General features: G+C 70.9%; 101 protein-coding genes, 1 tRNA gene and 3 pseudogenes (2 of these 105 cut by a window edge). 54 read left to right on the top strand and 51 right to left on the bottom strand.

What is annotated here, in order from left to right:
- Together ABZ208_RS04595 and ABZ208_RS04590 are read left to right on the top strand one after the other, a co-directional pair.
- A protein-coding gene (locus ABZ208_RS04595; protein ID WP_356908102.1) for an acyl-CoA dehydrogenase family protein crosses the window boundary here: on the top strand, positions 1 to 718 show its 3' portion. It extends 413 nt beyond the left edge of the window; 718 of the gene's 1,131 nt are visible here — the last part of the coding sequence; the start codon falls outside the window, past its left edge; the stop codon is at positions 716 to 718.
- Positions 715 to 1,764, top strand: a complete 1,050-nt coding sequence (locus ABZ208_RS04590) for an alcohol dehydrogenase catalytic domain-containing protein (protein WP_356908101.1) — start codon at positions 715 to 717, stop codon at positions 1,762 to 1,764. Before ABZ208_RS04595 ends, ABZ208_RS04590 begins: the two co-directional genes overlap by 4 nt.
- A gap of 3 nt (positions 1,765 to 1,767) precedes the next feature.
- Here ABZ208_RS04590 and ABZ208_RS04585 read toward each other — a convergent pair whose 3' ends face one another.
- Positions 1,768 to 2,829, bottom strand: coding sequence for a helix-turn-helix domain-containing protein (locus tag ABZ208_RS04585; RefSeq protein ID WP_356908100.1), 1,062 nt, complete (start codon positions 2,827 to 2,829; stop codon positions 1,768 to 1,770).
- 59 nt (positions 2,830 to 2,888) lie between these two features.
- Between ABZ208_RS04585 and ABZ208_RS04580 the strand changes: the two genes are divergently transcribed.
- Positions 2,889 to 4,214 carry an MFS transporter gene (locus ABZ208_RS04580; RefSeq protein ID WP_356908099.1) on the top strand — a complete coding sequence of 442 codons (1,326 nt, stop codon included), beginning with the start codon at positions 2,889 to 2,891 and terminating at the stop codon, positions 4,212 to 4,214.
- Between the two features lie 45 nt (positions 4,215 to 4,259).
- Here the strand turns inward: ABZ208_RS04580 and ABZ208_RS04575 are convergent, their stop codons facing one another.
- Positions 4,260 to 4,850 carry a flavin reductase family protein gene (locus tag ABZ208_RS04575; RefSeq protein WP_356908173.1) on the bottom strand — a complete coding sequence of 197 codons (591 nt, stop codon included), beginning with the start codon at positions 4,848 to 4,850 and terminating at the stop codon, positions 4,260 to 4,262.
- Between the two features lie 177 nt (positions 4,851 to 5,027).
- Here ABZ208_RS04575 and ABZ208_RS04570 point away from each other — a divergent pair, with 177 nt between their 5' ends.
- On the top strand, positions 5,028 to 5,951 hold the full coding sequence (locus tag ABZ208_RS04570) for a hypothetical protein (protein ID WP_356908098.1): 924 nt from the start codon (positions 5,028 to 5,030) through the stop codon (positions 5,949 to 5,951).
- 93 nt (positions 5,952 to 6,044) lie between these two features.
- Here ABZ208_RS04570 and ABZ208_RS04565 read toward each other — a convergent pair whose 3' ends face one another.
- Together ABZ208_RS04565 and ABZ208_RS04560 are read right to left on the bottom strand one after the other, a co-directional pair.
- Complete coding sequence (locus tag ABZ208_RS04565; RefSeq protein WP_356908097.1) at positions 6,045 to 6,887, bottom strand: enoyl-CoA hydratase-related protein; 843 nt, start codon at positions 6,885 to 6,887, stop codon at positions 6,045 to 6,047.
- Positions 6,884 to 9,115: an acetate--CoA ligase family protein gene (locus ABZ208_RS04560; protein WP_356908096.1), complete on the bottom strand. Its 2,232-nt coding sequence runs from the start codon at positions 9,113 to 9,115 to the stop codon at positions 6,884 to 6,886. The genes ABZ208_RS04565 and ABZ208_RS04560 overlap by 4 nt, the downstream gene beginning before the upstream one ends.
- Before the next feature lie 216 nt (positions 9,116 to 9,331).
- On the opposite strand from ABZ208_RS04560, the gene ABZ208_RS04555 reads away from it, so the two are divergent.
- On the top strand, positions 9,332 to 9,838 hold the full coding sequence (locus tag ABZ208_RS04555; protein WP_356908095.1) for a GNAT family N-acetyltransferase: 507 nt from the start codon (positions 9,332 to 9,334) through the stop codon (positions 9,836 to 9,838).
- A 22-nt stretch (positions 9,839 to 9,860) separates the two neighbouring features.
- Here the strand turns inward: ABZ208_RS04555 and ABZ208_RS04550 are convergent, their stop codons facing one another.
- Positions 9,861 to 11,057, bottom strand: coding sequence for an NAD(P)/FAD-dependent oxidoreductase (locus ABZ208_RS04550; RefSeq protein WP_356908094.1), 1,197 nt, complete (start codon positions 11,055 to 11,057; stop codon positions 9,861 to 9,863).
- Positions 11,058 to 11,234: 177 nt separating this feature from the next.
- Here ABZ208_RS04550 and ABZ208_RS04545 point away from each other — a divergent pair, with 177 nt between their 5' ends.
- Positions 11,235 to 11,687: a DoxX family membrane protein gene (locus tag ABZ208_RS04545; RefSeq protein WP_356908093.1), complete on the top strand. Its 453-nt coding sequence runs from the start codon at positions 11,235 to 11,237 to the stop codon at positions 11,685 to 11,687.
- Positions 11,684 to 12,118, top strand: a complete 435-nt coding sequence (locus ABZ208_RS04540; protein ID WP_356908092.1) for a Zn-ribbon domain-containing OB-fold protein — start codon at positions 11,684 to 11,686, stop codon at positions 12,116 to 12,118. The genes ABZ208_RS04545 and ABZ208_RS04540 overlap by 4 nt, the downstream gene beginning before the upstream one ends.
- Here ABZ208_RS04540 and ABZ208_RS04535 read toward each other — a convergent pair.
- Entirely contained in the window at positions 12,096 to 12,776 is a 681-nt protein-coding gene (locus ABZ208_RS04535) for a pyridoxal 5'-phosphate synthase (protein WP_356908172.1), read from the bottom strand. The genes ABZ208_RS04540 and ABZ208_RS04535 overlap by 23 nt on opposite strands.
- 88 nt (positions 12,777 to 12,864) lie before the next feature.
- Here ABZ208_RS04535 and ABZ208_RS04530 point away from each other — a divergent pair, with 88 nt between their 5' ends.
- Together ABZ208_RS04530 and ABZ208_RS04525 are read left to right on the top strand one after the other, a co-directional pair.
- Positions 12,865 to 13,467, top strand: a complete 603-nt coding sequence (locus ABZ208_RS04530) for a TetR family transcriptional regulator (protein WP_356908091.1) — start codon at positions 12,865 to 12,867, stop codon at positions 13,465 to 13,467.
- 169 nt (positions 13,468 to 13,636) lie between these two features.
- Positions 13,637 to 14,989, top strand: coding sequence for an FAD-dependent oxidoreductase (locus ABZ208_RS04525; RefSeq protein ID WP_356908171.1), 1,353 nt, complete (start codon positions 13,637 to 13,639; stop codon positions 14,987 to 14,989).
- Positions 14,990 to 15,034: 45 nt separating this feature from the next.
- On the opposite strand, the gene ABZ208_RS04520 is transcribed toward ABZ208_RS04525, so the two are convergent.
- Complete coding sequence (locus tag ABZ208_RS04520) at positions 15,035 to 16,204, bottom strand: acetyl-CoA acetyltransferase (RefSeq protein ID WP_356908090.1); 1,170 nt, start codon at positions 16,202 to 16,204, stop codon at positions 15,035 to 15,037.
- A 33-nt stretch (positions 16,205 to 16,237) separates the two neighbouring features.
- Here ABZ208_RS04520 and ABZ208_RS04515 point away from each other — a divergent pair, with 33 nt between their 5' ends.
- The 3 genes from ABZ208_RS04515 (at position 16,238) to ABZ208_RS04505 (ending at position 18,341) form a co-directional block, all read left to right on the top strand.
- Entirely contained in the window at positions 16,238 to 16,609 is a 372-nt protein-coding gene (locus ABZ208_RS04515; RefSeq protein WP_356908089.1) for a DUF1801 domain-containing protein, read from the top strand.
- 80 nt (positions 16,610 to 16,689) lie between these two features.
- On the top strand, positions 16,690 to 17,871 hold the full coding sequence (locus ABZ208_RS04510; RefSeq protein ID WP_356908087.1) for an acyl-CoA dehydrogenase family protein: 1,182 nt from the start codon (positions 16,690 to 16,692) through the stop codon (positions 17,869 to 17,871).
- Entirely contained in the window at positions 17,871 to 18,341 is a 471-nt protein-coding gene (locus ABZ208_RS04505; protein WP_356908086.1) for a nitroreductase family deazaflavin-dependent oxidoreductase, read from the top strand. The genes ABZ208_RS04510 and ABZ208_RS04505 overlap by 1 nt, the downstream gene beginning before the upstream one ends.
- A gap of 215 nt (positions 18,342 to 18,556) precedes the next feature.
- Here the strand turns inward: ABZ208_RS04505 and ABZ208_RS04500 are convergent, their stop codons facing one another.
- Positions 18,557 to 19,204, bottom strand: a complete 648-nt coding sequence (locus ABZ208_RS04500) for a TetR family transcriptional regulator (RefSeq protein WP_356908085.1) — start codon at positions 19,202 to 19,204, stop codon at positions 18,557 to 18,559.
- Between the two features lie 246 nt (positions 19,205 to 19,450).
- Here ABZ208_RS04500 and ABZ208_RS04495 point away from each other — a divergent pair.
- The 5 genes and pseudogenes from ABZ208_RS04495 to ABZ208_RS04475 form a co-directional block, all read left to right on the top strand.
- A pseudogene (locus tag ABZ208_RS04495) lies at positions 19,451 to 20,248 on the top strand (VOC family protein); the annotation flags it as partial.
- Between the two features lie 437 nt (positions 20,249 to 20,685).
- Positions 20,686 to 23,088 (top strand): PQQ-binding-like beta-propeller repeat protein, encoded by a 2,403-nt coding sequence (locus tag ABZ208_RS04490; protein ID WP_356908083.1) that lies wholly within the window; start codon positions 20,686 to 20,688, stop codon positions 23,086 to 23,088.
- 115 nt (positions 23,089 to 23,203) lie between these two features.
- On the top strand, positions 23,204 to 23,848 hold the full coding sequence (locus ABZ208_RS04485) for a hypothetical protein (protein WP_356908082.1): 645 nt from the start codon (positions 23,204 to 23,206) through the stop codon (positions 23,846 to 23,848).
- A 72-nt stretch (positions 23,849 to 23,920) separates the two neighbouring features.
- The gene (locus tag ABZ208_RS04480) at positions 23,921 to 24,427 is read left to right on the top strand and encodes a hypothetical protein (RefSeq protein ID WP_356908081.1); all 507 of its coding nucleotides are present in this window, start codon (positions 23,921 to 23,923) and stop codon (positions 24,425 to 24,427) included.
- 98 nt (positions 24,428 to 24,525) lie between these two features.
- Positions 24,526 to 25,077, top strand: a complete 552-nt coding sequence (locus ABZ208_RS04475; RefSeq protein ID WP_356908080.1) for a hypothetical protein — start codon at positions 24,526 to 24,528, stop codon at positions 25,075 to 25,077.
- Between the two features lie 252 nt (positions 25,078 to 25,329).
- Here the strand turns inward: ABZ208_RS04475 and ABZ208_RS04470 are convergent, their stop codons facing one another.
- Genes ABZ208_RS04470 through ABZ208_RS04460 form a run of 3 tightly spaced genes read right to left on the bottom strand, consistent with a single transcriptional unit; the run spans position 25,330 to position 27,681 of the window.
- Positions 25,330 to 26,106: an enoyl-CoA hydratase/isomerase family protein gene (locus ABZ208_RS04470; protein WP_356908079.1), complete on the bottom strand. Its 777-nt coding sequence runs from the start codon at positions 26,104 to 26,106 to the stop codon at positions 25,330 to 25,332.
- Positions 26,103 to 26,531, bottom strand: coding sequence for an OB-fold domain-containing protein (locus ABZ208_RS04465; protein WP_356908078.1), 429 nt, complete (start codon positions 26,529 to 26,531; stop codon positions 26,103 to 26,105). Before ABZ208_RS04465 ends, ABZ208_RS04470 begins: the two co-directional genes overlap by 4 nt.
- Before the next feature lies 1 nt (position 26,532).
- Positions 26,533 to 27,681, bottom strand: a complete 1,149-nt coding sequence (locus ABZ208_RS04460) for a lipid-transfer protein (protein WP_356908077.1) — start codon at positions 27,679 to 27,681, stop codon at positions 26,533 to 26,535.
- 57 nt (positions 27,682 to 27,738) lie between these two features.
- Between ABZ208_RS04460 and ABZ208_RS04455 the strand changes: the two genes are divergently transcribed.
- Positions 27,739 to 29,322, top strand: a complete 1,584-nt coding sequence (locus tag ABZ208_RS04455) for a FadD3 family acyl-CoA ligase (protein WP_356908076.1) — start codon at positions 27,739 to 27,741, stop codon at positions 29,320 to 29,322.
- Here ABZ208_RS04455 and ABZ208_RS04450 read toward each other — a convergent pair.
- The 10 genes from ABZ208_RS04450 to ABZ208_RS04405 form a co-directional block, all read right to left on the bottom strand.
- Positions 29,295 to 29,729, bottom strand: coding sequence for a hypothetical protein (locus tag ABZ208_RS04450; protein WP_356908075.1), 435 nt, complete (start codon positions 29,727 to 29,729; stop codon positions 29,295 to 29,297). The genes ABZ208_RS04455 and ABZ208_RS04450 overlap by 28 nt on opposite strands.
- Before the next feature lie 174 nt (positions 29,730 to 29,903).
- Complete coding sequence (locus tag ABZ208_RS04445; RefSeq protein WP_356908074.1) at positions 29,904 to 31,136, bottom strand: cytochrome P450; 1,233 nt, start codon at positions 31,134 to 31,136, stop codon at positions 29,904 to 29,906.
- Complete coding sequence (locus ABZ208_RS04440) at positions 31,133 to 32,371, bottom strand: cytochrome P450 (protein WP_356908073.1); 1,239 nt, start codon at positions 32,369 to 32,371, stop codon at positions 31,133 to 31,135. Before ABZ208_RS04440 ends, ABZ208_RS04445 begins: the two co-directional genes overlap by 4 nt.
- Positions 32,368 to 33,000, bottom strand: coding sequence for an ATP/GTP-binding protein (locus ABZ208_RS04435; RefSeq protein ID WP_356908072.1), 633 nt, complete (start codon positions 32,998 to 33,000; stop codon positions 32,368 to 32,370). The genes ABZ208_RS04440 and ABZ208_RS04435 overlap by 4 nt, the downstream gene beginning before the upstream one ends.
- On the bottom strand, positions 32,975 to 33,337 hold the full coding sequence (locus tag ABZ208_RS04430; protein ID WP_356908071.1) for a DUF742 domain-containing protein: 363 nt from the start codon (positions 33,335 to 33,337) through the stop codon (positions 32,975 to 32,977). The genes ABZ208_RS04435 and ABZ208_RS04430 overlap by 26 nt, the downstream gene beginning before the upstream one ends.
- Complete coding sequence (locus tag ABZ208_RS04425; RefSeq protein ID WP_356908070.1) at positions 33,334 to 33,756, bottom strand: roadblock/LC7 domain-containing protein; 423 nt, start codon at positions 33,754 to 33,756, stop codon at positions 33,334 to 33,336. The genes ABZ208_RS04430 and ABZ208_RS04425 overlap by 4 nt, the downstream gene beginning before the upstream one ends.
- Positions 33,753 to 35,177, bottom strand: coding sequence for an ATP-binding protein (locus ABZ208_RS04420; protein WP_356908069.1), 1,425 nt, complete (start codon positions 35,175 to 35,177; stop codon positions 33,753 to 33,755). The genes ABZ208_RS04425 and ABZ208_RS04420 overlap by 4 nt, the downstream gene beginning before the upstream one ends.
- A gap of 270 nt (positions 35,178 to 35,447) precedes the next feature.
- Entirely contained in the window at positions 35,448 to 35,705 is a 258-nt protein-coding gene (locus ABZ208_RS04415; RefSeq protein WP_356908068.1) for a hypothetical protein, read from the bottom strand.
- Between the two features lie 205 nt (positions 35,706 to 35,910).
- On the bottom strand, positions 35,911 to 38,880 hold the full coding sequence (locus ABZ208_RS04410; RefSeq protein ID WP_356908067.1) for a BTAD domain-containing putative transcriptional regulator: 2,970 nt from the start codon (positions 38,878 to 38,880) through the stop codon (positions 35,911 to 35,913).
- Between the two features lie 124 nt (positions 38,881 to 39,004).
- Positions 39,005 to 39,811: a polysaccharide deacetylase family protein gene (locus ABZ208_RS04405; protein WP_356908066.1), complete on the bottom strand. Its 807-nt coding sequence runs from the start codon at positions 39,809 to 39,811 to the stop codon at positions 39,005 to 39,007.
- A 190-nt stretch (positions 39,812 to 40,001) separates the two neighbouring features.
- Between ABZ208_RS04405 and ABZ208_RS04400 the strand changes: the two genes are divergently transcribed.
- Positions 40,002 to 41,228, top strand: a complete 1,227-nt coding sequence (locus ABZ208_RS04400) for an amidohydrolase family protein (RefSeq protein WP_356908065.1) — start codon at positions 40,002 to 40,004, stop codon at positions 41,226 to 41,228.
- 17 nt (positions 41,229 to 41,245) lie between these two features.
- On the opposite strand, the gene ABZ208_RS04395 is transcribed toward ABZ208_RS04400, so the two are convergent.
- Positions 41,246 to 42,934: an alpha/beta hydrolase gene (locus ABZ208_RS04395; protein WP_356908063.1), complete on the bottom strand. Its 1,689-nt coding sequence runs from the start codon at positions 42,932 to 42,934 to the stop codon at positions 41,246 to 41,248.
- A gap of 393 nt (positions 42,935 to 43,327) precedes the next feature.
- Here ABZ208_RS04395 and ABZ208_RS04390 point away from each other — a divergent pair, with 393 nt between their 5' ends.
- The 9 genes from ABZ208_RS04390 (at position 43,328) to ABZ208_RS04350 (ending at position 53,500) form a co-directional block, all read left to right on the top strand.
- A complete protein-coding gene (locus ABZ208_RS04390; RefSeq protein WP_356908062.1) occupies positions 43,328 to 43,561 on the top strand; it encodes a hypothetical protein in 234 nt (77 codons plus the stop codon).
- 72 nt (positions 43,562 to 43,633) lie between these two features.
- Positions 43,634 to 44,047 (top strand): PaaI family thioesterase, encoded by a 414-nt coding sequence (locus ABZ208_RS04385; RefSeq protein ID WP_356908061.1) that lies wholly within the window; start codon positions 43,634 to 43,636, stop codon positions 44,045 to 44,047.
- A 103-nt stretch (positions 44,048 to 44,150) separates the two neighbouring features.
- Positions 44,151 to 45,074 (top strand): TIGR03619 family F420-dependent LLM class oxidoreductase, encoded by a 924-nt coding sequence (locus tag ABZ208_RS04380; RefSeq protein WP_356908060.1) that lies wholly within the window; start codon positions 44,151 to 44,153, stop codon positions 45,072 to 45,074.
- Positions 45,075 to 45,084: 10 nt separating this feature from the next.
- Positions 45,085 to 45,846: a glucose 1-dehydrogenase gene (locus tag ABZ208_RS04375; protein WP_328399330.1), complete on the top strand. Its 762-nt coding sequence runs from the start codon at positions 45,085 to 45,087 to the stop codon at positions 45,844 to 45,846.
- Positions 45,847 to 45,943: 97 nt separating this feature from the next.
- Positions 45,944 to 47,068, top strand: coding sequence for an LLM class flavin-dependent oxidoreductase (locus ABZ208_RS04370; RefSeq protein ID WP_356908059.1), 1,125 nt, complete (start codon positions 45,944 to 45,946; stop codon positions 47,066 to 47,068).
- 474 nt (positions 47,069 to 47,542) lie between these two features.
- Positions 47,543 to 49,282 carry a D-aminoacylase gene (locus tag ABZ208_RS04365; RefSeq protein WP_356908058.1) on the top strand — a complete coding sequence of 580 codons (1,740 nt, stop codon included), beginning with the start codon at positions 47,543 to 47,545 and terminating at the stop codon, positions 49,280 to 49,282.
- Positions 49,279 to 50,736: an aldehyde dehydrogenase family protein gene (locus tag ABZ208_RS04360; RefSeq protein WP_356908057.1), complete on the top strand. Its 1,458-nt coding sequence runs from the start codon at positions 49,279 to 49,281 to the stop codon at positions 50,734 to 50,736. The genes ABZ208_RS04365 and ABZ208_RS04360 overlap by 4 nt, the downstream gene beginning before the upstream one ends.
- A gap of 242 nt (positions 50,737 to 50,978) precedes the next feature.
- Positions 50,979 to 52,532 carry an APC family permease gene (locus ABZ208_RS04355; protein WP_356908056.1) on the top strand — a complete coding sequence of 518 codons (1,554 nt, stop codon included), beginning with the start codon at positions 50,979 to 50,981 and terminating at the stop codon, positions 52,530 to 52,532.
- A gap of 98 nt (positions 52,533 to 52,630) precedes the next feature.
- A complete protein-coding gene (locus ABZ208_RS04350) occupies positions 52,631 to 53,500 on the top strand; it encodes a DMT family transporter (RefSeq protein WP_356908055.1) in 870 nt (289 codons plus the stop codon).
- Positions 53,501 to 53,780: 280 nt separating this feature from the next.
- On the opposite strand, the gene ABZ208_RS04345 is transcribed toward ABZ208_RS04350, so the two are convergent.
- The 4 genes from ABZ208_RS04345 to ABZ208_RS04330 all read right to left on the bottom strand — a co-directional run bounded on the left by ABZ208_RS04345 (position 53,781) and on the right by ABZ208_RS04330 (position 56,995).
- Entirely contained in the window at positions 53,781 to 54,218 is a 438-nt protein-coding gene (locus tag ABZ208_RS04345; protein WP_356908054.1) for a PIN domain nuclease, read from the bottom strand.
- Positions 54,203 to 54,430: a type II toxin-antitoxin system VapB family antitoxin gene (locus ABZ208_RS04340; RefSeq protein ID WP_328399340.1), complete on the bottom strand. Its 228-nt coding sequence runs from the start codon at positions 54,428 to 54,430 to the stop codon at positions 54,203 to 54,205. Before ABZ208_RS04340 ends, ABZ208_RS04345 begins: the two co-directional genes overlap by 16 nt.
- A gap of 92 nt (positions 54,431 to 54,522) precedes the next feature.
- On the bottom strand, positions 54,523 to 55,380 hold the full coding sequence (locus ABZ208_RS04335) for a helix-turn-helix domain-containing protein (protein ID WP_356908053.1): 858 nt from the start codon (positions 55,378 to 55,380) through the stop codon (positions 54,523 to 54,525).
- A gap of 280 nt (positions 55,381 to 55,660) precedes the next feature.
- Positions 55,661 to 56,995, bottom strand: a complete 1,335-nt coding sequence (locus ABZ208_RS04330; protein WP_356908052.1) for a hypothetical protein — start codon at positions 56,993 to 56,995, stop codon at positions 55,661 to 55,663.
- An 89-nt stretch (positions 56,996 to 57,084) separates the two neighbouring features.
- Here ABZ208_RS04330 and ABZ208_RS04325 point away from each other — a divergent pair, with 89 nt between their 5' ends.
- Positions 57,085 to 57,468: a hypothetical protein gene (locus ABZ208_RS04325; protein ID WP_356908051.1), complete on the top strand. Its 384-nt coding sequence runs from the start codon at positions 57,085 to 57,087 to the stop codon at positions 57,466 to 57,468.
- Positions 57,461 to 58,003: a GNAT family N-acetyltransferase gene (locus ABZ208_RS04320; RefSeq protein WP_356908050.1), complete on the top strand. Its 543-nt coding sequence runs from the start codon at positions 57,461 to 57,463 to the stop codon at positions 58,001 to 58,003. The genes ABZ208_RS04325 and ABZ208_RS04320 overlap by 8 nt, the downstream gene beginning before the upstream one ends.
- 55 nt (positions 58,004 to 58,058) lie before the next feature.
- On the opposite strand, the gene ABZ208_RS04315 is transcribed toward ABZ208_RS04320, so the two are convergent.
- Entirely contained in the window at positions 58,059 to 59,582 is a 1,524-nt protein-coding gene (locus ABZ208_RS04315; RefSeq protein WP_356908049.1) for a CehA/McbA family metallohydrolase, read from the bottom strand.
- A 183-nt stretch (positions 59,583 to 59,765) separates the two neighbouring features.
- On the opposite strand from ABZ208_RS04315, the gene ABZ208_RS04310 reads away from it, so the two are divergent.
- Positions 59,766 to 60,593 (top strand): TIGR03619 family F420-dependent LLM class oxidoreductase, encoded by an 828-nt coding sequence (locus ABZ208_RS04310; protein WP_356908048.1) that lies wholly within the window; start codon positions 59,766 to 59,768, stop codon positions 60,591 to 60,593.
- Here the strand turns inward: ABZ208_RS04310 and ABZ208_RS04305 are convergent.
- The 3 genes from ABZ208_RS04305 to ABZ208_RS04295 form a co-directional block, all read right to left on the bottom strand.
- Positions 60,575 to 60,772 carry a hypothetical protein gene (locus ABZ208_RS04305; RefSeq protein ID WP_356908047.1) on the bottom strand — a complete coding sequence of 66 codons (198 nt, stop codon included), beginning with the start codon at positions 60,770 to 60,772 and terminating at the stop codon, positions 60,575 to 60,577. The genes ABZ208_RS04310 and ABZ208_RS04305 overlap by 19 nt on opposite strands.
- A 221-nt stretch (positions 60,773 to 60,993) precedes the next feature.
- Positions 60,994 to 61,374 carry a hypothetical protein gene (locus tag ABZ208_RS04300; RefSeq protein WP_356908046.1) on the bottom strand — a complete coding sequence of 127 codons (381 nt, stop codon included), beginning with the start codon at positions 61,372 to 61,374 and terminating at the stop codon, positions 60,994 to 60,996.
- A complete protein-coding gene (locus ABZ208_RS04295) occupies positions 61,371 to 62,102 on the bottom strand; it encodes a hypothetical protein (RefSeq protein WP_356908045.1) in 732 nt (243 codons plus the stop codon). The genes ABZ208_RS04300 and ABZ208_RS04295 overlap by 4 nt, the downstream gene beginning before the upstream one ends.
- Positions 62,103 to 62,242: 140 nt before the next feature.
- Between ABZ208_RS04295 and ABZ208_RS04290 the strand changes: the two genes are divergently transcribed.
- Together ABZ208_RS04290 and ABZ208_RS04285 are read left to right on the top strand one after the other, a co-directional pair.
- Complete coding sequence (locus tag ABZ208_RS04290) at positions 62,243 to 64,849, top strand: bifunctional FO biosynthesis protein CofGH (protein WP_356908044.1); 2,607 nt, start codon at positions 62,243 to 62,245, stop codon at positions 64,847 to 64,849.
- Between the two features lie 316 nt (positions 64,850 to 65,165).
- On the top strand, positions 65,166 to 66,296 hold the full coding sequence (locus ABZ208_RS04285) for an ADP-ribosylglycohydrolase family protein (RefSeq protein ID WP_356908043.1): 1,131 nt from the start codon (positions 65,166 to 65,168) through the stop codon (positions 66,294 to 66,296).
- Between the two features lie 64 nt (positions 66,297 to 66,360).
- Here the strand turns inward: ABZ208_RS04285 and ABZ208_RS04280 are convergent, their stop codons facing one another.
- Entirely contained in the window at positions 66,361 to 67,947 is a 1,587-nt protein-coding gene (locus tag ABZ208_RS04280; protein WP_356908042.1) for a sodium:solute symporter family protein, read from the bottom strand.
- Between the two features lie 202 nt (positions 67,948 to 68,149).
- Positions 68,150 to 68,932: an SDR family oxidoreductase gene (locus tag ABZ208_RS04275; RefSeq protein WP_356908041.1), complete on the bottom strand. Its 783-nt coding sequence runs from the start codon at positions 68,930 to 68,932 to the stop codon at positions 68,150 to 68,152.
- An 81-nt stretch (positions 68,933 to 69,013) separates the two neighbouring features.
- On the opposite strand from ABZ208_RS04275, the gene ABZ208_RS04270 reads away from it, so the two are divergent.
- Positions 69,014 to 69,862 carry a hypothetical protein gene (locus tag ABZ208_RS04270; RefSeq protein WP_356908040.1) on the top strand — a complete coding sequence of 283 codons (849 nt, stop codon included), beginning with the start codon at positions 69,014 to 69,016 and terminating at the stop codon, positions 69,860 to 69,862.
- 146 nt (positions 69,863 to 70,008) lie between these two features.
- On the opposite strand, the gene ABZ208_RS04265 is transcribed toward ABZ208_RS04270, so the two are convergent.
- The 3 genes from ABZ208_RS04265 to ABZ208_RS04255 all read right to left on the bottom strand — a co-directional run bounded on the left by ABZ208_RS04265 (position 70,009) and on the right by ABZ208_RS04255 (position 72,285).
- The gene (locus ABZ208_RS04265; RefSeq protein WP_356908039.1) at positions 70,009 to 70,218 is read right to left on the bottom strand and encodes a DUF397 domain-containing protein; all 210 of its coding nucleotides are present in this window, start codon (positions 70,216 to 70,218) and stop codon (positions 70,009 to 70,011) included.
- A 216-nt stretch (positions 70,219 to 70,434) separates the two neighbouring features.
- Complete coding sequence (locus ABZ208_RS04260; protein WP_356908038.1) at positions 70,435 to 71,301, bottom strand: helix-turn-helix transcriptional regulator; 867 nt, start codon at positions 71,299 to 71,301, stop codon at positions 70,435 to 70,437.
- Positions 71,302 to 71,559: 258 nt separating this feature from the next.
- The gene (locus ABZ208_RS04255) at positions 71,560 to 72,285 is read right to left on the bottom strand and encodes a GPP34 family phosphoprotein (protein ID WP_328399356.1); all 726 of its coding nucleotides are present in this window, start codon (positions 72,283 to 72,285) and stop codon (positions 71,560 to 71,562) included.
- Between the two features lie 320 nt (positions 72,286 to 72,605).
- On the opposite strand from ABZ208_RS04255, the gene ABZ208_RS04250 reads away from it, so the two are divergent.
- From ABZ208_RS04250 to ABZ208_RS04230, 5 genes are all read left to right on the top strand, one after another.
- On the top strand, positions 72,606 to 75,173 hold the full coding sequence (locus tag ABZ208_RS04250; protein ID WP_356908037.1) for a serine hydrolase: 2,568 nt from the start codon (positions 72,606 to 72,608) through the stop codon (positions 75,171 to 75,173).
- A 374-nt stretch (positions 75,174 to 75,547) separates the two neighbouring features.
- Positions 75,548 to 77,299, top strand: a complete 1,752-nt coding sequence (locus ABZ208_RS04245; RefSeq protein WP_356908036.1) for an MFS transporter — start codon at positions 75,548 to 75,550, stop codon at positions 77,297 to 77,299.
- 189 nt (positions 77,300 to 77,488) lie between these two features.
- Positions 77,489 to 78,370, top strand: a complete 882-nt coding sequence (locus ABZ208_RS04240; RefSeq protein ID WP_356908035.1) for an adhesin — start codon at positions 77,489 to 77,491, stop codon at positions 78,368 to 78,370.
- 262 nt (positions 78,371 to 78,632) lie between these two features.
- Positions 78,633 to 79,142 (top strand): hypothetical protein, encoded by a 510-nt coding sequence (locus tag ABZ208_RS04235; protein ID WP_356908034.1) that lies wholly within the window; start codon positions 78,633 to 78,635, stop codon positions 79,140 to 79,142.
- 268 nt (positions 79,143 to 79,410) lie between these two features.
- Positions 79,411 to 79,848, top strand: coding sequence for a hypothetical protein (locus ABZ208_RS04230; RefSeq protein ID WP_356908033.1), 438 nt, complete (start codon positions 79,411 to 79,413; stop codon positions 79,846 to 79,848).
- Between the two features lie 140 nt (positions 79,849 to 79,988).
- On the opposite strand, the gene ABZ208_RS04225 is transcribed toward ABZ208_RS04230, so the two are convergent.
- Complete coding sequence (locus ABZ208_RS04225; RefSeq protein WP_356908032.1) at positions 79,989 to 81,122, bottom strand: winged helix DNA-binding domain-containing protein; 1,134 nt, start codon at positions 81,120 to 81,122, stop codon at positions 79,989 to 79,991.
- Between the two features lie 168 nt (positions 81,123 to 81,290).
- Here ABZ208_RS04225 and ABZ208_RS04220 point away from each other — a divergent pair, with 168 nt between their 5' ends.
- Together ABZ208_RS04220 and ABZ208_RS04215 are read left to right on the top strand one after the other, a co-directional pair.
- Positions 81,291 to 81,620 (top strand): DUF6233 domain-containing protein, encoded by a 330-nt coding sequence (locus tag ABZ208_RS04220; RefSeq protein ID WP_356908031.1) that lies wholly within the window; start codon positions 81,291 to 81,293, stop codon positions 81,618 to 81,620.
- Complete coding sequence (locus ABZ208_RS04215; protein WP_356908030.1) at positions 81,617 to 81,964, top strand: hypothetical protein; 348 nt, start codon at positions 81,617 to 81,619, stop codon at positions 81,962 to 81,964. The genes ABZ208_RS04220 and ABZ208_RS04215 overlap by 4 nt, the downstream gene beginning before the upstream one ends.
- An 84-nt stretch (positions 81,965 to 82,048) precedes the next feature.
- Here ABZ208_RS04215 and ABZ208_RS04210 read toward each other — a convergent pair.
- A pseudogene (locus tag ABZ208_RS04210) lies at positions 82,049 to 82,666 on the bottom strand (ATP-binding cassette domain-containing protein); the annotation flags it as partial.
- 193 nt (positions 82,667 to 82,859) lie between these two features.
- On the opposite strand from ABZ208_RS04210, the gene ABZ208_RS04205 reads away from it, so the two are divergent.
- Both ABZ208_RS04205 and ABZ208_RS04200 read left to right on the top strand, forming a co-directional pair.
- Positions 82,860 to 83,564, top strand: coding sequence for a DUF6333 family protein (locus ABZ208_RS04205; RefSeq protein ID WP_356908029.1), 705 nt, complete (start codon positions 82,860 to 82,862; stop codon positions 83,562 to 83,564).
- A gap of 365 nt (positions 83,565 to 83,929) precedes the next feature.
- Positions 83,930 to 84,328: a hypothetical protein gene (locus ABZ208_RS04200; protein ID WP_356908028.1), complete on the top strand. Its 399-nt coding sequence runs from the start codon at positions 83,930 to 83,932 to the stop codon at positions 84,326 to 84,328.
- 251 nt (positions 84,329 to 84,579) lie between these two features.
- Here ABZ208_RS04200 and ABZ208_RS04195 read toward each other — a convergent pair whose 3' ends face one another.
- Positions 84,580 to 86,007: an FG-GAP repeat protein gene (locus ABZ208_RS04195; RefSeq protein WP_356908027.1), complete on the bottom strand. Its 1,428-nt coding sequence runs from the start codon at positions 86,005 to 86,007 to the stop codon at positions 84,580 to 84,582.
- Positions 86,008 to 86,574: 567 nt separating this feature from the next.
- Here ABZ208_RS04195 and ABZ208_RS04190 point away from each other — a divergent pair.
- Together ABZ208_RS04190 and ABZ208_RS04185 are read left to right on the top strand one after the other, a co-directional pair.
- Entirely contained in the window at positions 86,575 to 86,721 is a 147-nt protein-coding gene (locus tag ABZ208_RS04190) for a hypothetical protein (protein WP_356908026.1), read from the top strand.
- A gap of 65 nt (positions 86,722 to 86,786) precedes the next feature.
- On the top strand, positions 86,787 to 88,211 hold the full coding sequence (locus tag ABZ208_RS04185) for an FG-GAP-like repeat-containing protein (protein WP_356908170.1): 1,425 nt from the start codon (positions 86,787 to 86,789) through the stop codon (positions 88,209 to 88,211).
- A 248-nt stretch (positions 88,212 to 88,459) separates the two neighbouring features.
- On the opposite strand, the gene ABZ208_RS04180 is transcribed toward ABZ208_RS04185, so the two are convergent.
- From ABZ208_RS04180 to ABZ208_RS04160, 5 genes are all read right to left on the bottom strand, one after another.
- Positions 88,460 to 88,957 (bottom strand): hypothetical protein, encoded by a 498-nt coding sequence (locus tag ABZ208_RS04180; RefSeq protein ID WP_356908025.1) that lies wholly within the window; start codon positions 88,955 to 88,957, stop codon positions 88,460 to 88,462.
- 115 nt (positions 88,958 to 89,072) lie between these two features.
- Complete coding sequence (locus tag ABZ208_RS04175) at positions 89,073 to 89,453, bottom strand: hypothetical protein (protein ID WP_356908024.1); 381 nt, start codon at positions 89,451 to 89,453, stop codon at positions 89,073 to 89,075.
- Between the two features lie 337 nt (positions 89,454 to 89,790).
- Positions 89,791 to 91,668, bottom strand: a complete 1,878-nt coding sequence (locus tag ABZ208_RS04170; protein ID WP_356908023.1) for a protein kinase — start codon at positions 91,666 to 91,668, stop codon at positions 89,791 to 89,793.
- Between the two features lie 510 nt (positions 91,669 to 92,178).
- The gene (locus ABZ208_RS04165; protein WP_356908022.1) at positions 92,179 to 92,676 is read right to left on the bottom strand and encodes a tautomerase family protein; all 498 of its coding nucleotides are present in this window, start codon (positions 92,674 to 92,676) and stop codon (positions 92,179 to 92,181) included.
- A gap of 82 nt (positions 92,677 to 92,758) precedes the next feature.
- Positions 92,759 to 93,322, bottom strand: a complete 564-nt coding sequence (locus ABZ208_RS04160; protein WP_356908021.1) for a TetR/AcrR family transcriptional regulator — start codon at positions 93,320 to 93,322, stop codon at positions 92,759 to 92,761.
- Positions 93,323 to 93,426: 104 nt separating this feature from the next.
- Between ABZ208_RS04160 and ABZ208_RS04155 the strand changes: the two are divergent.
- Positions 93,427 to 94,054, top strand: a pseudogene (locus ABZ208_RS04155) (tyrosine-type recombinase/integrase); the annotation flags it as partial.
- A gap of 68 nt (positions 94,055 to 94,122) precedes the next feature.
- On the opposite strand, the gene ABZ208_RS04150 reads toward ABZ208_RS04155, so the two are convergent.
- A tRNA-Arg gene (locus ABZ208_RS04150) sits at positions 94,123 to 94,198 on the bottom strand.
- A 177-nt stretch (positions 94,199 to 94,375) separates the two neighbouring features.
- Between ABZ208_RS04150 and ABZ208_RS04145 the strand changes: the two genes are divergently transcribed.
- Together ABZ208_RS04145 and ABZ208_RS04140 are read left to right on the top strand one after the other, a co-directional pair.
- Positions 94,376 to 94,720 carry a hypothetical protein gene (locus tag ABZ208_RS04145; protein WP_356908020.1) on the top strand — a complete coding sequence of 115 codons (345 nt, stop codon included), beginning with the start codon at positions 94,376 to 94,378 and terminating at the stop codon, positions 94,718 to 94,720.
- A 37-nt stretch (positions 94,721 to 94,757) separates the two neighbouring features.
- Positions 94,758 to 98,003 carry a BTAD domain-containing putative transcriptional regulator gene (locus tag ABZ208_RS04140; RefSeq protein WP_356908019.1) on the top strand — a complete coding sequence of 1,082 codons (3,246 nt, stop codon included), beginning with the start codon at positions 94,758 to 94,760 and terminating at the stop codon, positions 98,001 to 98,003.
- 30 nt (positions 98,004 to 98,033) lie between these two features.
- On the opposite strand, the gene ABZ208_RS04135 is transcribed toward ABZ208_RS04140, so the two are convergent.
- The 3 genes from ABZ208_RS04135 to ABZ208_RS04125 are packed head-to-tail and all read right to left on the bottom strand — an operon-like array spanning position 98,034 to position 101,141.
- A complete protein-coding gene (locus ABZ208_RS04135; RefSeq protein ID WP_356908018.1) occupies positions 98,034 to 99,323 on the bottom strand; it encodes a cytochrome P450 in 1,290 nt (429 codons plus the stop codon).
- A 52-nt stretch (positions 99,324 to 99,375) separates the two neighbouring features.
- A complete protein-coding gene (locus ABZ208_RS04130) occupies positions 99,376 to 100,173 on the bottom strand; it encodes an ABC transporter permease (RefSeq protein WP_356908017.1) in 798 nt (265 codons plus the stop codon).
- Positions 100,170 to 101,141: an ATP-binding cassette domain-containing protein gene (locus ABZ208_RS04125; protein ID WP_356908016.1), complete on the bottom strand. Its 972-nt coding sequence runs from the start codon at positions 101,139 to 101,141 to the stop codon at positions 100,170 to 100,172. The genes ABZ208_RS04130 and ABZ208_RS04125 overlap by 4 nt, the downstream gene beginning before the upstream one ends.
- 355 nt (positions 101,142 to 101,496) lie before the next feature.
- Between ABZ208_RS04125 and ABZ208_RS04120 the strand changes: the two genes are divergently transcribed.
- Positions 101,497 to 103,188: a class I adenylate-forming enzyme family protein gene (locus ABZ208_RS04120; RefSeq protein WP_356908015.1), complete on the top strand. Its 1,692-nt coding sequence runs from the start codon at positions 101,497 to 101,499 to the stop codon at positions 103,186 to 103,188.
- Between the two features lie 75 nt (positions 103,189 to 103,263).
- On the opposite strand, the gene ABZ208_RS04115 is transcribed toward ABZ208_RS04120, so the two are convergent.
- Complete coding sequence (locus tag ABZ208_RS04115; protein WP_356908014.1) at positions 103,264 to 104,550, bottom strand: M6 family metalloprotease domain-containing protein; 1,287 nt, start codon at positions 104,548 to 104,550, stop codon at positions 103,264 to 103,266.
- Positions 104,551 to 104,826: 276 nt separating this feature from the next.
- Here ABZ208_RS04115 and ABZ208_RS04110 point away from each other — a divergent pair, with 276 nt between their 5' ends.
- Together ABZ208_RS04110 and ABZ208_RS04105 are read left to right on the top strand one after the other, a co-directional pair.
- Positions 104,827 to 105,477, top strand: a complete 651-nt coding sequence (locus ABZ208_RS04110) for a helix-turn-helix domain-containing protein (RefSeq protein ID WP_356908013.1) — start codon at positions 104,827 to 104,829, stop codon at positions 105,475 to 105,477.
- Positions 105,478 to 105,615: 138 nt separating this feature from the next.
- On the top strand, positions 105,616 to 107,139 hold the full coding sequence (locus ABZ208_RS04105; RefSeq protein WP_356908012.1) for an MFS transporter: 1,524 nt from the start codon (positions 105,616 to 105,618) through the stop codon (positions 107,137 to 107,139).
- Positions 107,140 to 107,252: 113 nt separating this feature from the next.
- Here the strand turns inward: ABZ208_RS04105 and ABZ208_RS04100 are convergent, their stop codons facing one another.
- On the bottom strand, positions 107,253 to 107,768 hold the full coding sequence (locus tag ABZ208_RS04100; protein ID WP_356908011.1) for a MarR family transcriptional regulator: 516 nt from the start codon (positions 107,766 to 107,768) through the stop codon (positions 107,253 to 107,255).
- A 168-nt stretch (positions 107,769 to 107,936) separates the two neighbouring features.
- On the opposite strand from ABZ208_RS04100, the gene ABZ208_RS04095 reads away from it, so the two are divergent.
- On the top strand, positions 107,937 to 108,728 hold the full coding sequence (locus tag ABZ208_RS04095; RefSeq protein WP_356908010.1) for a class III extradiol ring-cleavage dioxygenase: 792 nt from the start codon (positions 107,937 to 107,939) through the stop codon (positions 108,726 to 108,728).
- A gap of 24 nt (positions 108,729 to 108,752) precedes the next feature.
- On the opposite strand, the gene ABZ208_RS04090 is transcribed toward ABZ208_RS04095, so the two are convergent.
- The gene (locus tag ABZ208_RS04090; RefSeq protein WP_356908009.1) at positions 108,753 to 109,340 is read right to left on the bottom strand and encodes an N-acetyltransferase family protein; all 588 of its coding nucleotides are present in this window, start codon (positions 109,338 to 109,340) and stop codon (positions 108,753 to 108,755) included.
- A 149-nt stretch (positions 109,341 to 109,489) separates the two neighbouring features.
- On the opposite strand from ABZ208_RS04090, the gene ABZ208_RS04085 reads away from it, so the two are divergent.
- Complete coding sequence (locus tag ABZ208_RS04085) at positions 109,490 to 110,506, top strand: sigma-70 family RNA polymerase sigma factor (protein WP_356908008.1); 1,017 nt, start codon at positions 109,490 to 109,492, stop codon at positions 110,504 to 110,506.
- A gap of 148 nt (positions 110,507 to 110,654) precedes the next feature.
- Here the strand turns inward: ABZ208_RS04085 and ABZ208_RS04080 are convergent, their stop codons facing one another.
- A complete protein-coding gene (locus ABZ208_RS04080) occupies positions 110,655 to 111,617 on the bottom strand; it encodes a YafY family protein (RefSeq protein ID WP_356908007.1) in 963 nt (320 codons plus the stop codon).
- A gap of 62 nt (positions 111,618 to 111,679) precedes the next feature.
- Here ABZ208_RS04080 and ABZ208_RS04075 point away from each other — a divergent pair, with 62 nt between their 5' ends.
- Positions 111,680 to 112,225, top strand: the 5' end (the start) of a protein-coding gene (locus ABZ208_RS04075) for an MFS transporter (RefSeq protein ID WP_356908006.1). The gene runs 972 nt beyond the window's last position; the window shows 546 of its 1,518 coding nt (coding positions 1–546); the start codon lies at positions 111,680 to 111,682; its stop codon lies off the right edge, out of view.

Raw genomic sequence — 112,225 nt, 5'->3', positions numbered from 1 at the left:
CACCTACCGCGTCACCGGGCAGAAGATCTGGACCTCGCACGCCCGGGACGCCGACCACTGCTTCGTACTGGCCCGCACCGACCCGGCCGCCAGACGCCATCACGGGCTGTCGTTCCTGCTCGTGCCCATGCGCCAGCCCGGGCGGATCGAGGTCCGGCCGATCCGGCAGATGTCCGGGACCGCGGAGTTCAACGAGGTGTTCTTCGACGGCGCCGAGGCCACGGACGTCGTGGGCGGTGAAGGCAACGGGTGGCGTGTCGCGATGGGGCTGCTCGCCCTGGAGCGCGGCGTATCCACCCTGGTGCAGCAGATCGGGTTCGAGGAGGAGCTCGCACGGGTGGTGGATCTGGCCGCCGGCAGCGACGCGATCGCCGACCCCGTCATCAGGCAGCGTCTCGTCGACCTGTGGGCCGACCTGCGCACCATGCGCTGGAACGCCCTGCGCACACTGGGTGCCGGGGACGACCCGGGTGCCCCCAGCGTCGCCAAGCTGCTGTGGGGCCGCTGGCATCAGCGGCTCGGTGAGCTGGCGATGCAGGTGCGGGGCGCGGGGGCCACCACCGGACCGGGCGCCTGGGCGCCGGGGTCGTACGAACTCGACGATCTCCAGCATCTGTTCCTCTTCTCCCGGGCCGACACCATCTACGGCGGCTCGGACGAGATCCAGCGCACGATCATCGCCGAGCGGGTGCTCGGCCTACCGAGGGAGCCCAGATGAAGGGCGTGGTGTTCGACGGGAAGCAGGCCCAGGTCGTCGACGATCTGGAGATACGCGCCCCCGGTCCCGGCGAGGTCCTGGTCGCCGTGGCCGCCGCGGGTCTGTGCCACAGCGATCTGTCGGTGATCGACGGCACGATCCCGTTCCCCGTGCCGGTGGTACTCGGTCACGAGGGCGCGGGTGTCGTCGAGGCGGTCGGCCCCGGAGTGGGCCATGTCGTGCCCGGCGACCATGTCGCCCTGTCCACGCTCGCCAACTGCGGCGCCTGCGCGGACTGCGACCGCGGCCGGCCCACGATGTGCCGCAAGGCGATCGGCCGGCCGGGCCGCCCGTTCTCCCGCGGCGGCCGGCCGCTGTTCCAGTTCGCAGCCAACTCCGCCTTCGCCGAGCTGACGATCGTCAAGGCGGTCCAGGCGGTGAGGATTCCCGTGGACATCCCGCTCACCTCCGCCGCGCTGATCGGCTGCGGTGTGCTCACGGGAGTCGGAGCCGTACTGAACCGCGCCAGGGTCGACCGCGGGGAGAGCGTCGTCGTCATCGGGACCGGCGGCGTCGGGCTCAACGTCCTGCAGGGCGCCCGGATCGCCGGCGCGTCCGTGATCGTCGCCGTCGACGCGAATCCGGCGAAGGAGGCCGTGGCCCGTCAGTTCGGCGCCACCGCGTTCTTGACCTCCACGGAGGGCGTACGCGAGATCCTGCCGACCGGCGCCGACCATGTCTTCGAGTGCGTCGGCAACACCGCCCTCGTCCGGCAGGCGATAGAGCTTCTGGACCGCGGCGGCCAGGCGATCCTGCTCGGCATGCCCGCGCCGACGGCCGAGGCGACGTTCCTGCCCGCGGCGCTGTTCCTGGACAAGGCGGTCCTGGGCTGCCGCTACGGCTCCTCCCGCCCGCAGCGCGACATCGCGCTGTACGCCGAGCTGTACCGGCAGGGGCGACTGCTGCTCGACGAACTGGTCACCGAGACCTATCCGATCGAGGACTTCGCGAAGGCTGCGGACGACGCGCACCACGGGCGGGTGGCCCGCGGCGTGCTGACGATGTGACGGTCAGGCGCCGCGCACGGTGTTCCCGTTCCTGCCGCTGCCGTTCCCGCCGTCCGCGGTGGCGCGGAAGGTACGGCGGTAGACGGTGGGCGGGACGCCGAGCGCCGCCTGCAGATGCTGGCGCATCGACTGCGCGGTGCCGAACCCCGCGTCCCGTGCCACCTGGTCGACCGACAGGTCCGTCGACTCCAGCAGATGCCGCGCCCGTTCGACACGCTGCTGGGTGAGCCACTGCCCCGGGCTGATGCCGACCTCCTCGCGGAAGCGCCGGGTGAAGGTCCGTACGCTCATGGACTCCTGGTCGGCCATGTCCCGCAGCTGGATCGGGCCATGGAGGCGGCGCAGCGCCCAGGCCCGCGCGGTGGTGGTGGTCGCGACCTGCGGTTCGGGAAGGGGCCGGTGGATGTACTGGGCCTGTCCGCCGTCGCGGTGCGGCGGTACGACGGAGCGCCGGGCGACGTCGTTGGCGACCGCGGCGCCGTGATCGCGGCGCACCATGTGCACGCACAGGTCGATACCGGCCGCCACCCCTGCCGACGTCAGCACGTCGCCGTCGTCGATGTAGAGCACGTCGGGGTCGACCTTGACGGTGGGGAAGAGCCGCTGGAAGCGGTCCGCCCAGTGCCAGTGGGTGGTGGCGGGCCTGCCGTCCAGATAGCCGGCCGCCGCCAGCATGAAGCTGCCGGTGCAGATGGAGGCCATGCGCGTGCCCGGGCGGACGTGGCGGAAGAGCTCGGCCAGATCGTCGGGCAGCCGCCCCTCGCGATAGAGGACATCCGGTTCGTAGGCGGCCGGGACGATGACCGTGTCCGCGTCCTCGAGGGCCTCCGGGCCGTGTTCGACGTACAGCGAGAAGTCCGCCTCGGCGCGGACGAGACCGGGGGCGGTGGCGCAGGTGACGACCTCGTAGAGCGGCTCGCCGTCGGCGGAGAATGCGCGGCCGAAGATGCGGTGCGGGATGCCGAGCTCGAACGGGATGACCTGCGGCATGGCGATGACGACGACGCGGTGGCGCTTCGGCGCGCCGCGCTGCTCGTCGTGCTTCGGGTTCTGCGGGACGGTCATGGCCCGATCGTATCGAATGCTGTCCCTCGGGCCACTCGTTGCACAGTGAACGGCCCCGGATGCTGGGTGACGTGACCCAGACAACCGATCTCTCCGCCCGGTCCGGCAGTCCCGAGCCGCTGCGCCGCACTCCCCGTGTCCACCGCGCATGGTTCGTCGCGGCCGTCACCTTTGTGACGATCACCGGCGCCGCCGCCTTCGCCTCCCTGCCGGGTCTGCTGATCGAGCCGCTGCACGACCGGTTCGACTGGTCGCGGGGCACGATCGGCTTCGCCGTCTCGGTGAACCTCGCGCTGTACGGGCTGACCGCGCCGTTCGCCGCGGCGTTGATGGACCGGTTCGGCATCCGCCGGGTCGTCGCGGTCGCGCTGACCGTGATCGCCGTCGGCTCCGGGCTGACCGTCTTCATGACGGCCTCGTGGCAACTGGTCCTGTACTGGGGCATCCTCGTCGGCCTCGGCAGCGGGTCCATGGCGCTCGCGTTCGCCGCGACCGTCACCAACCGGTGGTTCGTCCGGCGCCGTGGCCTGGTCACCGGCATCCTCACGGCGGCCGGCGCCTCCGGTCAGCTGGTGTTCCTGCCGCTGCTGTCCTGGCTGGTGGAGAACCACGGCTGGCGGCCCGCCGCGGTCACCGTGGCGCTCTCCGCGCTGGCCGTCGTCCCCTTCGTCTGGCTGCTGCTGCGCGACCACCCGGCGGACGTGGGCATCGCGGCATACGGTGCCGAGGGCTTCACGCCCAAGCCCGATCCGGTGCCGGGCGCGGCCCGGCGCGCGGTCACGGTGCTGTTCCGGGCGGCCCGCACCGGCCCGTTCTGGTTGCTCGCCGGCTCCTTCGCGATCTGCGGCGCATCGACGAACGGCCTGGTCAAGACATATTTCATCCCGGCGGCCCATGACCACCGCATGCCGATCACGGCGGCCGCCTCGCTGCTCGCCGTCATCGGGGTCTTCGATGTCGTCGGCACGATCGCATCGGGCTGGTTCACCGACCGCTTCGAGGCGCGGCGGCTGCTGGCCGTCTACTACGCCCTGCGCGGCATCTCGCTCCTTTTCCTGCCCGTGCTGCTGGCTCCCTCCGTCCATCCGCCGATGCTCTTCTTCATCGTCTTCTACGGCCTGGACTGGGTGGCCACGGTCCCGCCGACGATCGCCCTGTGCCGCGAGCACTACGGCGACGACAGCGCGATCGTCTTCGGCTGGGTGCTCGCCTCCCACCAGGTGGGCGCGGCCGTCGTCGCCTTCGTGGGCGGCATGGCGCGCGATGTCTTCGGCTCGTACGACGTGGTCTGGTACGCCTCGGGGGCCCTGTGCGCGGCGGCGGCGCTGATGGCCCTGGTGATCAGGCGGAAGCCGCTGCCCAGGCTGGAGGGCGCCGGCGTGTGAGCGCCCCCGGACGGCCTGCGACGTGAGCGCCTCCTGGCGGCCGGCCTACGACGTGAACCGTCCGAACCGGCCGCGGTGGAAGAGCAGGGGTGCGCCGTCCTGGTCCGCGTCCAGAATCTCCACCCGGCCCACCACGATGAGGTGGTCGCCGCCGGTGTGGACCGTCTGGATCGTGCAGTCGATCCAGGCCGGTACGCCTGCCAGCAGGGGTGATCCGGTCGCGGCGGAACGGGCCCAGGTGACCCCGGCGAACTTGTCCGCGCCGCTGACCGCGAAGGCGCGGCACAGCTCGCCCTGGTGGTCGCCCAGCACGTTGACGCAGAACGCCCCGGCGCGGGCGATGCGCGGCCAGCTGGCCGAGGTGCGGGCGACCATGAAGGCGACCAGGGGCGGGTCGAGGGACAGGGACGTGAAGGACTGGCATGCGAAACCGGCGGGCCCGTCGTCGTCGTACGCGGTGACCACCGTGACGCCGGTCGCGAAGTGGCCGAGCACGCGACGGAACTCGCCGGCGTCGACCGGCGGCCGCTCGTCGTCGCCGACGGCCCGCAGTACGGGGCGCGGCATCGTTTCGTACGGCTCGGCGGCTGTGGGGGCCCCGGCCGACCGGAGGTAGCGGACGGCGGCGGCGGCCATCCCTGCGTGTCCCATCACGCCTCCATTGAAGCTGACGGATCGTCAGATGGGAACCCCGGTGGGGTCGCGGGAGCGGAGTGCGGTACGTTCACCTCGGTTTGAACATGTTCAAACCGAGGTGATTCCGGAGTGCGGCACAGGCCCGGCCGGGTCGTCAGGACGATGGGGGCGGAAAGAATGCAGGTACAGCGGCGGGGGCCCGGCCCGCAGGCCGATGCGCAGGACACGACCGTCCAGGCCGCAGCGGCCGCCTTCGCCTGGCAGGCGGCGGCCACGGCGCTCGCCATGATGATCCTCTCGCTCGGCGACGACAGCTATGGAGTGGGGTACGGGGGCGGTCTGGCCGCGTTCGGCCTCCTGTGCATGTGCGGGATCGGGCCGCTCGTACTGGCCCTGGCCGGGTGGGCCCACGCCGGGGCGTACACGCTGCCCGTGACTCTCGCCGCGGGTGCGGCCACACGGCGCTGGGCGGGCCCCGAGTGGGTCTGGACGGCCGGGAGTCTCGCGGCGCTCGCATCCGTGTACGCGGCCGGGGCTGCCCTCCTTTTCGATGTCTCCTACGCACCGGCCTGGCTGTGGATCGCGGCGAGCGGGGTGCTCCCGGCACTGAGCGCCGCCTACTGGCGCCGTAGGAGCGCATCGTCGGCGAAGCCGAAGATCTGGCGGCGCACCTCCGTCGCCGGCGCGGGTCTGGTCGGGGCCACACTCGTCCTGGGTGTCACCGCGCTGCTCACCGGCGTCATCACGGAGTACGAGCCGCCGAATCTGACGGAGCGGCAGCTCACGGGTGTCTGGCAGGGCCGGGACGACGGCGCGGTCGTCCGCCTCCACCCGGACGGCCGGGCCGTGGTGGACTCGGTGCCGTACGAAGGCGAGGACTACCACTTCACCGACGACGCGCTGTCGCGCTGCACAGGAACCGGCACGTGGCATCGCGTGGACGGTCCGTCCGCCGGCGAGCGGGCGGTGGTCCGCATCGACGTCGGCAGCTGCGCGCGGCTGACGGACTGGACCATCGGCGGCACGGAAGACGATCCCGAACTCTTCGCCCTGTTCGGCGACCCGGACTCAGGAGACCTGCACATCCTCGACAAGGAGTAGGCCGTTCGGCCGTCCGGAGCTCCGGCGTGAGGGACCGGGGCCGGTGGCCGGCGTCAGCTCGCGCGGTCGAGCGGTGGCTCCCGGTGCGCAGTGCTACCGGCCCTCGAACTCCGGCGGTCGGCGCTGCACGAAGCTCGCTACGCCCTCGTTCGCGTCGCGCGTGGTCATGTTGAGTTCCTGGGCCGTCGCCTCCGCCGCGAAGGCCGTTGTACGGTCCACGTCCAGGGACGCGTTCACCAGCTGCTTCGTCAGCGCCAACGCCCTTGTGGGGCCGGTCGCCAGGCGCTCGGACCACGCGCGGGCCGTCTTCTCCAGGTCGGACGCGGCGACCACCCGGTTGACCAGGCCCAGGCGGGCCGCCTCGGCCGCCGGAAGGGCGTCGCCGAAGAACATCAGCTCCTTGGCCCGCTGCGGGCCCACCAGCCGGGGCAGCAGATACGCTCCGCCGCCGTCCGGGACCAGACCGCGGCGGACGAACACCTCGATGAAACGGGCCCCTTCCGCCGCCAGCACCAGGTCGCAGGCGAACGCCAGATGCGCGCCGATGCCCGCCGCCGTGCCGTTGACCGCGGCGATCACCGGCTTCTCGCAGTCCAGGACGGCCGCGATCAGGCGCTGGGCGCCCAGGCGGATCATCCGGGAGACGTCCCCGGCGATCCGGTCACGCGCCGAGTCCGCCGATCCCGCCGATCCTGCGGAACCCGCAGCGTCCGCAGAGCCCGCCGACGGGCCGCCGCGCAGGTCCGCGCCCGCGCAGAAGCCCTTGCCGGTCGCGGTGAGGACGAGCGCCCGTACGGCGGGGTCCGAGGACGCCTCCGCCAGCAGCGCGATGATCCGCTCCCGCTGGTCCCAGGTCACCGCGTTCATGGCCTCGGGGCGGTTCAGCGTGATCCACGAGACCGCGCCCTCCATGCGGTGGAGCACCGCGGCGCTCATCGGCACACCGCCAGCGCGTCGAGCGCCACCGCGCCCTGCCCCCGCGGCAGCACCATCAGCGGGTTGATGTCCAGCTCGGAGAGCTGGTCGCCCAGCTCCAGCGCCATCCGCTGGACCCGCAGCACCACTTCCACCAGCGCGTCCACATCCACGGGCGGCCCGCCCCGCACCCCGTCCAGCAGGGCCCGGCCGCGCAGTTCCGTGAGCATCGTGCGGGCCTGGTCCTCCCCGAACGGCGGGACGCGTACGGCCGCATCCCGCAGGACCTCCACCAGCACCCCGCCGAGACCGACCGTCACCGTCGGGCCGAACAGCGCGTCCCGGGTGACCCCGACGACCATTTCCACACCCCACTCCACCATCTGGCAGACCAGGATCCCGTCGAGCTCGACGCCCTCGTAACGGGCGATGTCGGTGAGTTCCCGGTACGCGTCGCGTACCTGGCTCGCCGAGGTCAGGCCCACCTTGACCAGGCCGAGTTCGGTCTTGTGGGCGAGCTGCGGCGCCGAGGCCTTCATGACGACGGGGTAGCCGATCAGCCCGGCCGCCCGGACCGCGGCCGCCGCGCTGGTGACCAGCTGCTCGCGCGGCACCCGGATCCCGTACGCGCGAAGCAGCTGCTTCGCCGCGTGCTCGCTCAGCTGTTTGCCCGGCCGCATCAGGGCCTGCGCCTTGCGGAAGGACGGGGAGGGGGTGCGCGGGGCCTCGTCGAAGGGCGAGCGGTAGTGCGCGGTGAAGCGGTGGTGCTCCAGGTGGGCGCGTACGGCCGTGATGCAGTTGGCGAACGTACGGAACGTGGCGAGCCGGGACGAGCCGAGCAGTGTCTCGCGGTACGCGGCCTCGGTGCCCAGCGGCGAGCCCCACACCACGCACACGAGCTTGTCGGTGGTCTCCGCCGCGTCCACCAGGTCCTGCGCGAGCCGGTCGCTCATCGGCGGGAAGGGGCCGGTGATCGGGCAGATCAGCACGCCGACCGACGGGTCGGCCAGGATCGCGTCGATGATCTTCCGGCCGCGCCAGTCGCCCACGGGGTGGCCGCCGTTGTCTATCGGGTTCGCGACGTTCAGGTACGGCGGTATCCACTGGTGCAGTTCGGCCTGCTTGGCCTCGGACAGCTGGGGGATCCGCAGCCCGGCCGCGGTCGCCAGGTCGGAGAAGTGCGCGCCGGTCCCGCCGGAGATCGAGTAGACGGCGACCCCGTCGGCGACCGGCGGGCGTGCTCGCGCCAACAGGGCGGACGTGTCCTGGAGTTCGTCGAGCCCGTCCACCCGGATCACACCGAACTGCCGCATCGCCGCGTCCACCACGTCGTCCGTTCCGGTCAGCTTGCCGGTGTGGGAGGCGGCGGTGCGCGCGCCGGTCTCGGTGCGGCCCACCTTCACGGCGACGACCGGGACCCCGCGCCGGGCGGCCCGGTCGGCGGCGAGGAGGAAGGAGCGGCCGTCCTTGAGCCCTTCGAGGTAACAGGCGATGGCGCCGACGTCGGGGTGCTCGGCGAAGTACGAGATGAAGTCGGAGCTCTCCAGGTCTGCCTCGTTGCCGGTGGGCGCCCAGTGGGACAGGCGTACGCCCAGCTCCTGCATGGTGAACACGGGCCGTCCCTGGTGGCCGGACTGGGTGATCAGGGCGACCGCGGGCCCTTCGAGGTCGTCCCGGAAGCGTTCGAAGGCGTTGAGGTTGGTGTTGGGGCCGAGCAGCCTGAGGCCGGAGCGCTCCACGGCGGCGGCCAGCCGGGCCTGGGCGGCAGCACCCTGCGCGCCGGTCTCGGCGTACCCGGAGGCGAACGCCACGGCGAACTTCACCTTGGCCTCGCCGAGTTCCTCGATCACCGGGAGGGGGTCGGCGACCAGCAGCACGGCCAGGTCGACGGGCTCGGGCAGCTCACGGACGGAGGGGACGCAGTGCAGTCCGAATACGGAGGTCCGGTGGGGGTGCACGGGGTGCAGCCGGGTGCCGACGCGCTCCGCCCAGGCGACGAGCTGCCGGGTGATTCCGGCGGTCGGCCGCCCTTCGGCGTCGGACGCGCCGACGACGGCCACCGATCCGGGCCTGAAGAACCGGTCGAGATCGGGGACGGGCGCGTACAGCGGGCGGCCGCTGACATCGAGATCGCCGGCGGACGCCGTGACGGTGGCCGTCTCGTGGACGGCGTCCCGGGGCGTCTCCCCGCAGGCGACCACGCGCGCGCGAAGGTCGGAGGTGAGGGTGCCGTGAGTAGATCCAAGCATCGCTGGTCCCCGCTCCTGCTCGTCGTGCCGAGCTCGCTCGCCAACTGACACACTGTCAGATTACAGAACTGACGAGACGTCAGGAACACCGCTGCGAGCAGAAACAGCGGGAGCCGGGAACAATCGCCTCCCCGGTCCGCGCCAGGCCCTGTCCGGAGAGGCGCGGGCGCGCGAAAGCGCTGGCGCCCCGAGCGGGCGGACGCCTACCGTTCCCCCGTGCCCGCACTCCAACGTCTTCGCCCCGGCCATGCCCCGGCCCTGCTCGCGTTCGAGCAGGAGAACCGGGCCTATTTCGCGGCCTCCGTACCGGACCGCGGGGACGACTACTTCGCCCACTTCGACGCACGGCACAGCGGCCTGCTTGCCGAGCAGGCCGCCGGGCTGTGTCACTTCCATGTGCTGGTGGGCAGCGGCGGCGAGGTGCTGGGGCGGATCAATCTGGTCGATGTGGCCGACGGATCCGCCGAGCTCGGCTACCGGATCGCGGCGAAGGCCGCCGGCCAGGGGCTGGCCACCGCGTCCGTCCGGCAGGTGTGCGCCCTGGCTGTCACCGAGTACGGCCTGACCTTGCTGCGGGCGGCGACCACGCTCGACAACGCCGGGTCGCAGGCCGTACTGGCCCGTACGGGATTCGTGCCCACCGGCGAGGTCCGGCTGGGCGGCCTCCCGGGGATGGGCTACGCGCGGGACCTGAGCAACGGCCTTGATGATGCCGCCCGCTGAGTGAAGGGCGCGCACCCGGCCCTCATCGCTTGCGGGCGTCCTGCCGGGCGATCCGGCGCGCGAGGGCGCGGGCCGTCCTGCGGGCGTCGATGGCGATCTCGCGCAGCATGCCGCTGATGGGGTTGGTGTACCCGGTGAAGTACAGCCCCGGCGCCTCGGCGGGGGTGCGGCCGCCGCGTGTCACCGGCCGGCCGCGGGCGTCGAGCACGCCGAGATGGCCGACCAGCCCCTCGAGCCCGCGACGGTAGCCGGTCGCTGCGATCACCGCGTCCGGTGCGATACGGGTGCCGTCCGTGAGCACCACCTTGTCGTCGTCCAACGACCAGAGTGCGGCGACCGGTTCGACCTTTCCGCTGCGCACGGCGTCGATCAGGCCGGCGTCCTGGACCGGGATCGCACCGTCCTTCGCCCGGGAGTACAGACCCGTGTCGGGGCGCGGCAGTCCGTGCGCCGTGAGGTCGGGCACGGTCACCTTCGCCAGCAGTGCGCACGCCCTGTCCACGAGCCGTACCGGCAGCCTGCGCACCAGGATGCCGGAGCGCTGGGCGGGCCAGCCGGCGGTGGAACGGCGCACGATGTGCGGGAGGGTGCGTACGGCGAGACGTACCCGGGCGGCGCCGCCCTCGGCCAGGTCGACGGCTATCTCGGCGCCGGTGTTGCCGGCGCCGACGACGAGTACGTCCTTGCCCGCGTACGGGGCGGCGTTGCGGTACTCGCTCGCGTGCAGCAACTCCCGTGTGTACGCCGCGCGGCCCGGCCAGTCGGGCAGTTCCGGGGTGTGGTTGTGGCCGGTGGCCACCACGACGGCCCGCCCGGTCAGCTGCCGTCCGCCCGTGGCGTGCAGCAGCCAGTCGTCGCCCACGGGTTCGATCCGGGAGACCTCGACCCCGGTGATGATCTCCAGCTCGTGGACGTCGGCGTACTTCTCCAGGTAGCGGACCATGTCGTCCCGTGAGACCCAGCGGCCGGACGATCGGGGTATCGGCAGGCCCGGCAATCCGGACAGCCGACGGGTGGTGTGCAGGCGCAGCCGGTCGTAGTGGCGCCGCCAGGAGGCGGCGACGGACGGGGACTTCTCGAGCACCACGGCGCGTATACCGCGCTCGCGCAGCGCGGCGGCAGTGGCGAGCCCGCCCGGGCCGCCGCCGATGACATAGACGGGCCGGTCGTTCGTCCGGTCGATGCCCGTGTATCTGTCACTGCCCTTTTCGTCTGCCATGGGCGTGAGCGTAATGACCGCTCGTCTTGATGGGTCTCAGTCAAGACGGGGTTCGGTTGCGAATCGATCACGGCCGCGGAGCTCTTGTGCACGCCCCGTAGCCCTCTTGCGCGCACCGGCCCCATCCGGTGAACTGACGTACCGTCAGGAACGCGAACGGGGAAGTGGGGAGGTCCGATGCAGACCGTCTGGCTCACCGGCGCCGAATGGGTCGCCGTCCTGCGAATCGGCCTCGGTCTGTGGTGGCTGGAGAGCTGGCGGCACAAGGACAAGAAGGGCTGGTTCGAGCGGGGGACCGGTATCGCCTGGGCCGCCGACGTCGCCGGCAGGCACAAGTGGCCGCAGGTGCGGACCGGTTTCGAAAAGGTGGTGGCGCCACGGCCCAGGCTGATGGCGTACCTCGTCGTCTACGCCGAACTCGCCCTGGGGCTCGGGCTGGTCACCGGCTTCCTCACCCCCGTCGCCCTCGTCTGCGGCCTGCTGCTCAATCTGCTCTATCTGGTTCTGATGATCCACGACTGGGCGGAGCAGGGGCAGAACGCCATGATGGCCCTCATATCGCTCGTCGCCCTGTTCGCCATGGCCTGGCAGACCTGGTCCCTCGACAGCGCGATCGGACTCTTCCTGTGACCGCGACCCCGGACATCGACGACTTCACCCGCCCCTTCTGGGACGCCGCGGCCGACGGCGAGCTGCTGATCCGTCGCTGCGGGGCCTGCGCACTGGCCCACCACTACCCGCGGGAGTTCTGCCCGCACTGCTGGAGCGACGACGTCGACTGGGCGCGGGCGAGCGGCCGGGCCACGCTCTACACCTGGTCCGTCGTGCACCGCAACGACCTGCCGCCGTTCGGCGACCGCGTCCCGTACACCGCCGCCGTCGTGGACCTCGCCGAGGGGCCGCGGATGATGACCGAGATCGTCGCGTGCGAGGAGAAGGATCTGCGCATCGGGATGGAGCTGATGGTGTGCTTCCGCAGGGAAGGGGACACGCCGGCCGTCCCCGTCTTCCGCCCGGCTGCCCGGCGCGCGGCGCACGTCACGGCCACAGAAGCTCCCTGACCCAGGAATCCGCGTCGCGACGGTAGCGCAGCCGTACGTGCTGCCGCCGCGCCTCCCCCTGGAAGAACTCGACCTCCCGGGGCCGGAGCACGTACAGCGTCCAGGTCGGCACCGGCGCCGCCGGCTCGGCCTGGGCCCGCTCCCATGCCGCGTGCGAGACCTGCGCCAGCTCGTCGAGCGAACCGAGTAGGTCGGACTGCCGCCCGGTCAGCGCGGCGGCCAGCGCACCGGTCGAGCGGGCGTGCAGATCGGCCTGGCTCTCGGTGGACGAGGCGGTGACGACCGGTCCCCGCAGCCGGATCTGGCGGCCCTGTGCGGCCCAGTAGAAACCGAGCGCCGCCTCGGGAAGGGCGGCGAGCTGGCGTCCCTTGGTACTGGTGGAGTGCGACGCGAAGTGCCAGCCGTGCTCGTCCGCGTCGTGCAGCATCAGCGTCCGGATGTCAGGGCGCCCCTGGTCGTCCACGGTGGCCAGGGTCATGGTGTGCGGCTCGGTCTGCCCGGCCGCCACGGCCTCGGCGAACCACCGGTGGAACAGCGGCAGCGGAGCACCGGGTGCGGTGGCCGGGTCGAAGGCGGGCAGGGAGATGTCCCACACCCGCTGGGTGCGCAGGAGCGCGCGGAAGGACTCCTGGGACTCGCTCGCGTCGTCGTGATGCATGGGGTTCATACGGGCATTCAACATCCCGTGACCGCACCACTACGCTTGCAGTGGTGCAGCGGGGACAGTGAGCGGTGAGGAGCAGGGCATGAGGCAGAACCTGGCGCGGCGTGCGGCGCTCGTGGACGCCGCGATCGAACTGCTCGCCCGGGACGGCGCGCGCGGTCTGACCTTCAGGGCCGTCGACGCCGAGGCCGGTGTCCCCAAGGGCACCGCCTCCAACTACTTCGCCAACCGCGACGACCTGCTCAACCAGGCGGGCGCCCGTATCTACGAACGCCTGCGTCCGGACGAGGCCACGATGGAGGCCATGCGCACCGGCCCGGCCACCCGCGCCAGGACGGCGCAGCTCGTACGGGAGGTGGTGGAGCGGGTCTCGGCGTTCGGCACCGGCTACCTCGCACTGCTCGAACTGCGCCTGGAGGCCACCCGCCGGCCCGCACTGCGCGCCTTGCTCACCGCCCGCGTCAGCGAGGACGTCGAGAACAATGTGAGCGCCCATCTCACGGCCGGACTGCCTGGTGACGCCGACGCGGTCAGGATGATCTACCTGGCGGCGAACTGGCTGGTCGTGGAGCGCCTGACGCTGCCCGGCGTGTTCTCGGAGCAGCAGGCGGGCGACCTGATCGCGGAACTGGTCGAGCGGCTGCTCCCCGGCCCTCCCGCGCCGTCGGATCCAGGGTCTCTCTGACCACGGTCGTCTTTCCGACCGCGGTGCACGGGGGGCGCCGCCGGGCGCAGGGCCGGTTCCCGGCGGAGGGACCACGCGAATGGCCTCCTGTCACGCCCGGCCGGATCACCCACCGGGCGCTTCGGACCCCGGCGGGCGAGGCTGACCGTGGAGGTGGGTCGTGAAGCAGATGACAGCGGACGTGTGCGTCGTGGGCGCCGGATTCGCCGGACTGGCCGCCGCGAGGCAACTGGCCGCAGCCGGACGCGAAGTCGTGGTGCTCGAGGCAAGGGACCGGGTGGGCGGCCGGGTCTGGAACCGGGAGCTTCCCGGCGGCACCGTGGTCTCCGCGGGCGGCACATGGCTGGGGAAGGGCCAGGAGAGGATGTTCCAGCTCTGCCGGGAGCTGGGGCTCGAGGTGTATCCGCAGTACGACGAGGGCGATCACCTCCTGCGCCTCGACGGGCTCGATCACCGCTACCGGGGCGGCATCCCCAAGGCAGGGCCCATGGCACTCGCCTCACTCGGGCTGGCGTTCCTGCGTCTGAACCTGATGGCCCGGCGGCTTCCGGCGAATGCCCCCTGGAAGGCCCGACGAGCACGGGCGTGGGACGCCCGGACGCTCGGGCAGTGGCTCTCCCACCCGCTCAACGTGCCCTCGGCCACGGCACACACGCTCATCAGGTCGACGATGAATCTGCTGTTCTGCGCCGACCCGGCGGAAGTCTCGCTGCTGGGCGCGCTCGTTCTGGCGCGCGGCGGCGGTGGTTTCGGCTACTACACCGACGTCCGGAAGACGGAATCCCATCTCGTGGACGGCGGGGCGCCCGAGCTGGCCCGGCGGATGGCCGAGCGCCTCGGACCGGCGGTGCACCTGTCCAGCCCGGTCCGGAGGATCGTGCAGAACACCACCGACGTGCAGGTCGTCTCCGACGCGCTCACGGTGCGAGCACGGCGGGTGATCGTGGCCACTCCACCTGTGCTGGCGGGCCGGATCTCCTTCGAACCGCCGCTGCCCTCGGCACACAGCCATCTGCGGCAACGGCTGGTGCCCGGGACGATCATCCGGGTGCACACCGAATACCCCGAGCCGTTCTGGAGACAGCAGCAGTTGTCGGGGCAGTCGCTCGCGCCCGAGTCGCTGGTGCCGATCACCATCGACCAGACTCCGCGCTCGGGCACGCCAGGGGTGCTGAGCAGCTACGCGTTCGGTGCCGGGGCCGTGCGACTGGGGCGCCTGGAGCCCAAGCAGCGCCGGGATGTCTGGCTGGACGCGCTCGCTGAGCGTTTCGGCTCAGCGGCGCGCCGCCCCACCGCGTATCTGGAGACCGACTGGTCGGCCCAGCCGTGGTCGCTGGGCGGGATGGTCGCCCATTTCCCGCCGGGCGCGCTGACGAATTACGGCAGCGCACTGAGGGAGCCCGTGGGCCGGGTCCACTGGGCGAGTACGGAGTCGGCGACGCTGATGCACGGACTGATGGAGGGTGCGGTGCGCTCCGGCGAGCGGGCCGCCGACGAGGTTCTGGCCGCCGCGGACCTGTGAGGTCCTCCGGAGAGTGCCGGGCTTGCCCGACCGGAGGAACGGGCTCTAGCCCCGACCCAGGACAACCGTGCCGGAGGAGCAGAACCAGCCCCCGGTCCCGGACGCGACCGCCAGTTCCGGAAGCCGCCCCCCGGCCCCCCGGACCTGGCGGTCGCCTGCCTCGCCCCTCAGCTGACACACCGCCTCGACCAGCAGGAACAGCCCCCGCATACCCGGGTGGCAGGCCGACAGTCCGCCGCCGTCGGTGTTCACGGGGAGCCCGCCGTCCCGCAGTAGCCGCCCCTTCTCCACAAAGGCCCCGCCCTCGCCCTTCCCGCAGAACCCCAGGTCCTCCAGGGTCACCAGGGTCATGTAGGTGAAGGCGTCGTAGATCTCGGCGATGTCGATCTCGTCCGGACGTACCCCTGCCCGCTCGAACGCCAGCCGCCCGCTGACCGCCGCCGGGGTGACAGTGAAGTCCTCCCACTCCGACATGGTGGTGTGGGAGACGTACTCACCGGTGCCGAGGATCCACACCGGGGTCCTCGCAGTGTCCGGCACGTACTCCTCGGCCGCGAGCAGCACCGCACAGCCGCCGTCGCTGCGGATGCAGCAGTGCAGCTTGGTGAACGGGTCCGCGATCACCGGACCGGCCAGTACGTCGTCGACGATGATCGGGTCGCGGAACATCGCCTCCGGGTTGGCGGCGGCGTTCGCCCGCGCCTGTACCGCCACCTCGGCGAGCTGTTCCAGCGTCGTGCCGTACTGGTGCATGTGGCGGCGGGCGGCCATCGCGTACTTGGCGATCAGCGTGTGTCCGTACGGCACCTCGAACTGCAGCGGACCGCGGGTGCCGAAGGACAGGTCCGAGGTGCGGCGCCGCGCCTTGATGTCGGCGCGCGCGGTCGATCCGTACACCAGGAGAACGGCGTTCGCGTGCCCGGCCGCGATCGCGTCGGCGGCATGGGCGGCCATGACCTCCCAGGTGGCGCCGCCGACGGCGGTGGAGTCCACCCACCGGGGCCGCAGGCCGAGATACTCGGCGACCTCGATCGGTGCGAGCGTGCCGAGGCCGGCCGATCCGAAGCCGTCGACCAGCGAGCGGTCGAGTCCGGAGTCGGCGAGCGCGCGGCGGGCGGCCTGGGCATGCAGGGCGTGGGGAGTGAGGCCGTCGACGCGACCGCAGTCCGAGAGGGATGCTCCGACGACGGCGACCTTGCGCGGAGTGGAAGCCATGTATCTGACGGTACATCAGATAGCGTGTGCGGCATGACCCGAAGCACATCCCAAGACGTCGACGGCTATCTCGCCGAGGTGGCGGACCCCGACCGGCTCACCGCACTGGTCCGTATCCGGGAGCTGTGCCGTACGGAACTGGCCGAGTACGAAGAGGTGATGGCGTACGGCATGCCCGCGTACCGGCGCGTGGGCGGCGAACCGGAGATCGCCTTCGCGAGCCAGAAGCAGTACCTGTCCTTCTACTTGATGCGTCCCGGCGTCCGGGACGCCTTCGAGGAGCGACTCGCTGACCAGGACATGGGCAAGGGCTGCCTGCGCTTCCGGCGTATGGAGCGGATCGACTTCGATCTCGTGCGGGATCTGCTGCGGGCGACGGCGGCGGCGCCGGGCGAGGTCTGCTGATCCCACCCCTGGGCATCCGTGGCGGCGAGGCTTAATATGACGCTCCGTCAGATCCGGCTCGCCGGAGAGGAGCCCGCCCGATGGATGCCGCCTTCACGGCTGAGCAGGACGAGATCCGTCGCACCCTGCGCGAGGTGCTCGCCAAACGGTGCGGCCCGGCCGACCTCAGGACCGCGGTCGGGTCGGACGCCGGGTACGACACCGCGCTGTGGGCCCAGCTGGCCGGACGGCTCGGCCTGCCCGGCCTCGCCCTGCCGCAGGAGTACGGGGGAGTGGGCTGCACCCTCACCGAGCTCGCCCTCGCCTGCGAGGAGACCGGACGGGCGCTGCTGCCGTCCCCGCTGCTCGCCACGGCCGGCCTGGTCGCACCGCTGATCATGGCGCTCGGCACCCCCGGGCAGCGCGCCGAACTGCTGCCGCGTCTCGCGGACGCCTCGCTGACCTGTGCACTCGCCGTGCCGGGCGGCAGCCTCGGGCAGGCCCTCGGGCTGACCGGCGACCCGGGGGCGGGAGCCTGGGCCGGGGGCGGGCGTGCGGGCGGTGTCCAGGCGCGGCAGGAGCGCGGGGGCGGCTGGCTGCTGTACGGGGAGGCCGCCCAGATCCTCGACGGCCACAGTGCCGGGCTGTTGCTGGTCGCGGCGCACACCGGAGGTTTCGCGCGCAGCCGCACCCTGCTGTTCCTCGTCCGGGGGCAGACCGCCGGGCTGTCGCGGACCCGGCTGACCACGCTGGACGAGACGCGGCCGCAGGGGTGCATCGAACTGAGGGATGCCGCCGCCGAGTTGCTGGGCGAAGTGGACGAGGGCGACGCGGTGACGGACGCGCTGGCGGCCGCCGGGACGGGTGCGGCCGTGCTGCTGGCCGCCGAGTCCGTGGGCGCGGCCGGAAGCGCGCTGGACCGCACGGTCGAGTACGTCCGAACCCGGGAGCAGTTCGGCCGGGCGATCGGCTCCTTCCAGGCGCTCAAGCACCGGCTGGCGGACCTGTACGTACAAGTGCAGGCGGCCCGCTCGGCGGCCTACCACGCGGCCCGGGACAAGGCCGCCGGCCCGCTCGCCCTGGCGGCCGGCCTGGAGACCCTGCGCACGGTGGCCGGGGAGGCCATTCAGCTGCACGGAGGCATCGGCTTCACCTGGGAGCACGAGGCGCACCTGTACTTCAAGCGGGCCGCCGCGGACGAGCTGCTGTTCGGCCCGGTCCACCGCCTGCGCGACCGGGCGGCGGAGCGTGCCGGGCTCTTCGCCCGCGAGGGGGTGGCGTGATGGCGCCGGGCCGCCGCCTGGTCCAGAAGGTCTCCTCGACCCGTGTCTTCGCGCGCGTGGCCCCACATTTCATCCCGGCCATGGACCGCGCGGTGCACCGCCTGACCCGCGGAAAGGTCCTGCTCAGCGCCCGGATGCTGCCCGGCGTCGTCCTCACGGCCCGCGGCGCGAGGACGGGTCTGCCGCGGACCACACCGCTGGCGTGCATGCCGGAGGAGCCGGGCACATGGCTGCTGATCGGCTCCAACTTCGGCCGCCCCGGTCACCCGTCCTGGACGGCGAACCTGCTGGCCCATCCGGCCGCCGAGATCAGCTGGAAGGGCAGCACGATCGAGGTCCACGCCCGGCTGCTGACGGGCGAGGAGCGCAGGGCGGCATGGGAGGCGGCGCTCAGGTTCTGGCCCCCGTACGCGACGTACCAGTCCCGGATCGCCCGCGAGATCCGACTGTTCCGGCTGACGAGAAGGTGACGTGACCGCCGGGCCTCCGGGTGGTGGCGCACCTGTGCCGGGCCGTTCTCCTGGGCCCGCGCCCGCACGGGCCTTCGGCCCGTGTCCGCGCGGAGGTGCCCGCGCCCCGGAGGGGATGCCGCCGCGGGGAACGTGCACAAACGCGCCGACGGCGGTCACCGGATGGTGAACCGCCGTCGGAGTGACAGGACTTGGCGTACCGCGTCGCGGCCTCGTTACTTCGTCGGCTTCTTGCCCGTGATGCCCAGATGCACCAACAGCGACAGATTAGGCTTGAGTTCAGCCTGCTTCACACCCCATGTCGTGAAGCCCTTCTGGTGCGACGCGACCGCCGCCAGCATCGCCACCAGTGCGCCCGCGATCGCCGCAGGGCTGACGTCCTTGTCGACCTTGCCCTTGGACTGGAGGTCTTTCACCGCGTCCGTAAGGGAGTTGGTGACCGAATTCAGGATCTTCATGCGGATCTTGTAGAACCGCTTGTCGCCCTCCGCCGCGCCGAGATCCACCACCCGCAGGATCGCGTCGTGACGCCGCCAGAAGTCCAGGAAACCCTCGACAAGATCCTCGGACGTCTGCGCGCCCGCCTTGCCGACCCAGGAGCGTCCGGCGACCAGTTCGGTCAACCCCGCGCCCTCCTTGGCCATTTCCTCCGCGATCTCGAGAACGGCACCCTCGACATCGGGGAAGTACTGGTAGAACGTCGCGGGCGAAGTGCCCGCTTTCCGGGCCACGTCGATGACCTTGACGTCCCGGTACGGCGAGGAGCTGAGCATCTCGCTGAGGCAGTCGAGCAGCTTCTGCCGCGTCGCCTGGCCGCGTCGTCCGGCCACCCGGCCGTCGACGGTACGTACTTGTCCTGTCATGCCGTCAGCTTACCGAGGGGTGATCGGCGCGCGATTCGGCCGACTGCAAATGGGGTGCAGCTGGCAGAAGGCAATGGTGTTATCAACAGCCTGTGGACAACTTCCGTGGACAACTCAACGAAATCCGCTCCGGGGGAGCTGTCCGATCGCCCCTATATCGTCAAATGTTCAACTTGATTCCGTGCGCCACACGTGAAGCACCGTTAACTTGAGTGTGACGGGTGCCACACGGAAGGAATCACGTCCATGGCCGCATTCACAGAAGGCGCGCCGTGTTGGGTGGACGCGTCTCTCCCCGATGTCGAGGCGGGCAAGCGCTTCTACGGCGATCTCTTCGGGTGGACCTTCGTCGGGCGGGGTGGCGAAGAGCTCCCCGGTGGCGGGACCCGCAGCCGATACGCCGACGCCTACAGCGGCGACAAGCTGGTCGCCGCTCTCGTGCCCAAGCGGGACGGGCGGATGCCCACCGTCTGGAGCGTCTACTTCGCCACCCCGGACGCCGTCGCCCTCAGTCGCCGGATCCGGGAGGCGGGCGGCCAGATGATCATGGACCCGCTGTCGGTGGGCAAGGCCGGGGTCGTGGCGGTCGCCGCGGATCCGGGCGGCGCGGTCTTCGGACTCTGGCAGGCCGGGGACCAGCCCGGTTTCGAGAAGATGGGCGTGCCCGGCACGTTCTGCTGGACCGAGGTGTACACCCGCGACAAGGACACCGCCGACGCCTTCTACGAGTCGGTCTTCGGCTTCCAGGGCACCGACCTGCCCGGCGCGCCCGTCGACTTCCGGATGTGGTCGCCCGCCGGTACCGAGCCGGGCGAGCGTACGGCCGTCGGCGGGCGCACCCTGCTCACCGACGCCTTCCCGGCCGAGATGCCCGGCCACTTCCTCGTCTACTTCTGCGTCGAGGACTGCGACTGGACGGCCGAAACGGTCGTCCGGCTCGGCGGCCGCGTCCAGGCTCCGCCCTTCGACATTCCGTACGGGCGGATCGCGGTGCTCACCGACAACCAGGGCGCCGCCTTCGCGGTCCTCTCGGAGCCCAGTGCGCCCGGACAGCCCGCCGAACAGCGCGCCGACCGGCCTGCCGAACAGGCCACCGGCCGGCCCGCCGATCAGCCCCCCGACCAGGAGCGGGGCAGGGATCAGAAGCAGGAAGAGGGCGAGGCGGAAGGACGTCAGAAGCCCCGCGAGAACGATGACGCCGATGAGGGCGGCGACGCCGAGGACACCCCGCGTACGCGGGAAGCCTGAACGCGGTCGGCCCGGCGGACGTATACGACACTGCACACCCCCTGCCCCTTCGGCCTGCCATGCCCGAAACGGGGTGAGACACCCCGATCCGCCCCCGGGTTCGCAACCGTCGCCCGGGAAAGGAAGAATCAGGGTGCGCACCGCTGTGGGCTTCGGTGGTGAGACGCTTCACGGGGCTGTAAATGACGGGCCCGATTCGACCTGGGGCCCGTACGGGGAGGTGGCAGGCAGGTATGGAGCAGCTGACGCAGCACGACCCTAGACGGATCGGTCCGTTCGAGGTGCTGGGCCGGCTTGGTGCCGGTGGCATGGGACTGGTCTATCTCGCCCGGTCGGCATCAGGCCGGCGAGTGGCGATCAAGACCGTGCGTACCGAGCTTGCCGAGGACCAGCTGTTCCGGGTCCGTTTCACGCGCGAGGTGGAGGCAGCTCGCGCCGTCAGCGGCTTCTACACCGCGGCCGTGGTGGACGCCGACCCACGGGCCGCCGTCCCGTGGCTGGCCACCGCGTACGTTCCCGCCCCCTCGCTCGAGGAGATCGTGAACGAGTGCGGGCCGCTGCCCGCGCAGGCGGTGCGCTGGCTCGCGGCGGGCATCGCGGAGGCGCTGCAGTCCATCCACGGCGCGGGCCTGGTCCACCGCGATCTCAAGCCGTCCAATGTGCTGGTGGTCGAGGACGGGCCGCGCGTCATCGACTTCGGTATCGCGTCCGGCGTCTCCAACACCCGGCTGACCATGACCAACGTCGCGGTCGGCACGCCCGCGTACATGTCGCCCGAGCAGGCGCGCGACTCGCGCAGCGTGACCGGGGCGAGCGATGTGTTCTCGCTCGGCTCCACCCTGGTCTTCGCGGCCACCGGCCATGCGCCCTTCCACGGCGCGAACCCGGTCGAGACCGTCTTCATGCTGCTGCGCGAGGGTCCCGACCTGGCGGGCCTGCCGGACGAGCTGCGGCCGCTGATCGACTCGTGCATGCAGATGGAGGCCGGACGGCGGCCCACGCCCGAGGATCTGCAGGCCCAGCTCGCCCCGCATCTGTTCTCCTCCGGCGGTGACGACGACAGCGGTACGGCCTCGGCCTGGCTGCCCTTGAGCGCCACCACGATGATCGAGGCCCGCCGCGGCGGCGTCCGCTCCCAGGCTGCTCTGCCGGCCGCGCCACGCCCCGCCGACCCGGTCCCCGCCACTCCGCCGCGGCCCCCTCGGCCGCCCGTCCCCGTCCCCGACCACGACGCGGACTGGCGCAGCGGCGGCGACCCGCGCAGCGGCCGGTCGGCGCAGGTACCCGCGCACGCCGCGGCCGCTCCCGTACGGCTGCCGGGTTCGAACGTGCCGATCGGCCCCGGTCCGCGCGCCGCGGACGCCTCCCGCCTCGCCCAGGCCGAGGCGGGACCGGCGACCGGCTGGATCCGCCCGCCTGCCGGGCTGAACGGCTCCGAAGCCGCGGGCGGCGCCGTACCGTCCACGGTGCCCGCTCCCGCGCCGGCTCCGGACACCGGCCCCTCGCACTGGCGCCCGTGGCGTTTCCGTATGTCCAACGACGTCTGGGGCACGCCCGTCGTCGACGGCGATCTGCTCTATGTCACCTCCTTCGAGGTGCACGCCCTGGACGTGGCCAGCGGCCGCCGCCAGTTCAAGACGCGCGACGTCGCCTGGGCGATGGCCGTGGCCGCGGGCCGTATCCACGCCTCCGACGGGCCCTCGCTGTACGCGCTGGACGCGGCGACCGGCAGCGAGCGGTGGCGGCTGCAGACCGATGCCTGGGTGTACTCCCTCAGGGTCGACCGCGGCACCGTCGTCACCGGCACCCGCGGCGGCGGCGTCCAGGCCTGGGAGGCCTCCAACGGCGAGAAGCTGTGGGAACTGACCGGGGCCCAGAGCGACTTCGAGACCGCGGAGGCCGGGCCCGAGATCGTCGGCGACACGGTGTACGTGTGGAAGGACGCCCGGCTCCGTGCGCTGGAGGCGCGCACCGGCGACGAGCGCTGGTCGTACCCGGTCGGCGACGCCGCGTCCTGCGGCAACGTCCCGGTCCGGGTGCACCCCGCGCCCGACGGCTATGTGTATGTCGCGGCCGGCACCCGTGTCCTGGCCGTCGACAACGCCTCCGGCCTGGTGCGCTGGCACTTCGAGGCCCCGGCCGTGTTCCTGTCCCCGCCCACCTTTGCGCCCGGCCCCGCGGTGACGGGCGGCGGCGTGTATCTCGCCGACTACCTCGGCACGGTGTACGCGCTGGACGCCACCACCGGCAAGGACCGCTGGCGGATCGCCACCGAGGCGCGCCAGTCCATCGAGCCGGTCCTGGTCGCCGGCGGCAACGTCCATGTGGGCAGCGGCAACGCGCTCTACACGCTGGACGCGGTCACCGGCACGCCGCTGTGGCGGTTCCCGGCCGGCGGAGAGGTCATCGGCGCCCCGGTCGTGGCCGACGGGCGGGTGCACTTCGGCTCTGCCGACCATGTGCTGTACACGCTCGACGCGAGCGGCGGTCAGCTGCGCTGGAAGCTCGCGACGGGCGGCGAGATCACCGGCTCCCCGGTGGCGCAGAACGGTGTCGTGTACGCGTGCAGCAAGGACCGCTGCGTGTACGCGCTGGACGCGGTCAAGGGCACGGCCACCGGCCGCGGGGGGCGATGAGCGCCGCGACCGGGAACGGGCGCGGGGCGTCGCACGGGGCGGACCGTCCGTTGGCGGCTCGCCCCCGTCGGGCGTAGCGTCGTGATCGAGAGCGGCTGGAAGAGGGAGGCCGGCGATGATCCGCAACGTCATCGGCTCACTCCTCGCTCTCGCCGGAGCGACGGCCGCCGTATGGAGCCCCTTCCGTGACTGGTACGACGGCCGTCCCGGGCGCGACTACCGCATCCAGGACCTGTTCAGCGGCATCACCGGCGCGGGGGCCGAGCTCACCACCTCGATCCTGCTGCCTTTCGTCTTCGCCGCACTGGTGACCCTGGTCGGTGTCGCACTGCGCTCGCGGCTGCTCGTGGCGTTCTCCGGGCTGATGGTCCTCGGCTTCACCGTCCTGTGGACGGTCCGCCAGGGTCAGGCTGCGGGCAGCCTCACCGTCGGCGGTGACGCGGCGGCTCTCGGCCCCGGGGTCGCCACGGCGTTCGGGGGTGGGGTGCTGCTGTTGATCGGGGCCGCGGTGATGAGCGGGCGGGGCCGCAGGACCGGGCGCGTGGAGTCGTACGACGAGGAACCGCCGGTGTACCCCTATGTGCCGCCGGACGAGCCGGAGCCGTACGGCCGGCCCCAGCACCACGGGCCGACACGGCCGTACGACCAGCCGGCGCCCTACGGACAGCCCCCGCCGTACGGACAGCCGCCGCCCTTCGACCCGTACGGGCCCGAGGGGCCGCCGACGCTGCCCATTCCGGACGGGCCCGACGAGCGCTGAACGACCGCTGCTAGTGTGACGTGCGCTCGTCAATCGAGCTCATCCACCAACACTTTCAACGGGGGTTGAAACGTGAAGATTCGTCATGTCCGTGCCATTGCCGTCTTCGGTATCGCGCTGGTCGCGCTGACCGGTGCGCGAGGTTCGCACGGTGGCAGCTGCGGCGGCAGCTCCAGCTCCAGCAGCTCCAGCGGCGGCAGCAGTACGGGTGGCAGCCACAACGACAACGACTCCACCACCGGCGGTGGTTCGGTCTCCGGTGGCGGATCCAGCGCCAACCAGGCCATGCGTGACATCAGCATCGCCAAGTGCGGGCTGGACGCGGCGGGCAAGAACCTCACCGCGCGCCTCACCATCAGGAACAGCGACTCCCTGGACTACAAATACAACGCGAGCGTGCAGTTCAAGGGTGAGATCGGTGGCCCGAGCGCGGACCTGGCCGTCGCCAGGCTCGACGCCGCCGCCGTCCCGGCGGGCGAGTCCGTGACGAAGGAGATCAGCACGCCGTACACCGGCTCCGGTGACGGTTCCGAGTACAAGAAGTGCGAAGTCGTCCTCGCGAGCCGTACGGCGGGCTGAGCTCGCACAGGGTCTTCGGCCCGGAACCGGCCGCTGCTAGGGTGACGCGCGCTCGTTCGAGCGCGCACATCCGGCCACAGGGCCAGGGGGGTTGAAACGTGAAGACTCGTCATGTCCGTGCGATAGCCGTCTTCGGGATCGTCCTGATCACGCTCACCGGTGCCCGCGGTTCGCGCGGCGGCGGCTGTGACAACGACAGCAGTTCCAGCTCGTCCAGCTCGAGCGGCGGCAGCACCACCGGCGGCGGTCACTACGACGACGATGACGACATCGACGTCACGTCCGGCGGCGGTTCCGCCTCCGGCGGTGGCGACGCCACCCAGACGCCCGGCGCCGGGGGCGCGACCGGTCCGGTCGACGCGAGGGGCGAGGTGGAGATCGACTTCTGCAGCATCGACCCCGGGGGCAAGCTGCTCAGGGGGCAGCTCTCGATCGACAACCAGACCGACGTGGACCAGAGCTACGACATCAAGGTGCACTTCGCGGGCGACGGCGGAGAACCCGTGGTCGCGGAGCTCGACGATGTGACGGTCGCCGCATACAGCAACTACACCACCGATGCCAGCGCCCCGTATGCCGGCTCCGGCAAGCCACGGGACGACCGGGGGTGCTGGATCGTCAGCGCCACCCGTACCGCCGAGGCCTCCTGACACCACCCGTACCGCCGAGGCCCCTGGGCCCTGTCCGGGCGATCCTGTCGGGCCCGCGGCGACAGCTGCGGCACCTCGTTGTGTTGTCGGAGTCGCCCGAGTACGTCCGGTACGAGAGTGATCTCCCCCGGCCTCCGGCCGGGCGGTGCCCTCACCCCGCCTTGCGATGCCTCCCCTCGGCTCTGGCGGGTCTGGGGGGACCCCACGCATCTGACGCCGCAGGCCGATCCTCGAAGATCGCCCGGACAGGGCCTAGCGGAGCCGGTACCCGCCCCTGCCGCGTCCGCTCGTGAACAGCTCGGCCTGCCGCTCCGGCGGCAGGTTCCCGAGCGCGATCAGGTGCGGGGCATGGGCGAGGGCCTGAGTCCGGGCCGCCTCCGTCGCCGACCACACCGCGCGCACCGTCCCCTGCACCGCGTCCGCCGGGTACGCCGCCACCACGGCCGCCGCCCGCAGCGCGGCGGCCGCCGCGCCGCCCGGTTCGGTCAGCTCCGAGACCAGTCCCGTCTCGTACGCCCGCCGGGCAGACGTCCGCTCGGCGGTCCCCATCAGTGCCAGGCGGGCGACCTCGCCCGGCGGCATCCGCTGCGCCAGATACACCGACTCGTAGGCGCTGACCATCCCGTACGTCGTGTGCGGGTCGAAGAACGTGGCCTCGCGCGACGCGACGACGAACTCGCTCTCGCCGAGCAGATAGAACGCGCCGCCGCAGGCCATCCCCTCCACCGCCGCGATCACCGGTATCCACAGGTCGTTCGCCTTAGGGCCGATCGCGATCAGCGGATCGTCGACCGAGTACGGGGACGAGGGCTGCGGCACCTCGGCGCCGCGGTCGATCCCGGTGCAGAACGCCCGCGTCCCCGCCCCCGTCACCACCGCGGCGCGCACCGAGTCGTCGTACCTGAACCCCCGCCATACGCGGCCCAGTTCCTCCGCCATCGCCAGGTCGATCGCATTGTGCCTGCCGGGCCGGTCCAGCGTGACAAGGGCGACGCCGGTGTCCTTGTCCGTCTCCACCCGGATGCTCATGCGCGCTCCAGCAGCCAGCGCGGCACGGCCGTCCCGTCCGGGAGCTCGGTGAACGCCACCCTCACCTGCGCCCCGATGCGCAGGCGGGCGGGATCGACCGAGTTCAGTGCCGCGTCCGGCGCGGCCACCACGTTCCCTACGAGCCGGATGTGGGGCACTTCCGCGAGCTCGACGACGACCGCGTTGTAGGGGGCCTGGGCTGCGTACTCGGGCAGCAGTGGCGGATGCGGGAGAACGTACGACCAGATCCGGCCCCGGCCGCTCATCCTGCGCCACTCGCTGTCGAACGACTGGCAGTGCGGGCAGCAGGGGCGCGGCGGGAAGCGCAGCTCCCCGCAGGCGGCGCAGGCCTGGATGCGCAGCTCGCCCTGTGCGGCGTACTGCCAGAAGGGCGCGCCGTCCTCGTCGACCACGGGTGTGAGCATCTCAACTCCTCAGCAGAACAGCCGAAGTGGGCACGCCCTCGCCCGCCGTGACCAGACAGGTCGCGGCGCCCGGCACCTGGGCGGTGGAGGTGCCGCGCAGCTGCTGCACGCCCTCGGTGATGAGGTTGAAGCCATGGACGTACGCTTCGCTCAGCCCGCCGCCACCGGTGTTGAGGGGCAGCCGGCCGCCGATCTCCAGAGCGCCGCCCTCCGTGAAGGCCGCACCTTCTCCGCGGCCGCAGAAGCCGTAGCCCTCGAGCGAGAGCGGGACCAGCGGGGTGAACGCGTCGTAGATCTGGGCGACGTCGACGTCGTCCGGCCCGAAGTCGGCGTTCTTCCACAGCTGCCGGGCGGCCGTCCATGCGGGGCCGGTCAGCGGGTCGTCGTTCCAGTAGTTGACCATGCCGTGGTGCTGGGCGGGCAGACCCTGGGCGGCGGCGTGGAGGTACACGGGCCGGTGGCGGCAGTCGCGGCCCCGCTCGGCGCTCACGATCACACAGGCCAGCGCGCCGTCCGTCTCCAGGCAGTTGTCGAACAGGCACAGCGGCTCGCTGATCCAGCGGGAGGTCATGTACATCTCGCGGGTCAGCGGGCGTTCGTACATGATCGCGGCCGGGTTCTGGTTGGCGCGGTTGCGGCAGGCGAGCGCGACGTTGAAGAGGTGGTCCCGGGTGGCGCCGTACTCGTGCATGTAGCGCCGCGCCAGCATGCCGATCTCGTCGGCAGGCCGCAGGAGGCCGAAGGGCCGGGTCCACTGGCCCGGGGTGGGCAGTTGCACGGCGGTGTTCTTCCAGGGCCGCGGGCCCGAGCCGCGTTTGCGTGAGCGCCACGCCACTCCCACGCTCGCCTGCCCGGTGGCGACGGCGGCGGCGAGATGGGCGAGGGTCGCGCACGAACCGCCGCCCCCGTACCCGACCTTGGAGAAGAAGGTGACGTCGCCTGCCCCGATGGCCTTGGCCACCTCGACCTCGTCGGTCTCCTCCATCGTGTACGAGGCGAAGCCGTCCACCTCGGAGGGCGCGATGCCCGCGTCGTCCAGTGCGGCCAGGATCGCCCGGCACGCCAGGGTCTTCTCGGATTCAGGGAGTTGTTTCGCGAAGGGGGTCCGGCCGATCCCGGCTATCGCTGTCGCGTCCTTGAGGCTCGCCATGTGGGGGAGGGTACAGCTAATCTGACATACCGTCAGCTACTGCGAGGGAGGCTAGCCATGCGACGTGGTGACCTGGAGTGGGGCTCCGTCCCAAGGCTGGTACGGGACGCCGCGCGGCGTCACGGGGAGCGGGAGGCCGTCGTCGAAGGCCGCACCCGTGTCACCTACGCCGAGCTCGGCGAACGCGTCGAGCGCGCGGCGGCCGCCTGCATCGCCGCAGGCATCCGCAAGGGAGACCGGGTCGCCGTGTGGGCGCCCAACACCCTCGACTGGATCGTCTCCGCCCTCGGGGCGGTGAGCGCCGGCGCCGTCCTCGTCCCCCTCAACACCCGCTTCAAGGGCACCGAGGCCGCCTACGTCCTCCAGCGGTCACGCACCCGACTGCTCTTCGTCACCGGCACCTTCCTCGGCACCTCGTACGTCGCCTCCCTGCGCCGCGCGGACGTGGCACTGCCCGATCTGGAACAGGTCGTGGTACTCGCCGACAGCGCGCCCGACGCCCCCGGGTACCGCACCTGGAAGGAGTTCCTCGCGGACGGCGACGCCGTCACAGGCGCCCAGGTGCGCGCCCGCGCGGACAGCGTCACCGCCGACGACCCGTCCGACATCGTCTACACCTCGGGCACCACCGGCCGCCCCAAGGGCGCCGTCATCACCCACGCCCAGACCCTGCGCTGCTACGACCTGTGGAGCGAACTGGCCGGACTGCGCGAGGACGACCGCTATCTGATCGTGAACCCCTTCTTCCACACCTTCGGCTACAAGGCGGGCATCATCGCCTGCCTGACCCGGGGCGCGACCATGGTTCCGCAGCCGGTCTTCAACGTGGAGACCGTCCTCGCCAACATCGCCGCCGAACGGATCTCGGTGCTGCCGGGCCCGCCCACCCTCCACCAGTCCCTGCTCGACCACCCCGCCCGCGACCGCCACGACCTGAGCGCGCTGCGCCTCGTCGTCACCGGAGCCGCCGTCGTCCCGCTGCGTCTCGTCGAACGGCTGCGCACCGAACTGCGCATCGCCACCGTCCTGACCGCCTACGGCCTGTCCGAGGCGAGCGGCATCGTCACCATGTGCCGCCGCGGCGACGACCCCTCCGTCATCGCCTCCACGTCCGGCCGGGCGATCCCTGGCACCGAGGTCAAGGTGCTCGCCGGGCCGGGCCGGCCGGGGGAGGTCCTGGTGCGCGGACACAACGTCATGCGGGGCTACTTCGAGGACCCGCAGGAGACCTCCCGCGCCATCACACCGGACGGCTGGCTCCGCACCGGGGACGTGGGCGTCCTCGACGACGCGGGCAACCTCCGTATCACCGACCGGATCAAGGACATGTTCATCGTCGGCGGCTTCAACGCCTACCCGGCCGAGATCGAGCAACTGCTGGGCCTGCACCCCGACATCGCGGACGTGGCGGTGATCGGCGTCCCGGACCCACGGCTCGGCGAGGTGGGCAAGGCGTACGCGGTCCGGCGCGACGGCTCGACACTCACGGCGGACGATCTGATCGCCTGGTCGAGGCGGGAGATGGCGAACTACAAGGTCCCACGGCAGGTGGAGTTCGTCGAGGAGCTGCCGCGCAACGCGAGCGGCAAGGTGCTCAAGACGGAACTGCGAGCTCAGTCGGCCCGACGCCCGGCGACATAGCGTTCACAGACCGCTCGGTGCTCCGGGAAGCGGAGGGCGATCTCGGTGAGCTTCGCCGTCATCTCCGCTGCCGTGGGCAGGGGGTAGGAGTCGTGGTGGAGGGCGATCCGCAGGCGGACGGCGTCGTCCGCCCGCCGTACCCAGCCGTCCAGGGTGAGCTGCATCGAGGTCCCGTTGTCCGTGCCGGACCACACGGCGACATTGAGGGCCGCGATCGCCTGCTCCTGCGTCATCTGCCCGGCAAGCACGGCCTCGGCGACGATCTCGGCGATGTCGTCGGCACCGTAGGCGTCGATGAGGTCGTCCACGGCGTCGAAGAGCTCGTCCGGCAGCTCGGCGTCCTCGCCCTCCGGTACCTGCACGGAGCACAGCCGCTCCAGCGCTGCCCGCCACGACGCTGCCGACACCGAATCCCACCCGCCTTCCTTGCGACTTCCGGGCCGAACCTGGCCCGGCCGGCCGCAGAAGGCATCCCATGTGCCGGACGGCGTCGAGCCGTGCCACTGCCCCGACAGCGGCACACGGCACCGGCCCGGTTCCGCGCAGACCGCGGTACCGGGCCGGGCCCGATCGTGGGGTGGTCAGCCGTGGAGGCGGACCGGGATCTCCTGCCAGCCGTACGCGATGAACGACGGCACCTGCTTCAGCTCCTCCGCCTTCTGTGCCGGCCGCAGGTCCGGGTAGCGCTCGAACAGCGCGGGCAGAGCCGTCAGCGCCTCCATGCGCGCCAGCGGCGCCCCGATGCAGCGGTGCACGCCGATACCGAAGGCCAGGTGGTCGTCCGCGGCGCGCGCGGTGTCGAAGACGGCGGCGCTCTCGCCGTAGTGCGCCGGGTCGCTGCCCGCGGCGGCGTACGTCGTCACGATCGCGTCGCCGGCCGGGATGGTGACCCCCTCGATCGTGATGTCATCCACCGCGAACCGCAGCGGCAGTGTCGCGATCGACGGGTGGATGCGCAGCACCTCGTCGATCACCGCGTCCCAGCTGCGCTCGCCGGAGCGGACCGCCGCCAGCTGGTCGGGGTGCTGGAGCAGCGCCACCACGGCGTTGCCGATCAGGTTGACCGTCGTCTCGAAGCCGGCGCCGATCACCAGCAGCAGGGTGTAGAGCAGCTCCTCGTCGCTGAGCCGGTCGCCGTCCTCGTCACGGACCTTGATCAGCTCGGTGGTCATGTCGTCGCCCGGACGCTCGCGCTTGTGCGCGATCAGCGCCCCCAGCACCGCCCCGATCTGCTGCTGCACGAAGGCGGCGTGCTCGGGCGACGGGTCGGAGGTGTCCATGATCGCGGCAATCAACGTGCCTGTGTCCGGGCGCAGTTCGTCCGGCACGCCGAACAGCTCGCAGATCAGCTGCATCGGCAGCGGGTGCGCGAAAGCGGCCCGAACGTCCACCACCTCGCCGGAGGCGCCCGCCGTGTCCAGCTGCTCCAGCAGCTCCGCGGTGATCTTCTCCACGCGGGTACGCATCGCCTCGGTGCGGCGCGCGGTGAAGCTGGGCGCGACCAGCTTGCGCAGCCGGGTGTGGTCGGGGCCGTACGTCGAGAGCATGTTGACCACGCCGACCCAGCCCAGGATCCAGCCCCAGGCGGGGTGTTCGCCGACCTCGGGCCACAGCGACCAGTGCTTGCGCGGGTCCTTGCTGACCTGCGGATCCAGGATCAGCGCCTTGAGGGTGTCGTAGCCGGTGGGCGCCCAGGCGGGGATGCCGCCCGGCAGCTCGACGGGTACGACCGGACCGAGGGCGCGCAGCCGGGCGCTCTCGGCGATGATGTCCGCGCCGAACGGGTCGATGGCCACACGGGTGGACGCGGTCATGCTCGGTCTCCTGGCTGGTCGGGGGTGCGGGGCGTGAAGCGGACGGGCAGCGCCGTCAGCGAGCGGTGGAACGGGCCCGGGCGCCAGGTCAGGTGCTCGCGGGGGAGGACCGGGTCCAGGTCGGGAAGCCACTGGGTGAGGCGTTCGATGGCCTCGGTGGCGATCAGCAGGGTGTGCTGCTTGACGGGGCAGGAGTGTGCCCCGGCGGAGAACGACAGGTGGGAGGCGTCGTGCGGATGGTGGGCGCCGGCGAAGTCCACCTCGGCGAAGTGGGCCATCGCCCCGAAGGAGATGACGATCGGGACGGCGGCCTGCAGCCACATGCCATGGAAGCTCATCGGCTTGCGGGCGAAGTGGATGTCGTAGTTGGCCAGCGGGGTCTCGTACCGCAGCACCTCCATCACGGCGTCCATGACGGGACGCGCTCCGGAGGTGAGGGTGGAGTAGTACGCCGGGTTGCCGAGGATGCGCGAGAGGGCGTTGGAGATCAGGTTCGACGTCGGCTCGTGGCCCGCGCCGAGCGTGAGGAACACCTGCCAGGTGACCTCCTCGGGCGTGAGGGCGAGCGGGTGGTCGAGCAGGGCGCTGGTCAGGTCGGGGCCGCGTTCGGCCATCTTGGCGCCGATCAGCTCCAGGACGTACTTGCCGTACTCGGCCTCGCCCTCGGCCGCCCGCTCGCCGCCCTCCATCATCTGGCCGAGCGCGGCGTCGAGGCGGCCGGACTCACTGTCGGGCAGTCCGAAGAGGTTGTTGAAGATCAGCGCCATCATCGGGCGGGCGAACTCGCCGACCAGATCGGCCTGTCCGTTCGGACCGAAGCGGGAGAGAAGGACATCCACCGCGTGGTGCACCCGTTCACGCAGGTCGTGCGGCTCGACCATGGCGAAGGCGTCGAGGAGGGTGCGGCGGTAGCGGACGTGTTCCTCGCCGTCCGCGAAGAGGGTGTTGGGCCGCCAGCGCATCATGCCGAGGATCGGCGAGTCCTCGGCGACCGTCGCCTCCCAGGGGCGCGGGTCGACGGAGAACGACTCCTCGTCGTGCAGCAGGTCGAGTGCGGCGCGGCGGTCCGTGACCACGTACGCGGGGATGCCGGGGGCGAGCTCCGCCCAGCCGATCGGGCCCTGGGCCTTGAGCGTCGCGTAGTAGCTGTGCGGGTCGGCGGCGAAGCCGTCCTCCCACAGCCGGACCGGCGCGGTGAGTTGGAAGGCATCGGCGTGCGCGGGATAGGGGTTCACCGGGTCTCCGGGCTGTTGCGGGTGATGAGGTGCTGGACGAGTGCGAGCAGCGCGTCGATGGAGGCGTTGGTGTCGCGCGCGTCGCAGGCCACCATCGGCGTCTGCGGATCCAGGTCGAGGGAGCGGCGCAGCTGCTCCTCGGTGTACTGCTTGGAGTCGGGGAACCGGTTGAGCGCGACGGCGTACGGCAGCCCCGACTCCTCCACCAGGCCGAGCACGTCGAACGAGTCGTCGATCCGGCGGGTGTCGACCAGCACCAGGGCACCGAGCGCCCCGTAGGCGATGTCGTCCCACAGGGCCCGGAAGCGTTCCTGGCCCGGAGTGCCGAAGAGGTACAGCACGACCCCGCCGTTCAGCGAGATCCGCCCGAAGTCGATGGCGACGGTCGTGGTCGTCTTGTCCCGTACGCCGGCGAGGTCGTCCACCGGGACGGACGCCTCGGTCAGATGTTCCTCGGTGTGCAGCGGCCTGATCTCCGACACCGAGTCGATCAGCGTGGTCTTGCCCACGCCGAAGGGGCCGGTCACCAGGATCTTCACCAGCTCGCGGGCGGTGTCCGGGAGGTGCAGCCCGTTCTCGCGCGAACGGGTCCGGCCGGCGGGGCTAGAGCTTGAGGGCGCGGAGGCCATCGGCCACTCTCTTCAACAGGTCACGGTCGGGAAGGGCGGCGAAGGGTACGGGCGGGCGGGCTCTCGCCAGCCCCTGGTCGATCAGGGCGGCGGCGAGCACACGGATCGCGGAGACCGGCAGCCGCAGCAGCGCGGCGGACTCCACGACGGTCAGCGAACCGCCGTCCAGTGCCCGCAGCAGCGCCTGCTGGGCGGCGGGGAGCATGGCGGGCACCGGCCCGCCGCCTCCGGTCAGCACCGACAGACGCTCCAGGCTGTTGCGGGTGGGCCGGGCCACCCCGCCGGTCGACAGATACGCGGGGACCAGTGGCCGGCCCCCGCTCCGGCGGCCGGTCATACCGGGTGGCCGCCGTCGCCACCGCGGGGCGCCGCGGCCATCGCCTTCTCACCGAGCCGGGCCACCTGCGAGTGGACCCGGTGGCCGAGCAGGTCGAGCCGCACCTCGGGATCGCCGTAGGCGGCGACACAGGTGCCGTGCGCGGTGGGAGCGACCAGGATGTAGCCGTGGTCGGACTCGATGACGACCTGCCGCAGCTGGGCGGCCTCCTGGTCGGCGAAGGCGGCCGCCGCGGTGCGGCAGGCGCCCTGGACGGTGCTGATGATGGCGGCGACCCGCTCGGCGGACTCCTGCGCGAGGGCCGCGGAGTAGCCGGAGACGAGTCCGTCCCTGGTCAGCAGCACGGCCGCCCGCACATGCGGGATCTCGAGGATCGGGTCGAGCACCCACGCCGTCTCGCCGGGGTCACGGCTGGTCATCGGTGATCGGTCCCTTCGGTGTCGACGGCCTTACGGGCCGCGGCTGTTGCGGACTGCAGGGCACCGAGCGCCGCGGCGGACATCTCGGGAGTACGGGCGGGCGCGGCCGGTGCCGCAGGGGCGGCGGTCCCGGTCGCCGGGTCCTCGGCGCGGACGCGGCGCCGGCGCTGGGGGAGCGCGTCGTCGTCGGGTGCCGGATCACTCTCGTGGCCGGCCGGCTGGTCGTACGGAGCCCGGGGCTCGGGCGCCGGGGCGTGCCGCACGTCCGCGCGTACCTTCAGGGTCCTGTCCGCGTCGGCCGCGTCCGGCTCCGCCCCGGCGGTCCGGCGCGTGGAGCGGGGTGCGCTGGCGGCGGGCGGGTGCAGGTCCGGGTCGATATGGCTCAGGAGGTGGTTCTTGACGAGCAGGACCGCGCGGACGCCGCCGTAGGGGGAGGGCATCGACAGATCGACGGAGAGGTCGAACTGCCGGGTCAGCTGGCCGATCGCGGCCAGTCCCATCCGGGGTGGGTCGCCGAGCTCGGAGAGCAGGATGGGGTCCTTGCCGGCCACCATCCGCTGGGCGGCGGCCCGCTCGTCGGCGGCCATGCCGACACCGGCGTCGTCGATGGTCACCGAGACGCCGTGGTGGGCGCGTTCGAGGTTGACCACGACGGTGGTGTCCGGGGCGGAGTGGCGCAGGGCGTTGTCGAGGAGTTCGGCGACGATGATGGCGACCGGCTCGACGGCATGGGAGACGAGGGCGGTGCCGGTCTCGAGGTGGTTGTGCACCTGGACGCGGTCGTAGCCGACGAGCCGGGCCTGACCGCCGGTCACGGCGTCGACGAGATGCGACTCCTCCCGGGCGAGTCCCACCCAGGCACCGCAGACCACTGCGGCGACCTGGGCGCGGCGCAGGGACTGTTCGTTCTCGTGGTCGAGGGCGAACAGGGTCTGCGCCAGCTCGGGGTCGTCGTACTTCTGCTGCAGCCCGCGCAGCACGTCCTGGAGGCGGTAGAGCCCGGCCTGGATCTCCCGGGTCGTGCCGCGCATCCCGGCGCGCGCGGCGGCGTCCACGCGCTTGCGCTCATGGGCGATGGCGGTCACAAGTCCCTTGAGGACGTTGTCCATTCCGGCGTCCAGTGCGGTCCCGGTGACCTCGGGCCGCAGCGGCCCCGGCACCTGGATGTGCGGGTGCACGGCCCGGGTGGCCTCGGCGGGCATCCGCTTCTCGGCCAGATGCGCCACCTCGGCGGCGAACGCCTGGGCGGCGCGGTCGACTTCGTACCGGGCGGCGTCCAGATGGGCGCGCAGGGTCTCGATCTCGGCGCGCTGCTGTGTGCGGTGCCTGCGCGACCGCAGCAGGCCGCCGCCCAGGAGGAGGGTCACCGACAGCGTCCCGGCGGCCAGGCCACCGGCGGCCAGGTCGGGTATCTCGATCATCGAAAAGACCTCGGGAGGGCAGGGGTGTGGGGCCGTCCCTGGGACGGGACTGGGCCAGTACACACTGCCAGCGGCCGGTTGCGCTCGGTTTTGGAGGAAGATCCTTTCGAATTTGCCCGAGGGTTGTCCCATTGCTTCCGCAATGTCTGATCAAGTGTCAAGGGTCATGACCGAAAGAGGAATTCCGGGTCCGGACTCCGGACACACGTCGGCCGCGGCGGCTCCCCCTCCGCGCCGCCGCGGCCGTTCCCCGTCGTGTGTGGCCTTGTGTCAGGGCTTCGGCGGCGCCGGGGCGTGGCTGTCCATGGTCGTGATGCCGTCCTTGGGCGGGACCGGCGCGTGGCTGTCCTGGGCGGTGAAGCCCCCGTCCTTCGGCGGTGCGGGAGCGTGGCTGTCCATGGTCGTGATGCCGTCCTTGGGCGGGACCGGCGCGTGGCTGTCCTGCGTGGTGAGGCCCCCGTCCTTGGGCGGGGCCGGCGCGTGACTGTCCATCGTCGTGAGGTCTTCGTTCTGCGCGGGCTCGCTCATGGCATAACTCCTGAAAATTGTTGGTGCCAGCTGGCGAGACGCCCGTTCGGCAACTCCCCCGAGGGTCGCCGAACGGGCGTCTTGGGGCCGCTCACCCTAGCTCGTGGGGCCCATTGCGGTCCGCCTGCCCCCCGACGCGACGGATCCATGAGAGAAGCGTGTCAGGCGCCCATAAACGTTCGATGAACGCCCTGGACAGGCAGATTCAGGCCGCTGCCAACGGGGAGAGCAGCGTCCGCAGTTCGGCGGCTTCACCGGCGCCCGAGGCCTCGTGAATGTCCAGCGCCTCACGCCAGCAGGCCTGTGCGCGGCCCGTCTGCCCCAGGTTGTTCAGGGCCTTGCCCAGCACGGTGAGCACATTGGCACGCATCCAGTCGCCGCCGATGCACCCGATGGCGAGTGCCTGCTCGGCGTACTGCGCGGCCTGTGCGGGGCGCAGCATGGACAGATGGACCTCGGAGATCCGGTAGCAGGCCGTTCCCTCCCACAGCCGCTGGCGGTTCTCCGCGAACACCTCTTGTGCCTCCAGCAGTTCGTCCAGTGCCTCGGCCCGCCGCCCGGCGTGGGACAAGGCGATACCCAGCGCGTACCGGGCGTTGGCGAGCCGCAGGGTCATTCCGAGTTCGTCGTAGATGGCCATTCCTTGCTGTGCCAGCTGGACAGCGCTGTCGACACGGCCCATCGACACCAGGACCCGGGAGAGGTTGCACTGCGCGCTCGCCTCTCCCGGCCGGTTGCCATCGGCATGGAAGGCCTCGATCGCCTTGAGGAGAAACGACTCCCCGTCGCTGTGCTCGTTCCTGCAGATGGCGATGATGCCCAGCTCGTTGGGCGCGTTCGCGGCCGTCCAGGGATCGTCCGCCGCCCGACCGAGAGCGAGGGCGCGCGAGGCCTCGGCCTCGGCGTCGTCGAACCGGCCGGCGGTGCTGTACACCTGCGTGAGAGTGGTGCGGGCACGGCCCTCCGCGTGTGCGTCCGCCGCAGCCTCCGCGGCATCCCGGGCAGCCACCGCGGCGACCTCGTACCGGTGCGAACTCGCGCCGGACTCGGCGAGATCCTTGCAGGCCAGCAACAGGTCGACGCCTCTGCGCAGGGTTGCGGCCCCCAACGACTGCTGCACGCAGGCCAGCAGGTTCGCCGCCTCGGTGTGCAGCCAGTCCAAGGCCTCGGCGTCGGAGGTGAACTCGTGGCCGGGGTGCCCGGTCGGCTCCAGATGCGCGACCGTGCGGTCGCCCGGCCGCTCGATCGCGTACACCCGCGCCGCCGTCGCCAGATAGAAGTCCAGCAGCCGCGACAGTGCTGCCTCCCTCCCCTGGCCTTCGGCATGGGGGACCCCGGCAGCAGGCCGCTCGTCCCTCTCCGCGCAGGCACGCGCGTAGAGCCGCACCAGGTCGTGGTACCGGTACCGTCCCGGCGCCGCCGACTCCAGCAGGGAGGTGTCGACCAGCGCCTCCAGCAGGTCCTCCGACTCGTGGAGCGGGAGGTCCAGCATGGCCGCCGCGGCGGCCAGGGAGATGTCCGGGCCGTCCGCGAGGCCCAGCAGCCGGAAGGCGCGGGCCTGGCCGGGCTCCAGCTGGCCGTAGCCCAGTTCGAACGTGGCCTTCACGGCCAGGTCGCCCGCCTGGAGTTCGTCGAGCCGGCGCCTCTCGTCCGCCAGCTTCGCGGCGAGCACCGACACCGTCCAGGTGCGCCGGGCCGCGAGGCGCGAGGCCGCGATACGGATCGCCAGCGGCAGGAACCCGCACGCCGCGACCACGTCCAGCGCCGCCTTCCGCTCCGCGCCGACCCGCTCCACGCCGACGATCCGGGTGAAGAGATTGAGCGCCTCCTCGGGTGACATCACGTCGAGGTCCACCAGATGTGCCCCGGCGAGGTCCACCATCCGCACCCGGCTGGTGATCAGCGCCGCGCAGCCCGCCGTGCCGGGCAGCAGGGGGCGGATCTGGGCAGCGTCGCGCGCGTTGTCGAGCAGGACCAGGACGCGCCGTCCGTCCAGTGCCGAGCGGTACAGCGCGGCCCGCTCGTCGAGCGTGTCCGGGATCGCGGAGTCCGCCGTGCCGAGCGCCCGCAGGAACGCGCCGAGGACGGTCTCCGGCTCGGCAGCCCTGTTGCCCGCGCCCTGGAGGTCCACGTACAGCTGGCCGTCCGGGAAGTGCCCCCGCGCCTGGTGAGCGACATGCACCGCGAGGGTCGTCTTGCCGACGCCGCCGATGCCCGCGAGCGCGGAGACCGCCATCACCGAGCCCTCGGCGGTGGCGAGCTGGGCGCCCAGCTCCCGTACGAAGGCCACACGGCCGGTGAAGTCCGGGACAGTTGCGGGGAGTTGCGCCGGACGGGTGACCGTCCGTGTGGGCTCGGGCTCCTCGCTGGGCCGGGCCAGCTCCGCGTCGGCCTGCAGGATCCGCTGCTGCAGCCGGGAGAGTTCGGGGCGCGGGTCGACGCCGAGTTCCTCGGCGAGCAGCCGTCGGGTGTCCGCGTACACGGCCAGCGCCTCCGCCTGCCGTCCGCTGCGGTACAGGGCGAGCATCAGCAGCTCACGCAGCCGCTCGCGCAGCGGGTGCGCGGCGGTCAGGGCGGTCAGTTCCGACACGGCCTCCGCGTGGCAGCCGACCTCCAGGTCGAGGTCGAGCCGGGTCTCCAGCAGCGTCAGGTGCCACTCCTCGAGCCGGGCGCGCTGGGTCTCGGCGTACGGGCCGGGCACATTGGCCAGGGGCTCCCCGTCCCACAGGCCCAGTGCCTTGTTGATCAGCGTGCGTGCCTGGCAACGGTCCCCGGCGGCACGCGCCTTGTCCGCCTCGCCGGACAACTCCTGCGCCACCGCGAGGTCGAGCGCATCGCGCCGCACCCGCAGTGCATAGCCGCCCGATTCGCTGACCAGGGCGTCCGCGGCGAGCGCCTTGCGCAGCCGGGAGGCGTACGTACGGACGGCGGCGAGCGCCTGTGAGGGCGGCTCCTCGCCCCAGATCGCGTCGATCAGTTCGCCGGCGGTGGCGGTACGCCCGTCGCGCAGCAGCAACGCGGCCAGCAGGGCGCGCTGTTGCGGCGAACCGGAGGGCAGGCTCTCCCCGTCGCGCCAGGCCCGCACCGGTCCGAGCACGCTGAAGCGCAGGTCGGCGGCGTCGCTCTGGATCGGAGCCCGCTGCTTCGGTACGCGAGGCCCGCTGTCACGGTCCATTGCTGCTCCCTGCCCCGTACTGCCGGAAATCGCCCTCGACAGTCTGCCCTGTGCGAGGCGGCCCCGTCAGCAGCAGGGCACCTCGTCCTCGCGCCTGCCCAGATGCGGCCCGGCCCAACCCTGATCAGGGGCGATAGACGGTTCCCGGCTCCGGGGCGCCCGGCAGGAGGAGCTGCGGGACCGTGACGAAGGTGTAACCGCGCTTCTTCAGCTCGGCGATGATGCCGGGGACGGCGGGCACGGTCCCGTCGTAGATGTCGTGCAGCAGGATGATGCCGTCGCGTCCCGCCTGGTCGACTATCCGCTTCCTGATGAGCGCGGAGTCGGTGGTCGAGAAGTCCTTGGCCGTGGCGCTCCACAGGACCTGGGAGAGTCCGAGCTCCTCGCTGACGGCGGTGACGTCGTCGTTGATACGGCCCTGGGGCGGGCGCATCAGCCGCGGCTTGTCGCCGGTGATGTCGGCTATGGCGTCCTGGGTGCGGCCGAGCTCCTCGCGTATCTCGTCCTTCGACAGCTGGTCGAGCCGGCGGTGCGTCCAGGTGTGGTTGGCCACCTCGTGGCCCTCGGCGGCCATGCGGCGCACGACGTCGGGGTGCTTGAGGACATGGTTCTTGCCGAGCAGGAAGAAGGTCGCCGGGACCTTTTCCTTCTTGAGGAGGTCCAGCAGCTCGGGGGTGTCCTTGCCCGGCCCCGCGTCGAAGGTCAGCGCGATGCACTTGGCCTTCTCGCAGTCGGCGGCCTCGGTGCCGGGGAACGGCGCCTTGAGCCCGCGCCCGGAGCCGGGCCTGGCGTCGTCGGCGGCCACCGGGTTCTTGCGGGCGTCGGCGGGCGAGGTGGTCTCCATCGCGCAGCCGCCGAGCAGGAGCGCGAGCGATGCGGCGCCGAGCGCGGTGGCCACCCTGGACCTGGTCCTGCGCGTCCTTGTGGACATGACGGGAATCCCCCTGTGAGTCGGTGCGCGGCACGGCGGGCGTCGTCGTGCCGCCGCCCGATCCGTGCGCGCCGCGCACTATACATACCGTGTATACCCGGGAGTCACCCCGGGGTGGCGGGCCGGGTCCCGCCGGACCGGCTGACGACTCATAGCTGACGGTTCGTCAGATCGGCGCTACCGTGACAGCATGGAGACCTTCCCGAAGATCATCTCGGTGGACGACCACACGGTGGAGCCCCCCAACGTCTGGCGGGACCGGCTCCCGTCGAAGTACCACGACATCGGCCCGCGCATCGTCCGGGCGCCCCTGAAGGAAATGACCTTCAGGGGAGGGAAGTTCGCCCCCGTGATGGGGGCGCCCGGCGACGACGGCCCGATCGGCGACTGGTGGGTGTACGAGAACCTGCACCGACCGCTCACCCGCCTGGACACCGCCGTCGGCTACGACCGCGACGAGATCAGACTCGAGATCATCACCTACGAACAGATGCGGCCCGGCTCGTACAGCGTCCCGGACCGGCTCGCCGACATGGACGTCAACCACGTCCAGTCAGCGCTCTGCTTCCCCACCTTCCCGCGCTTCTGCGGCCAGACCTTCACCGAGGCCTCCGACCGCGAACTCGGCCTGCTGGGCGTGCGCGCCTACAACGACTGGATGGTGGAGGAGTGGTGCGGCCCCGAGGCGCAGGGCCGGCTCGTCCCGCTCACCCTGATCCCGCTGTGGGACGCGGAACTGGCCGCCGCGGAGGTCCGCCGCAACGCCGACCGGGGCGTGCGGGCGGTGGCCTTCTCCGAGATACCGCCGCACCTCGGGCTCCCCTCCGTCCACACGGACGAGTGGGACCCCTTCCTGCGCGCCTGCGACGAGACCGGCACGGTCATCGCCATGCACATCGGCTCGTCCAGCCGGATGCCGTCCACCTCGGCGGACGCCCCTCCCGCCGTCGGTTCCACGATCACCTTCGCCAACTGCTGCTTCTCGATGGTCGACTGGCTGATGAGCGGCAAGTTCGAGCGCTTCCCCGGTCTGCGGATCATGTACGCCGAGGGGCAGATCGGCTGGATCCCGTACATCCTGGAGCGCGCGGACGTCGTCTGGGAGGAGAACCGCGCCTGGGGAGGCGTGGCGGACAAGGTCACCCGGCCCCCGTCCGAGCTCTTCGCCGAGCACGTCTACGGATGCTTCTTCGACGACGCGTTCGGCCTGCGGAACCTGGACGCGATCGGGGCCGGGAACGTCCTGTACGAGACGGACTACCCGCACTCGGACTCCACCTGGCCCAAGTCCAAGGAGGTCGGCGAGTCCCAGATGGGCCATCTGGCGCCGGACGTGGTGGACAGGATCGTGCGGGGCAACGCGATCGAACTGCTGGGCCTGACGCAGGACGGGCTGTGGCCCGGCTCTCGCGCGTGACGCCCGGCCGTCGCCGGTCAGAAGAGTGAGTGCCGCGGGCAGGCCAGCGTGAGGGGGCACGGCCGGGCGGCCTGGGGACGCTCCCAGCCCCACCGGGAGGCGGGGGCCCGGTGCGCGCCGGCCGCGGCGCCGGCGGTCGGCGTCTGCGTGGCGAAGGGCGGGGTGTCCTGGCCGCAGGTGGCACCCTCGGGCGGGAGGACACCCTCGACGAAGTAGCGGACCGCATACCGGCCGACACAGCGGCTGGGATTGTCCAGGGCGGTGTGGCCGTACCCGTTGAGGGTGAGCAGGCGCGCGTCGGCGAGTTCTCGGGCCATGGCCTTGCCGCCCTGGTAGGGGGTGGCAGGGTCGTAGGTCGGGTTGACGACGAGGATCGGGTGCGCGGTGGGGCGGTCCCAGGGGCCGGTGTAGCTCATGGAGGCTCTCGCCGGCCACGTCGCGCACGGCTCGCCGGCCCAGGTCCACCAGTGCCCGAGGTCGCCCGCCCGTGCCGTGCTGAGGCTGTCGAGCGCGGCATAGCCCCCGGGGTCACGGGGGTTGGGGCTCTCTCCGCACATCACGCCGTAGAGCTGCTCGAAACCGGGATACCGCAGGGGACCGGGAGGCGGCGCGGGCTCCAGGGGGGTACGGCCTTCCCACAGTGTCTGCAGCGTTTTCGCGAGGGTGGCCCACTCCGGGGTGACCCGGTAGATCCCGCCGCGGATCTCGCTGACGGTTCTCGCGTACGTCCAGGGGCCGACGGGCCGCTTCACGATGCGCTGCAACAGACCGGAGAGCTTGGCGCGTGTCGCCGACGGGCTTCCTGCGGAGAAGGCACAGCCACTCGCCGGGGCACGGCCGCACAGTTCCAGGAACTTCTCAAGGGTGTCGGCCGAGCCCAGGTCCGACCCCAGGCGCAGGAAGGTGGGCAGCTCCGGCCCGCTCCTCGAACCGTCGGTCATCCAGCCCTGTGGGTCGACGTTCCCGTCCAGCACCAAGCGGCCGACCCGCTGCGGGAACAGATTCGCGTAGGTCGCCCCCAGGAACGATCCGTACGAGATGCCCCAGTAGCTGAGCTGCCGCTCACCCACGGCCCGGCGCAGCCGGTCGAGGTCACGGGCGGTGTCGGCGGTGGAGACATGGCGCAGCAGCTCCGGGTCGCGCCGCTCGCAGCGTCGGGCGAGATCGGCGTACGCCGCGATGTAGGACCCGGCCTGTTGCGCACCCACCGGGAAGGCGGGAACGCGCGCGTGCCAGCTGAGGGCCTCCTCCGCGGTGTCGAAGCACCGCACCGCGGTGCTCTCCCCGATGCCGCGCGGGTCCCAGCTGATGATGTCGTAACGCTCGCGAAGCTGCTCGGGGAACTTCGCGTACAGCGCCGGCAGGCCCACGGTCCCCGGCCCACCAGGTCCCCCGGGGTTGAAGAACAGCGAACCGACACGTGCTGCGGAGTCGGTGGCCCGGCGCCGGATCACCGCCAGCTCGATGGTGCGCCGACCCGGACGGGCGTGGTCCAGCGGCACATTGGCCCTCGCGCACTCGAAACCCCGCTGCTCCTCGCCCGCGCAGGGCTTCCATTCCAGCACCGTCTCCTCGTCGCCCACGGGCGCACCCCCGCGGGCCGGCTCGGTCGCGCCCGCCCCGGTCACGACGGCGGAGGAGACCAGCAGGGCCCCGGCGGCGCACACGGCACCGCGGCGTGTCCAGCGCGTACGGACTCCAGGCATCGGCAGACCCTTCCTGGGCGGGCGTGATCCATGTCCAGGGCGCCGGCCGACGGCAGGCCCACTGCCATATCACTGGCCGCACCCGCACCGGGCAACAGGCACGCATCCGAACGGGTGGCGGCGTACTGCGGGCGAGCCCGCTCACTCCTGGGGGTGAACATCGCCAACTCGGACGTATCCGGGACGAGTTGCCTGCCTAGGCTCGCCCTGAGACAGCTCGGGGGCATGTGCCATGGGCAATGCCCTGCGGCCCCGAGCGCCGCAGGATGAGCGCAGGCGCCCATCCGCACACCGGCGGAGACACTTGATGATCGACCGTAAATACATCCTCGCCGAATGCATCGCACAGGCCTGGCTGATCACCCGGCCGCCCCGGAACCGTGGAGACATCTGATGGCCGTGGATCTGTCCTTCTTCAAGTCACCCATTTCGGAAGAGATCCGGGACGAAGGCCGTGCGGAAGGCCGTGCAGAGGACATCCTGGTCATCCTGGAGCGGCGCGGCGTCGACGTCCCCGACGAGGCGCGCGAACGGATCACCGGCTGCGGCGATCTCGACACCCTGAGCCGCTGGCTCGTCCGTGCCGTCACCGCCTCCTCCACCGAGGAGATCTTCACCGAGGAGTAGCCCCGCACCCGCACCCGCCGAGACGCGCCCGCCCGCTACCCGGGCGCCGCCCGGTGCGGGAGCATCTGGCACATGACGCTCTCACTCGCCGAAGCCGACAAGATCCTCGCCGACAACTTCGCCCCCTGGGTGCTCGACCTGGGCCTCTGCGCCGTGGAGACGGGCGAGACGCACGCCGTGCTCCGCCTGCCCTGGACCGACCGGCTGGCCCGGGAGGGTGGCGCGCTCTCGGGGCAGGCGCTGATGGCCGCAGCCGACACGGCGACCGTGATCGCGGTCTCGGCCGCCCGTGGCGGCTTCGTGCCGATGACCACCGTCCAGCAGTCCACCAGCTTCCAGCGCGCCGTCGTCGGCGCCGATGTCCTCGTCGACGCCCGCATCACCAAGCTGGGCAAGCGCATGGCCTTCGCGGACATCACGATGACGGCCGAGGGCGCGGACGGCCCCGCCGCCCGTGCGTCCACGGTCTACGCCCTGCTGGGGTAGGCCGCAGAGGCCGGAGCGTACGACCCCTTGTCTGATGAGGCGTCAGCCAACACGATGGGCACGTTGGTTTTTGACGGTTCGTCAGATCAGGGAGGGTCCCCTCATGGTGGCGTACGGGATGCAGCTCCCGGTCCAGTCGCAGAGCACCATCTACGCCGAGCCCTGGGAGGCCGCCGCCGGTCCGGGTGATCTCCTCGAGGTCGCCCGGACCGCCGACCGCAGCGGCTTCGCCTACGTCGCCGTCTGTGACCACGTCGCGATCCCGCGCCGCCTCGCCGCCGCCATGTCGACCGTCTGGTACGACCCGGTGGCCACCCTCTCCTTCCTCGCCGCGGCGACCGAGCGCGTAAGGCTGCTCAGTCATGTCGCCGTCGTGGGGCTGCGCCACCCGCTGGTCACCGCCAAGCAGTACGCGACCCTCGACCACCTCAGTGACGGCCGGCTGATCCTCGGCGTCGGTGCGGGGCACGTCCAGGAGGAGTTCGAGGCGCTCGGCGCGGATTTCGGGCGGCGCGGGGCTGTGCTCGACGAGACGATCGACGCGCTGCGGGCCGCCCTCGGGCCGGAGGAGTTCCCGCACTTCACAGGCGAGCGGTTCGCCTTCAGTGGGCTCGGGCAGCGCCCCCGCCCCGCCCAGGCCGAGGTACCGGTCTGGATCGGCGGCTCGTCCCCCGCGGCCGTGCGGCGGGCGGCCCTCAAGGGCGACGGCTGGCTCCCGCAGGGTGACCCCCGTGACAGGCTGCCCGCCCAGATCGGCAAGGTGCGCCAGCAGCGGCAGGACGCGGGGATCACCGCCCCCATCGAGATCGGCGCGATCACCGAGCCCCTGTACGTCGGTGACGCAGCCTGGGACGTCGGCCGGCGCACCCTGACCGGCAAGCCCGACGTGCTCGCCGAGTCGCTGCGCGCGTACGGCGCGATGGGGGTGGACCAGATGCAGGTGCGGTTCCGCAGCCGGAGCCGGAGCGAACTGACCGACCAGATGGCGGCGTTCGCCGCCGATGTCGCACCACACCTCGACACCTAGGAGTACCGGCATGGGCAAGCTCGACGGACGGGTCGTCCTCATCACGGGCGCGGCCCGCGGTCAGGGCGAGCAGGAGGCCCGGCTCTTCGCCGCGGAGGGGGCGAAGGTGGTGGTCGCGGATGTCCTCGACGACCAGGGTGAGGCGCTCGCGAAGGAACTCGGCGAGGAGGCCGCACGCCATGTCCACCTCGATGTGAGCCAGGAGTCCGACTGGGCCGCCGCCGTCGCCGCGGCCAAGGACGCCTTCGGCCACATCGACGGCCTGGTCAACAACGCGGGCATACTGCGCTTCAACGAGCTGGTGAGCACGCCGCTGGAGGAGTTCCAGCAGATCGTGCAGGTCAACCAGGTCGGAGTGTTCCTGGGCATCAAGACCGTCGCCCCCGAGATCGAGGCGGCCGGCGGCGGCACGATCGTGAACACCGCCTCGTACACGGGCCTCACCGGCATGGCCCTCGTCGGCGCGTACGCGGCCACCAAGCACGCCATCGTCGGCCTCACCCGGGTCGCGGCCCTGGAGCTCGCCGCGAAGGGGATCCGGGTCAACGCCGTGTGCCCGGGCGCCGTGGACACACCGATGAGCAGTCCGGAAGGTGCGGACCCCGGCGCGCTGGACGATTTCTACCGCAAGCTGGTGCCGCTGGGCCGGGTCGGCCGGCCCGAGGAGGTGGCGAGGCTCGCACTGTTCCTGACCGGCGCGGACTCCTCGTACATCACGGGCCAGCCGTTCGTGATCGACGGCGGCTGGATGGCGGGAGTCAGCGTTATCTGACGCTCTATCAGGTATTGACGCTCCAGGCATGCGGTGGAACAGTCGGTGCATTGCATCTGACGATCCGTCAGAAACGTAGGGATGGCGGTGAACCCCCTTGGAATTCGGGCTCTTTGTACAGGGATACGTCGGCAAGCGAGCCGAGAGCGACCCCCTCGCCGAGCACAAGGCGCTGATGGAGGAGACCGAGTACGTCATCCAGGCGGACAGGTCCGGGTTCAAGTACGCCTGGGCCTCCGAGCACCACTTCCTGGAGGAGTACTCCCACCTGTCGGCCAACGACGTCTACCTCGGATACCTCGCGCACGCGACGGACCGCATCCACCTCGGCTCGGGCATCTTCAACCCGCTCGCCCCGGTCAACCACCCGGTCAAGGTCGCCGAGAAGGTCGCCATGCTCGACCATCTCTCCGAGGGCCGCTTCGAGTTCGGCTCGGGCCGTGGCGCCGGGTCCCACGAGATCCTCGGGTTCCTGCCGGGCATCACCGACATGAACCACACCAAGGAGATCTGGGAAGAGACCATCGCGGAGTTCCCCAAGATGTGGCTCCAGGAGGAGTACGCCGGCTTCCAGGGCAAGCACTGGTCGCTGCCGCCGCGCAAGATCCTGCCCAAGCCGTACGGCAAGGCCCACCCGGCCATGTGGTACGCCGCGGGCAGCCCCTCCTCGTACGCCATGGCGGGCAGCAAGGGCCTCGGGGTACTGGGCTTCAGCGTCCAGAAGGTCTCCGACATGGAGTGGGTCGTCGAGTCGTACAAGACGGCGGTCCAGGAGGCCAGGGCGATCGGCGCGTACGTCAACGACAACGTGATGGTGACGTCGACGGCGATCTGCGCCGAGACGCATGACAAGGCGGTGGAGATCGCGGTGGGCGGTGGCCTCAACTACCTCCAGTCGCTGCTCTTCCGCTACCACGACACCTTCCCGCGGCCGGAGGGCGTTCCCCGGTGGCCGGAGCTGCTGCCCGAGTACACGGCGGAGATCATCGAACTGCTGATAGCGGAGGAGCTGATGATCTGCGGCGACCCGACCGAGGTGCTGCAGCAGTGCAAGCGGTGGGAGCAGGCGGGGGCGGACCAGCTGTCGTTCGGGCTGCCGATCGGGATCTCGTACGAGGACACGATGACGACGATCAGGCTGATCGGGGAGCACGTGATACCCCAGATCGACACGGATCCGGTCCACCGGACCACCCGCTTCCGTGAGGCCGCGGGCGCCTGACGAGGGGCTCACGGGCTTGATCCCCACCCGCCCTTTCCCGTTACCGGGGGCAGGCTCCCTGACCCCGTACGGCCTGGGGCGGGGTCACCTCCCACGCCCGCAGGGCGTAGGGGAGTGTCCTCGATCGCCGCGACGGGCTCAGTGTCCGAGCCGGTCCGGAACGTGAAGCCCCCTGGGGGTCCCCCGGACGACGTCTGCGGGAGACCGAGGCCCGGGTCCGGGCGCGGGGTCCGGGGCGGAGCCCCACGTTCGGGAAGAGGGGTCCCCCGCGCCGCCAGGCACAGGGGGAGGGCGGGGCAACAGCCCCCCACAGATCGCGGGCGGCGTCTTCCCGGACCGCCACCCGCCCCGGCCCGGCCGGAGGGCCACACGGCTGCGGCCGGCCGTGGCGCCCCCCGGCCGGGCCACGCCCCTGACCCACCCCCGACCGGGTCACACCCGCACGTGCCGCCCTCCACAGAAGGGACGCCAGTCATGCTCGACCACCTCATCCGCAACGCGACCGTCGTCGACGGCACCGGCGCCCCCGCCTACGCCGCGGACGTCGGCCTGCGCGACGGCCGCATCGCCGTCATCGCCGAGGCCGGCACCGTCACCGAGGCCGCCCGCACCGCCGAGGACGCCACCGGACTGATCCTCAGCCCCGGCTTCGTGGACCCGCACACCCACTACGACGCCCAGCTGTTCTGGGACCCGTACGCCACCCCGTCCATGAACCACGGCGTCACCACCGTCGCGGGCGGCAACTGCGGTTTCACCCTCGCCCCGCTCAACCCCGACCGCCCCGAGGACGCCGACTACACGCGACGCATGATGTCCAAGGTCGAGGGCATGTCCCTGGTGGCCCTCGAGCAAGGGGCACCCTGGAACTGGCACACGTTCGGCGAGTACCTGGACGCACTCGAGGGCCGCATCGCCGTCAACGCCGGTTTCATGGTGGGCCATTGCGCGCTGCGTCGCCATGTCATGGGCCCGGACGCGGTCGGCGGGCAGCCCACCTCCGGGCAACTGGACGCGATGGTACGGCTCTTGCACGAGGCGATGGACGCCGGGGCCTGGGGCCTTTCGACCACGCAGTCCTCCACCCACTCCGACGGCGACGGCAGGCCCGTCGCCTCCCGCCACGCACGGCCCGCCGAACTGATCGCGCTGTCCCAGGCCGTGGCCGAGCACGAGGGCACCCAGCTCGAAGCGATCGTCGCCGGCTGCCTGGACCAGTTCTCGGACGACGAGATCGACCTGTTCGTCGAGATGACTGCGGCCGCCGGACGCCCCCTGAACTGGAACGTCCTGACCGTCGACGCCGCCGTACCCGAACGCGTACCGCGCCAGCTGATCCCCAGCGAACGGGCCCGCAAGGCGGGCGGCCGCATCGTCGCGCTCACCATGCCGATCCTCACACCGATGAACATGTCGCTCGGCACCTTCTGCGCGCTGAACCTCATCCCCGGGTGGGGCGAGATCCTCTCCCTCCCCGTCCCGGAACGCATCGCGAAGCTCCGCGACCCCGACATCCGTGCCGGGATGCTGCGTCGCGCCGACTCCAAGGAGGCCGGAGTCTTCCGGCGCCTGGCTCACTTCGCCCGCTATGTCATCGGTGACACCTACACGCCGCTGAACGAGGGCCTCAGCGGCCGGGTCGTCGGCGACATCGCCGCCGAACGCGGCCAGGACCCCTTCCAGTGCCTGGTGGAGATCTGCGCCAACGACGGGCTGCGCACCGTCCTGTGGCCCATGCCCACCGACAACGACCCGGCGTCCTGGGCCCTGCGTGCCGAGACCTGGCGGCACGAGGACGTCCTGCTCGGCGGCTCCGACGCGGGCGCCCACCTGGACCGGATGTGCGGTGCCCCGTACACCACCCGCTTCCTCGGCGACTGTCTGCGCGGGCGCAGGCTGGTCGGCCTGGAGGAGGCGGTGAAGATGCTCACCGATGATCCGGCCCGGCTCTTCGGACTGCGCGAGCGAGGCAGGATCGCCGAGGACTGGCACGCGGACCTGGTCCTGTTCGACCCGGAGCGCATCGAGGCCGGTCCGGCGACCCTGGTCCACGACCTGCCCGGCGACAGCCCGCGGCTGGACGCGAAGGCCGTCGGCATCGTGTCCGTACGCGTCAACGGCGTCGAGACGATCCGGGACGACCGGGTCACCGGCGCCGTACCGGGAATCGTGCTGCGGTCGGGCCGTGACACGAGGACGGTGTCGACCAAGTGAGCGGAGCACAGAAGCTGTTCATAGGCGGCGCGTGGACCGAGCCCGACCTCGGACACTACGAGGTGATCAACCCGGCCACCGAGGAGGTCGTCGGTCTCGCGCCCGAGGCGAGCCGCGCCCAGGTGTACGAGGCGGCGGCCGCGGCCCGCGAGGCGTTCGCTTCCTGGTCCCGTACGAGGCCCGAGGAGCGTGCCCGGATCCTGGACCGGGCCGCCGACATCGTCCAGCGCGAGACCGAGCCGTACGCCGCGCTCGCCCGCGCCGAGAGCGGCGCGACGGCCCCCACCGCGCGCGGTATGCAGGTCGCGGTCGGCGCGGCCCGCTTCCGCCGCTATGCGAAGGGCGCGCTGGAGCCGGTGGAAGAGCCGCTGCCCCCGCAGATCAACGCGGCGGGCCCCATGGGGAAGGCCGGTGTCTTCGGGGCGCTGGCCGTGCGACGCCCGGTCGGGGTCGTCACCTGCATCACCTCGTACAACAACCCGTGGGCGAACGCCGCCGGCAAGGTGGCACCCGCGCTGGCCATGGGCAACACGGTCGTCGTCAAACCCGCCCCCCAGGACCCGCTCTCCGTCTACCGCATGGCCGAGGCGCTCGCGGAGGCAGGTGCCCCGCCCGGCACGGTGAACGTCGTCACCGGTTCCGCGCCGGACATCGGCGAGGCCGCCGTCGACTCCCCGCACGTCGACATGGTCAGCTTCACCGGCTCGACGTCCGTCGGGCAGCGCATCGCGGAGGTCTGCGGCCGGGGCATGAAGCGGCAGCTGATGGAGCTCGGCGGCAAGGGTGCGGCGCTCGTCTTCGACGACGCGGACGTGGACTCGGCGGTGCGGGGGATCGGCACCACGTTCTCCTTCTACAGCGGCCAGATCTGTACGGCGCCGACGCGGGTGATCGCCCAGCGTGGCGTGTACGACCGTCTCGTCGCGGGGCTGGCCGCGTACGCCGGCCGTCTCACCGTCGGCGACCCGGCCGACGCGCGGACCGTGGTCGGCCCGGTGATCTCGGCGGCGCACCGCGACCGGGTGGAGTCGTATGTCGAACTGGGCCGGAAGGAAGGCGCCCGTCCGGTCGTGGGCGGCGGGCGTCCCGCGTACGACAAGGGGTTCTATGTCGCTCCGGCGCTCTTCGCCGACTGCACCAACGACATGCGGGTGGTGCGGGAGGAGATCTTCGGACCGGTCGTGGTCGTGGTGCCGTTCGACGACGAGGAGGAGGGCGTGGCGCTCGCCAACGACAGCGACTACGGGCTGATCGACTACGTGTGGTCGGGCGATGTGGCGCGCGCGTTCCGCGTGGCGGGGCTGCTGCGGGCGGGCGGCGTCGGGGTGAACACGGTGGGCCGGAACATGGAGGCGCCCTTCGGCGGGTTCAAGAGGAGCGGGGTGGGCAGGGACGTCGGCTCGTATGCGCTGCATGCGTACAGCGAGCTGCAGGCGGTGGTGTGGCCGGGGTGAGGGACCGCGTGTTTCCGGGGACGAAAACCCGCGGAGGAAATTTTGGAATCGGATCAAATCGGACGTTGCTGCGGTTCTCGCACATTGGGGAATAGGCGACTCGCCCTCGCAATGTCCGATCCTTGTGCGTCGTGCGGCTTCATTTCATAGTCATTTGCCGCTCCATCCCTTTGAATCAATTGACCAGAAACCGGATTCCCGTTCTCCGGATGTGGAAACCGCAGGACCTAACGTCCTGTCCCATGACTGAGCTGAAGGTGCGGCCGCAGGCCGGAGACACGGTACGGAGCGTCCCCGGGAGCGGCGTACGCGAGAAAGGGCTCGGCGGAAACTCCGTCGGACTGATGGGCAGTGCCGTCATCGGCATCTCCACCGTCGCCCCCGTCTACTGCCTGACCTCGACCCTCGGCTCCACAGCCGGCGAGGTCGGACTGCAGATGCCCGCCGTCTTCCTGGCCGGATTCCTGCCGATGCTGCTCGTGGCCTTCGCCTACCGCGAGCTCAACCGCGTCATGCCCGACTGCGGAACCTCCTTCACCTGGACCGTGAAGGCGTTCGGACCGCGCATCGGCTGGATGTGCGGCTGGGGCCTGGTCATCGCGACGATCATCGTCCTGTCCAACCTGGCGGGCGTGGCCACCTCGTACTTCTGGCTGCTCGCGGGCGAGATCACCGGAAGCGGGTCGATCGCGGCCCTGGACGACAGCAAGCCCGTCCACATCCTGACCTGTCTCGTCCTGATCGCGGTCGCCACGGCGATCAGCTACCGGGGCATGACGGCGACCAAGGGCGTGCAGTACGCCCTGGTGGGCCTCCAACTCGCGGTCCTCGCCCTCTTCGTGGCGATGGCGCTCGGCAAGGCAGGCTCCTTCGAGACGTCCCTCTCCTTCTCCTGGTCCTGGCTGAACCCGTTCGCCGTCCAGTCCTTCGCCGCCTTCACCGCGGGCCTGTCGCTCTCGATCTTCATGTACTGGGGCTGGGACACGTGCATGACCGCCAACGAGGAGACCGTCGGCAGCGCCAAGACCCCGGGGCGCGCCGCGATGATCTCCATGGTCGTCCTGGTCGGCTCCTACCTCGCCACAGGCATCGCCGCCCAGATGGCCGTCGGCTCCGGTGACAAGGGCCTCGGCCTCGCCAACCCGGAGACCTCCGACAACGTCTTCGCCGAGCTCGCCGGCCCGGTCATGGGCCCCGGCCTCGGCATCCTGCTCTTCCTCGCGGTCCTCGCCTCGGCGGCGGCCAGCCTCCAGACGACGTTCATCCCGGTCGCCCGCACGGTGCTCGCGATGTCCACGTACGAGGCCCTGCCCGCGTCGTACGCCCGCGTCCACCCGCGCTTCAGGACCCCCGGCCGGGCGACGATCGTCGCGGGCATCGCGACCGGTGCGTTCTACACCGTGATGACCCTGGCCAGCGAACACGTCCTGGTCGACACGATCTACGCGCTCGGCCTCATGATCTGCTTCTACTACGCGCTCACGGCCTTCGCCTGCGTCTGGTACTTCCGCCACGACCTGCGCGGCTCGGGCCGTGACCTGGTCATCAAGGGCGTCTTCCCGCTCGTCGGCGGCGTCCTGCTGACGGCCGTCTTCGGCAAGACCCTCTACGACATGTGGGACCCGGCGTACGGCTCCGGCTCCGCGGTCTTCGGCGTGGGCTCGGTCTTCGTCATCGGCGTCGGCCTGCTGCTGCTCGGTCTGGTCCTGATGGTCGCGATGCAGCGCCGCAGCCCGGCGTTCTTCCGGGGCGAGGTGCTGACGAAGGAGACCCCGTCGCTGGTGGTTGCTGACTGACCTGTCACCGGCCCGTCCCCCCGCCGTGGTGCGCCCGGGGGCGGGCCGTGGAGTGTCGGCGCCCGGTGACCCCATGGGCCGCCCTCTACCGTGCAGTCATGCGCGCCTCGACCAACCGGACGGCAATGGCCACGTTCGCCGCGGCCTGCGTACTCGGCGCCGGCAACGCGGTCGGCGTCCGCTTCAGCAACCGTGAACTCGATCCGCTCTGGGGAGCCGCGCTGCGCTTCGGAGCCGCCGCACTGGTTCTGCTGGTGATCATGGCGTCCCTGCGGCTGGAACGGCCGCGCGGCCGGGCGCTGGCCGGGGCCGTGCTGTTCGGCGTGCTCAACTTCGGCGTCACCTTCGCCCTCGCGTACTACGCACTCGTCCGCATCCATGCGGGACTCGGCCAGACGATCCTCTCGCTCGTGCCCCTCGTGGCGCTGCTGCTCTCGGTGGCCCAACGCCAGGAGAGGTTCCGGGTGCTCGCAGCCGTGGGAACCGTGCTCGCCGTGACCGGCGTGGCGGTGGTGTCCCGGGCGCCGTTGCAGGAATCGGTCCCCGTGCTCTCGTTCCTCGCGATACTCGGCGCGGTGTTCTCCTTCGCCGAGGCGGCGGTACTGGTCCACCGGCTCCCCGCAATCCATCCGGTGACCATGAACGCGGTGGGCATGGCGGGCGCGGCGGCGCTGCTCTTCGCAGGGTCGGCGGCCGCAGGCGACGACTGGCACCTCCCGGAGCGCGCGGTGACCTGGTGGGCCCTGGCGTACCTGGTGTTCGCGGGCTCGGTGGCGACGTTCGTCCTCTATCTCCAGGTGATCAAGAACTGGGGCCCGTCGCGGGCGGCGTACGTCTTCGTCGTGATCCCCGTGATCACGATCCTTCTCTCGGCACGGCTGGACGACGAACCCCTGACGGCGGGCCTGCTGCTGGGGACTCCGCTGATCCTGCTGGGCGTGTATCTGGGGGCGCTGCGCAGGCCGTGACCGGCGGCCTTTCCGGTGGAGCGCGTTCCGGCGGTGTCGGGTCCGGCCGTCTGTTGCAGCGGCACAGTACGAGGGTGCGCGGTCCGAAGGGCGTCGGGGCCCCAACGCCGGCAGGGGGTTCGACAATCAGCCGGTACGCCGCTCGGGCGCATCGTCCGCTATCGCGCCGTCGTAGATCAGCAGGGTCGTCATGGCGTGCAGCGTAAGGGAACGCGGGCATGGCCTGGACTGCGGGCTTCAGGTCGTCCGCGGGGTGGTCGCGGCCCGACCCGCTCGATCCTCACACGGTGCGGTACGGGTCCCGGATGTCGCGCTGCTCGACGTCTCTGACGACGCGGGCGACTGTCGCGAAGTCGCTGTCGCGGTGCAGTACGACGAGTCCGTGATGCACTGCCGTCGCACACAGGAGCAGATCCAAGGGACCTGCACTCCGGTGCTGGCTCTTCTGCGTCAGCTTGTACTGCGCCGTGTCGACCCACGACCAGGCACCCCTCGGCACCCCGGCGAGAGGGAACATCTCGCTGAGCCGCCCTTCCAGGTCGTCCCTGTGGGCGGGGCCGGTCGCCGAGTACAGAAACTCGGCCCTGGTCGGCTCGCAGATCCGCACGAGGCCCGACTCGACCACAGGCGTCCAGGCGAGCCGGACATCAGGCTGTCGTAGGAGTTCCCACAGCGCGGAGGTGTCTATCAGGAAGCCCGGATTCACTCGTCCCTCCATGCGCGCTTCCTCGCCTTGTACGCCTCGATCGCGTCGTCGAACTCGCCGCGTTCTGCCCGCTCGGCGAGATCCTGCATGGCCTCCAAGCGCTTGAGCCGCTGGACGTACTCGTGCAGAGCGCCGTTGATGGTGTCCTTCTTGGTCTTCGTCCCCATGAGCCGCATCGCCTCGGCAAGGATTTCGTCGTCGAGATTGACGTTGGTCATGCTCATCGCAACCTCTATGTGGGTCATGTGGGTGAATCATCCACGCCATGTACATCCTCCTCCCAGAGTACGGCGGGCGGCTCCCCTTGTGCAGGGGCCTAAGCGGCCGCGGTGGACACATCGCAGCCCCGGCAGACCCCCGGCTCAGCCGCGCGGAACGCGCGGTCGCAGCAGTCACAGTTCTGGAGCGGGTCCGGGCGCGGCGGTGGTGGCGGGGTTGCGGGGAGTGGCGGCGGGAGCAGTTCCGCGAGGCGGTGGGCGAGCAGCGACACCGGGTGGTGGATCGGGCCGTCGGGGAGTCCGGCGATGAGGGTGCGGCGTACGGCGTCGGGGGTGATGTCGCGTTGCAGCCAGGCGTCGACCGCCGGCGCGAGACGGCGTACGTCCCGCTCGGACAGCAGCAGCCGGGGGTCGTGCCGCCGCAGGTCGGCGAGGAGCGCCACGGCTACGGGCGGGGGGAGTACGGGAGCGGCGAGTGCCTCCGTGCGCGGCTCGGGCTCCGCGCGGGTCGGCATCGGCTCGGGTGGCTTCGGAGTCTCCGGCTCCGGCTCCGGCGTCGGTACCGGCTCCGGTCCGTGCTCCGGCGCCGAACCCGCCGCCATCGCAGGCGGGTTGTTGTACGACACCCGCTGGGTGATCAGCTTGCCCGACGGGAGCCGCACCTGCACGCGGGCCAGATAGCCGTGCTTCTCCAGCTCGCGCAGGGCGTCGGCGATGCGGACCTCGCCCTCCGGGAAGCGCTCGGCGAGCTTCTTGATCGAGATTCTTGTGCCCGCGCGCAGCGACTGGATGTGGACGGCCAACCCGATCGCGGTCAGCGAGAGTTCGGGGTGTTGGGCCAGGTGGTTCCCGATCACCACGAAGCGTTCCTCGTGCCGGACGTTGATGTGCCGGAGGCCGACGAGGGGAACGGGCGGCGGGGCGCACGGGGGCGCGTTAAGCTGCGGCTCAGCCATCAGGAAGCGGACTTCTTCCTCGAAGGTCAGGCCCTCGATCGGGATGCCAGTCCCGGCCGGGGGCCGTCACATGTCTGCGGTGGTCTGTGGCTGAGCTTGCACCGCGAAATGGCATATGCGCCAGCCCAGTTGGTCCGGATCACCCGACCGAGTGAGTGACGGGGGGTTTGGGGGTGGTTGGGAAGGTTCTTGCCTCGGTCCTTTGATCTTTGGCGTCGCGGGGCACCAGGTCCTGGACTCCCGGGTCGTGGAAACCTCGATGTGGTTCAACCAGTGCAAATCAGGAGATTTGCGCGTCCGTCAGGATGCGGTGACGGGCCTCCCGCGCCGCCGCCAGGAGGCGTTCGTCCGTCTCCGTCTCCGCGTCCCGGGAAGGCTCGTTCTCCGGGATGCGCCTTCGCCGGGCGATCAGCTGGTCCAGGGCCGGTACGGCGGGCAGGGCATGGCGGCCCAGTTCCGCAAGGCCGCTCATGAAAGCCTCGCCGACGACCTTGCACGCCAGCTGCCGGGTCATCAGGTCGAGCAGCCTCGGGAGCGCCGGCTCGCCTGCGTGACGGAACCAGAGCGGGGCGCACCGTGCCTGCATGATGTTGGGCCACCGGAAGGTCAGGTTGTACAGCTGGGCAGCCTGGCGGAAGGTCAGGGGGCCCGCGTCGAGGAGCGGGCCGAAGAGTTCGGGGGCCCGGTTCAAGCGTGCGACGCCCACGGGCTGGGCAGCCAGGCACTCGGCGGCACTGCGGGCGTCGTAGACCTCGGGGGTCCCGCGCCTCCCCCTGCGCGCCCGCGCGCGGGGCTCGAGACCGATGCCGGCGAGAAGCGCTGCGTGCTCCTGCGCCGCCGCGTTCGAGATCATTGCTGTGCGTATCGCTTCCGCCCCCTCGGGAAGCCCCACGTGCGGTACAAGGTGCGGCAGGAGCTCCACGGGCGCGGCCCGCCAGTCCTGACAGGCCGACCGGGCAAGCAGGACGCCGATGCGCTGCAACGCGACCGGGCGCTTCTCGCCGAGGAGATGCCGGACCAGCGCATACGTGTCCGCCTCACGGTCGATCACGCACAGCGTGTCCGACCATCGTTCACCGATGCATGGCACGTGCCGGGCGGCCTCCTCGACGTCGGCCAGGAGAGCCGCGTCGAGCCGCGCCCAGTCTTCGGGCGGTGCCTTCCGCAGGAGCGAGAGGTGGGCCAGGAAGCGAACGGCGGGGAGGCTGTCGTGGCGCAGCCGTTCAGCGGCCTCGGGGGGCACTCCCATCGCCAGAACCGTGCGCACGGCGGGGTCCGTCAGTTCGTCCGGCGCGGCGAGTGCGAGGTGGGGCCGCCCCGCCTGTGTCAACAGCTCGGCCGCCAGCCGCCGCACTGCCTCGTCCTCGTCGGTGAGCCGGGCGTATGACGCCTGCACCGCCGCATCCCAAGTCTCGCGGCCGACCGTGACCAGGCTGTACACCAGCTGGAGAGCATTGAGGCGTACGGACGCGGGTTCCACGGCGGTCAGTTCGAGCAGTCGGCGCTCCACAGGGCCGGCGCGGTCCTCATGTACCGCGTTGAACACCGCCTCACGGGAGGCGTGGCCCGCGGTCGCCGCCGTACCGTCGGCGACCGCCTCGTCGAGCCACCTCAACGGACCGGGCGGTGGCCGCCCTTCCGTGCGTCAAGGGTTACGTTCATCATCAGGCGATCGTGTCACACCGGCCTCGTACAGTCGACGTCATGACAGAGCCGAAGCCGCTGATCCGGGCCAACGAGCCCGGTGGACGGACGATCGACGATCCGTCCGACGACGCCGTGCACGATCTGCTCGCCGACATGAACCTCAGCCACCGCGTCGTGATCGTCAGGCGGCTGGACCGGGAGCCCGTGGACGAGCACTACATGCAGGTGTATCTCAACGACGACTTCAGTTATCACGTGGAGTACCGCGAGGGCAGCGAGGACCGGCACTTCCAGGCCGAAGTGCCGTGGCAGGGCGATGTGATCGGCCCCCGGCCTGTCGCCGCGGTGATCAGCGACTGGATGCACGAACGGGAGGGCTGGCGCGAGGCGTTGCCATGGGTGCCGTGGCCGTCGGACAGGAAGCAGGCCGACAGTGAGTGACCAGGTCCCCGTGGTCGGCGCGGAGCTGCGGACCACCAGGCTCGTGCTCCAGCGGCCGACCGCGGCCGACATCGACGCGATCCTCGCCATCCACAGCGACCCGGCGGCCTGCCATCACAATCCCTCCGACGCGATCGGCTGCCGCGGCGAGGCCGAGGAGCTCTATGGGCGCTGGGACGCCCAGTGGGAGCGCTGCGGGTACGGGTACTGGGCCGTACGACGCCTCGGCTCCGACACGCTGGTGGGGTTCTGCGGGATCAAGCCCATGGAGCTGAACGGCACGGAGATCCTCAATCTCTTCTACCGCCTCGCTCCATCGGCCTGGGGCCAGGGCTTCGCCGCCGAGGCCGCGACCGCCGTCGCCGCGTGGGCAATGCAGAACGTCCCGGAACTGCCGCTCATCGCAAGGGTTCGGCCCGCCAACACCGCTTCCGGGCGCGTGGCACTACGGGCCGGACTCGCGCGCGCCGAGCACCTCGACGGCCCCGGGATCGACGGCCACGACCTGATCTTCGCCGCCAACCTGTCGCGCTGAACCGGGCCGGGGCAGCGCGTCAGCCCCGGCCCCGGCGCCTCTCCTGTGCTCCGCGCTATACCCCCAGGAAGATCGGGTTCGTGAACGCGGCCAGCGGCCCCGGCAGCAGGGGTACCACCGGCGCGTGCCGCACCTCGGCGCGGACGTACGACGCGTACTGGGCCGTCGTGCGCCACTCCACCGTGCCCGTACCCGCCGCCGGTAGCGCCTCCGTGTGCAGCACGCCCTGGTCGGTGACGATCCGGGCCGTGCAGCCGGGCGCGCCCGCGACCTCCAGCCGTACCGTCACCGGGTCGTCGCGGTCCACCCGCAGGCGCTCGCCGATGCCCGCGTGCCGTCCGCGCCCCCCGGCCGCCGCGAAGGACACGGACACGGCCCTGGACTCGGCGACATAGCTGTGCCCGGCACGGATGCCCGCCAGGATCGCCTCACGGGTCAGATCGTCGGCGAGGACGACGGTCTGCGGTGTCCCGACCGGATCCGGGTGGCGGTGCGCGTCACTGCTGCCCATCGCCGGGATCCAGCGCTTGCCGGACCGCGCCGCGGCCGCCAGGGTCCCGTCCCAGTCCGCCAGCGAGACCTCGTCGTCGGGGGTGTAGGGGCCGTTCCAGACCTCGATCGCATCCGCTTCGCCGAAGCCGAACTTCCAGTTGCAGCCGATGCAGGTGGCGTGCGGGTGCGCGGGCACGACGAGACCGCCCGCCCGGCGGATCTCACGGGCGTAGTGCCCGAAGCGGTTGTCGCGGGCGCGGTAGCGCCAGTCGACGAACGTCCCCGGGTCGGTGCCCAGCGCCACCACGTGCCCGTTGCGGGTGGTGACCTCCTCGCCGAGCAGGATCAGCAGGTCGTCGCCCGCATGGTCGGCCCAGTGGGCGTGCGCCGAATGGGTGTTGTGCTCGGAGGAGTTGATGAAGTCCAGCCCGGCGGCGCGGGCCAGCTCGGCGATCTCCGCGGGTGTGCGCCGGCCGTCCGAGTACCAGGAGTGCAGATGGCAGTCCCCGCGGTACCAGGCCCGCCCCCGCCCCTTGGCCCGCTCCGGCGGGTACACGGCCCTGGGTGTCGGCTGCTGCGTGCCGTACCGCAGCGTGATGGTGATCTCGTACGAGAGGCCCTGCGGCGCGACGGTGTACGGCCCGAGGGCGATGTGCCACAGGCCGGCGCGGATGCGGCCGGGGATGTAGCCCGGGGTCGCGTCGTCCGCCCGGATGAAGAACTCGGTGCGCGCCCCGCCCGACCAGCCGCGGAACCCGTCGCCGCCGAGCGCCGTGCCGCGCTCGTCGAACATGCCGATGTCGAGTGCGTTGCCGGCCGTTCCCGCGGGGACGGCGGGCCGCTCGTACGTGTACGCGACGTGGATCTCCCGCACGCCGTGCGGTACTTCGACGGGCAGATGGACGAAGTCGGGGGAGCCGGGCGGCAGGGTGCCGCGAACCACCCGGCTGTCGTCGCTGTCGGAGTCGGCGCCCTCGTCGTTCGGCGCGGCGTACGCGAAGCTCACAGTGCCCAACGTAAGGGCGGTGGCGGCCCCCGTCATGAGCAGTGCGCGTCTGGCTATCGCGTGTTCGTCGTCGTTGCACATGCCGTCGGCTCCCCGGGGTGTCGAGAGGGACAGAATCGCTGCACTTGAACCCTCCTGCCGGGGCGTTAACCAGCGGGCACAGGCAGGAGTTTGCGGGATGACGCGGTCATGACCGAAGACGTCTGACGACGGTACGGCATACGTTGTCCCCGCCACAGGTGCCGAACGACGGAGGAGAGCCCCATGCGGATCGCGACCACGATCTTCCTCACCGACGAGACGATCACCCCGGTGCGACTGGCCCTCGAGCTGGAACAGCGCGGCTTCGCCGGTCTGTACCTCCCCGAACACACCCACATCCCCGTGGAGCGCACCACCCCGTACGCGGCGGGCGGCGACCTCCCGCCCGAGTACGGCCGCACCCTGGACCCGTTCGTCGGCCTCGCCCAGGCCGCGGCCGTGACGGACCGTCTGCTGCTCGGCACGGGTATCACCCTCGTGGCCCAGCACGACCCGATCGGTCTGGCCAAGCGCATCGCGACCCTGGACCACGTGTCGGGCGGCCGCTTCACGCTGGGCGTCGGCTTCGGCTGGAACGTGGAGGAGGCGGCGGACCACGGAGTGGAATGGGCCACGCGGCGCGACCTCGTCCTGGACCGGATGCGGCTGATGCGGGCGCTGTGGGCGCCTGAACCGACCGCGTACGAAGGCGAGTACGGGTCGGTGCGCGCATCCTTCGCGTACCCGAAACCGGCCGGCGGTGCCCCGCGCACCCTGGTCGGCGGCGCGGCGGGCCCGCAGCTGTTCACCCACATCACGCAGTACGCGGACGGCTGGATGCCGATCGGCGGCCGCGGCCTGACGGAGTCGGTCCCGGTGCTGAGGGACGTCTGGGAGTCGGCGGGTCGCGACCCCAAGGCGCTCCAGGTGGTCCCGTACGCGGTCCTGCCCTCACCGGGCAAGCTCGCGCACTACGCGGAACAGGGCATCGAGGAGGTGGTGCTGCAGTTGCCGCCCGGGAGCGAACTGGAGGTGCTGCGGGTCCTGGACGACTACGCCCAGTACCTCTGACCCTCCGTCACGACCCGGTCCGCGACCTCCCTCACCGGAAACTCGGCGGGCGACGTGACCCTGGGCGCCTGGACGGGGCTCGCCCCGAACGACGCCTCGATCCCGGCGACGAGGAGGGCGACTCCCGGAATCCCGGCGACGGCGAGGGTGACCAGGGCGGCAGGTCGTGGCGTCTTCATGGTCTCGACCCTGCCGACGTACCGTGCGGCCGTCACCGGGACACGCGGGGAGGGCGCCGACCTGATCCGGAGGGGTGACGCCGGAGGGGGCCAGGAATCGAGAGCCGGCTGTCGAAGCCAAGGCCGTGCGGTACGGCCCGCGTGCCGACACACTGCGACTCGTGCCGCAGCACGTGGGCCGCCGCACAGGCGCACCAGGCGACATGGCCACGCGCGTCGGGTCACAGGACGTACGGGCACAGGTCGATCACCGGCGCCGTGAACTCCACGGTCTCGCCCAGCCGGGGCAGCGGGACCCCCGCCGCGAACTCCACCATCGTGGTCGTCGGGCCGAGGCGGAGCCAGGCGATGCCGTCCTCGTCCACGTGCTCGATCGAACCGAGGACCGCGACGCCGGCGAGTGTGTCGTCGCCCTCGAGCCGGGCCTCGCCGCCGGAGGCGGACCATGCGTCGATCTCGTCCGCGATGTCGAGCTCCACGTAGTAGTGGCCCGGCGCGGGCTCGGCGTTGTCCCGCCAGCGGGCCCACGCCGTGCCCAGCGGGCTTGCGAAACGGACCAGGCCACGGGGCGCGTCGAGGATCTCCAGGATTTCGATCATCATCGCTTCGGCCCCAGTTCCGGCGCGATGTCGTCCGCCGACAGGTCGCTCCCCGCCGGCTCGTACGCGCACCCGCCGTGGCTGCCCCCGTAGAAGCGTCCGCCCTCCCGCATCCAGGTGAAGACCATCCGGTCGATGCCCGCCTCCTCAGTCGCGCCGTCGCGCTCCGCGCGCAGCTCCCACTCGCCGTCGAAGCCCTTGATCTCCTGGAACTCCCTGATCCGCCAGCCCTCTTCCTTCAGATGGGTCTCGAGGCGGCGCAGAGCGGGTAGCGCCTCGGTCTCCGGGATCCCGGCCAGTGTCCAGGAGTGCGAGAGGCGGTAGGCGTCCGCGACCGGCGTGTCCGCGACGGATTCCAGCCCGTTGGGGTAGCAGTGATCGCCCGAAAGGGAGTTCTGGGCGCCCGCCGGCACCACCTCGTCGAAGCCCAGCACCTCGTACGCGTCCTGGGAGCCGTCGGTGATCCGGCGCGCCATGTCCTCGCGGGCCACGGTCGGGTAGTCCTCCGGTACCGCGCTCTCCACTCCGTACGTGACGATCAGACCGAGGACCAGCAGCACGGGTGTCGCGATCACCGCGAGGAAGACCCACCAGGCGACGCCCAGCGCGCGGCGGACGGTGGTCCCGGCGGGAGGCATGGGGGTGTCGAGGTCCAACTCGGCCGGCTGGTCGAGTCGGTCGCGCTGGTCAGCCTCGAAGTCGGCGTCGGTGTCGGTGTCGGCGTTGGTCATGGCCGCGACATTATTTCCCCGTCCGGGCGCGCCGCATGGGCATTACCGCTCAGTCCGCTGCGCACTCGTACTCAGCCGGATCAAGGTCATATGTCCGGCCTGCGCACCGGCCTGTCTGCCCGCGCTCGTATGCTCGCTGCATGACGGATCACCAGGCCCCAGACCAGGCCGGAGACCAGCCCGGGCGCCCCACCGCGAACGCCATGCGCCGCGCGCTCAAGCGTGCGAGGGACGGGGTCGCCCTCGATGTCGCCGAGGCCGCCGTGCTGTTGCAGGCACGCGGCGCCGACCTCGACGACCTCGCCGCGTCCGCCGGGCGGGTGCGGGACGCCGGGCTCGAGGCGGCCGGGCGGCCGGGGGTGATCACGTACTCGAAGAGCGTCTTCATCCCGCTCACCCGGCTGTGCCGCGACAAGTGCCACTACTGCACCTTCGTCACCGTCCCGGGCAAGCTGCGCCGCGCCGGGCACGGGATGTTCATGTCTCCGGAAGAGGTCCTGGACATCGCCCGCCGCGGGGCCGCAGCGGGCTGCAAGGAAGCGCTGATCACGCTGGGGGACAAGCCCGAGGACCGCTGGCCCGAGGCGCGTGAGTGGCTCGACGCGCACGGCTACGACGACACCATCGCGTACGTACGGGCCACGGCGATCCGCATCCTGGAGGAGACCGGACTTCTCCCGCACCTCAATCCCGGTGTCATGTCCTGGACGGACTTCCAGCGCCTCAAGCCGGTCGCCCCGTCGATGGGCATGATGCTCGAGACCACGGCCGAGCGCCTGTGGTCCGAGCCCGGGGGGCCGCACCACGGGTCGCCGGACAAGGAGCCGGCCGTACGGCTGCGCGTGCTGGAGGACGCGGGCCGCTCGTCCGTCCCCTTCACCAGTGGGCTGCTCATCGGGATCGGCGAGACGTACGAGGAGCGGGCCGAGGCGCTGTTCGCGCTGCGCCGCATCTCCCGTGCGTACCACGGCATCCAGGAACTGATCATGCAGAACTTCCGCGCCAAGCCGGACACGGCCATGCGCGGTATGCCGGACGCCGAACTGGACGAGCTGGTCGCCACCGTCGCCGTAGCCCGCCACATCATGGGGCCCTCCGCCTGTCTGCAGGCCCCGCCGAACCTCGTGGACGACGAGTACGTACGGCTCATCGACGCCGGGATCGACGACTGGGGCGGCGTCTCCCCGCTCACGCCCGACCACGTCAACCCCGAGCGTCCCTGGCCGCAGATCGACGAACTCGCGGCCCGGTCGCTGTCCGCCGGATTCCGGCTGGAGGAACGCCTCTGCGTGTACCCGGAGTTCGTCCAGCGCGGCGAACCCTGGCTCGACCCCCGCCTGCTCCCGCACGTGCGGGCCCTCGCCGACCCGCAGACCGGTCTGGCACGCCAGGACGTCACACCCGCCGGGCTGCCCTGGCAGGAGCCCGACGAGGCGTTCACCGCCACCGGGCGCACCGACCTGCACCGGAGCATCGACACCGAGGGCCGGACGCACGACCGCCGCGACGACTTCGACGAGGTGTACGGGGACTGGGAGGCGCTGCGCGAGGCCGCCGTACCCGGCATGGTTCCGCAGCGCATCGACACGGACGTCCGTGCGGCCCTCGCCACGGCCGCCGACGATCCCACCAAGCTCACCGACGACGAGGCCCTCGCGCTGCTGCACGCCGACGGGCCCGCGCTCGACACGCTCACCCGGATCGCCGACGAACTGCGCAGATCGGTCGTCGGTGACGACGTCACCTACATCGTCACGCGCAACATCAACTTCACCAACGTCTGCTACACCGGCTGCCGCTTCTGCGCCTTCGCCCAGCGGCGCACGGACGCCGACGCCTACACGCTCTCCCTCTCCCAGGTCGCGGACCGCGCCGAACAGGCGTGGGACGTCGGAGCGGTCGAGGTGTGCATGCAGGGCGGCATCCATCCCGACCTCCCCGGCACGGCGTACTTCGACATCGCGCGCGCGGTCAAGGAACGCGTACCCGGCATGCATGTGCACGCCTTCTCGCCGATGGAGGTCGTCAACGGCGCGACCCGGACCGGGCTGTCGATCCGCGAGTGGCTGACGGCGGCGAAGGAGGCGGGCCTCGACTCCATCCCGGGGACCGCTGCGGAGATCCTCGACGACGAGGTCCGCTGGGTCCTCACCAAGGGGAAGCTGCCCACCGCCACCTGGATCGAGGTGGTCAAGACCGCCCACGAGCTGGGCATCCGCTCCAGCTCCACCATGATGTACGGCCATGTCGACCAGCCCCGCCACTGGCTCGGCCACTTCCGTACGCTCGCCCGCATCCAGCAGGAGACCGGTGGTTTCACGGAGTTCGTGACGCTGCCCTTCATCCACACCAACGCGCCCGTGTATCTGGCGGGAATCGCCCGGCCCGGCCCGACGATCCGGGACAACCGGGCCGTCACCGCCATGGCCCGCCTGCTCCTCCACCCCCACATCACCAACATCCAGACCAGCTGGGTGAAGCTGGGGGCGGAAGGCGCGGCGCAGATGCTGCGGTCCGGGGCGAACGATCTCGGCGGCACCCTGATGGAGGAGACCATCTCCCGGATGGCGGGTTCCAGCTACGGCTCGTACCGATCCGTGCGCGACCTCACCGCCATCGCGGAGGCGGCCGGACGGCCGGCCAGGCCGCGGACGACCCTGTACGGGGAGGTACCGGCCGAGCGGCAACAGGCCGCCCTCGCTTCCGACGGACATCTGCCCGAGCTGCTGCCGCTGCTGCCGGACTGATCGCACGGGTGCCGGTGCGGCGTGTGCGCCCGGACCGGCGGCACAGGAACCGACGAACAGCCCCAGGCGCGCCGTGTCCGGGCCTCGGACAGCCGGGCGATGGCGGACGAAGCACTCGGCGGACGGACCGGGGCGCCGGTCGGCCTCGACCGGGCGCCGGCTCTGAATCTCTCCCGCAGGTTGCCGCCGCCCACCGCGAGAGGCCGGCGGCGTCCGATTCGCGACCTGAGGCACATGAGGCCGGAGGAGCCTTCCTGCTCGTTCGATTACAGTGCTGCGCCGGGCAGTGTTCGTTCGACATCGGGGAAGGGGCACGGTGAGCGCAGCAACCACGGCCGTGTGGGGCCGTGCCGAGCAGCAGGACTTCCGCGCCCGGGTGCGCGGGGCCCTGCTCGGCGGCGCCGTCGGCGATGCGCTCGGTGCCGGCGTCGCGGCGCTCACCCTGGACGAGATCCGGGCCGCGCACGGGCCGGAAGGCGCCACCGACTTCGTGCCCGTCCACGGCCGCCGCGGCGCCGTGACCGCCGCCACACAGCTGACCCTGTTCACCGTGGACGGGCTGATCCGCGCCCAGGTGCGCCGCGACACCGGTGCCTGGCATCCGCCCACCGACCTGCACCGGGCGTATCTGCGCTGGGCCGCCACCCAGAGCGACTGGGGTCCCGACGAGCGACGCAAGGACAACGGCTGGCTCGCCCGCGAGGAGTGGCTCTACAGCCGCCGCGACCCCTCCGGGGCCTCGGTGACCGGGCTCGCCGACGAGAACATGGGCACCCTCGCGGCGCCCAAGAACCCGACCGCCCGGGACGCGGGCGCGGCGGTGCGGTCCGCGCCGTTCGGACTGCTGGTGGGCTGGGAACCGCAACTGGTGTGCCAGCTGGCCGTCGAGTGCGCCGCGCAGACGCACGGTCACCCGACCGCTTACCTCGCCGCCGGTGCGTTCGCCGTCATCGTTCACGGGCTCGCCCGCGGCGAGACGGTCGACGCCTCGGTGCAGCGGGCGCTCGCCCTGCTGGCGGCCCGCCCCGGGCACCAGCCCGTCACGGACGGCCTCAAGGAGGCGCTCGGAGCCGTACGGCAGGGCATTCCGGGCCCGTCGAGAATCGCGGCGCTCGGTGAGGGCCACAACGCCGAGGACGCGCTGGCGATCGCTGTCTACTGCGTTCTCGTGGGCGAGGACATCCGCCACGGCCTGCGCCTCGCGGTCAACCACGACGGGCCTTCGCAGACCACGGGCGCGCTGACCGGCGCGCTGCTGGGTGCGCTGCACGGCGAGACGGCGCTGCCGCCGGCCTGGCTGTGCGAACTGGAGGGCCGTTCCACGCTGCTGGAGATCGCGGACGACTTCGCGATGGAGATGACCCAGGGCCCGGCCCTGCACAGCCCGACGACAACGGCCCCAGGGTGGCTCCAGCGCTACCCGCGGGGCGCGGCGGAACTGACGTAGGGCGCGGACACGGGCGGGGCCCGGCCACCCTCCTCGGCAGCCGGGCCCCTTCGGTACGGACCGGTCAGCTGCCGGCGCCCTCACGGCCGGCCACCTGCGCGTCGCCCGCCTCGGTGGCGCCCGCCTGGGCCGGGACCCGCGCGGCGGCGGACGCACCGCCGTCGTCATCGTTGTTGATCTTCGCCAGCACGTCGTCGCGCTCCGGGGTGTCCTCCGGCTTGATGTAGCCGATCAGGATGTAGAGGACGAGGGAGACGACCAGCGGCACGGAGACCTGGTACTGGAGCGGCACGCCGCCCTCGACGTTCCAGTTGATCGGATAGTTGACCAGCCAGAAGGCCACCAGGCCCAGGCTCCAGCTGAGCAGCGCGGCCGTCGGGCCGCTCTTGCGGAACCAGGGGAGCAGGCCGAGCATCAGCGGGATCGCGATCGGACCCATCAGGCCCGCCACCCACTTGATGACAACGGTGATGATGTCCCCGAAGAAGTCCGAGTGGACCTGCGTCGCGATAGCCATGGACAGGCCAAGGAAGAGCAGTGTGGCCCAGCGCGCGGCGAGCAGTCCGGCCCGCGTGTCCCACTCACGGACCTTGCGGGAGACCGCGGGCATGATGTCGCGGGTGACGACGGCCGCGATGGCGTTGGCGTCGGAGGAGCACATCGCCATCGTGTGGGAGAAGAAGCCCACGACGACCAGGCCCAGCAGACCGTGCGGCAGGAGCTGCTCGGCCATCAGCGCGTAGCTGTCGGCAGGCACGTCCGTCTTGATGATCAGCGGCGCGACCCACATCGGGAAGAACAGCACCAGCGGCCAGATCAGCCAGAGCAGTGCGGACAGCCGGCCGGAGCGTTCGGCGGACCTGGGGGAATCGGTGGCCATGTAGCGCTGGGCCTGGTTCCACATCCCGCCGTTGTACTCGAACGTCTTGATGAACAGGTAGGCGATCAGGAACACCATCATGTACGGGCCGGCCAGTGGCTCGGTGTGACCCTTGAGTTCGGGCTCGTCCCAGACGTTCCAGAGGCTGCCGAATCCGCCCAGTTCGGCCATGACCGCGACGAGCATCGCGATTCCGGCGACGAACTGGATGATGAACTGGCCCAGTTCGGTGAGGGCGTCCGCCCACAGGCCGCCCACGGTGCAGTAGACGGCGGTGACCGCGCCCGTGATCAGGATGCCCATGTTGAGCGAGACACCGGTGAACACCGAGAGGAGTGTGGCGATGGCCGCCCACTTGGCGCCGACGTCGACGATCTTCAGCAGCACGCCGGACCAGGCGAGGGCCTGCTGTGTGGGCAGGTTGTAGCGGCTCTTGAGGTATTCGAGCGGCGAGGCGACGTGCAGACGTGCCCGGACCCGGTTGAGGCGTGGGGCGAAGAGCCGGGACCCGATCGCGATGCCGATGGCGATCGGGAACGACCAGGTGACGTACGAGGTGACGCCGTAGGTGTAGGCGATGGCCGCGTAGCCGGTGAACATCACCGCGCTGTATCCCGACATGTGGTGCGAGATGCCGGACAGCCACCAGGGCATCTTGCCGCCGGCCGTGAAGAAATCGCTGACGTCTTCGACGCGTTTGTGGGACCAGATACCGATCGCCACCATCACGCCGAAGTAGCCGATGAGCACGGCCCAGTCGAGACTGTTCATGCCCCCTCCAAGGGGTCCGTCTTGTGAACGCCGTTCATGGTGTGACCATGTGTGAGGCCACGACAACGCGTCGAAGAGTCAAGAGCGCGTAAAATTGTTCGAGTTGTTGACCTGAGTTCACATTCATGACCGGTAGAAGGGTGCAAAAGGGGGCCGCACGGAGTACCGGCCCGTGCGGCCCTGAGGGAGGAAGGGGGAGCGTCTACCGCATCAGCTCGCCCGCGTTGACGAGCAGCGACTGTCCGGTGATCGCCCGCGCCCGGTCGGACGCGAGGAAGGTGACGGCCTCCGCCACGTCCCCGTCCGTGGCCAGCTCGGGCAGGGCCATCCGCTCGGTGAGCCGGCCCAGCACCTCGCTCTCCGGCACCCCCTCCGTGTGCGCGGTGAACTGCACATACGCCTGGACCGGCGGCCCCCACATCCAGCCGGGCAGCACCGTGTTCACCCGGATCCGGTACGGGCCCAGTTCCCGTGCCAGCGAGTACATCGCCGAGGTCAGAGCTCCCTTGGAGGCCGCGTACGCCGCCTGCCGCACCTGCGAGGGCGCGGCCACCGCCGACTGCGTACCGATGACGACCACCGAACCTCCCCGCTCCTTGAGTGCGGGCAGGCAGGCGCGGGTCATGCGCAGCGTGCCCAGCAGGTTCACGTCCACGACCGACTGCCAGGTCGTGAAGTCGGCGTCCTCGAGGCCGCCGAAGTAGCTGTCCCAGGCCGCGACATGGACGACGGCGTCGATCCGGCCGAAGCGCTCCAGCGCCAGAGCCGCCAGCGCGTCGCACTGCGTCTCGTCCGTGATGTCGGTGGCGCGGTACGCGGTGTGCCCGCCGCCGGGGTCGATCTCGGCGGCGGACTTCGCGAGATTCGCCTCCGTACGGGCGCCCAGGACCGCGTTGCCCCCCTCCCGTACGACGGTCGCCGCGATCTGGTGCCCGAGACCGGCGCCGACACCGGACACGATGACGGTCTTCCCCTGCAGCAGCATCCCGGTGCCTCCCGCCTCTGGCCAATCATCTGACGGCCCGCCAGAGTAGGGGCGTCCGGCGGAGGAAGGAAGGGAGTCGGCATGACCGAAGACGACACGCGCAGCGAGGTGTACGCGGAACTGGCCGGCGTCGGCCCGTACGGGGTGCGGCCCGGCCACGCCCTGATCACCATGGTCGAACCGCATCCCGGCCAGGAGTACGCCTACAACCGCTGGTACGAGGACGACCACTTCTACGCGGGCGCGATGGCGATGCCCTGGATCTTCGCCGGGCGGCGCTGGGTTGCCACCAGGGACCTTCAACTGCTGCGCTATCCGGAGAAGTCGGCGGTCGCGCAGCCGGTCACGGCGGGCTGCTACATCTCGACGTACTGGATCACCGAGGGCCGCTACGCCGACCACATGAAGTGGACCGTGGGGATCAACAAGCGGCTCAACCGGGACGGGCGGGTCCATCAGCAGCGCACGCACGTCTTCACGGCCTTCCAGGACCACGAGGCGACCGTCTACCGGGACGGAGCGGCCGGTCCGCGCGACCATCACGCGCTCGACCACCCGTACGCCGGCCTGGTGGTCCAGGTCGTCGACGCGGACGGCCCCGAGCAACGCGCGGAACTGCTCGAGTGGCTACGCGCGAAGCATCTGCCGAAGCGGCTCGCCGGCCCGGGCTCCGCGGCGGCGATGGTGACCGTCTTCCGGCCGACGCCGCTCCCCGGCGACCGGATGACCTATGTGAAGCAGGTGGAGGGGGTCGACACCCGGCTGACGCTGCTGTGGTTCCTCGAGGAGGACCCGAGGGAACACTGGGATACTGCCTTCGCCGGTCTCGACGCCGCGGTCGGGGCTTCGGGGCTCGGACGGGTCGAGCTGGTCGCTCCGTTCATCCCGACCGTCCCGGGTACCGATCGCTACGTCGACCAACTGCGCTGAGCCGGAAGCGGGGGTGGGGGACTTCGATGTCGGCAGCCCGGGCATGGCCGAGCCCCCTCGGCCGGGACGGCGGACCAGTCGAGAGGGCTCCAGTCGTATCTGCGCTGCACTTCTTGACGGGGTTTTGCCGGTCGGGTTGCAGCGGCTCAGTCGAGGCCGTGCGTGCCGTGACCCACTTCGTTGACGAACGCTGTCCACGACGCGGGGACGAAGGTGATGGTCGGGCCGGCCGGGACCTTGGAGTCCCGAACGGAAATGCTCTGCACAACAGGGGACTTGACCTCTACGCACGCCCCGTTTCCCGTGGAGTACGAGGACTTGGTCCAGGCCTCGGTGGCGCCTTGGATGATTGCCATGTTCGCTCCGCTTCGGCAAGTGGTGTGATGTGCGCCAACGTTCTTGCTGGCGTGATCGACGCTACTCGCCGCCCTGGGTGCGTGAGACAGTCGTTCACTCGACCGGGTGGCATATTCCATTCGACTCTTACGCCGCGAGGTGGGCGTGGTGTATTTTGCGTTCCGCCTCGCGGCGTCCGCCCTCTGAAGAGCGTGCGGAGCGATTCCCCGGGCCGGTCAGAGACCGCCGTTCGCGTACTTCTTGGCGATGCCCGCGATGAACTGCCGGGTCTGTTCCACGTTCAGAGCCTGGGCGCGCAGATGCTCGTACATGACGCTGTACTTCTGCACATCGTTGGCCTTCTCCAGATACAGGTCGCTGGTCACACCCTCGATGTAGACGACGCTGGAGTCCGACGCGTCGGGGAACTCGAGGATCGCGTACTGGCCGTTGATGCCCGGATGTGCGCCCATCTCGAAAGGCAGCACCTGGACGGTGACATGCGGCTGCTGCGACATTTCGACCAGATGCTCCAGCTGCTCGCGCATCAGCTGCCTGTCGCCGACCACGCGGCGCAGCGCGGACTCGTCGATCACCACCCACAGCCGCAGCGGATGCTCGTCGTCCCGGATCCGCTCCTGACGGCGCAGCCGGACGCCGACGCGCTTCTCGATGTCGGTGGCCCCGCTCTCCGGCAGCGCGCCGGCGATCAGTGCCTCGGCGTACTGGCGCGTCTGCAACAGACCGGGAACGACCTGGGGTTCGTAGACGCGCAGACTCGCCGCGTCCGTCTCCAGGCCGATGTAGACGCTGTACGGGATGTCGCCGAAGGCGTGCCACCAGCCCTGCTGGCGCGAATCCTTGGCCATCTGCATCAGCGAGTCCACGATACGGTGGTCCTCGACCTCGTACACGCCGCAGAGGTCGCGGACATCGCGCTGGCTGATGGAGCGGCGGCCGTTCTCGAGTCGGCTGATCTTCGACTGGGAGACGAGCAGGCGCTCCGCCACCTCCTCGGCCGTCATGCCCTTGAGTTCGCGGAGCCGGCGCAGCTCCTGACCCAATCGGCGTCTCCTGACGGTGGGATTGACGTTGGACGCCACAGGGACTGCACCTCCGACTGCGTAGCTGTGCGTATCTACTGTTCAGCAGATTGCCACCAATGGTCGCCGCTGCGCTGCCAAATGGCCACACGCGCGAAGGCGTTCACTGCGCATGCGAACGCGCGGGGCAGCTTTCAGGCTGTCCCGCGCGTTCTGTGCGGCTCCCGAACCGGGCCTTGGGGACGTCGGTGCGGCGGTGCTTGTGCAGTTGTCCTGCCTTTCCTGACCGTACTGCCCGTCCTGTCCTGCCTGCCGCGCTCAGTGCGCGGCGACGCGGGCCATGCTCCCGCGGCGCGGTTGCATCGGCACAGGACCCGGCTGGCGTCCACCGCCGGGGGCAGGGCTGCGGCGCGGCTGTGCGGCCGCACCGTTCTGGACGTCCATCACGGCGTGGGCCACGAGGCCGCCCATCGGGTCGTGCCTGATGAGGTCCCGCAGGCGGGATCTCGAGGAACGCCCTTCGTTGCCGGGGTACAGGTGCTTGCCGAGACCGACCGCGTGGGCCAGCGCGGCGAGCGCCGCGGTCCGCGGGTCCGGCGGTACGCCGGTGCGGATCGCACTGTCCAGCCGGGCCCTGATGTCCCGGCTGATCGCCGTCTCCGTCGCCTGGTAGCGAGTCGTCGGCAGCACTCCGCACATCTGGCCCTCCACGGCATGCACCATGCCGCACCGCTCCAGATGCGAGAGGTAAATCTGACGGAGCCCCAGCCGGGGTCCGCCGATCCAGTGGACCGCCCGAACCGGACTGCCACGCCTGCGCAGCAGTTCCAGTGCGGAGTCCAAAGTCGGATCTCCTGTCGGCCGTGGCATCACCACGGCGATACGATCCCCGTCCGGGGCTATCCGTCCTGCCAGAGCCAGCTCCACTAGCTGTGCACCGGCCAGGCCGAGGTCGAGCGACTGCGGCTGCGCTGTGGTACCCGTGGTCGGGTCCAGAGCGAGCAGCAGAAGCTCTTCCGGAAGTGTTCTGCGGCTCTTGCCCATCCATGCCTCCCCGCGTGGATGAATGACAGGGTGACCCCTCTCACATTGGTCTGTCGAGAGTGCCCGGGTGCTTTGTCAGGGAACCGGAGGTATGTCGTTCTCGTCTAGCACGGGAGCCAAGCGCTCAGACAGGACACTGGTAGAGGCTTCGGACACCACGGGTCGTCGGCTGACGGCACTCGTAACGACATGGAGGAGGCACGGTGGCGGGCGAGTCCCCCGACAGGTCGGAACAGGGGAAGTCGTCGGGGGAGACGACTCAGGGCGAACGCGACCCGCGACTCGCCGTGTTCCGCCAGGCGACCCCGAGGACTGAACCGGTGGACCAGCCGACGGCGGTCTTCACGACGCGCCCGCGCGACGCGGAGCCCGACTCCTCTGCTGCCTCCGCCGACTCGACCGACGAACCGGCTCCGTCCGGGAACGACGCACGGCTGCGCGCGGCGGTTGCGGCCTGGGTGGCCACGGCGGACGAGGACGAGGAGACTCCGGCGGCGGCCGAGGGAGCGTCGGCCGCCGATGAGCCTGCCGAGACGCCGGAGGGGTCCGCCACGGACTCCGAGGCGCCCGGGGCGGCTCCTGCTGCCGGCGAGCGCGATTCCGGCACGGGGACGCAGACGGAGCCGGAGTCGGCCTCGGACGGCGACGCGGTGACCTCCGGCGGCGTCACAGACGGCACCACCGCCGATGACGCCACCACCGGCGAGGCGTCCGCGGAGGCGGAAGGTCCGACCGGGCCGACTCCTCGCGAGAGTGCCTCTGCCGCGGACAAGGACGCTTCGGCGGCGGCCACCTCCGCGCCGGACGAGTCGCCCGCCGACGGTCCGATCTCCGAAGCACCCGAAGCGGAAGCACCCGAAGCCCCTGAGGCGGCGCGTGAGCCCCTTACGGAGGCGGAGGGTGCCGTCCCGGTGGAGCCCGGGGAGGCGTCTGCAGACGCCGACGAGGCCGCTCGTGCGGCGGTCCCGGCCGACGCCGACGCCGACGCGGATGCGGAAGCTGTAGCGGAAGGCGAGCCCGAGCCCGGCTCCGCGTCGTCGAGCGACCGCGGCGACGCGTCCGCCGCGGCCGATGACGCCGACCGGACCGGCCCCCAGGACGCCGCCGACGACTCGGACGGCTCGGACGACTCGGACGACACCGACGGCTCCGATGACGAACGTCCCCGGCCTTCCTGGGCCCAGAAGAAAGCTTCCTCGGATTCCGGCGAGGACGGCGAGGGCGACGAAGAATCTGCGAACGCAAAGCCCTCGCGCGGTCCCGTCGATCAGCCCACAGCCGTCTTCAAGTCGCTGCGGCGGCCCGCCGTCGACCAGCCCACCACCGCGCTCAAGGTGCCTCCGGTACCCAAGCCGGCACAGTCCGACAAGCCCGCGCGGCAGACGCCCGAGCCCGCCGAGGGCGGGTCGAAGGCCCGCCGCGACAGTACGTTCGTGCCGCTGCGACGCGACGACGCGCAGGCATCCGCCGCGGCGGCGCCCAGGCCCGCGACCGCAGAGCCCACGGCTCCCAAGCCCGCCGCTCCCAAGCCCGCCGCCGAGCCGGCCGCGCCCGTCTCGCTCGCCGAGTCCGAGCGCACCAAGCAGCAGCCCATGCCGCCGCTGCCCCCGCTCGACCTGCTCGCCGAGCTCACCAACACCCCGCCGCCGCCCCAGACTCCCGTCCGCACGCTGGTGCGACGCATCAAGATCTGGACCCCGCTGGCCGTCCTGCTGCTGATCGTCTTTGCGGTCGTGCAGCTTGTCCGTCCGCTGCCCGAACCCCAGTTGGGGCTCTCGGCCCAGGAGACGTTCACCTTCGAGGGCGGGCAGCTCAGCCTTCCCTGGCCCAGTGAGGGCCAGGGGGCGGCCGAGGTCGTGGGTGTCGGCAGCCTCGGAACGTACGGCGCCCAGAAGCCCGCCCCCATCGCCAGCGTCGCCAAGACGATGACGGCGTGGGTGATCCTCCGCGACCACCCCATTTCGGGTGACCAGGTCGGACCGAAGATCACTGTCGACAAGCAGGCCGAGGACGAGTCGAAGATCGACGACGAGTCCACGGCGGCGATCTCGCAGGGACAGCAGTTCACCGAGAAGCAGATGCTCCAGATGCTGATGATCCCGTCAGGGAACAACGCGGCGCGTCTGCTGGCCCGCTGGGACGCCGGCTCCGAGGCCAAGTTCGTCGAGAAGATGAACGACGCCGCCAAGGACCTCGGTATGACGGGCAGTACCTACACCGACCCGAGCGGTCTGAAGGCCACCACCGTCTCCACCCCGCAGGACCAGCTCAAACTGGCCAAGGCTGTCATGGACAACGACATCTTCCGGGAGATCGTCAACACGACCCAGACCACGGTCCCCGGCCTCGCCAAGCCGATCCGCAACAACAACGACCGCGCCCTGTTGCTGGACGGCGTGGGCGGCATCAAGACCGGTTCCTCCACCCCGGCCGGCGGCAATCTGCTCTGGGCGGCGAACGCCCTGGTCGACGGCAAGCCCCGCCGCATCGTCGGGATAGTGATGGGTGCGCAGAACGCCGACCAGCTCTGGAAGAAGCTCGAGCTGGCGATCGACTACAGCATCGAGGTCATCCAGGCGGCTCAGCAGGGCGTCACCTCCACCACGGTCGTCAAGAAGGGAGAGGTCGTCGGCTATGTCGACGACGGTCTCGGCGGCCGTACCCCGGTCGTCGCCACCGAGGACCTCAAGGCGGTCGGCTGGGCGGGTCTGAAGGTCCAGATCAAGATCTCTGGCGGTAAAGCCAAGATCCCGCACACGGCCAAGGCGGGCACGGAGGTCGGCGAGGTCACGGTCGGCTCGGGGCCCGGCAAGGTCTCCGCGCCGGTCGAGCTCCAGCGGGACCTGGCGGAGCCCGGTCTCGGCGCCAAGCTGACCCGGGTCGGATAGTCCGTGTCCGACACATAGCGCCGTCCGCCCCCAGGGCGGGGTGCGCGGCGTCCGGTGCGTGCCGGGCGCCGCGCGCCGGCCGGGACGTCTCGGACACGGCCAGGCCGGAAGGTCCCTGGCGCACTCCGCGGGCGTCCCGGGCGACCGGGACGCCCGCGTGTTAGCGTCCCGACGCAACCTCACCGCGATGAATCACGTCTTCAAAGCGATGAAACGCGCCCTGAACGCCGGGCGCCAGTGCGGAGGACGACAGCACGGGAAGACGGGGAGAGCCGCAGGTGACCACCGCCGAGCCGACGCACAGGAGCGGCACCAGCGCCGGGCCGCGAATACGAGTTCCCGCGCAGCCGCAGTCCGGCGGTCCGAGGGAACCCGTGGCCCCCACCGGGCCCGCCGCCCCCCGCTTCGCGCGCGGCCTGCGCGACAGGCTGACGCGTCACCCCATCGCCTTCACGACAGCCGTCGCCGCGCTCGCGCATCTGCTGTGGTTCTTCCTCGGCGCGAACAGCGGCGGCGACCTCGCGGCCCAGGACGCCTGGGCCGAGTTCGTCGGCCGCCATCCCGACTCGGCGTACAACCTCGCCTGGTACGGCGGGATGCACCCGGTCTCGTACAGCGTGGTGTCCCCGTATGTGATGTGGGCGCTCGGTGTGCGTACGACGATGATCGTCGCGGGCACGGTCTCGGCCGCCCTGACGGCGTTGATCCTGGTGCGGGTGCGGGCCGTCCGCAATCCCGTCGCCTGCTCGCTCGCCGGCGTGTTCGCGTTCCTGTGCAATGCGCTCTCCGGCCGGGTGACGTTCGGCCTCGGCATGATGTTCGCGCTCGGCTCGGTCGCGGCCGTGTTCTGCTGGCCGTACCGCTGGCGTACGCGGCGCTGGGCGAAGGCCGCCGTCGCCGTCCCGTTCGCCGGACTCGCCACCGCGGGCAGCCCGGTCGCGGGCCTGTTCCTCGGGGTCGTCGCCGCCGCGCTGTTCCTGAACGGCCGTCGCCCGGGCGCGTACGCCGTCGGCCTGGCCCCCGTCCTCGTCGTGGCGCTGTCGGCCTGGCTGTTCCCCTTCTCCGGTACGCAGCCGATGTCGATCGCGACGCTGTCGCTGCCGTTCCTGTACGCGGTGCTCGTTCTCGTCCTCGTGCCGAAGCCCTGGCGCACCGTGCGCACCGCTGCCGCGGTGTACGCCGTCGGCACGCTGCTGACGTGGGTGTTCGACTCCCAGATCGGGTCGAACGTGTCGCGGCTCGCCATGCTCTTCGCCGGTGTGGTGCTGCTCGCCGCCCTCCCGTACGCCGTCCCGCGCTCCCGCAAGTGGTACGCGCTCGTGGTCGCGGTCGCGGGGCTGAACTTCTGGATCGGCTTCAAGGGCGTCGACGACATCGTGCGCACCGCCCCGACGGCCTCCTGGCACCGTGAGCTCGCGCCGCTGGTCGACCGCCTCCAGGAGGCGCACGCCGAGCGCGGCCGGGTGGAGGTCGTCCCGGCTTCCAGCCACCGCGAGGCGTCCGCGCTCGCCCCGTACGTCAACCTGGCCCGCGGCTGGAACCGCCAGGCGGACATGAAGCGCAACCCACTCTTCTACGACGAGGAGAACGTCCTCACCGCGGAGAGCTACCGCGCCTGGCTGGACCGGTGGGCCGTGCACTACGTGGTGCTGCCCGAGGGGGCGCCCGACTCCAGCGGCGCGGTGCGCGAGGCGGAGCTGGTGCGCGAGGGGCAGCCGTATCTGAAGCGGATCTGGGGTGACTCCAACTGGCAGCTGTTCGCCGTCAAGGACCCCGTGCCGCTGGCCACCCCGTCGGCCACCGTGGAGGACGCGGGCCCGGACGGGATGACGATCCGGGTGGAGTCGGCGGGCCGGGTGCTGATCCGGGTGCCGTACTCGCCGTGGCTGAGCATCGTCGACGAGGACGGCAAGAGCGTGGCGGGCCCGCAGGAGACGCTGGCGTCGCAGCAACGCGAGGACGGGCCGAGGGACTTCGTCAATCTGCACGGGTGTCTGCTGCAGGCGGACCAGGACGCGGAGGGCGACGAGTGGACCGAACTGCTCGCGCCCCGGCCGGGGGTGTACAGACTGGCCGCTCCGTACCAGCTGCTGCGCGGAACGCCCTGCCCCGATGAACTGCGGTAGTCCTTACCCGCGTTAACACCTACCTGGACCCTTGGCCCTGTTGCATAGTGGGACCGCCCGGCCTGTGATGCAGGCATACCGGGCAGTCGGTCTACTGGTGTCAGGTGCGACATGGCATGCGAACGATGCGGCGGCGACAGTGCACTGCTGTTGCCCGGAATGACCTGCCGCTGCGGAAAGACGGCCGCTGTGAGCGACCCCACGGCGGCGTGGCACGGCCCGGCCGCGAGGCCGACCTTGCTGATGCGGGTCGCCCGGCTGTCCAGGGCGGGAAGAGTCCTGCTCGCTGCGGGAGTCGGGCTGACGGTGCTGGCGCTCGGGGCCACCGCGGTGGGGCTGTCCGGGGGTGAACGGGAACCGGCCGCCGAGGCGTCCGAGGGCCGCGACGGCGTACCGGGCGGCGCCGGCGACCTGGGCGACATCGGCGGTCTGGGCGGAGCACCCCAACGTATCCAGCCCACCACGCCCCCTTCGGCCGATCCCTCCGAATCGCCGTCGCCGTCGCCGACCGCGTCCCCGCCGAAGCGCCCGGGCGGCGGGACGGAGCGCTCGCGCAGGGCTTTGTACTCGGCCTGGGCCGGGCCCGGTTGCAGCGGCGGCGGACGGTACATCGAGAGTGGCCGTTTCCGCGACGGCTTCGACGGCTGGTACACCGTCAACACGGGCGGTCACAGCGGCAACGGCTGTGACGGCCGCTTCACCGCGATCCCGATGTCGGGCAGCCGCACCAAGGACAAGGACGGCACCGCCACCTGGTCCTGGTACGTGGGCAGCGGATACGAGACGTGCTCGGTCTCCGTGATCATCCCCAAGGCCCCGCGCCCCGAGGACGTGGCCGGCGCACCGACGACGTACAACGTGCTGGCGGACCCGGACGACGCGGGCAGCACCATCAAGTCCTTCGAGATCGACCAGGTGGAGCTGCGGGGCAGGGGCGCGATCGTGGAAAAGATTCCGGTACGGGATCAGCAGCTCACGATCCAGTTGGTCGACCGCGGGCAGAACCGGGGCCAAGGCCGCGAATCCCAGCATCATGCAGCCGCTCAGATGCGGGCGGACTGCCGGGTCTGACGGGCGAGTTCGGGGTCGCGGAGGCCGAACCCGGGGTAACTTTCCGTGATTCCTTCCTGGTCATGTGTGATGCCTCCCGGTCGGTACGACCTTCCTGCATAGTGTCCGCCAACGGTTTGTGAGCGATGCGGGTGTGCACCACGGCACGCCCGCAAGGACTGTTTCGAAGAGGTGCGTTGTGGATGCCGTGCGGGTGCGAGGCAGGCACCGCCCGAGTGATCGGGGCTGGACGATCGCGGGGCGCCTTGCCCTGTCGCCCCGAGTGGGGAAGCCCGTGCTGGGCACGGGGGCCGCGCTTGCGGTCGGCGCGCTGATGACCAGCCTCGTCCTGGTGGCCGGCGGCACCGGCACCGGCAGCGCCGCGGTCGAGCCGGCGGCCCCGCCGGTGGACATGGAACTCGGAGGCCGCCCGAACCTGATCGTCCCGGCGGCACCCTCGGGCGCCACGCCGTCCTCGAGCCCCGTCGCCGCCCCATCCGGGCGGGAACGCACCTCGAAGCCCGCACCGCCGGCGCCCCGCGCGGAGCAGATTCCGAAGCGGACCCCCTCGTCGGCCACGGGCAATGCGCCGACCCCGTCCCGCTCGCTCCCGCCCACCGGGACCGTCGTGCCGACGCTCCCGCAGCCGGACGCGGACTGCTACGGCGACTTCGGTGGCGACGGCGGTGGGGGCCGTGGAGGGCACGGCGACCGCGACCACGACTACGACCACGACCACGACCACGACCACGACTACGACGATCACGACCACGACGACCCCGACTGCTGGTGACCGAGGGCTGGGCTGCACCGCCCACATCGTCACAGGCCCCTCCGGCAGGCCCCTCCGTCCGGCAGGACGCAGGGACCTGTGGCGGATGCCGTCCGCCGAGTTCCCCCCGGTCACGTCGGGGCAGCGGCCGGACTGCGGATTGCGCAGCGTCCCGTCGGAGATGCCGGGAATCGTGACGCACGGGGTGCGCCGTAGCGGGAGGCCGCACCTCACCCCGGCGGCTCATCACCTGTTGCGCCGCCTCCGCCTGCCCGGTGTGGTGGGATGCATGCAGTCAGAATCAGCCAAATCGGACGCCTCGGTCGTACCGCCGCTCGAGCGATCGCACTGGGTGGCGTTCGCCGGGATCCTTCTGATGCTGAGCGGCCTGTTCGACATCATCAATGGTTTCGTGGCCCTGCTGGACCACGGCTACTACGAGACGACCGCCGACCACGGCAACCGGCTGCTCCTCTTCAACTACTCCGCCTGGGGCTGGGTGTGGATCATCGTCGGCATTGCGCAGATCCTGGCCGCCCTGGGAGTGTTCGTGGGCTCGAGGGCCGCGCGGATCACCGGCATCGCGCTGGCCGCCGCCTGCATGGTCGGCCAGCTGATCTTCCTCTCCGCGTTCCCCCTGTGGTCGGTGATCACCATGGCCCTGTCCGTGCTCGTCATCTACGGACTTGTCTCCGTGCCACGGCACCTTCCTGGTGAGCGGGTCTGACCAGGAGCGAACCCGCGGTGGCCCGGGCCTCCCTCATCCCGCCAGGATGCGCATCGCGCTCGCGCCGAATCGGCGCCTCGTGTCCTGCGGCAGCGGACCTTGAGGGTGTGTCAGCGAAGTCTGAGCGACGAAGTCGCTGGTCACAGCATTCGTACCTCGGCCTCGGGGAGCTTTGTCCACCAGTGGTGGTAACGGCTGTAGACCGCCACCTCGCGGTCGCTGAGGAGAGCCGTCAGGGATTGGGCCTCCGCGGCGAGTCCGTCCCAGACGGCGGGTGACAGGGGGTGGAAGGCCGTGGCCTCGATGCCGCCGTGCGCCGGGCGCCACACACCGGCGACACGGCCGTCCACCAGCAGGGTGGGCAGTACGTCGCCGTTGCGCCGGATCACCCAAGGGCGGTAGGCCGGGGGTATCACCCGGCTGCGGTCCGCGTAGGCCAGCAGAATGCTGTCCCACATGGCCATGAGCCGGGGCGGGGCGGGGGTTTCGGCGGGTGGCCGGGAGGCGCCCGGGAGGTCGAACAGCGTGCAGCCGTCCGGCCCCTGGAGCTGCTCGACGGCCCCGTCCAGAGCGCGGAGCGCCGCGCGGACGGGTGCCCGCTGCACCATGGCGAACTGCGCAACGTCCGCGACCGACGCGGGCCCGAAGCCCGCCAGATAGCGCAGGATCAGGGTCCGCAGCGCCAATGGCTCCACCGTTCGGCCCGCGGGCATGGGACCGGTTCCGGCCGCGACGAAGGACGGCCGGAGGCCGAATGACCATGGCGCGTCGGTCGGGGCGTGGTGCAGCGGCGCGTACGCCTTCAGCCCCCACCACGCCGCGTCCTTCTTCTCGCCACCGAGCCGCTCCTCGGCCCACGCCTGCATCTCTGCCGAGGTCCGGGGCCGACGGGCGAAGGCCAGCAGCTCCGGCACCAGCTCGTCGGCGTCCGCGGGGGTCAGCCCCGCGACGGCGAAGCGGGGGCCGAGCCGGGAGGCGTACAGCGTGGGCTGCATCGCCGTACGGAAGGCCGGGTAGTCCTCGGCATGCACGGCGTGCAGGGTGATCCGCATCAGGGTCGCCTTGACCACCGACCGCCCGGTGAAGGCGGCGTCGAGCTCGGCCGGGGCGAAACCGGTGAGCCGGTTCCACAGGGCGAGGTACGGCGAGGCCGGGTGCTGCGCCTGGAGCGCGACCACGCGCCGCACCCCGGCGGGCACGGTCAGCGGCTCACGTTCCAGCAGCAGCTGGCGGCTGAGGGTCGCCCGGTTGAGTGCACGCGCGGTGATCATCACAGCCCAGGATTCTGCCCTGCCCGGCGTCCGTCAGTGCCTCGTGCTCCGAGTTCGGTGACACGATTGTGCGTCCGTCACGGGTTCGACGGCACCGCGCTCAAGGTTCGCTGCCGTCGGACACCCCGCTGCGGTGCACCTCACCAGGCCCTCGAGCCTATACTCGAACATGTGTCCGAGTTGCCGCCCGACCTGCCCCGTCTCCGCACCGTGGAGACCTTTCTGCGGCTGCAGCTGGCCGCGGTGCAGCGGGCCATCGTGCGGCAGGAGCAGCAGGCCGCGATCCACCGCCGCAGCCCGCTCCCGGACGTCGTACCGGACTGGATGCTGGAGCGCGGCATCGGCCAGGGCGCGCCCCCCGTCGCGGTACACACCGGTGGCTGCCACATGGCCGGGAAACGGACCGAAACACTGGAGCGGGACCAGGCGGTACGGGCGCTGACCGACGGAGTCGAAGCCTGCAGCCACTGCCGGCCGGACACGGCACTCGGACTGCTGTGAGCGGCTCTCTGGCGGAGGGCTCCGGAGCTCGGCGCGCGCCGGCCGGTGACATGGCCGACTCGCCCGTCACGGTCAACGGCAGGGGCCACGACGAACAGTGCGCCCGCCCCGGAAGGGCGGACGCGCTCGGACACTGTTCCCCCGGGCAGGAATCTGCGCCTTGGCTGATCGAACGCATCCACGACCTCAAGCAGTCCGGCGCGACCACGCTGTTCTTCATCGACCTGCGCGTCAGGGACGGCCGGCTCTGCCTGGAGGGCTCAGCTGCCGGCCCAAGGACCGACGTCGAATTCTTCGCAGCTCCCGAGTCCGGCCCGTTCGAGCCGGCAGAGCGGAAGCGGTGACCACCGGCTCGGCAGGTGCGCCAACGCTTCCCCCTTCAGAGCCCGGGCGCGCGACGGGGGCCGGGAACCAAAGGTGCTGCGATGTCACCGCGAGCCGCCCAGCCGCATGAGGACGGAGTACGCCGACTCGGCCCGGCGGGCCGGTGTGGCTTCCGGGTGTGCGTGGTCGAGGAAGCTCTGGGTCCCGCCGTGGTGGCGGACCCGGCCGCCGTCCATGAGAGTGACGGTGTCGGCTTCGTCGGCCAGGTCGGCGATGTCATGTGTCGACATGAGCACCGGGGTCTTCGCCGCGACCTCCCGCAGCACGTCGCGGAAGACCGTGCGCTGGTGAGGGTCGAGCCCGGCCGTCGGCTCGTCCAGCAGGATGACGCGCGCGTCGTGGGCAAGGGCGCAGGCGATGCCGACACGGCGGAGTTGGCCCCCGGAGAGCCTGGCCGTCTTCCGCCCGGTCTCCTCGGCGAGGCCGACCTGGTCGAGGGCGGCTCCGGCGCGCTCCCAGGCCTGGGAGCGGCTCTCGCCCTTCAGCCAGGCGACGTATGCCACGTACTCACGGGCGGTCAACTGCCGCGAGGTGGGCACCCGCTGGGGGAGCCAGGCCACGTGGCGGCGGTATTCACGGCTGGCGGAGGTGAGGTCCGAGCCGCTGAACAGGACTCTGTACACCAGGCCGACGGGGGTGTCGGAGCCGGCGTCGGCGGGGCCGCCGTCCGGGTTGGATGTGGATGCCGCCGTTGTCCTCGCGGACCACGACGGTGCCGGGTTCAGGGCGGCGTGAGCCCCCGTGACATGACGCGGCCAAAGACACACCCGAGGTCTCAACTCCTTGTCAAGTCAAGCCATTTGACGGAGTGTCGCCTCGGCTGTGCCGGACGTACACCTGCCCTACGATCGCCCCATGACCCCGAACCGCCCCCTCGCCTGGCGCCACGGCCTCACTCAGATCCTGCGCATACATCCCCCCGTCCCAGTCGCCTACGACCAGCACTCCATCCGAGAGGCCCCGCCCCACGACCCGCAGCGCGCCCGCCGGACAGTTCTGGAACTGCCCACCGTCGCCGGTATCGCCGAAGAACATCCCCCCATGCTCCGCCGCAAAATCGGATACCCCTGGACCGCTGACGACCTCGACTTCGTCACCGTCGGCTGTTGGGGCAGCGCCGTCCACATCACCGACCCCGCCTTCGGCGAAAACGGAGTGGACACCTTCAACCTCGACGACGCCTTCGAGGCCCAGGCCAAGGCCCACCCTGAAGCACGCATCATCGCCGCCGTCGAGATGGGCTCCTCCGCCATCTACGGCAAATATCTCGCCCACGTCCCCGGCGCCCCCCGCCTCAGCGCGGACGGCTGGGACGAGACATACGTCAGCGGAGACCCCGTCCACACCCTTGGCGTCTGCGGCATCGACCCAGGCGGCCCCGGCACCGAGAACCTCGACTTCGACAACCCCGAGTTGCTCGTGTGGAGCGACTACCTCAATCTCATCGCCTGCGGCCTGTACGCCACCTACATCACTGAGAGGCTTCAGGTGTCGGTCTTCCGTGTCACCCGGACCGAAGACACCCAGGAGAGCATCGAAGAGGTCTGGCACCCCGAATGACCGTCCGCATCGCCCGTGCCCTCGCGTCTCGCGCCTGGCGGCTGTCGGCAAAGCGGGCACCAGACCGGCGCGTCGTCCGGGCCGACGCGATCGAGACGCTACGCCAACACCCCGCGGTCTGCTCGCGCTCGTGACGAGGCGGCCCGGGTCCGTCCGCTGTCGTTGACGTCAGCCGTCGATGTCAGAAGCGGCTCTTCGATACCGGTCACGCACAGGCCCAGCCACAAGATCGTCTCTCGTCTTGCGGACGCTGACGGCCCCATTGTCTCCTGGCGCCCCGCCGGACACGGAAATCCAGCGATCAACTCCCCTTCCTCTCAGGTAAGTTCAGGCACGAACGGTTGTCCGAAGGGAGGAACGCTGCCTTGCGAACGTCCTACCGTCGTCTGACGACCGTCCTCGGGCTAGCCGCGGCCTCCGCGTCGGTGCTCGCCCTGGGTACTGCCCCGGCACAGGCCGCCGGCTACGTCTTCGACGCCTACAACGCCCTCTCCTCGCCGAGCGCGAAGACCGAGTTTGCCCAGGACGGCGAGATCCTCTACGCCCTCGACATCAAGAGTGACGGCCACGGCGTTGTCGCCCAGTGGCGCTACAACTCGAGCTCCGCCGTCCACTCGTACTACCACGGAGGCGGCTTCGGCACCGTCGGGAAGTGGGACCTGTCCTTCGCGGAGGGCACCACCCTGCAGATCCGCGCCTGCCTGCAGGACACGTCCAACGGCTCCCCGTACAGCTGCGGCGGCTGGGAGTACGCCAAGGCCTGATAGTCGGGTGACGGTGCAGGGGCGGGCTCTCGGGCCCCCCCTTTCGGGTTCGAGTGCGCAGCGGAGATGATCACTTCGGCGCGCTGTTCGTCGCAGAACTGGTCGACGCCGTGAGGACGGCGTCGTGCCTTCATGGCTGTACCCGGGCGGCCCTGCGGGAGCGGGTGTGCCGGTGCACGGACGGCTGAGCGCCGCCCATGTCGGCAGGGACCCGCCGAGTTCCGGCCCCGGCGGGGTCTTGAGTGGACTCCTCAGTTCCCCGTGTCCGCGCCGAGGTAGATGGATTCGCCTTTCAGCCCGAGCGAGTTTGCGGTGATCATGACGGTGCCGTTGGTGGCCGGGCCGGAGGTGCCGCCGGGCAGGACCCACACGGCACCGCGGTAGCCGTCCTCGCCTCCGCCGCCGATGATCAGCTCCGGGCGGCCGTCCTTGTTGACGTCGCCCGCGGAGAGCGATGATCCGAACTCGTCGTCGCTTTCGGATCCGCCGGGCACGTTCTGGGTGTCCTGGGTGATCGTGTATGCGCCAGTACCCAGGGCGCCGCTGCTGCGGCCGGGAATGACGGTGACGGCTCCTGCGTAGGTCTTTGTGCCGATCGCTTCCCCGGGCGCCCCCACCACGATGTCGGCGAGGCCGTCGCGGTTGAGATCGGTGACGGCCAGCGAGGAGCCGAAATCGTCGCCGCGTTCGGCCGTGCCCGGCACGCCGGACGTGCTCTGGTCGATCCGGACGGGGTTCGAGTTCGCCGATACGCCGGTGCTGGAGCCGTACCAGATGGAGATACGGCCGCCCAACGAACCGTCTGCCGCGGTGGTGTGCCCGTCGTCAGGATCGCCGGCGACGAGATCGCCGTAACCGTCGCCGTTGATGTCACCGACTGCCGCGACGAGCCCGTCGCCGCCCTGCTGCGGCGCATACGAGGCGTTGGGGTCGTGGTTGACCAGGACGTCGCCGCCGCTGCGACCGCCGAGCCGGACCGTGCTCAGCACCCGCTCCGGCTTCATGTCCCCGTCGACGTCACCCAGCGCGACATGCGCAAGGGACGGTGTGAAGAGGTCGTTCTGCACCAGGGACGGCGCGCCGCCGGGGGCGGCGGAGGTGCCGAACGGGCCGCCGTAGTGCACCGACCCGTGCCAGCCGCCGACCAGGACGCGCGCGAACGTCTTGCCCTGGGGATAGGCAGCCACGTCCAGCCCGTAGTAGGCGCCTTCGGCTGCAGGGGTGGGCAGTGTGGTCGCCTTGGACAGGCCGTTGCGCCCGCCCCACAGTACGGTGACCGTGCCCGCATCCTCCGTGGTGCCGTTGTCCTCGAACGGCGTCCCCACGACGAGGTCCGCATAGCCGTCCATGTTCAGATCGGCGAGCGCGGTCGCCGCCCCGAAGAAGTCCTCCCGCTCGGCCGCACCGGGAACCCCGGCCGTGTCCTGCGTGATGACCACGCGCTTCTGAGCGGACACCCGGTTCGCCGAACCGTAGAGCACCACCACCGCGCCCGCACCCTTCTTGCCGGACACCGTCGCGGCCGGTGCGGGCAATGCGACGTCACGGTAGCCGTCGCCGTTGAAGTCCGCGGGCGTGGCGATCGGCGAGGCCGCCGCCTGTCCCGGCACGGACAGCGCACCGGTGATCGATGCGACCACCACCAGCGCCGCGGCCCACCGCCCTCTGATCAGGACCATTCAAACCCTCCCCTGACGCGCGCGGCAGAACCCGCACGCTGAAGATCACGGGCGGATCATAGGAGTGCCACCGCCTCAGCGCCACGCCGGGTGTTCGCCGACGGCCGGCGATGGTTCTACGGCGTGGAGGCAGGCCGACCGAGGCCGGCAGTGCAGGTCCTTCATCGCAGCCATGAACCGCCCATGATTCCCACGCTCGGCACGCGGCTTCGATTCCCGTAACCCGCTCGGCGAGAAAGCCCAGGCCGGCGTCCGGGGCTTCCTCTTGTCTGGACTGTGCGAGGCGGTCTCGTGCCGGATGCTCGGTCGTCGGCCGTCCTGATCTCGCTGTTGCACTGACCGCAGCCGCGGAAGATCGCAAGTCGATGGTGGCCTCCCACACGCTGAGAGAACTCGGTGTGCTCTGCAGGCGCACTCACTCTCGCTGGCCCCGCAGGCTTCCACCCCTCCCCAGACCTTGCGGTTTCCCAGAATTCCTTCCGGGCCTCGTACAACTCTTCGAGGTTGTCAGGGGTCTCTTGTTCGCCAAACGCTCGTGTCTCTCGTGGGTCAGCGAGGACGCCGCTGGTGAACGCCTGGGACGGCGAGGTCTGGTACCTCCGCCGCACTGGAACCCACCTGACCGGCGAAGGCTCCTCGATCATCCACTCCCCACGCACCGAGCCCACGAACACGGACGCCTGGCACAACTTCGGCATGGCCTTCGCAGACTGACGTAGGCAGGCCGTGAGGACCCGAGCTGCCGGCCGGTTCACGTCGCCCCGTCCCACGCCGACCGTATCCACCGCACCAAGGAGCACCCCCTGAACACCTCCAAGCGCCGCACACTCGCGGGCGCCGTCGCGGCCGCCCTCGCCGGCGGTCTGCTCGCCCTGGGCAGCGCCCCTGCCTCCGCCGCCGGTTCCGGGCTGCAGGGCGACTTCAACGGCGACGGCTACCGGGACGTGGCCGCCGGTGCCCCGTTCTCCGACGTCGGCAACGACGGGGAAGGCTTCTGGGCCGGTTCGGTCGGCATCGCGTACGGCTCCTCGACCGGCCCCGGCCGCAAGACCCGGCTCACCCAGAACAGCTCCGGTGTCCCGGGCACCGCCGAGAACTACGACTCCTTCGGCGAGTCCATCGCCGTCGGCGACCTCAACAACGACGGCTACAGCGACCTCGCCGTCGGGGCCCCCGGTGAGCAGGTGGGTTCTGACGAGTACGCGGGCACCGTCATCATCCTGTGGGGCTCGCCGAGCGGCCTGTCCGGCGGTACCACGGTCAAGGACCCGGCGCCGTCCGGCCACGACTGGTTCGGTTCCGCCCTCGCCATCGGCGACTTCAACGGCGACGGAAAACGCGACCTGGCGATCGGTGGTTCCGGCAACACCCAGTGGATCGTCAAGGGCGGCTTCACCAAGTCGGGCGGTATCGGCGGCAAGATCTCCTTCACCACGCCCTTCCCGAGCGGGACCAGGGGAGTGAAGCGGCTCGTCGCGGCGAAGGTCAACGGTGACACCAAGGCGGACCTCGTCGTCGGCGGCGATCAGAAGCTGGGCCCCGAGCGCTACCTCGACGTCAACTACCTCTACACCGGCTCGTCCTCGGCCCCGGTGAAGAAGGTCAGGCTTCCCGACGGCACCGACATCGCTGCGGGCGACCTCGACAAGGACGGCTACGGTGACGTCGTCGTCGGACAGACCCAGAACGGCACCGACGGTGAGTGGACGGCCGTATGGTCCGCCTCCATCACGTACACGAACTCCAGCGCCGGGATCCGAACCACCACCGCTCTGCCGGACGGCGCGGGTGGCCGGGCCGCCGTCGGCGACGTGGACGGCGACGGTCACCTCGATCTCGTGCTGGGACAGCCGGAGGACATCTCCGCCGGCGGCTACGGCACCGGAGCCGTCTCCCTCTATTACGGCACCGCGACCGGCCCCGGCACTACGCGGACGCAGTTCTTCACCCAGGACACCTCGGGGGTGCCGGGCGCGGCCGAGGAGAACGACTTCTTCGGCACGTCCGTGCTGCTTACTGATGTCACCAAGGACAAGAAGGCGGATCTGTTCATCGGCGCGGACGGCGAGAACAACATGAGCGGCCTGCTCACCTTCCTGAAGGGCTCGGCCACCGGGATCACCACTTCCGGCGCCATCAGCGCCGGTCCGACGGCCTTCGGCATCTCCGCAGGATCCCAGTTCCCCTACACGCTCGCGGGCTGACCCCAACTTCCCCCTTGCCACTGTTGCTTGCCTTGGCATGGGCGATACGAGATCACCGACAGGCAACCTGAGAGCGGTGCCTGACCGACTTACCTGGTCAGGCACCGTTCACCTGCGGTGGTCAGACACCAGTAGTCGGCTGCGCCGCCCGGCCAGGCGCGACGTCGAGACCGCCCGTCACGGTGCCCGTCGCGCGGTTGCGCGTAGGCAGCGACGCCTCCATCGCGCACGTCGAAGCCGGATCAGTCCTAATCTCCTGAGAAACCGAAGATTCCCAGGTGAGTAGGTCTGTCATCGGAGTAGAGGACGACGTAATAGCCGGTCCACCGCATCTGACACTCGCCGAGCAGGCTCCGCTCGTGCTCCTCATGGCCAGCCTCACTGGCATCAGCAACGAGCTCCTCGTACTGCTGGACCGATGGACGGTCTGTGCCGAAGTGGTGCACCACGCGACTGAGTGCCAGAGGGCGCAGGGTGCCGTAGTCAGCGATACCGGACGGCGTCGGCGGGGCATCTGTGACAACAACCCTGTCGATGTCGAGGATCGTATGGGTGCCCTCTGTCCCCATGAACTCCTCGTCCTCGTACAGGTTCTCCAGGCTTCGGTAGCGGGCACCGTCGCCGTACTCCTCGTGAAACACCCTGGCCTGCAAAGTCGCCAAGGCCGCCTCGACATTGCCGTCGTACCTGGTGACGTAGTCCCATCCGCTGGCACCCATCGAGCCACCCTCCCTGAAGATCGTCAACGGCCGAACGGTAGCGGCGGGGACTGACAGCACCCCGGCTCGGCGCCGGGCTCAGGCCGGCTTCCCGGATCGAGGTGTCCAGAGGATGGCCGACCGAAAGACGAAGACAGGCCCTCTAGCCGGCTGCTTGGTCTGCGGCCTTGTTCAGTCGGGCGATCTCGGCGGTGAGCTCGCTCGTCCTGATGCTGCTCCTGCCGCTGGTGAGGAGTACCGCTCCCACGACGGACACGGGCACCGACAGTCCAAGGATGCCCAGCAGTTCGGGCCAGTCCCGCTGAGCAGCGCACGGCTGGCGGAAGCTCGATCCCGAGTTGGCTGTGGGGCCGTCTGTGAACAGCCGCGACTCGCACATGCCACGGTCGGAGTCGTACGGCAGGAGCAGCAGTACAGCGAACCACAGCCATAGTGCGACAGCGGCAGCGAGCAGTAGAAAGCCCCATGCCTCGGCCCGCTTCGCGCGTGCCCGAAAACGTATGTCGTACGCGAGCGAATTCATGGCGCATGAAACTACCAGGCCACTTCGGCCGGGGTGTTCGTTCCCGGCTGGGGCTTGCGAACGTCTCGCACGGGTCCGGCCTGCCGTGGGGCCCACCGTCGACCACGCGCCGTCGACAGCCCACACCCGAAGCCCGTTGCGGACGCCCCGTCAGCTCATTTGCCGGCGGTCGGTCCCGGCCCTTCCTCCATCGAGGAAATGGACTCCGTGTTCAACGCGTGAGTGCCCTTGCGCCGGCCGAAGTCCCACGACACCCACGGCGACATCATCGGCCATCGTGCGGTCCGCGACCAGCCGTTGAGGCCGGGATCACCAGCTCCAGTTGAACCACTTGCGTCTATCCGTGCTTTGTCCGAGTGGGGGAGAAACTCTCACGAGCCGCATCGAAGTGTCTTCGGATGTCGGGGACTTCGCTGTCGGGTCCGGTGGCCCAGAAGTCGTAGGTCCGCCCGTTCTTGGTGTACCGCAGATCGATCGAACGACGGCGAACGCCTGAGGCGGTGTCGTACCAAGTGAACTCCCAGATGGCGGCAGGTGCACCGTTGTGCTCGAGCCGCTCCAGGCGGACTCGCCGGTATTTCGGATAGTCGCCGGCCGCCGAGGTGCCGGTGCCGTCGTTGTCCTGTGCCGAGAGTTCGGCATACGGGTCCCCCTTTCCGTCAGGCGGATTCAGATGGACGCCGAGCCCATAGGTTTTGTCGGCCGAGTAGTAGAAGATGCGGCGCTTGTCCGCATACGGTCCGGTCCAGTCTTTGCCGATCTCCACGGTGAATCCGGCCGGATCGCTGATCGCGCGGAACCCGGGGCGGGCGGCTGTCGGTGAAACCGACGGTGTGGCTTGGCCGCTGGGGGGAGTCTGGGACTGTTCGGCCAGCAGGGGAGGCACGGCATAGACACCCGCGGCTGCGAGAGCGATGACCGTCGAGCCGATGAGTGCACGGGCGATCCAGCGGCGGGAGGCGCGACCGGGAACCTGTGCCAGGTCCGTGTCTTCGGGCCGGACGGGTCTTTGCCGGTCGTCCGGAGGAGCGGTGGGCCGGCGTTCCTCGGAGGCCGTACCGGTTCCGAACTCGGATCGCCGCCGGTTGCCGGGGACACGAGCGGATGCGGCGACAGGGGTCGGCGCCTTTGTGCGGAGTGTGAGTCCGTGTGGCGGCGGCGCGTCGGGGCGCTCGGCGGCAATCAGCAGGGACCGGGCCGTCGATGCCGTGATCCGCTGCGCCGGGTCCTTGGTGAGCAGTCCGTCGATGACCTCGCTGAGGGGACCGGCATTGCGCGGCGGGTCGTACGTGCCGTCGAGCACGGCCTGGAGCGTCGCGAACTCGTTGTTGCGGCGGAACGGAGAGCGTCCCTCGACCATTTCGTAGAGGGTCGCTCCCAGGGACCACAGATCACACGCCGGTACCGCTCTCAGTCCCTGGACGCGTTCCGGCGACAGGTACTCGAGTGTGCCGATCATCGCGCCGGGCACGGTCAGGGTGTCGGCGCCGGCCACGGAGGCGATGCCGAAGTCGGTGAGAACGGTGCGGCCGTCCGGCCGGGCCAGCAGAAGATTGGACGGCTTCACATCGCGGTGCACCACACCGGTCGCGTGGGCCGCGATCAGCCCGTCCAGCGCCTCGCGGGCGATGCGAGCCGCATCGCCGACCGCCACACGGCCGCCGGCCATTTCCTCCGAGAGGGAACGTCCCGCCACGAGCTCCATGATGATCCACGGCCGGTCGTCGTCCATGACGACGTCGTGGATCTCGACCACGTTCCGGTGCTGGACCAGGGCCGCAGCCCTGGCCTCCCGCAGCGCCCGCTCCGTCCGTCGACGCCATTCTTCGGGATCGAGATCGACGCGCGCCCGGATCTCCTTGACCGCGACCGCACGCCCCAGCTTCACGTCCTGGGCCGCCCATACCGCGCCCATGGCTCCGCGTCCGATCAGCTCGTTCAGCTGATAGCGGCCCGCGGCCAAGCCCCGAACTTCCGGTTCGGCCATTCCCCGTCCCCCACGCCCGCTGTGCTCCGTGGCCATGCCGGGACTGTTATCTGCCGTCAGGCCTTCGATCTCCCGAGATTCTGCCTCAATACACCGAACCAGTGTGCCCGGGGTTGTAATAGGGACCGGCTCAGCGACAGCACCCGTCGAATCCAGGAGCGATTCGGCTCCCCACCGATTGCCGGTCTCCACTGTTGGGTTCGGGTTCGCCGCGTTCAGCGCGGCCACTCGGCGCGGCTGACGTCTACGTGACGACCGCGAACCTGGCCTTGGCGGCATTCACTGCCGGGGACTGCGACTCACCCGGACGTGCCACGTCGATCCAAAGGGCAGTGACGCCCCTGGCGGTGAGGCCGGGAGCGCCTGTGCGTCCAAGCGCGTGTTGGAACCACGCCTAGCGGTCCGGGCCCCGGCGCGGGTGAGTGCACCTCGAGGAGACCGGGAACCCGTTACGGTGCCGGGCATGTCTGACACCGGCTTCTGGACCTTCCCGCCCGACGGCGGCGGCGTAGGCGTCGATGGGGTTGGGCTTCGAGTTCGTTTCGGGGAAACGGACGTCCAAAGCTCGCCCGAGGTCCCCCTCCAGGGGACCTCGCCGGAAGCAGATCAGCCGAATCGTCACGTGGTCTGACCGCCCGCCCTGCCTTCGGATGACTCCTGGCGGCAGGACGGGCAGCCAATTGGTCAGAGTGCCGAGCAGGACCTTCCCTGCCGGCCTTTAGGACGAAGTCCGGTAGCTCAGGCGGTGGGGAGGCCGCGTTCCTGGCGGCTCTGGGCGATGCGGTGCTGGGCAACGCCGCGGCCCTTGTCGGCGTCGCCGATGGCCGCGCCCAGGATGTTGCCCAGGCTCTGGATGCTGCCGAAGGAACCCCAGTGGCCCTCGGGGATCTCGAGCGGGAACACCCAGACCCGATCCTGGGCCTTCTCGTCGTTCGCACCCTCCGCGCGCACGATGGCGTCAGTGACCTCGGCAACGAGCTGCTGCTTCTTGGCTGCGCCGTTGAGCTGGCCCTCGGGAACCGACGCGATGACCCGGTAGTGCGGCTTGTCGGGGACAGCGCCGGCTACGAAGACCTCGGGGCGGTGCAGGAACGCCCAGGAGATCTGTCGGGCGAATGCGTTCGACGGGTCTGCGCCCTCGGCGCGCAGCAAGATCGAGGTGAGTTCGTCCATCAAGGTGCGTTCGGCGTCCGGGTCGAGCGCGCCGGTCGGGATGTAGACATCGAGCATGGGCATGGCATTTCTCCCTGGGTGGGCGGTGCATGGAAGCGAAGACCGCGTGGATGCGGCGCATCGGGGTCTGGGGGGCCAGTCGCAGTTAGAACAGTTCGGTGAGCTCGCTGACGACCGCGTCCAGAGGTGCGGTGCTGCGCTGCGCCCGGGCCAGGATCACCGCGCCTTCGAGCGACGCGACGGTGAGGGTGGCCAGCGTCGCGGCACGCGGTGCGGCGAACCCGTTCGCGCACAACAGGTCGCGGAACTGGTTCTGCCATCCGGTGAAGACTTCGCGGGCGATGTCGGAAGCCGCCGGAATCTGCTCTCCGCCACCCACGGTGAGCGCCGCAATCGCGCAGCCCGACCGGTAGTCGCTGACCGTGAGAAGGGTTCGCCAGAAGTCAGCCAACTGCGCGAGCGCCTGCCGAGGCTGCGCGGGGCTGTCGCCCTCTTGGAGGAGCACGGCCATGCGCTCACCGGCTGCACGGGCCGCGACGGTGATCAACTCTTCGCGACCGCCTGGGAAGTGGTGGTAAACGGATCCGCGCGGTGCGCCGCTGGCCGCGAGCACGCCGTCGATCGTCGTCCCGGCCGCGCCGCGTGTTGCCAACAGGTTGACCGCACTGTCGACCATCCGGTCCCGGGTGCTGCCCTTGGTGCGCGCCATCTGCCCTCCTCGTGAACCCTGATATTGACTATGCCATAGAACATAATGCGTGCATAGGCATGAGCTGATCCCGCACAGGGGCCCTCTCCCTCAACCCACCACCCTCCTGGGCCGAGTGCGACACCGAGCGCCGCTACCTGCTCGACACGGTGGACCAGGGCGCGCCCGTGCCCACCCGCTCGGCCAGGCTCTCCGAGTGGCTGCCCTACTGTCTGGACAACGTGATCAAGCCCCGTCGCAAGCTCAGCACGTACGACAAGTACGAAGCTCACGTCCGGCTGTACCTGGTGCCCATGATCGGAGCGAAGGGGTTGGAGTCGTCCAAGGGCCGCCGTCGTCGGGCGGTGCCGCTCCCGGCGATGTGCATTGCGCCGCTTCGCTGGCACCGGATGCGCAGGCCGCCGCTAGGCAGCGTGCGGGGAGTCGTGGGACGAGGGCGGCTACGTCTTTGCCACGCGCACCGGTCTTCCGGTCGAGCCCCGGAACGTGTACCGCTCGTTCACCCGCGTCGCTCAGTCCGCCGGCCTCCGCGTCATCCGGCTGCACGACGCCCGGCACGGCTGCGCGACGCTCCTCACCGCGGCCGGGGTAACGCCTCGCGTCGTGATGCAGATTCTTGGGCACAGTCAGATCAGCATCACCATGGAGTCCACACACGTCGTCCAGGACATGCAACGGGAGGCGATCAGCCACATGGACCGGCTGCTCAAGAGACGGCCCGACCGTGGGTGACTGCCGTCGTTGATGTCAAAAGCTGATGTCAAAGGCCCCGGACCTTGATCGGTCCGGGGCCCTTTGCCTGGTGCCCCCGGCAGGATTCGAACCTGCGACACCCGCTTTAGGAGAGCGGTGCTCTATCCCCTGAGCTACGAAGGCGGGGCCTGACGGAAACCGTGCCGGAAACCTTGGTGGGGATCCGTGTCACGGCGAGCCAAACGCCCTGGTCAGCTGACACGCGCGCGTGATTGGGCGGGATGTCCCGGTGGACACCTTCCCCGGCACACATCGAGTAGCCGACTGACCGCTGACAGCCTAGCGGATCGTGTTGCTGGGGTGCGCCCCCATAAGGCACCACGACTGCTCGGGAGTGGGGTCGAGTCGCTGACCTGCGACAAGGCGGGCCGCCTCAGCCGCGGTGGGGGTGCGCCGGCGGTCTGGTGTGCCGACTGGGATGTCCGTTCCGTCCCGTCGGCGCACAGGGAGTGCGCGGTCACGACGACCTCGGTCGACCACGCTTTCCTGCGCAAGTGCCGGCCGCTGACGACGGCGCACTGCGCCGAGCGGGGTCTGCCCTGCCACGAGGTCTCGGCGATCCGCTCGTACATCGAAGTCCTGGCGCCGCTGCGCCAGGTCACCGAGCGGCCGGGGCGGCGGTTCCAGGTGGTGCGGGTCGGCTGACGTGTCGGCCCGAGCCGGTGCTGGCTAACCTGCTGCGGTGGCCATCGAGTTGACCCTTCTGTCGTCGGTCTCCTGCCAAGGGCAGGACATCACCGCCCCCCGTCTGCGCGGGCTGCTCGCGCTGCTCGCCGGTGAACACCGTGGGGGGTGCAGTACGGGGAGGCTGGTCGACGGGCTGTGGCCGGACGAGCAGCCGGAGAATCCGACGAAGGCGCTGCAGATCCTGGTGTCCCGGGCCCGGGCGCGGGTGGGGGCCGACGTGATCGCCAGTACGCCCACCGGGTACCGGCTCGCGCTCCGGGAGGACCAGGTCGACGCCTCCGCCGTGCTGCTGCATGCCGCCGCGAGCGCGGAGAAGGCCCGGGCCGGGGATCACGCGGGCGCGCTCGCCGAGGCCGAGGCGGGGCTGGAGCTGTGGGACGGAGACGGCGGCGGGGACGGTGCCGGGAGCGCCGGGCTCGACGATCCCGTGGCCGCGCTGCGGGCCGAGCGGGCGGTGGCGTACCGGGCCCTCACCAGGGCCCGGGCTCTGGGAATGGCGCGCAGCGGCCGCCGGGACGAAGCCGTGGCGTCGCTCGCGGGGCTGGTCCGCGAGCTCCCGCGGGACGAGGAGCTGCTGCTCGAACTGATGCGCTGCGAGGCTGCCACCACAGGGGCCTCCGCCGCCCTGGCGACGTACGACCGCTACCGACGCACCCTGCGCGACGAACTCGGTACGGACCCCGGGGCCGCGCTCCAGGCCCTGCACCAGGAGCTGCTGCGGGGCGAGGCGCCCGTGGTACGGCGCGGGGTGCCCCACGAGCCGAATCCGTTGCTCGGGCGCGACGCCGACATCGCCGCCGTGGCGAACCTGCTGCGCATCTCACGGGTCACCTCGATCGTGGGAGCCGGCGGCCTCGGCAAGACCCGGCTCGCCGGTGCCGTCAGCCGGGACGCGGAGCAGCGCGTGGTGCACCTGGTCGCGCTCGCCGGTGTCACCAACGACGCGGACGTGGCCGGCGAGGTCGCGTCGGTCCTCGGTGTCGGCGAGTCCCGGCTGGCGCCCGTCAGTGGCTTCGGCCTCTCCACGGACGTGCTGACCGGCATCGTCGGCGCCCTCGGGGCCGGCCCGGTGCTGCTCGTCCTGGACAACTGCGAGCACGTCGTGCGCGGCGTCGCCGAACTGGTGCGGGCCCTGGTGTCGATGACCCGGGACCTGCGGGTGCTCACCACCAGCCGGGCGCCCCTCGGCATATCCTCCGAATCGGTGTATCTCCTCCCGGAGTTGGACCTGGCGACCACCGTCGAGCTGTTCGAGCAGCGGGCCCGCGCCGCCCGCCCGGACATCGAGCTGCCGGCCGGCCCGGTCGCGGAGCTCTGCCGCCACCTGGACGGGCTGCCGCTGGCGACCGAACTGGCGGCGGCCCGGGTGCGGGTGATGTCGGTCGCCGAGATGGCCCGGCGTCTGGAGGACCGGTTCGCGCTGCTGCGCGGTGGCGCGCGGGACGCGCCGCAGCGCCACCGCACCCTGCACGCCGTCGTCGACTGGAGCTGGAATCTCCTCGATCCTGCCGGGCGCACGGCCCTGCGCGCCCTCTCCGTCTTCCCCGGGGGCTTCACGGCAGATGCCGCCGAGTACCTGATCGGCGGCCACGAGCTGTTCCTCGATCCCTTCGACGGCCCGGAGGTCCTGCAGGTGTTGGAGGACCTGGTCGACCAGTCGCTGCTCAAGGTGACCGACACCCCGTCCGGCACCCGTTTCCGGATGCTGGAGACCGTACGGGAGTTCAGCGCGGTCCACCGGGAGAAGGCCGGCGAGACCGAGCACGTGCTGCGTCAGTTCACCGGCTGGGCCCGTGACTTCGGCCTCGCGCACCATGACGCGCCCTTCGGCCCCGATGCCTTCGCGTCCTGGCGGCTGATCCGGGCCGAACAGGACAACCTCGTCAGGGCGTTCAGACTCGCGCTCGCCCAGGAGGACGCTCCTACGGTCGCCGCGACCGCCGCGGTGCTGGGCAGCCTGTGGACCACCGAGGCCAACTACGTCCGGCTGATCGCCCTGGCCGGGGACACCGGCCGGCTGCTCTCGCACTTCCGGCCGGAGCCCGAGTTCGTCGAGGCGGTCCGCACTCTCGCGGCCCTGGTCACCGTCAATGTGTTTCTCGGGGTCGGAACCGGGCCGCTGCGTTTCCTCGTCACTCTGCGCCGGCTGCCGCCCGCCCCGGCGGACACCCTGGTCAGAGCGATCGCGACGGTCATGGGGGCGGTACCCGAGGTGTTCGGGCCGGACCGCACCGTGCTGAACGCGCTCTGCGGGAGCAGCGAGCCGCTCCTCGCGGGTGTCGCCGAGGGCGTGGCCAGCTATGTGTGGGAGAGCGAGTACGAACCGGACCGGGCGATGGCGGCCGCCCGGCGGATGCTCGGCGCCTTCGGTGACCGGCGCGTCCCGTGGCTGCAGATCATGGCTCTGTCCCGGCTCAGTGAACTGTGTCTGCAGACCGAGCGGGGCGAGGAGGCGCTGCGCGGAATGCGCGAGGCCATGCGGGTGCTCGACGAGCTCGGTGAGTGGAGCGACATGATGGGCCTGCGCTGGGGCATGGTGCTCGGAAACCTGCAGACCGGCGACATGGACGAGGCCGAGCGATGGCTGGAGCTGGCCGTGCTCAACCGGCCTGAGGACGCCGCCGACATCCTCACCCCCGACCTCGGGGCACGCGCGGAGATCGCGCTCGCGCGGGGTGGGACCGAGACGGGCCTGGCGCTGTGGCGACGTGCCGCGGAGCGCCTCGAGAACGTGGGGGAACCCCTCTTCGGGGCCGAACTCGACCTGGAACCGTGGGCCTTGGAGATCCAGGCCGTGTGCGTCGCCGCTCATGCGCAGTACGGCCGGCTCGACCTCGTCGAGGAGATCGCCGCCGTACTGCCGGACCGTCTGACGGCCCTGCTGTCCCGTCCGGGCGCCGTGTCGCAGCGGGCCCTGGTGGATCTTCCGATCTGTGGCGCGCTGCTGTTCGCGCTCGGCATGGCCGATCTGGACCGCGCAGGCCGCGCGGGCGACGCCGGCCTTCTCAGGACCGCGGTCCGGCTGATCGCCCTGGCCGAGCGCTTCCGCTGCCTGCGGAGCTTCCAGCCCACCATGTCCTCCGCCCGGGCCCGGAGCGCGGCCGAGGACGCCGACAGGGCGGCGTACGACGACGCGGTGTCGGCGTATGCCGCCCTGGAGCGGGACGATCTCGCGGAGGCTGCCCTGCAGTTGGTCCGGGAGCGGGACCGGGAGGGGCAGGGGGACCGGTGCCGGGCATGAAGGTGGCGGTGGCGGTGCACCGGGCGCGGGTCAGAGCCGTACCGGCAGCTGCAGCAGGTGGAACCCGTCCGCCGGCCAGTGGCCGAACTCCAGCTCGTCGCGGCCCACGGCGAGCGCGGTGCCCGGCCGCCGGACGAGAACCTGGTCGAAGACCACCGAGGTGACCAGGCGGCCGAGAGCCGCGCCGAGGCAGTAGTGGGCTCCGTGGCCGAAGGCGAGATGACCGTCACCGCGACCGAACTCCCGGGTGATGTCCAGCCGTTCCGGGGCCTCGCCGAACTCCTGCGGGTCGTGGTTGGCGGCGAGCAGCGCCACCGTCACCGTCTCGCCCTTCTTCAGCGCGGTCCCGGCGAACTCGAAGTCCTCGGTGGCGTACATCGAGGCGCCGATCCGTACGAGGGTGACGTGGCGCAGCAGTTCGGGGACGGCCCGCTCCAGCAGCTCCGGCTCGGCGCGGAGCCTCGCCAGCTGGTCCGGGTGGTCGAACAGGGCGAGAACCGCGTGGGCGAGGAAGAGAGCGGGCGGGGTGATGCCGGTGCTGATCAGGAGAAAGACCACCGAGACCAACTCGTCCTCGGTGAACCGTTCGTCGCCCTCCCGGCCGCCCTCGATCAGTGCGGAGACGAGGTCCTCGGTGGGCTCCGCCCGGCGCCGCACGATCAGCGCCTTGACGTACTCCACGATGCCGATGAGTCCGTCGGCCATCCGGCTGCCGTCCCCGTACGCGAAGTCGCGGATCCACGCGCAGACCTGGGGCCTGTCGGCCTCGTCGACGCCGACGAGCTCGCAGATGACGAAAGTGGTGAGCGGATAGGCGAACTCGCCCAGCAGGTCCGCCTCGTCCTTCGCGGCGAGTTCGTGGATCAGATCCGCGGCGGCCCGCTCCACGAACGAGCGGAGGGCGGCGATACGCCGGGCGGTGAAGGCGCGGGTGAGCGGGGCGCGCCGGCGGGCGTGGTCCTCGCCGTCGAACAGCGACAGGTGGTCGGTCACGTACTTCGCGTACTCGGCCGGGAAGCCCTCGAACGCGGCGGCCATCAGCTCGTCCTGGGCGTCGGAACCCTCGGTGCCGCCGGGGACCTTGGAGCGGTCCCGGATCAGCCGGGGCTCGGTCAGGGCGGCCTTGACGTCGGCATAGCGGGTGATGAGCCGGACCGGGGTCTGCAGCTCCGGGAGCACCACGTGGGGGAGTTCGGTCGTGGCGCGGAGGTTCGCGTAGCCCTGGACCGGGTCCTCGACGAGCTCGGGCGTCAGGTGGACGGCGTTGGCGGTCCTGGCGGCGCCGGCGGTGTTGACGGCGTTGACGGTGTTCTCGGACATGGGGTGGTGCCTTTCTCCGTGGAGGGGCGGATCGTGCCGGAGGGAGCCGGACCTACCGGGGGTCGCGGTTGAACTGCTTCTTCGACCACACGTAGCCGAGCAGGGCGATCGCGAGGCTCCAGGCCACGGCCATCCAGCCGTTGTTGCCTATCTCCGAGCCGGTGAGCAGTCCGCGCAGGGTCTCGATGACGGTCGTGAACGGCTGGTACTCGGCGAACCAACGGATCCAGCCGGGCATCGAGTCCACCGGCACGAAGGCGCTGCTGATGAAGGGCAGCAGGAAGGACAGCGGCAGTACGGCGTTGCTGGCCGCTTCGGGGGTGGGGTTGGCCATGCCAAGGCCGACGGCCAGCCAGGTGAGCGCGAAGCACATCAGGGCCAGGACACCGGCGGCCGCCAGCCATTCGACGGCCGAGGCGCCGGAGCGGAATCCGATGGCCAGTGCCACGCCGGCCACCATGAGGAGGCTGACCATCGTCTGGATGACACTGCCGACGACGTGACCGACCAGGACCGACGAGCGGGAGATCGCCATGGTGCGGAAGCGGGCGACGATGCCTTCCGACATGTCGGTGCAGACGGCCACCGCGGTGGGCAGCGAACCCGAGCCCACGGTCATCAGCAGGATGCCGGGCACGACATAGGCGATGTACGCGGCGCGGTCGCCGCCACCGCCGAGCCCCGCGCTCAGCGCGCTGCCGAAGACGTACACGAAGAGCAGGAGCATGATGACCGGCATGGCCACGACGGCGACCGTCATGGAGGGGTAGCGCCTCACGTGCAGCAGATTGCGCCGCAGCATGGTCATGGAGTCGCGCAGGGCGTACGAGGGAGTGGTCGTCGAGCTCATCGGGCTTGCACCTTCTCGTTGTCGGGGCGGCCGGTGACCGCGAAGAAGACGTCGTCCAGGTCGGGGGTGTGCACGGTCAGTGCCTGGGGTTCGATCGACGCGCCGTCGAGCACATCGAGCACGGAGCGCAGGGCGTGGATGCTGCCGTCGCTCGGGACCTGCAGGGAGAGCGCTTCCTCGTCCGGGATTCCGGTTCCGAGAGCGCGGGTGGCTGCGGCGAGCGAGCCGGCGTCGCCGAAACGCAGCCGGACATGGCCGCCGGGAACCAGGCGCTTGAGCTCGTCAGGCGTGCCTTCGGCGACCAGCTTTCCCTGGCTGAGGACCGCGATGCGGTCGGCGAGCTGGTCGGCCTCCTCCAGGTACTGCGTGGTGAGGAAGACGGTGACGCCTCCGGCGACCAAGTCCCGGATGATCTCCCACATGTTGTGGCGGCTGCGCGGGTCGAGCCCGGTGGTCGGCTCGTCGAGGAAGATCACCTTCGGTGCGCCGACAAGGGTCATCGCGATGTCGAGGCGGCGGCGCATGCCACCGGAGTAGGTGGAGGCCGGCTTCCTGGCCGCGTCGACCAGATCGAACCGTTCGAGCAGTTCGGCGGTGATCCGCCGGCCCTCGCGGCGGCCCAGGTGGTGCAGGTCCGCCATGAGGGCCATGTTCTCCTCGCCGGTGATCATGTTGTCCACGGCGGAGAACTGACCGGTGACGCCGATCGCGGCGCGCACCTCCTGGGGGCGCTCGGCCAGGTCGTACCCGGCGACGCTCGCCCGGCCGCCGTCGGCGGTGATCAGGGTGGAGAGGATCTGGACGGCGGTGGTCTTGCCGGCGCCGTTCGGGCCCAGCAGGGAGAAGACCGTGCCCTGCGGGACGTGCAGATCGATGCCGTCGAGGACCAGCTTGTCGCCGTACGCCTTGCGCAGGCCGCTGACCGCGATGGCCGGCCGGGGCGGCGTGTCGTGGTGAGGTGAAGTCATGCCGCAGAGCTTCCGGGTGGCCGGCTTCAACGCGGCTTCAGCACGGTTTCACCGAGGGCGGCCGATGCCCCGGTCCGGTTTCGCGGGCGGGGCGGGGCTCTTTCGCGAGCATGGCTTCCGCTCCGAGAAGGCCCTGCTCAGGCCGGAGAGGAACCGGTCGACGGTACGCGTGGCGGGCGGCGCGTCCGGGCCGGCAGCCGGACATCCAGGATCGGGACCCGGCCGCGGTGACCGCCCGCGATGAACGCCCGCGATGACCGTGTCTCTCGTCGGGCGGTTTTTGAACCTTGACGGTGCCGAGGACCCCGCATAGCGTCGCGCACGTACTGAGCAAGCGCTTAAAGAGGGGCGATCTGTGCCGCACCCCGATCCGTCCGTCCGCCCCGAGGCCGCGCTGACCGCGCCCGGTGCTCCTTTTGCCGTCGTACGCGCCGAGGACGGTGGGCTGCAGTACGCGGACGGACCGCGCACCCTACGTGAATTCGTCGAGGCCACCTGGGCGTTCGGGGACCGGCCGTTCCTTGTCGCGGAGAGCCGGACGTACACCTACGGCGAGTTCTTCGCCGCTGCGAGCGCGCTGGCCCGGCGGCTCGTCGAGGAGTACGGGCTGCGTCCCGGCGACCGGGCCGCCGTCGCCATGCGCAATCACCCCGAGTGGCAGATCGCCTTCTGGGCAACGCAGTTGGCGGGACTGGTGTCCGTGCCGCTCAACGCCTGGTGGACGGAGGAGGAGCTGGCATACGCCCTCGACGACTGCACCCCGCGGGTGCTGCTGGTCGACGGGGAGCGGCTGCCCCGCACGGAGGCGTGGCGGGCAGGAAACGGCGTGCGGGCCGTGGTCTTCCATCACGACGGGCCGACGGGTGAGGGTGTCGAGCGGTACGAGGACTTCGACGAGCCCGATCCGTTGGCCGCGCCGCCGGCGGTCGAGGTGGCGGCCGAGGCCGACGCCACGATCATCTACACCTCCGGGACCACCGGCCGGCCCAAGGGCGCCGTCGCCACCCAGCTCGCCCAGGCGGGAGCAGCGGCCAACCCGCGCTTCCACGCCACCGCCGCAGCGCTCGCGCGCGGCATCGTGCCCGGCCAGGGGCGGGCGCCCGTCGTGCTGATGACGTTCCCGTTCTTCCATGTGGCCGCCTTCACCACGCTCTACGCGATGATGGCGACCGGCGGCACGCTCGTCCTGATGCGCAAGTGGAACGCCGAGCAGGCTCTCGCGCTCATCGAGCAGCACCGGATCACGCACTACTCCGGCGTGCCGGCCACCGCGCTGCAGCTCCTCGACGCCGCCGAGCGCACCGGGTCCGAGCTGGCGACGCTCACCAACCTCAGCACCGGCGGAGCCGCCGCGCCGCCCGATCTCGTGGCCCGGCTGACGGGACGCTTCGGGCATCGGATCGAACCGCGCAACGGGTACGGGCTGACCGAGACCAGCGGAGGCGTGCTCGCCAACTTCGGCGCCGGATACCGCGAGAACCCCGGCAGCGTGGGCCGTCCCGCACCCGCCACCGAGGTCCGTATCGCCGGTCCGGCCGGCGAGGCGCTGCCCGAGGGCGAGGTCGGCGAACTCTGGCTGCGCGGCCAGTCCCTCGTCCGCGGCTACTGGCGCAACGACGAGGCGACCGCGGCCGCCTTCCGGGACGGCTGGCTGCGCACCGGCGACCTCGCGACCGTGCACGACGGGCGGGTCAGCATCGTCGACCGGATCAAGGACATGGTCATCCGCGGCGGCGAGAACGTGTACTGCGTCGAGGTCGAGGCCGTGCTGCACGACCACCCCGATGTGGCCGACGCGGCCGTCCTCGGCGTGCCGCACCCCGTCCTGGGGGAGGAGGTCGCGGCGGTCGTGCAGCTGCGGGACGGCGCCCTGGTCACGGCCGACGGGCTCAGGGAGCACGTCGGCAGGACGCTCGCCGCGTTCAAGGTGCCGGCGCACGTGGTGCTGCGGGACGAGCCGATGCCCCGCAACCCGACGGGCAAGATCCTCAAGCGCGAGCTGCGTGAACCCGTACGGGAGCAGCTGGAGCTGCTCAAGGAGGCGTGACCACGGCTCAGGAGTGGTGGTGCCGGCCGAGGAGGAGCGGGTGGTGCCGGCCGAAGGGGAGCGGGTGGTGCCGGCTCAGGAGCGGGTGATCCGTACCCGGTAGATGCCGCCCGCGTCCTCCCGGAGCACGGATATACGCACCCCGGTCTCGCGGTCGCTGAAGGATTCGCCCGGCTGGTAGGGCGCATCGGACAGCTCCGCGTGCACATTGGGCCGCCGGGTGCAGCCGCCGCTGTCCTGTTCGCTGTCCATGACGGTGACCGGGCCCCGCCCGGTGTCCACGCCGGTCCGCACCCGGTAGATCAGCACGCCCGGCTCGCACACGGCCTCGTCGTTGCCGGACCGGGTACGCACCTCCACCGCGTAGCCGCTGTCCTGGTCCACCGGGACGATGGCCAGCTTGGAGCCGCCCCGGGTCGCGAGCGGGGTCAGCGCGTACTCGGTGGTGCCGGGTGCGGACACGCAGCTGATCTGGCTGTTGTCCAGCCAGCCCAGCTTCCATTTGTGCCAGCCCAGCAGATCGTTGTTGGCTCCCCAGTCCTCGGACATGATGTCCCAGTGGCCGACCGCGCCCCCGCCGTCATGGGTGTAGAGGTCGGGCAGGCCGAAGACATGGCCGTTCTCGTGGGGCAGGACGCGATAGCCCGTCTCCGCGTACGACCCGGAGCCGTCGTCCTGGCGGCTGTAGACGAAGGACGTGTTGGCGAGCGGGACGCCGTCCGCGTACGGGGCGTCCTCGTTCCCGGAGAAGGTCACCGACAGCACGGTGTCCAGCGCGGACGGCCCGGCATTGGGCGTGACCAGCACATTGACCAGGTCGTACGCGCTGAAGTCCACCTTGGGGTCGGCGACCGAGACCAGATCCTGGACGAGCCGCCGGTAGCCGGGTTCGTACGACGAGCCGCGCTCTATCCCGTACGCGGCGAACGGCATCGGCATCCGCAGCCAGTCGCTCACCGGGGCGTGCGGGCGGTAACTGAGCCGCCCGTACGAGCTGGTGCTGAACCACTCAGACGTCTGCGGGAAGAACTCGGCGAGCCGGTCGAGTGCCGAGCCCTCCCCCTGCGCGTCCGAAAAGTCGATCATGAGATTCAGGGCGCGCACGGGTCCGGTCGAGGCCGCGTACCCGGACGGGGTCGGCATGCCCTCCGACATCTGCACCCCGAACGTCGTGGGGATACGGCAGGGCCCGAGCCCCGTCGCGTCGGGGGCGGCCACCGGTCCCGCCGAGGCGCGGGACGGGGCGGGGAGTGTGGCGCTCGCGGTGGTCAGCGCGGCGAGGGTGAGGGAGGCGAGGGCGGCCAGGGCTCCGAGGCGGTGGGGTCCGCCCCGGCGGCGTATCCGGGGGCGCGTCTGCTCCATGAACTCGCCTTCGGGTCCGCGGCAGCAGGCCGGACCCTGGCTGCACTCCGTCCCGAAACAGCCTGATTCGGGAGGGGGTGGTGCGCCCGTCGGGTGGTCCGATCGTGCGATTTTTCGTCGGCGAAGGACTACCGCGCAGTAGGGGTGACTCAGGTCACATGGAGGCCGGAAATAACCGGGGATCGATTCCCCGTTTGGACCTGTGTCCCCGCGAAACGGGGAGTCGGTCCCCGATTACGGGACCGGGTGGAACCGACCTGGAGAGGGAGTGGAGCTGTGAGCCCCGCCGCCGCCACCGAAACGCGCCGCACGCCGCGCCCGCGGGCCGACGCCCTGCGCAACCGCGAGCGGATCGTGACGGCAGCGCGCGAGATGTTCGTGGAGTTCGGACCCGAGGTCCCGCTCGACGACATCGCCCGCCGCGCCGGAGTCGGCAACGCCACGCTCTACCGCCACTTCGCCGACCGTGCGGTCCTCGTCCGCGAGGTCGTCCTCAGTGTCATGACCCGTACGGTGCAGCAGCTCGAGACCGCAGACGCCGAGGAGGCCGACCCCTTCTCCGCGCTGTGCCGCTTCGTCCACGCGGCCGCCGATGAGCGGATCGGCGCCCTGTGCCCGATGCTCTCCGGCAGCTTCGACTCCGACCATCCCGATCTGCACGCCGGGCGCGAGCGCCTCGAGGCGGCAGTGCAGAGCCTCGTCCAACGGGCCCAGAGGGCGGGCCGCATGCGCGCCGACGTCGCCGCCGGCGATCTGATGATCGCGCTGTCCCAGCTCACCCGGCCGCTGCCGGGCATCGAGTGCCTGAGCATCGACCAGTTCGTCCACCGCCATCTTCAGCTGTTCCTGGACGGCCTCGAAGCGCCCGCGCGCTCCGAACTGCCGGGTGCGGCCGCGACCCTGGAAGACCTCCGGAGCTCCATGTGATGCCGTAAGCCCGGGCAGGGCCCGCGTCCACGGCCCGCTGACCCGCCAACTCCCTTACTGAGCAAGCCTCTTACTCACTTCACTCGCGAGGACAGGTGTCCCGCGTGATCTCTCCGTACTCCTTAGGTGGCCAGACCCATGCCAAAAACACCCGACATGTCTCTCCCTGATGCCAACCGCTGGAAAGCCCTGGTCTTCATCGCCCTCGCCCAGCTGATGGTGGTGCTCGACGCGACGATCGTGAACATCGCGCTGCCCACCGCCCAGCAGGACCTCGGCATATCCGACGCCAACCGGCAATGGGTCATCACCGCCTACGCCCTGGCCTTCGGCGGACTGCTGCTCTTCGGCGGCCGTATCGCCGACCTCTGGGGCCGTAAGCGCACCTTCGTCGTCGGACTGTTCGGCTTCGCCGCGGCCTCCGCGCTCGGCGGCGCGGCGAACGGCGAGGCGATGATGCTCGGCGCCCGCGCCCTGCAGGGTGTCTTCGGCGCGCTGCTCGCGCCCGCCGCGCTCTCGCTGCTCGCCGTGATGTTCACCGACGCCAAGGAGCGGGCCAAGGCCTTCGGTATCTACGGTGCGATCGCAGGTGGCGGTGGCGCCGTCGGCCTGATCCTCGGCGGCTTCCTCACCGAGTACCTCAACTGGCGCTGGACCTTCTTCGTCAACATCCCGTTCGCGATCGTCGCCGCCGTCGGCGCGTACTTCGTGATCCGTGAGCCCGAGGGCGCGCGCAACCGCTCGTCCCTGGACATCCCCGGTGTCGTCCTGTCGACCCTGGGTCTGGTGGCGCTGGTGTACGGCTTCACCCGCGCCGAGTCGGCCGGCTGGTCCGACAGCCTGACCGTGGGCATGTTCATCGCCTCCGTGGTGCTGCTCGCCGCGTTCGTCGTCACCGAGGCGAAGGTCAAGGCGCCGCTGCTGCCGCTGCGTGTGCTGACCGAGCGCAACCGCGGCGGTGTCTACCTCTCGCTGGGTCTCGCGATCATCGCCATGTTCGGGCTCTTCCTCTTCCTGACGTTCTATCTGCAGGTCGTGAAGGGGTACTCGCCGGTCAAGACGGGCTTCGCGTTCCTGCCGATGATCGCGGGCATGATCACGGGCTCGACCCAGATCGGCGCCCGCCTGATGACCCGCGTCGCACCGCGGCTGCTGATGGGCCCCGGCTTCGTGGTCGCCGCGGTCGGCATGCTGATGCTGACGCAGCTGGAGATCGACAGCTCGTACGCGGGCCTGATCCTGCCGGCGCAGCTGCTGCTGGGCCTGGGCATGGGTACGGCGTTCATGCCGGCGATGTCGCTGTCCACCCACGGGGTGAACCCGGCCGACGCCGGCGTCGCCTCCGCGATGGTCAACACCTCGCAGCAGGTGGGCGGCGCGATCGGTACGGCGTTGCTGAACACCATCGCGGCCTCCGCCACGACCGCGTACATCGGCTCGCACGCCGCCGGGGCGCGCGACCCCAAGCTGCTGGAGCTCCAGGGCATGGTGCACGGCTTCTCGTCGGCGATCTGGTGGGCGGTCGGCATCCTGGTGGCAGCCGCGGCGATCGCGTTCACGCTGATCAACACCGGGCGTCCGGGCGGCGGTCCGGCCGTCGCGGGCTCGGGTGACGCCGATGCCGTCGAGGACGAGGTGAAGGTCCCGGTCATCGCGCACTGAGGGGCAACACGAACGCGTGAGAGATCACGCGTGCGCTGGAGAGATCACGCATGACCGAAGGGCCTCGTCCGATGCATCCGGACGAGGCCCTTCGGTGTGCAGGCCCGCAGCCGTCAGCGCAGCCAGGGCAGATCCGCACCGGTGTCCGGCGGCTGAAGCCCCTCGGCCATGACACGCATGATCTCGCCGAGCTGTTCGACCTGCTCGGGAGTGAGCCGGTCGAACATGGCCTGGCGTACGGCCTCCACATGGCCGGGCGCGGTCCGCCGCAGCACGTCGTGGCCCGCGTCCGTGAGCACCGCGTTCTGGCCGCGCTTGTCGGAGGGGCAGTCCTCGCGGCGCACCCAGCCGTGCTTCTCCAGACGGGCCACGGCGTGGGAGAGCCGGGACCTCGTGATCTTGGCGTCGATGGCCAGCTCGGTCATCCGCTTGCGGCGGTGGGGGGCCTGGGAGAGCTGGACCAGCAGGCCGTAGTAGATGTGCGGCATCCCGGCGTCCCGTTGCAACTGGCGGTCGAGATGGTCCTCGAGGAGGGTGGTGGCGTGCAGATAGGCGCGCCAGACGCGCTGTTCGTCCTCGGTCAGCCAGCGCGGCCCGGCGCCGCTCCCGCCGTTGGATGCCGTGTTCATGTATCCCACTCTACGACCCATTCTTGAAAGTTGAACAATATGGGGTTAGGGTCGATTTAGCTTGAAGGTTCAAGTAGAACGCTCAAGCGTCGAAGCGGTCGAAGAAGAGATGCCGGCGAAAGCCGGCCAGGCGTGGGGCGCGGGCAGCCGGTCCCATCGGGAGCCGTCATGAATGCAACACCTGAGGCCCGGGTCGGGGCCCGCATGCCCGCCCTCTACCTCTCGCACGGTGCCCCGCCGCTCGCCGACGACCCGGTGTGGCCCGGCGAGCTCGCCGCCTGGTCCGCCGGCCTGCCGCGCCCCCGGGCGATCCTCATGGTCTCCGCGCACTGGGAGGAGGCGCCGCTCGCGCTCGGAGCGACCGAGGCCGTTCCGCTGGTGTACGACTTCTGGGGCTTTCCCGAGCACTACTACCGGGTGCGCTACGACGCGCCCGGCGCACCCGGCCTGGCCGACTCCGTACGCAAGCTGCTGCGCGGCGCCGGTACCCCGGTCCAGGACATCCCCGACCGGGGCCTCGACCACGGGGCGTACGTGCCGCTGGTGGAGATGTATCCCGGGGCGGACGTTCCGGTGCTCCAGATCTCGATGCCCACGCTCGACCCGCAGAAGCTGATGGAGATCGGGCGCAGGCTGGCGCCGCTGCGGGACGAGGGTGTGCTGATCGTCGGCAGCGGCTTCTTCACCCACAATCTGGCGGCGCTTCGGCACGCTGGGACACCCGGCTGGTCGACGGAGTTCGACGACTGGGGGCGGCGGGCGCTGGCGGCGCAGGATGTGGACGCGCTGCTCGACTTCGAGAACAAGGCCCCGGCGGGCCGGCTGGCTCACCCGCGCACCGAGCACTTCGCCCCGCTGTTCGTCACCCTGGGAGCCGCCCAGGGCGAGCTCGGGAGCGGCCGGAGCGTGATCGACGGCTTCTGGATGGGCCTCGCCAAGCGGTCCGTGCAGTTCGGCTGACCCGGCAGTTCGGCCGGGCTGCGGTCAGGGCAGCACCGGCTCGCCCAGTCGCTTCTCGTACCAGGCGACGTCCCAGTACCGGCCGAACTTACGGCCGACCTGCTCGTACGTGCCGACGTGCCGGAAGCCGAAGCGGGTGTGCAGGGTCACCGAGCTCTCGTTCGGCAGCGCGATGCCCGCGTAGGCCCGGTGCAGGTCCTCGTTCTTCAGGGCATCGAAGAGCGCCGTGTAGAGAAGGGTGCCGATGCCTCGGCCGGTGGCCTCGGCGGCGCAGTAGACGCTGACCTCGACGGAGGTGGAGTACGCGGGCTTGGGGCGGAACGGGCTGCTGGTCGCATAGCCCAGGATGCGACCCGCCCGGGAGTGGCCCCCCGCCCGGGAGTGATCCGCGGAAGAGCCTTCGGCATTTCGGACATCCTGAGCAACCAGAAGGCGGTACGGGCCGTCTTCAGGGTGGGAGTGCAGCCACGAGCGCCGCTGCTCAGCAGTGAACGGCGCCGTGTCGAAGGTGATGGGGGTCTCGCGGACGTAGTGGTTGTAGATCTCCGTGAGCGCCGTCAGGTCGGCTTCCGTGCCTGCCCTGACCTGGACATCTGTACATTCCTGCGGCATCTGGCCTCCCCCTGGTGGCCGCACAGGGTACTGCATGATCGCGAAAATCAATGCACCGTGTGGGAATTCTGTCCGGATTCCAGTCGTTGTTTCCATCGGATGCAGGGCACCCGGAAGGGTGTCGCGACCTACTCAGCAAGGGAGCACGCATGGCAACCCGTGCCGTCGCCCGTCGGCAGTCCGATGTTGGGGGCACCTCGAAGGCCGGAGGGTCCGAGAGGGCAAGCAGCGTTCGCGCCGTGGGCGGGGAGATCGCCGACCGCGACCTGGTCGGCATGTATCTCGATGAGATCGCGCGTACGCCACTGCTCGACGCCGCCAAGGAGGTCGAGCTTTCCCAGACCATCGAGGCCGGCGTCTACGCCCAGCAGATTCTCGACGGTGCAGTGGAGAGCGAGGCAGGGGGCGCCACGCGCGAGGAGCTCGAGGCCCTGGCGGAGCAGGGCGAGCGGGCGAAGGACGTCTTCATCCGCTCCAACCTGCGCCTGGTGGTGGCGGTGGCGCGGCGTTATCCGCGCAGCGGTCTCCCGTTGCTCGACCTCATCCAGGAGGGCAACGCCGGGCTGGTCCGCGCGGTCGAGAAGTTCGACTACGCGAAGGGCTTCAAGTTCTCGACGTACGCGACGTGGTGGATCCGTCAGGCCATCACCCGATCCATAGCCGACCAGTCCCGCACGATCCGGCTCCCCGTCCACCTGGTGGAGGAGCTCGGCCGGATCCGGCGTGTCCAGCGGGAGTTCAACAGGGAGCACGGCCGGGACCCCGAGGCCGCGGAGATCGCGACCGAACTCGGCTCCACGGAGGAGCGGATCGCTGACGTCCTGGACTGGGCCCGTGACCCGGTCAGTCTGAACATGGCGGTGGACGACGCGGGCGAGACGCAGTTCGGCGATCTTCTCGAGGACACCTCGGCGGTGTCGCCCGAGCAGTCGGTGCTGACGCTGCTGCGCAGCGAGGAGCTCGACGGCCTGATCGGCAAGCTCGACCACCGGACGGCATCGATCATCCGCATGCGGTACGGCATCGAGGACGGCCGTGAGCGGACGCTGACGGAGGTCGGCAAGGAGCACGGCCTGACGCGCGAGCGGATCCGCCAGATCGAGAAGCACGCGCTGCTGGAGCTCAAGCGCATGGCCCGGGACACGGGCTTCGACGCGGCGGCATAAGGGCGGCGGCACAAGGGCGGCGGTGTAAGGGGTCCGGCGACAGGCGGCCCCGGGGCGCACTCCCCGGGGCCGTCGATCTGGTGCCGCGTCGCGGGTCGGGTGCGTCGGCTGCCGCTCGGCGTGGGGCAGCTGCCGGGAGCTCGCGGGGTCAGCTGGTGGCCCGCGTCAGCCGGGTCGCCAGATCCGTGACGTAGTCGCGCAGTGCCGCCGGGCCGTGAACGGTGAACTCGCAGTCCACCAGCGCCAGCCGCAGGGCGAGCCACTCCACCGAGTCCGCCGCCCGCGCGCGCAGCCGGCAGGTCTCGTCGCCGGTCGCGACCGGCGATCCCAGGGTCTCCGGCAGCCGCGCCGCCACGTACGACGCCGGGGCCGCGAAGCTCACGTCGACCTCGTGCTCCGGCTGGCGCCTCGACATCGAGTGGCGCAGCAGCTCCATTGCGTCGTCCCCCGACGGCACCTCCCGCGGGGTGAACCGCGCACCTGTGGCGAACGGCTCCGCGACCCGGTCCACGCGGAACGTACGCCAGTCCTCCCGCCCCAGGTCGTACGCGACGAGGTACCACCGGCGCCCCGTCGAGACCAGGCGGTACGGCTCGACCTGCCGACGCGATTCCGACCCGTCCCCCGCGCGGTACGCGAACCGGAGCCGCTCCCTCGCGGTCACCGTGCCCGCGATCACCGTCAGCGTTCTTGGATCGATCGTCGCGCCGTCGCCCCTGGTGAGCGGGATCGTCGCGGCCTGGAGCGTGGTGACCCGGTGGCGCAGCCGGGACGGCAGCACCTGTTCCAATTTGGCCAGGGCCCGCACCGAAGCTTCTTCGATGCCTTCGATGGCATGGCCCGCTCCGGCCCGAAGCCCGACCGCGATCGCGACGGCCTCCTCGTCGTCGAGGAGCAGCGGCGGCATGGCCGCGCCGGCGACCAGGCGGTATCCGCCGACCGAGCCTCGTGTCGCCTCGACCGGGTAGCCGAGGTCGCGCAGCCGGTCGATGTCGCGCCGGATCGTGCGCTGGCTGACGTCGAGGCGCTCGGCGAGCTCGCTGCCGGGCCACTCGCGCGGGGTCTGGAGGAGCGAGAGCAGATTCAACAGTCGTGCCGGGGTGTCGGTCATGTCACTCAGGATGCCCCGCGACTAGGTCATGAGCTGACCTATATGGACTCTAGTTTCTTCCTATGAGTTCACAGCCCGCCGTACCGGATACGGCATCAGACCGTCGTCGCTGGATAGCCCTCGCCATCGTGATGACCGCGGCCTTCATGGACCTGGTCGACGTCACCATCGTCAATATCGCGATCCCCAGCATCAAGGGAGATCTTGGCGCGTCCTTCGGCGCGATCCAGTGGATCACGGCGGGCTACGCCCTCGCGTTCGCCGCCGGTCTGATCACGGGCGGCCGACTCGGTGACATCTACGGCCGCAAGCGGCTGTTCCTGATCGGCATCACCGGCTTCACACTCGCCTCCGCGCTCTGCGGCTTCGCCGCGAACGAGGAGATGCTGATCGCCTCCCGCCTGCTCCAGGGCGCGACTGCCGCGCTCATGGTGCCGCAGGTGCTGGCGATCATCCATGTCACCTTCCCCGCCCATGAGCGCGGCAAGGTCTTCGGCATGTTCGGCGCGATCATCGGCCTCGGCGCGGTGTCCGGGCCGCTGCTCGGCGCGCTGCTGACCCAGTGGAACCTCTTCGGTCTCGAGTGGCGTCCGATCTTTCTGATCAAC

The sequence above is a fragment of the Streptomyces sp. NPDC006208 genome, assembly GCF_040613775.1.
GTDB lineage: Bacteria > Actinomycetota > Actinomycetes > Streptomycetales > Streptomycetaceae > Streptomyces.
This window is presented reverse-complemented; position numbering and strand designations above follow the sequence as displayed.

What these genes read in the sequence shown, in the direction of transcription:
- ABZ208_RS04590 (WP_356908101.1), top strand. Translation starts at nt 715, where the DNA reads ATGAAGGGCGTGGTGTTCGACGGGAAGCAGGCCCAGGTCGTCGACGAT.
- ABZ208_RS04585 (WP_356908100.1), bottom strand. Translation starts at nt 2,829, where the DNA reads ATGACCGTCCCGCAGAACCCGAAGCACGACGAGCAGCGCGGCGCGCCG.
- ABZ208_RS04580 (WP_356908099.1), top strand. Translation starts at nt 2,889, where the DNA reads ATGCTGGGTGACGTGACCCAGACAACCGATCTCTCCGCCCGGTCCGGC.
- ABZ208_RS04575 (WP_356908173.1), bottom strand. Translation starts at nt 4,850, where the DNA reads ATGGCCGCCGCCGCCGTCCGCTACCTCCGGTCGGCCGGGGCCCCCACA.
- ABZ208_RS04570 (WP_356908098.1), top strand. Translation starts at nt 5,028, where the DNA reads ATGCAGGTACAGCGGCGGGGGCCCGGCCCGCAGGCCGATGCGCAGGAC.
- ABZ208_RS04565 (WP_356908097.1), bottom strand. Translation starts at nt 6,887, where the DNA reads ATGAGCGCCGCGGTGCTCCACCGCATGGAGGGCGCGGTCTCGTGGATC.
- ABZ208_RS04560 (WP_356908096.1), bottom strand. Translation starts at nt 9,115, where the DNA reads ATGCTTGGATCTACTCACGGCACCCTCACCTCCGACCTTCGCGCGCGC.
- ABZ208_RS04550 (WP_356908094.1), bottom strand. Translation starts at nt 11,057, where the DNA reads ATGGCAGACGAAAAGGGCAGTGACAGATACACGGGCATCGACCGGACG.
- ABZ208_RS04545 (WP_356908093.1), top strand. Translation starts at nt 11,235, where the DNA reads ATGCAGACCGTCTGGCTCACCGGCGCCGAATGGGTCGCCGTCCTGCGA.
- ABZ208_RS04535 (WP_356908172.1), bottom strand. Translation starts at nt 12,776, where the DNA reads ATGCATCACGACGACGCGAGCGAGTCCCAGGAGTCCTTCCGCGCGCTC.
- ABZ208_RS04530 (WP_356908091.1), top strand. Translation starts at nt 12,865, where the DNA reads ATGAGGCAGAACCTGGCGCGGCGTGCGGCGCTCGTGGACGCCGCGATC.
- ABZ208_RS04525 (WP_356908171.1), top strand. Translation starts at nt 13,637, where the DNA reads ATGACAGCGGACGTGTGCGTCGTGGGCGCCGGATTCGCCGGACTGGCC.
- ABZ208_RS04520 (WP_356908090.1), bottom strand. Translation starts at nt 16,204, where the DNA reads ATGGCTTCCACTCCGCGCAAGGTCGCCGTCGTCGGAGCATCCCTCTCG.
- ABZ208_RS04515 (WP_356908089.1), top strand. Translation starts at nt 16,238, where the DNA reads ATGACCCGAAGCACATCCCAAGACGTCGACGGCTATCTCGCCGAGGTG.
- ABZ208_RS04510 (WP_356908087.1), top strand. Translation starts at nt 16,690, where the DNA reads ATGGATGCCGCCTTCACGGCTGAGCAGGACGAGATCCGTCGCACCCTG.
- ABZ208_RS04505 (WP_356908086.1), top strand. Translation starts at nt 17,871, where the DNA reads ATGGCGCCGGGCCGCCGCCTGGTCCAGAAGGTCTCCTCGACCCGTGTC.
- ABZ208_RS04500 (WP_356908085.1), bottom strand. Translation starts at nt 19,204, where the DNA reads ATGACAGGACAAGTACGTACCGTCGACGGCCGGGTGGCCGGACGACGC.
- ABZ208_RS04490 (WP_356908083.1), top strand. Translation starts at nt 20,686, where the DNA reads ATGGAGCAGCTGACGCAGCACGACCCTAGACGGATCGGTCCGTTCGAG.
- ABZ208_RS04485 (WP_356908082.1), top strand. Translation starts at nt 23,204, where the DNA reads ATGATCCGCAACGTCATCGGCTCACTCCTCGCTCTCGCCGGAGCGACG.
- ABZ208_RS04470 (WP_356908079.1), bottom strand. Translation starts at nt 26,106, where the DNA reads ATGAGCATCCGGGTGGAGACGGACAAGGACACCGGCGTCGCCCTTGTC.
- ABZ208_RS04465 (WP_356908078.1), bottom strand. Translation starts at nt 26,531, where the DNA reads ATGCTCACACCCGTGGTCGACGAGGACGGCGCGCCCTTCTGGCAGTAC.
- ABZ208_RS04460 (WP_356908077.1), bottom strand. Translation starts at nt 27,681, where the DNA reads ATGGCGAGCCTCAAGGACGCGACAGCGATAGCCGGGATCGGCCGGACC.
- ABZ208_RS04455 (WP_356908076.1), top strand. Translation starts at nt 27,739, where the DNA reads ATGCGACGTGGTGACCTGGAGTGGGGCTCCGTCCCAAGGCTGGTACGG.
- ABZ208_RS04445 (WP_356908074.1), bottom strand. Translation starts at nt 31,136, where the DNA reads ATGACCGCGTCCACCCGTGTGGCCATCGACCCGTTCGGCGCGGACATC.
- ABZ208_RS04435 (WP_356908072.1), bottom strand. Translation starts at nt 33,000, where the DNA reads ATGGCCTCCGCGCCCTCAAGCTCTAGCCCCGCCGGCCGGACCCGTTCG.
- ABZ208_RS04430 (WP_356908071.1), bottom strand. Translation starts at nt 33,337, where the DNA reads ATGACCGGCCGCCGGAGCGGGGGCCGGCCACTGGTCCCCGCGTATCTG.
- ABZ208_RS04425 (WP_356908070.1), bottom strand. Translation starts at nt 33,756, where the DNA reads ATGACCAGCCGTGACCCCGGCGAGACGGCGTGGGTGCTCGACCCGATC.
- ABZ208_RS04420 (WP_356908069.1), bottom strand. Translation starts at nt 35,177, where the DNA reads ATGATCGAGATACCCGACCTGGCCGCCGGTGGCCTGGCCGCCGGGACG.
- ABZ208_RS04415 (WP_356908068.1), bottom strand. Translation starts at nt 35,705, where the DNA reads ATGAGCGAGCCCGCGCAGAACGAAGACCTCACGACGATGGACAGTCAC.
- ABZ208_RS04410 (WP_356908067.1), bottom strand. Translation starts at nt 38,880, where the DNA reads ATGGACCGTGACAGCGGGCCTCGCGTACCGAAGCAGCGGGCTCCGATC.
- ABZ208_RS04405 (WP_356908066.1), bottom strand. Translation starts at nt 39,811, where the DNA reads ATGTCCACAAGGACGCGCAGGACCAGGTCCAGGGTGGCCACCGCGCTC.
- ABZ208_RS04400 (WP_356908065.1), top strand. Translation starts at nt 40,002, where the DNA reads ATGGAGACCTTCCCGAAGATCATCTCGGTGGACGACCACACGGTGGAG.
- ABZ208_RS04395 (WP_356908063.1), bottom strand. Translation starts at nt 42,934, where the DNA reads ATGCCTGGAGTCCGTACGCGCTGGACACGCCGCGGTGCCGTGTGCGCC.
- ABZ208_RS04390 (WP_356908062.1), top strand. Translation starts at nt 43,328, where the DNA reads ATGGCCGTGGATCTGTCCTTCTTCAAGTCACCCATTTCGGAAGAGATC.
- ABZ208_RS04385 (WP_356908061.1), top strand. Translation starts at nt 43,634, where the DNA reads ATGACGCTCTCACTCGCCGAAGCCGACAAGATCCTCGCCGACAACTTC.
- ABZ208_RS04380 (WP_356908060.1), top strand. Translation starts at nt 44,151, where the DNA reads ATGGTGGCGTACGGGATGCAGCTCCCGGTCCAGTCGCAGAGCACCATC.
- ABZ208_RS04375 (WP_328399330.1), top strand. Translation starts at nt 45,085, where the DNA reads ATGGGCAAGCTCGACGGACGGGTCGTCCTCATCACGGGCGCGGCCCGC.
- ABZ208_RS04365 (WP_356908058.1), top strand. Translation starts at nt 47,543, where the DNA reads ATGCTCGACCACCTCATCCGCAACGCGACCGTCGTCGACGGCACCGGC.
- ABZ208_RS04355 (WP_356908056.1), top strand. Translation starts at nt 50,979, where the DNA reads ATGACTGAGCTGAAGGTGCGGCCGCAGGCCGGAGACACGGTACGGAGC.
- ABZ208_RS04350 (WP_356908055.1), top strand. Translation starts at nt 52,631, where the DNA reads ATGCGCGCCTCGACCAACCGGACGGCAATGGCCACGTTCGCCGCGGCC.
- ABZ208_RS04345 (WP_356908054.1), bottom strand. Translation starts at nt 54,218, where the DNA reads ATGGAGGGACGAGTGAATCCGGGCTTCCTGATAGACACCTCCGCGCTG.
- ABZ208_RS04340 (WP_328399340.1), bottom strand. Translation starts at nt 54,430, where the DNA reads ATGAGCATGACCAACGTCAATCTCGACGACGAAATCCTTGCCGAGGCG.
- ABZ208_RS04335 (WP_356908053.1), bottom strand. Translation starts at nt 55,380, where the DNA reads ATGGCTGAGCCGCAGCTTAACGCGCCCCCGTGCGCCCCGCCGCCCGTT.
- ABZ208_RS04325 (WP_356908051.1), top strand. Translation starts at nt 57,085, where the DNA reads ATGACAGAGCCGAAGCCGCTGATCCGGGCCAACGAGCCCGGTGGACGG.
- ABZ208_RS04315 (WP_356908049.1), bottom strand. Translation starts at nt 59,582, where the DNA reads ATGTGCAACGACGACGAACACGCGATAGCCAGACGCGCACTGCTCATG.
- ABZ208_RS04310 (WP_356908048.1), top strand. Translation starts at nt 59,766, where the DNA reads ATGCGGATCGCGACCACGATCTTCCTCACCGACGAGACGATCACCCCG.
- ABZ208_RS04305 (WP_356908047.1), bottom strand. Translation starts at nt 60,772, where the DNA reads ATGAAGACGCCACGACCTGCCGCCCTGGTCACCCTCGCCGTCGCCGGG.
- ABZ208_RS04300 (WP_356908046.1), bottom strand. Translation starts at nt 61,374, where the DNA reads ATGATGATCGAAATCCTGGAGATCCTCGACGCGCCCCGTGGCCTGGTC.
- ABZ208_RS04295 (WP_356908045.1), bottom strand. Translation starts at nt 62,102, where the DNA reads ATGACCAACGCCGACACCGACACCGACGCCGACTTCGAGGCTGACCAG.
- ABZ208_RS04290 (WP_356908044.1), top strand. Translation starts at nt 62,243, where the DNA reads ATGACGGATCACCAGGCCCCAGACCAGGCCGGAGACCAGCCCGGGCGC.
- ABZ208_RS04280 (WP_356908042.1), bottom strand. Translation starts at nt 67,947, where the DNA reads ATGAACAGTCTCGACTGGGCCGTGCTCATCGGCTACTTCGGCGTGATG.
- ABZ208_RS04275 (WP_356908041.1), bottom strand. Translation starts at nt 68,932, where the DNA reads ATGCTGCTGCAGGGGAAGACCGTCATCGTGTCCGGTGTCGGCGCCGGT.
- ABZ208_RS04270 (WP_356908040.1), top strand. Translation starts at nt 69,014, where the DNA reads ATGACCGAAGACGACACGCGCAGCGAGGTGTACGCGGAACTGGCCGGC.
- ABZ208_RS04265 (WP_356908039.1), bottom strand. Translation starts at nt 70,218, where the DNA reads ATGGCAATCATCCAAGGCGCCACCGAGGCCTGGACCAAGTCCTCGTAC.
- ABZ208_RS04255 (WP_328399356.1), bottom strand. Translation starts at nt 72,285, where the DNA reads ATGGGCAAGAGCCGCAGAACACTTCCGGAAGAGCTTCTGCTGCTCGCT.
- ABZ208_RS04230 (WP_356908033.1), top strand. Translation starts at nt 79,411, where the DNA reads ATGCAGTCAGAATCAGCCAAATCGGACGCCTCGGTCGTACCGCCGCTC.
- ABZ208_RS04205 (WP_356908029.1), top strand. Translation starts at nt 82,860, where the DNA reads ATGACCCCGAACCGCCCCCTCGCCTGGCGCCACGGCCTCACTCAGATC.
- ABZ208_RS04195 (WP_356908027.1), bottom strand. Translation starts at nt 86,007, where the DNA reads ATGGTCCTGATCAGAGGGCGGTGGGCCGCGGCGCTGGTGGTGGTCGCA.
- ABZ208_RS04175 (WP_356908024.1), bottom strand. Translation starts at nt 89,453, where the DNA reads ATGAATTCGCTCGCGTACGACATACGTTTTCGGGCACGCGCGAAGCGG.
- ABZ208_RS04165 (WP_356908022.1), bottom strand. Translation starts at nt 92,676, where the DNA reads ATGCCCATGCTCGATGTCTACATCCCGACCGGCGCGCTCGACCCGGAC.
- ABZ208_RS04160 (WP_356908021.1), bottom strand. Translation starts at nt 93,322, where the DNA reads ATGGCGCGCACCAAGGGCAGCACCCGGGACCGGATGGTCGACAGTGCG.
- ABZ208_RS04135 (WP_356908018.1), bottom strand. Translation starts at nt 99,323, where the DNA reads ATGTCCGAGAACACCGTCAACGCCGTCAACACCGCCGGCGCCGCCAGG.
- ABZ208_RS04130 (WP_356908017.1), bottom strand. Translation starts at nt 100,173, where the DNA reads ATGAGCTCGACGACCACTCCCTCGTACGCCCTGCGCGACTCCATGACC.
- ABZ208_RS04125 (WP_356908016.1), bottom strand. Translation starts at nt 101,141, where the DNA reads ATGACTTCACCTCACCACGACACGCCGCCCCGGCCGGCCATCGCGGTC.
- ABZ208_RS04115 (WP_356908014.1), bottom strand. Translation starts at nt 104,550, where the DNA reads ATGGAGCAGACGCGCCCCCGGATACGCCGCCGGGGCGGACCCCACCGC.
- ABZ208_RS04105 (WP_356908012.1), top strand. Translation starts at nt 105,616, where the DNA reads ATGCCAAAAACACCCGACATGTCTCTCCCTGATGCCAACCGCTGGAAA.
- ABZ208_RS04100 (WP_356908011.1), bottom strand. Translation starts at nt 107,768, where the DNA reads ATGAACACGGCATCCAACGGCGGGAGCGGCGCCGGGCCGCGCTGGCTG.
- ABZ208_RS04095 (WP_356908010.1), top strand. Translation starts at nt 107,937, where the DNA reads ATGAATGCAACACCTGAGGCCCGGGTCGGGGCCCGCATGCCCGCCCTC.
- ABZ208_RS04090 (WP_356908009.1), bottom strand. Translation starts at nt 109,340, where the DNA reads ATGCCGCAGGAATGTACAGATGTCCAGGTCAGGGCAGGCACGGAAGCC.
- ABZ208_RS04085 (WP_356908008.1), top strand. Translation starts at nt 109,490, where the DNA reads ATGGCAACCCGTGCCGTCGCCCGTCGGCAGTCCGATGTTGGGGGCACC.
- ABZ208_RS04080 (WP_356908007.1), bottom strand. Translation starts at nt 111,617, where the DNA reads ATGACCGACACCCCGGCACGACTGTTGAATCTGCTCTCGCTCCTCCAG.